General features: G+C 65.0%; 72 protein-coding genes and 1 riboswitch. Of the genes, 52 read left to right on the forward strand and 20 right to left on the reverse strand.

Annotated features, from left to right (window positions below):
* Positions 1 to 149: 149 nt before the first annotated feature.
* On the reverse strand, positions 150 to 494 hold the full coding sequence (locus HK353_RS13825; RefSeq protein WP_173157030.1) for a hypothetical protein: 345 nt from the start codon (positions 492 to 494) through the stop codon (positions 150 to 152).
* A gap of 1,082 nt (positions 495 to 1,576) precedes the next feature.
* Between HK353_RS13825 and HK353_RS13830 the strand changes: the two genes are divergently transcribed.
* A complete protein-coding gene (locus HK353_RS13830) occupies positions 1,577 to 1,759 on the forward strand; it encodes a hypothetical protein (RefSeq protein WP_173157032.1) in 183 nt (60 codons plus the stop codon).
* Between the two features lie 415 nt (positions 1,760 to 2,174).
* Here the strand turns inward: HK353_RS13830 and HK353_RS13835 are convergent, their stop codons facing one another.
* Complete coding sequence (locus HK353_RS13835) at positions 2,175 to 2,900, reverse strand: helix-turn-helix domain-containing protein (RefSeq protein WP_217278481.1); 726 nt, start codon at positions 2,898 to 2,900, stop codon at positions 2,175 to 2,177.
* Between the two features lie 613 nt (positions 2,901 to 3,513).
* Between HK353_RS13835 and HK353_RS13840 the strand changes: the two genes are divergently transcribed.
* A complete protein-coding gene (locus HK353_RS13840; protein ID WP_173157036.1) occupies positions 3,514 to 4,335 on the forward strand; it encodes a CPBP family intramembrane glutamic endopeptidase in 822 nt (273 codons plus the stop codon).
* Positions 4,336 to 4,504: 169 nt separating this feature from the next.
* On the opposite strand, the gene HK353_RS13845 is transcribed toward HK353_RS13840, so the two are convergent.
* Positions 4,505 to 4,909 (reverse strand): hypothetical protein, encoded by a 405-nt coding sequence (locus HK353_RS13845; protein WP_173157038.1) that lies wholly within the window; start codon positions 4,907 to 4,909, stop codon positions 4,505 to 4,507.
* 285 nt (positions 4,910 to 5,194) lie between these two features.
* On the opposite strand from HK353_RS13845, the gene HK353_RS13850 reads away from it, so the two are divergent.
* From HK353_RS13850 to HK353_RS13860, 3 genes are all read left to right on the forward strand, one after another.
* Complete coding sequence (locus HK353_RS13850; protein WP_039211381.1) at positions 5,195 to 6,403, forward strand: acetyl-CoA C-acetyltransferase; 1,209 nt, start codon at positions 5,195 to 5,197, stop codon at positions 6,401 to 6,403.
* Position 6,404: 1 nt separating this feature from the next.
* Complete coding sequence (locus HK353_RS13855; RefSeq protein ID WP_173157040.1) at positions 6,405 to 8,582, forward strand: 3-hydroxyacyl-CoA dehydrogenase NAD-binding domain-containing protein; 2,178 nt, start codon at positions 6,405 to 6,407, stop codon at positions 8,580 to 8,582.
* A gap of 93 nt (positions 8,583 to 8,675) precedes the next feature.
* Positions 8,676 to 9,596 carry an NADP-dependent oxidoreductase gene (locus tag HK353_RS13860; RefSeq protein ID WP_173157042.1) on the forward strand — a complete coding sequence of 307 codons (921 nt, stop codon included), beginning with the start codon at positions 8,676 to 8,678 and terminating at the stop codon, positions 9,594 to 9,596.
* Between the two features lie 64 nt (positions 9,597 to 9,660).
* Here the strand turns inward: HK353_RS13860 and HK353_RS13865 are convergent, their stop codons facing one another.
* Positions 9,661 to 10,287, reverse strand: a complete 627-nt coding sequence (locus HK353_RS13865) for a TetR/AcrR family transcriptional regulator (RefSeq protein ID WP_173157044.1) — start codon at positions 10,285 to 10,287, stop codon at positions 9,661 to 9,663.
* 134 nt (positions 10,288 to 10,421) lie between these two features.
* Between HK353_RS13865 and HK353_RS13870 the strand changes: the two genes are divergently transcribed.
* From HK353_RS13870 to cls, 4 genes are all read left to right on the forward strand, one after another.
* Positions 10,422 to 12,035 (forward strand): carboxyl transferase domain-containing protein, encoded by a 1,614-nt coding sequence (locus HK353_RS13870; protein WP_173157046.1) that lies wholly within the window; start codon positions 10,422 to 10,424, stop codon positions 12,033 to 12,035.
* Between the two features lie 17 nt (positions 12,036 to 12,052).
* Entirely contained in the window at positions 12,053 to 14,050 is a 1,998-nt protein-coding gene (locus HK353_RS13875) for an acetyl/propionyl/methylcrotonyl-CoA carboxylase subunit alpha (protein WP_217278482.1), read from the forward strand.
* Positions 14,051 to 14,097: 47 nt separating this feature from the next.
* Entirely contained in the window at positions 14,098 to 15,270 is a 1,173-nt protein-coding gene (locus tag HK353_RS13880; protein WP_173157050.1) for an acyl-CoA dehydrogenase family protein, read from the forward strand.
* A 175-nt stretch (positions 15,271 to 15,445) separates the two neighbouring features.
* Positions 15,446 to 16,918, forward strand: a complete 1,473-nt coding sequence (cls, locus tag HK353_RS13885; RefSeq protein WP_173157052.1) for a cardiolipin synthase — start codon at positions 15,446 to 15,448, stop codon at positions 16,916 to 16,918.
* Positions 16,919 to 17,135: 217 nt separating this feature from the next.
* Here cls and HK353_RS13890 read toward each other — a convergent pair whose 3' ends face one another.
* Positions 17,136 to 17,957 carry an HAD-IIA family hydrolase gene (locus tag HK353_RS13890; RefSeq protein WP_173157054.1) on the reverse strand — a complete coding sequence of 274 codons (822 nt, stop codon included), beginning with the start codon at positions 17,955 to 17,957 and terminating at the stop codon, positions 17,136 to 17,138.
* 183 nt (positions 17,958 to 18,140) lie between these two features.
* On the opposite strand from HK353_RS13890, the gene HK353_RS13895 reads away from it, so the two are divergent.
* The 12 genes from HK353_RS13895 (at position 18,141) to HK353_RS13950 (ending at position 32,830) form a co-directional block, all read left to right on the forward strand.
* Positions 18,141 to 18,503, forward strand: coding sequence for an ArsR/SmtB family transcription factor (locus tag HK353_RS13895; RefSeq protein ID WP_173157056.1), 363 nt, complete (start codon positions 18,141 to 18,143; stop codon positions 18,501 to 18,503).
* A gap of 83 nt (positions 18,504 to 18,586) precedes the next feature.
* Positions 18,587 to 19,144 (forward strand): SRPBCC family protein, encoded by a 558-nt coding sequence (locus HK353_RS13900; protein ID WP_173157058.1) that lies wholly within the window; start codon positions 18,587 to 18,589, stop codon positions 19,142 to 19,144.
* Positions 19,145 to 19,278: 134 nt separating this feature from the next.
* Complete coding sequence (locus tag HK353_RS13905; RefSeq protein ID WP_173157060.1) at positions 19,279 to 19,809, forward strand: MaoC family dehydratase; 531 nt, start codon at positions 19,279 to 19,281, stop codon at positions 19,807 to 19,809.
* A gap of 8 nt (positions 19,810 to 19,817) precedes the next feature.
* The gene (locus HK353_RS13910) at positions 19,818 to 20,621 is read left to right on the forward strand and encodes an HpcH/HpaI aldolase/citrate lyase family protein (protein WP_173157062.1); all 804 of its coding nucleotides are present in this window, start codon (positions 19,818 to 19,820) and stop codon (positions 20,619 to 20,621) included.
* A 12-nt stretch (positions 20,622 to 20,633) separates the two neighbouring features.
* On the forward strand, positions 20,634 to 21,299 hold the full coding sequence (locus tag HK353_RS13915) for a peptide deformylase (RefSeq protein ID WP_173157064.1): 666 nt from the start codon (positions 20,634 to 20,636) through the stop codon (positions 21,297 to 21,299).
* Between the two features lie 87 nt (positions 21,300 to 21,386).
* Positions 21,387 to 22,562, forward strand: a complete 1,176-nt coding sequence (locus HK353_RS13920) for a hypothetical protein (protein WP_173157066.1) — start codon at positions 21,387 to 21,389, stop codon at positions 22,560 to 22,562.
* 51 nt (positions 22,563 to 22,613) lie between these two features.
* A complete protein-coding gene (gene msrA, locus HK353_RS13925) occupies positions 22,614 to 23,144 on the forward strand; it encodes a peptide-methionine (S)-S-oxide reductase MsrA (protein WP_101545782.1) in 531 nt (176 codons plus the stop codon).
* The gene (locus HK353_RS13930) at positions 23,144 to 24,007 is read left to right on the forward strand and encodes a nitroreductase family protein (RefSeq protein WP_173157068.1); all 864 of its coding nucleotides are present in this window, start codon (positions 23,144 to 23,146) and stop codon (positions 24,005 to 24,007) included. Before msrA ends, HK353_RS13930 begins: the two co-directional genes overlap by 1 nt.
* Entirely contained in the window at positions 24,004 to 25,257 is a 1,254-nt protein-coding gene (locus HK353_RS13935; RefSeq protein WP_173157070.1) for an MFS transporter, read from the forward strand. The genes HK353_RS13930 and HK353_RS13935 overlap by 4 nt, the downstream gene beginning before the upstream one ends.
* 233 nt (positions 25,258 to 25,490) lie before the next feature.
* Positions 25,491 to 29,312: an efflux RND transporter permease subunit gene (locus HK353_RS13940; RefSeq protein WP_342589939.1), complete on the forward strand. Its 3,822-nt coding sequence runs from the start codon at positions 25,491 to 25,493 to the stop codon at positions 29,310 to 29,312.
* Between the two features lie 24 nt (positions 29,313 to 29,336).
* Entirely contained in the window at positions 29,337 to 30,098 is a 762-nt protein-coding gene (locus HK353_RS13945) for a CPBP family intramembrane glutamic endopeptidase (RefSeq protein WP_173157072.1), read from the forward strand.
* A 191-nt stretch (positions 30,099 to 30,289) separates the two neighbouring features.
* Entirely contained in the window at positions 30,290 to 32,830 is a 2,541-nt protein-coding gene (locus HK353_RS13950; RefSeq protein ID WP_173157074.1) for an alkaline phosphatase PhoX, read from the forward strand.
* An 89-nt stretch (positions 32,831 to 32,919) separates the two neighbouring features.
* Here the strand turns inward: HK353_RS13950 and HK353_RS13955 are convergent, their stop codons facing one another.
* Positions 32,920 to 33,561, reverse strand: coding sequence for a VOC family protein (locus tag HK353_RS13955; protein WP_173157076.1), 642 nt, complete (start codon positions 33,559 to 33,561; stop codon positions 32,920 to 32,922).
* 170 nt (positions 33,562 to 33,731) lie between these two features.
* On the reverse strand, positions 33,732 to 34,220 hold the full coding sequence (locus tag HK353_RS13960) for an inorganic diphosphatase (protein WP_101545791.1): 489 nt from the start codon (positions 34,218 to 34,220) through the stop codon (positions 33,732 to 33,734).
* 108 nt (positions 34,221 to 34,328) lie between these two features.
* On the opposite strand from HK353_RS13960, the gene dacB reads away from it, so the two are divergent.
* From dacB to tilS, 3 genes are read left to right on the forward strand one after another with little or no spacing between them, the layout of a single operon-like run.
* Positions 34,329 to 35,822: a D-alanyl-D-alanine carboxypeptidase/D-alanyl-D-alanine endopeptidase gene (dacB, locus tag HK353_RS13965; protein WP_217278483.1), complete on the forward strand. Its 1,494-nt coding sequence runs from the start codon at positions 34,329 to 34,331 to the stop codon at positions 35,820 to 35,822.
* Positions 35,819 to 36,835 (forward strand): zinc-dependent metalloprotease, encoded by a 1,017-nt coding sequence (locus HK353_RS13970; RefSeq protein ID WP_173157078.1) that lies wholly within the window; start codon positions 35,819 to 35,821, stop codon positions 36,833 to 36,835. The genes dacB and HK353_RS13970 overlap by 4 nt, the downstream gene beginning before the upstream one ends.
* Positions 36,822 to 37,844, forward strand: a complete 1,023-nt coding sequence (tilS, locus tag HK353_RS13975; RefSeq protein ID WP_342589940.1) for a tRNA lysidine(34) synthetase TilS — start codon at positions 36,822 to 36,824, stop codon at positions 37,842 to 37,844. The genes HK353_RS13970 and tilS overlap by 14 nt, the downstream gene beginning before the upstream one ends.
* Before the next feature lie 3 nt (positions 37,845 to 37,847).
* Here the strand turns inward: tilS and HK353_RS13980 are convergent, their stop codons facing one another.
* Positions 37,848 to 39,122, reverse strand: a complete 1,275-nt coding sequence (locus HK353_RS13980) for an amidohydrolase family protein (protein WP_173157082.1) — start codon at positions 39,120 to 39,122, stop codon at positions 37,848 to 37,850.
* 112 nt (positions 39,123 to 39,234) lie between these two features.
* Between HK353_RS13980 and HK353_RS13985 the strand changes: the two genes are divergently transcribed.
* The 12 genes from HK353_RS13985 (at position 39,235) to HK353_RS14040 (ending at position 51,816) form a co-directional block, all read left to right on the forward strand.
* Positions 39,235 to 40,506, forward strand: a complete 1,272-nt coding sequence (locus tag HK353_RS13985) for an MFS transporter (RefSeq protein ID WP_173157084.1) — start codon at positions 39,235 to 39,237, stop codon at positions 40,504 to 40,506.
* Between the two features lie 47 nt (positions 40,507 to 40,553).
* The gene (hpt, locus tag HK353_RS13990; protein WP_101545800.1) at positions 40,554 to 41,105 is read left to right on the forward strand and encodes a hypoxanthine phosphoribosyltransferase; all 552 of its coding nucleotides are present in this window, start codon (positions 40,554 to 40,556) and stop codon (positions 41,103 to 41,105) included.
* A 179-nt stretch (positions 41,106 to 41,284) separates the two neighbouring features.
* Positions 41,285 to 43,471, forward strand: a complete 2,187-nt coding sequence (gene ftsH, locus HK353_RS13995) for an ATP-dependent zinc metalloprotease FtsH (RefSeq protein ID WP_173157086.1) — start codon at positions 41,285 to 41,287, stop codon at positions 43,469 to 43,471.
* Positions 43,471 to 44,094: a GTP cyclohydrolase I FolE gene (gene folE / locus HK353_RS14000; protein WP_173157087.1), complete on the forward strand. Its 624-nt coding sequence runs from the start codon at positions 43,471 to 43,473 to the stop codon at positions 44,092 to 44,094. The genes ftsH and folE overlap by 1 nt, the downstream gene beginning before the upstream one ends.
* A gap of 23 nt (positions 44,095 to 44,117) precedes the next feature.
* A complete protein-coding gene (gene folP, locus HK353_RS14005) occupies positions 44,118 to 44,999 on the forward strand; it encodes a dihydropteroate synthase (RefSeq protein ID WP_217278484.1) in 882 nt (293 codons plus the stop codon).
* The gene (gene folK / locus HK353_RS14010) at positions 44,996 to 45,952 is read left to right on the forward strand and encodes a 2-amino-4-hydroxy-6-hydroxymethyldihydropteridine diphosphokinase (protein WP_173157089.1); all 957 of its coding nucleotides are present in this window, start codon (positions 44,996 to 44,998) and stop codon (positions 45,950 to 45,952) included. Before folP ends, folK begins: the two co-directional genes overlap by 4 nt.
* Before the next feature lie 28 nt (positions 45,953 to 45,980).
* Entirely contained in the window at positions 45,981 to 46,442 is a 462-nt protein-coding gene (locus tag HK353_RS14015) for a DUF3180 domain-containing protein (RefSeq protein ID WP_173157091.1), read from the forward strand.
* Positions 46,439 to 46,939, forward strand: a complete 501-nt coding sequence (locus tag HK353_RS14020) for a PH domain-containing protein (RefSeq protein ID WP_173157093.1) — start codon at positions 46,439 to 46,441, stop codon at positions 46,937 to 46,939. Before HK353_RS14015 ends, HK353_RS14020 begins: the two co-directional genes overlap by 4 nt.
* 2 nt (positions 46,940 to 46,941) lie before the next feature.
* Positions 46,942 to 48,777 (forward strand): PH domain-containing protein, encoded by a 1,836-nt coding sequence (locus HK353_RS14025; protein WP_173157095.1) that lies wholly within the window; start codon positions 46,942 to 46,944, stop codon positions 48,775 to 48,777.
* Complete coding sequence (locus HK353_RS14030) at positions 48,774 to 49,664, forward strand: Rossmann-like and DUF2520 domain-containing protein (protein WP_173157098.1); 891 nt, start codon at positions 48,774 to 48,776, stop codon at positions 49,662 to 49,664. Before HK353_RS14025 ends, HK353_RS14030 begins: the two co-directional genes overlap by 4 nt.
* A 44-nt stretch (positions 49,665 to 49,708) precedes the next feature.
* Positions 49,709 to 51,268, forward strand: a complete 1,560-nt coding sequence (lysS, locus tag HK353_RS14035; RefSeq protein WP_173157100.1) for a lysine--tRNA ligase — start codon at positions 49,709 to 49,711, stop codon at positions 51,266 to 51,268.
* A 218-nt stretch (positions 51,269 to 51,486) separates the two neighbouring features.
* A complete protein-coding gene (locus HK353_RS14040) occupies positions 51,487 to 51,816 on the forward strand; it encodes a histone-like nucleoid-structuring protein Lsr2 (RefSeq protein WP_092015973.1) in 330 nt (109 codons plus the stop codon).
* Between the two features lie 294 nt (positions 51,817 to 52,110).
* Here HK353_RS14040 and HK353_RS14045 read toward each other — a convergent pair whose 3' ends face one another.
* Entirely contained in the window at positions 52,111 to 53,001 is an 891-nt protein-coding gene (locus tag HK353_RS14045; RefSeq protein ID WP_173157102.1) for a macrolide 2'-phosphotransferase, read from the reverse strand.
* A 150-nt stretch (positions 53,002 to 53,151) separates the two neighbouring features.
* Between HK353_RS14045 and HK353_RS14050 the strand changes: the two genes are divergently transcribed.
* Together HK353_RS14050 and HK353_RS14055 are read left to right on the forward strand one after the other, a co-directional pair.
* A complete protein-coding gene (locus HK353_RS14050) occupies positions 53,152 to 55,692 on the forward strand; it encodes an ATP-dependent Clp protease ATP-binding subunit (RefSeq protein ID WP_173157104.1) in 2,541 nt (846 codons plus the stop codon).
* A 106-nt stretch (positions 55,693 to 55,798) separates the two neighbouring features.
* On the forward strand, positions 55,799 to 56,383 hold the full coding sequence (locus HK353_RS14055) for an amino-acid N-acetyltransferase (RefSeq protein ID WP_173157106.1): 585 nt from the start codon (positions 55,799 to 55,801) through the stop codon (positions 56,381 to 56,383).
* A gap of 124 nt (positions 56,384 to 56,507) precedes the next feature.
* On the opposite strand, the gene HK353_RS14060 is transcribed toward HK353_RS14055, so the two are convergent.
* Entirely contained in the window at positions 56,508 to 57,539 is a 1,032-nt protein-coding gene (locus tag HK353_RS14060; protein WP_173157108.1) for an A/G-specific adenine glycosylase, read from the reverse strand.
* A 36-nt stretch (positions 57,540 to 57,575) separates the two neighbouring features.
* Here HK353_RS14060 and HK353_RS14065 point away from each other — a divergent pair, with 36 nt between their 5' ends.
* Positions 57,576 to 58,379, forward strand: a complete 804-nt coding sequence (locus HK353_RS14065; protein ID WP_245396031.1) for a hypothetical protein — start codon at positions 57,576 to 57,578, stop codon at positions 58,377 to 58,379.
* 4 nt (positions 58,380 to 58,383) lie between these two features.
* Here the strand turns inward: HK353_RS14065 and HK353_RS14070 are convergent, their stop codons facing one another.
* From HK353_RS14070 to HK353_RS14090, 5 genes are all read right to left on the reverse strand, one after another.
* On the reverse strand, positions 58,384 to 58,776 hold the full coding sequence (locus HK353_RS14070) for a VOC family protein (RefSeq protein ID WP_173157110.1): 393 nt from the start codon (positions 58,774 to 58,776) through the stop codon (positions 58,384 to 58,386).
* A gap of 43 nt (positions 58,777 to 58,819) precedes the next feature.
* Positions 58,820 to 60,187, reverse strand: a complete 1,368-nt coding sequence (gene radA / locus HK353_RS14075) for a DNA repair protein RadA (RefSeq protein ID WP_173157112.1) — start codon at positions 60,185 to 60,187, stop codon at positions 58,820 to 58,822.
* Between the two features lie 170 nt (positions 60,188 to 60,357).
* The gene (gene map, locus HK353_RS14080) at positions 60,358 to 61,125 is read right to left on the reverse strand and encodes a type I methionyl aminopeptidase (protein ID WP_173157114.1); all 768 of its coding nucleotides are present in this window, start codon (positions 61,123 to 61,125) and stop codon (positions 60,358 to 60,360) included.
* 838 nt (positions 61,126 to 61,963) lie between these two features.
* The gene (gene amaB, locus HK353_RS14085; RefSeq protein WP_173157116.1) at positions 61,964 to 63,499 is read right to left on the reverse strand and encodes an L-piperidine-6-carboxylate dehydrogenase; all 1,536 of its coding nucleotides are present in this window, start codon (positions 63,497 to 63,499) and stop codon (positions 61,964 to 61,966) included.
* A 102-nt stretch (positions 63,500 to 63,601) separates the two neighbouring features.
* A complete protein-coding gene (locus HK353_RS14090; protein WP_342589941.1) occupies positions 63,602 to 64,822 on the reverse strand; it encodes an NAD(P)/FAD-dependent oxidoreductase in 1,221 nt (406 codons plus the stop codon).
* Positions 64,823 to 65,000: 178 nt separating this feature from the next.
* On the opposite strand from HK353_RS14090, the gene HK353_RS14095 reads away from it, so the two are divergent.
* From HK353_RS14095 to HK353_RS14110, 4 genes are all read left to right on the forward strand, one after another.
* Positions 65,001 to 65,876: a LysR family transcriptional regulator gene (locus tag HK353_RS14095; RefSeq protein ID WP_173157118.1), complete on the forward strand. Its 876-nt coding sequence runs from the start codon at positions 65,001 to 65,003 to the stop codon at positions 65,874 to 65,876.
* A gap of 22 nt (positions 65,877 to 65,898) precedes the next feature.
* Positions 65,899 to 66,501 carry a class I SAM-dependent methyltransferase gene (locus HK353_RS14100; RefSeq protein ID WP_139468637.1) on the forward strand — a complete coding sequence of 201 codons (603 nt, stop codon included), beginning with the start codon at positions 65,899 to 65,901 and terminating at the stop codon, positions 66,499 to 66,501.
* A gap of 75 nt (positions 66,502 to 66,576) precedes the next feature.
* Positions 66,577 to 66,897 (forward strand): putative quinol monooxygenase, encoded by a 321-nt coding sequence (locus tag HK353_RS14105; protein WP_173157120.1) that lies wholly within the window; start codon positions 66,577 to 66,579, stop codon positions 66,895 to 66,897.
* 50 nt (positions 66,898 to 66,947) lie between these two features.
* On the forward strand, positions 66,948 to 67,490 hold the full coding sequence (locus tag HK353_RS14110; RefSeq protein ID WP_173157122.1) for a hypothetical protein: 543 nt from the start codon (positions 66,948 to 66,950) through the stop codon (positions 67,488 to 67,490).
* Between the two features lie 64 nt (positions 67,491 to 67,554).
* Here HK353_RS14110 and HK353_RS14115 read toward each other — a convergent pair whose 3' ends face one another.
* From HK353_RS14115 to HK353_RS14125, 3 genes are read right to left on the reverse strand one after another with little or no spacing between them, the layout of a single operon-like run.
* Positions 67,555 to 68,382: an energy-coupling factor transporter transmembrane component T family protein gene (locus HK353_RS14115; RefSeq protein ID WP_173157124.1), complete on the reverse strand. Its 828-nt coding sequence runs from the start codon at positions 68,380 to 68,382 to the stop codon at positions 67,555 to 67,557.
* A gap of 10 nt (positions 68,383 to 68,392) precedes the next feature.
* Entirely contained in the window at positions 68,393 to 69,925 is a 1,533-nt protein-coding gene (locus HK353_RS14120; protein ID WP_173157126.1) for an ABC transporter ATP-binding protein, read from the reverse strand.
* Positions 69,925 to 70,554 (reverse strand): ECF transporter S component, encoded by a 630-nt coding sequence (locus HK353_RS14125; RefSeq protein ID WP_139468632.1) that lies wholly within the window; start codon positions 70,552 to 70,554, stop codon positions 69,925 to 69,927. Before HK353_RS14125 ends, HK353_RS14120 begins: the two co-directional genes overlap by 1 nt.
* Before the next feature lie 22 nt (positions 70,555 to 70,576).
* A riboswitch (TPP riboswitch) is annotated at positions 70,577 to 70,685 on the reverse strand.
* Positions 70,686 to 71,138: 453 nt separating this feature from the next.
* Here HK353_RS14125 and HK353_RS17330 point away from each other — a divergent pair.
* A complete protein-coding gene (locus HK353_RS17330) occupies positions 71,139 to 72,695 on the forward strand; it encodes a metallophosphoesterase (RefSeq protein WP_173157128.1) in 1,557 nt (518 codons plus the stop codon).
* Positions 72,696 to 72,731: 36 nt separating this feature from the next.
* On the opposite strand, the gene HK353_RS14135 is transcribed toward HK353_RS17330, so the two are convergent.
* Together HK353_RS14135 and HK353_RS14140 are read right to left on the reverse strand one after the other, a co-directional pair.
* Positions 72,732 to 73,691 (reverse strand): universal stress protein, encoded by a 960-nt coding sequence (locus HK353_RS14135; RefSeq protein ID WP_245396032.1) that lies wholly within the window; start codon positions 73,689 to 73,691, stop codon positions 72,732 to 72,734.
* A 157-nt stretch (positions 73,692 to 73,848) separates the two neighbouring features.
* Positions 73,849 to 74,388, reverse strand: a complete 540-nt coding sequence (locus HK353_RS14140; RefSeq protein ID WP_127364023.1) for a DUF4916 domain-containing protein — start codon at positions 74,386 to 74,388, stop codon at positions 73,849 to 73,851.
* A gap of 195 nt (positions 74,389 to 74,583) precedes the next feature.
* Here HK353_RS14140 and HK353_RS14145 point away from each other — a divergent pair, with 195 nt between their 5' ends.
* The 8 genes from HK353_RS14145 to glpK all read left to right on the forward strand — a co-directional run bounded on the left by HK353_RS14145 (position 74,584) and on the right by glpK (position 84,309).
* On the forward strand, positions 74,584 to 76,080 hold the full coding sequence (locus HK353_RS14145; protein ID WP_173157130.1) for an MmgE/PrpD family protein: 1,497 nt from the start codon (positions 74,584 to 74,586) through the stop codon (positions 76,078 to 76,080).
* Positions 76,080 to 76,985 carry a methylisocitrate lyase gene (gene prpB, locus HK353_RS14150; RefSeq protein ID WP_173157132.1) on the forward strand — a complete coding sequence of 302 codons (906 nt, stop codon included), beginning with the start codon at positions 76,080 to 76,082 and terminating at the stop codon, positions 76,983 to 76,985. Before HK353_RS14145 ends, prpB begins: the two co-directional genes overlap by 1 nt.
* Entirely contained in the window at positions 76,982 to 78,103 is a 1,122-nt protein-coding gene (locus HK353_RS14155; RefSeq protein ID WP_173157134.1) for a bifunctional 2-methylcitrate synthase/citrate synthase, read from the forward strand. The genes prpB and HK353_RS14155 overlap by 4 nt, the downstream gene beginning before the upstream one ends.
* Positions 78,104 to 78,127: 24 nt before the next feature.
* Positions 78,128 to 78,955, forward strand: a complete 828-nt coding sequence (locus HK353_RS14160; RefSeq protein WP_173157136.1) for an enoyl-CoA hydratase/isomerase family protein — start codon at positions 78,128 to 78,130, stop codon at positions 78,953 to 78,955.
* Between the two features lie 9 nt (positions 78,956 to 78,964).
* A complete protein-coding gene (locus HK353_RS14165) occupies positions 78,965 to 79,942 on the forward strand; it encodes a Ppx/GppA phosphatase family protein (protein WP_173157138.1) in 978 nt (325 codons plus the stop codon).
* A gap of 187 nt (positions 79,943 to 80,129) precedes the next feature.
* Entirely contained in the window at positions 80,130 to 81,848 is a 1,719-nt protein-coding gene (locus HK353_RS14170; protein ID WP_173157140.1) for a glycerol-3-phosphate dehydrogenase/oxidase, read from the forward strand.
* 146 nt (positions 81,849 to 81,994) lie between these two features.
* Positions 81,995 to 82,717, forward strand: coding sequence for an MIP/aquaporin family protein (locus tag HK353_RS14175; RefSeq protein ID WP_173157142.1), 723 nt, complete (start codon positions 81,995 to 81,997; stop codon positions 82,715 to 82,717).
* Positions 82,718 to 82,776: 59 nt separating this feature from the next.
* Complete coding sequence (gene glpK / locus HK353_RS14180) at positions 82,777 to 84,309, forward strand: glycerol kinase GlpK (RefSeq protein ID WP_173157144.1); 1,533 nt, start codon at positions 82,777 to 82,779, stop codon at positions 84,307 to 84,309.
* The last annotated feature ends 110 nt before the right edge of the window (positions 84,310 to 84,419 follow it).

The raw sequence follows: 84,419 nt of genomic DNA on the forward strand, positions 1-84,419 counted from the left end.
AGGCGACTCGGACGACGTCGTCGCGGAACTCTTTCGGATAGGGCTGTGGCATGGTGTCAATCCTTCCAGGCTTGCCTGTGAACAAGCCAGATCAGATGTCCCCAAACCCTGCATCAGTCCCCTCGTGTGTCCTGTTCGCTGTCGAGTAGTTAACCGTGCAGGAAGATCGACTCTTCGGAGTAGCCAGTATCGCGAACCTCTCCCGGCTTCAGTTCCGGGCGATGGTCGTAGCTCGCAATTTGGATGCTGTGTTTCTGGTCAGCAGAAGCGACTACTGCGAATACTTCGACTAGCCGAGGCTCAGGATTCTGTCCGCGCTTCGCCCAGGCGATCACCTCGTCGAGTGTTGCAACTGCAGTTTCGTATACGGCAACCGAAGTGAGGTCCTGTGGGTCGTTTTCGTCGCCATGCCAGAACGAAACGCGAAAAGTGTCAGCAACAGCCTCACTATCAACATCTCGCTCGTCAACCAGGTGAAATGCTTCGTCGTCCATGGGTCCTCGCAGTTCAATTCGCCTGTCTGTCTTCGATTTGCTTAGCGGACTGCAGTCTAGATCTTTTTCCAGACGGTCTTCGAGCTTGATGCTGTTCGCTTTCCTGAGAGAGAAGGATGACTGTTGATGATCAGAGTGCTGGTGGCGTTCCAATATCCGGTGCCGCGTCCACCGTTGTAACCAGTCTTGGGCGTGTAGTAGGGGTTGGAGAACCCGGTGTTGGCCTTGACCGTAATGTTTGCGTCGCTTCTGGCCTGGCTCTGTGCCTTGCCGGCTTCCCGCCGTTCTTCGAAGCTGGGTACAGGCTAAGGAGACCGCGGACTCGTAGCTTCACAGTCGTGCTGACTCCTTTCGATTCGCACTTATAGCGTGACTTGTAAATCGCGCCACCTGCGCCTTTGGAATAGTGGGGGTTGTCCACACGCGCAGTCCACCTGACGTACCGTGAGTTCACCTCTTCAGCAGCTTCGGCGGACCTCGAGGCGACTGGATCGCCGATCATCACTGTAGTGTCCACGTACTCGGCGGTACTCGCTGCCTGTGTTTGCAGGAAGTCGTCCGATAGTGTCAACCCGTTCGTCTCGACCGTCTGTGCCCAAGCCTCGTACTGCGCCATGACAACACTGTGGACCTCCGACTCTTCCTCCTCGGCGGCCACAGGCGATGCCGCGACGGCCGCGAGGACTAGTGAGAGGGCAATCGCCAGGATCTTGGAAGTATGCTTCAGTGCATTTCCCGTTCTGCTAGCTCTGCGTGGCATGCGTTAGTGCAGCCGATCGTCGGAGTGGGTAACGTGATAGTAACCGCAGAACGCAAACTTTGGACGAAGTATCGAGTGAGGCTTGATCTTGGTGTCCAAACTGTGACCTTCGATGCGCTGCACGGTGCTGCGGCTGGATAGTCATTAGTCGATTCCGGATATGGTTGGCGCCCCGCTTCGTGAGCTTTCTTCATTCTGTTTGTCTCTGAGGAAAGGGCAGGTGTGCACACGGGCGCTCACGAGCACGACTGCCCGAGCGCGCACCTAGCAGAGAACCGGAGGCGTCCATAGACTCTATTCACGAGCCCTGAAGGAGGCGAACATGACCACCTACGAAGAGGCCATCGCCCGGGCGGCGAAACCACTAGCGGAGGCATTCTTCCGCATTCAGGAAGGCACAGCACGTGAAGCCGCGGAGCGTGCATACACGCCCGGTGGGCCGGGGCTCGACGAGCTGGAGGAGCGCATCCAGGCCTGGCGGGACGAGTTCATGGTGCAGGAATAGACGATAGCGACGATAGGTCCGGAAGCGCCTGCCGATTGGGAGGGGATGCGTTTACGATGCGCTTTGCGGCGAAGTCGGTGTATCCGTTGACGATGCGGGAATCGCGCACAATGCGTTCATCGCCCCAGGTCAAGCGGTCATCTGATCAACTTTCATACGCTTTCATATCCGCCCGGGTCCACGGGTCGTCAGAATGAATAGGTCGCGGGTTCGATTCCCGCAGGCGGCTCGGCAGCAGCCCCTCTGATCAGCACAAATGATGATCAGAGGGGCTTTTTGATTAGTTCAGCAGAGGGTCACCTCGGCACAAAAATCGGCACAGTGGCCGAATACCTCGAGACGTTTCGGATTGGTCGGTGCTCCTGCTGAGCAGGTGTCGCAGTATTCGGAGGCACAACGTTCGCTAAGAAGCACTTCAGGCGTCCGCTTCGTCCGAAGGTACGCTGTCCTGGGCGAGATGGTACGCCTGCGCGAGGACTGCGATCTGTGCTGAGTTGTAGAGATCGGGCAGCGACTGGTAGAGGGCATGAATCGCCTCGCGTTTGCGCGCTGTCGTCGGCTGGGGCGGAGTCCGTGTGTCGGGGTAGCTTTCGTGGATCCTGCGGAGCACCGGCGCCAGCTGCAGGGCAACAGCATGAATAGCCTCGGCGCTGGCATCGGCCGTCAGTTCGTTGAAGGCGATGTCGGTGTCCTGGTGGTGTTCGGCCATTTCGTGCAGGTGCTGCATGCCCTGTTCGTCATAGACCAGTGTGCTGATCGCTATGACCGCCCTGTCCGCCCCGGTGAGGCCGTCGGCAATGTCCTCGAAGCCGACGAGAACATCAGGTCCGGTGCGGTGGGCGAGGAGCTCGGCGAGGTCGGCTCGGATCTTCTGTTCACGTTCGATGGAGGCGGCGAGTCGTGCATCGAGCGCGCGGACGGTGTCGAAGAACATGTCCTCCGAGTCGCCTGCTGATCGGATCTCTGCCGTCGACATCCCCAGCTCCCGAAGCTGTTTGATCTGCAGCAGCCGCACCAGGTGGGCTGTGCCGTACTGCTTGTAGCCGTTGGCCGCGCGTGCGGGCTCTTCGAACACATCGGTCGCGTGGTAGTGCCGGATCGCTTTCACCGTGGTGCCGGCGAGGTCCGCGAGCTGGCGCATGCTCCAAGCCATCAATAGGCACCAGGGCGAACAGACATACGTCCATACTCATGGATGGGGGAGGGAATTGGAAGCACAGTCTTGACTGTGCCCCCGGGGCACGGGTTCCGATGGTGTTGAACAAACCCACCTACGCATAGGAGCCCTCACATGGCCAACTCCGGACAGAATTCCGATCAGCACGAGTTCGAGAAGCAGATCGCCCTCTTCGGAGGAACGGCCTTGACGCAGTGAGACCAGGCAGGACAGTCGGACAGAAGGATGGGGGAGGGCCAAGGATGAAGATCGACTGGAACGAATACGGAAACCCAACGATCACCGCGGAGCACGATCGAGAGGCCTGCGCCGAGGAGGTTTCCCGTGGTGGCTATCGCCGTGAGGCGCTGCCGGCGACTCTGCCACGGCGTGACCCTCATCGGCTTTCCGCGGCAGTCCTTCGCCGTCACCCCGGACGAAGGCCCCGACTCGTCCAACTCGCACCGTCCTAAGGAGGACCATCGTGACTGCCTCGCCTGACTCGACCCTTAACGAACCTTCGAGCGCCTCCCCCTCCGTCGACGTAACACGTCCTTTCGGTGCGCATCTGTCGATGAGGAGGTGGGTCCCCTTGGTCTTGACGATCGTCGTCGTCGCAGCGGTTTACGGCCTCCAGCTGATATTGGGAGGCATCGTCGCCCTCGTCGAGATCGGTCTGCTCGACAAAGCTCCCGATGACGCCTCGCTGACACCTTTGACCTTCCTGGCGATCAATCTCTCGACCATCCTCGTCGCCCCGCTGGCGCTCCTCGTTCTCACGAAGGCAGGGCAGTTTTCGTGGCGATCCGCGTTGAGCGTGGGACGGGCTTTCCGGTGGCGTCAGCTGGGGGTGTACGCTGGCCTGTTCGCCGTGCTCATGATCCTCGCCAATGCGGCGGTCCAGCTGATCCACCCCTCACCGCTCTCGCTTTTCGCTGTCTCCGGCACGACCATCGCGCTGCTGGTGGTGCTGGTGCTGACCACGCCATTGCAGGCTGCGGCTGAGGAAGTCGCCTTCCGTGGCGTCCTCACCGCCTCCTACGCGTCCTGGGTCCGTGCCGCGCGTCCGGCGCTCATGATCGGAATCACCGGTTCGAGTGTGCTTTTCGCCGTCGTCCACACCAGCCTGGATCCGTGGATGATCCTGAACTACCTGGGCCTCGGGGCGAGCACCGCGGTCATGGCTGTGCTGAGCCGTGGTCTCGAAGCGCCGATCGCCTTCCACGTTATGAACAATGTGTTCGCCTACGGCATCGGTGCCCTGTTCGCCGAAGGCGGCGGCATCGGCCAGGACCGCAGCGCCGGCGCTGGAGGACCCTATATGCTGGTCCTTCTCCTCGCACAGGCCATCGCGATTGTTACTGTCTGGCAGGTGGAAAAGCGCCGCAGGCTTCAGCGCCGAACATCCTGCCTGCGGTAGATCTCTGGCGAATCCTTCAGAAGCGACGGACCCACGAGTTGGCGCATTGCACACCGGACAGAATCGCGGGCGGACAAGCGATAGCCTCCCGATCCAACGTACATGCTGGATCGAGAGGGGCTGATACATCTCTACTTGCGTCCTCGGACTGTAGGCGAATCGTCAGCCGTCAGCGCTTCTTCACCGGTTTGAACGACGTCGAGCACTTCCACGTCGTCTTGCCCTTCTTTGCCGTCACGGTCACCTTGACAGCCTTACCGAGGGTAGCGCCGGAGATGTAGTACTTCAGAGAGGCCTTGCCTTTCTTCGATGCGGTGGCCTTCTTCTTCGTCTTCGTCGTCTTGTAGTGGGCAAGGGTCTCGACCTTGGCCTTCGACCCGACCTTCGAGACGTTGACGTTGGTGTACGAGTACTGGCGAGGCTTCGAGATCGACATCTTCGCCGAGCACTTCTTCGTTGCCGCTTCGGCCGGCTGTGCATCGACGGCGATGGGGCCGGCGAGGAGGCCGACTGCAAGGGTCAGTGCCACGAGCTTCGAACCCGTCTTCGTGCGGGCAGGGGTGGTCAAGGACATGATTCTCCAGGGGGTCAGAAATGATGAGTCGAGCCATCTTAACCACCCCTGCTGTATTCCGGTGTTATCGAAATGACTCGGCCGGAGAACTGTTATCAGTTCGAGAGATCAGAGGAGACTGTCGGCTCAATCCGCCCCTCTCCCATCCGTCGTCGCGCCATGCTGCGAGCGGGACCAGCGTGTGTTGCTCGTCACCCGAAACCGGGGCACAATGGGACGTGCGAATGTTACTGAACGATCGATCAGATCTTATGGTCGATCTTCCATCCAGACTGTGAGGAACACATGAGCGAAGCGTTCATCTATGACGCAGTGCGCACCCCACGCGGTAAGAACCGCGGCGGGGCGCTGCACAGCGTCAAGCCCATCGATCTCGTCACCGGCCTCATCGACGCCGTACGCGAGCGCAATCCGGACCTCGACGACTCCCAGATCGACGACATCGTCCTCGGTGTCGTCTCTCCAGTCGGCGAACAGGGCAGCGACATCGCCCGTGTCGCCGCGATCGCCGCCGGCCTCGACGAGTCCGTCGCCGGCGTTCAGGTCAACCGCTTCTGCGCCTCCGGGCTCGAAGCCGTCAACATCGCCGCCCAGAAGGTCGGCTCCGGATTCGAGAACCTCGTCCTCGCCGGTGGCGTCGAATCGATGTCCCGTGTGCCGCTGGGATCCGACGGCGGAGCCTGGGCGCAGGATCCGACGACGAACTATGACACGTACTTCGTGCCCCAGGGAATCGGTGCCGACCTCATCGCCACCACCGAGGGCTTCAGCCGTGCAGACGTGGACGCCTTCGCCGCCGAATCGCAGAAGCGCGCCGCCGCGGCCTGGGAGAACAGCCTCTTCGAAAATTCGATCATCCCGGTCAAGGACATCAACGGCATCACCGTGCTCGACCGCGATGAGCACATGCGTCCCGGATCGACCGTCGAATCGCTGTCGCAGCTGCCACCGGCCTTCGCCAAGCTCGCCGCTCAGACCGGGTTCGACGAGGTGGCTCTGCAGAAGTACCACTGGATCGAAGCCATCGACCACGTCCACACCGCCGCGAACTCCTCCGGAATCGTCGACGGAGCTGCGCTCGTCATCCTCGGCGACGAGGAAGTCGGTCAGAAGATGGGGATGAAGCCCCGCGCCCGGATCGTCTCCACCGCAGTCACTGGGTCCGAACCCACCATCATGCTCACCGGTCCGACTCCGGCGACGAAGAAGGCCCTTGACAAAGCCGGCATGACCGTCGATGACATCGATCTGTTCGAACTCAACGAGGCATTCGCCGCCGTCGTGCTCAAGTGGATGAAGGATCTCAACATCCCCCACGAGAAGGTCAACGTCAACGGCGGAGCCATCGCCATGGGCCACCCGCTGGGAGCCACCGGCGCCATGATTCTGGGCACTGTCCTCGACGAACTCGAGCGCCGCGACCTTAAGCGTGGACTCGTCACCCTGTGCATCGGCGCAGGCATGGGCATCGCGACGATCATCGAAAGGGTCTGACATGACGAACACTGAAACCACAGCTGCCGACTACCAGCGCAACACCGATGCCGATGGCATCGTCACCGTCGTCATCGACGAGCCCGGCGCCAAGGTCAACACCATGAACGACTACTTCGCGGCCGCCCTCGAGGCGACCGTGGAATGGCTCGAAGCCAATGTCGACGACATCACCGGTGTCGTCCTCACCTCCCCGAAAAAGACCTTCTTCGCCGGCGGAAACCTCAACAAGCTGCGCGAGGCGGACCCGGCCAATGCGGCAGAGGAATTCGAGGCTGTCGAACACCTCAAGAAGGTGCTGCGCCGCCTCGAGACCTTCGGCAAGCCGGTCGTCGCCGCCCTCGGAGGTGCGGCACTGGGCGGCGGACTCGAACTCGCCCTGGCCGCTCATCACCGAATCGCCGCCGATGACAACCCGAGCGCCCGCTTCGGCTTCCCCGAGGTCTCACTCGGCCTGCTGCCCGGCGGCGGCGGAGTCGCCCGGTCGGTGCGCATGCTCGGCATCCAGACCGCGCTGCAGAAGGCCATCCTGCCGTCGACGAAGTTCAAGGCTGCCGACGCCCAGGCGCTCGGCCTCATAGACGAACTCGCTCCCGCGGCCGAACTCGAATCCAAGGCCAAGGCCTGGATCAAGGCCAACCCCGAGGCTGTGCAGCCGTGGGACGTCAAGGGCTTCAAGATCCCCGGCGGCTCCCCGTCCTCGCCGAAGATCGGCGCGATGCTTCCCGCGCTGCCGTCCCTGCTGCGCAAGCAGGGCAAGGGTGCGCCGATGCCGGCTCCCCGGGCCGTGGTAGCCGCTGCGGTCGAGGGCGCACTGGTCGACATCGACACCGCGCTGACGGTCGAGTCTCGCTACTTCGTCAACGTCACCCATACTCCGGTGGCGAAGAACATGATCAAGGCGTTCTTCTTCGACCTCGGCCACATCAACTCCGGCGGCTCGCGCCCTGACGGTGTCACACCCCGCCAGGTGAAGAAGCTCGGCGTGATCGGTGCCGGAATGATGGGTGCCGCTATCGCCTACAGCGCTGCGAAGTCGGGCATCGAGGTCGTGCTCAAAGACGTCGAGCTCGCCAATGCGGAGAAGGGCAAGGCCTACGCCGCCAAGCGTGAGGAATCGGCCCTGGCCAAGGGCAAGACCACCGAGGTGAAATCGCAGGCTGTCCTTGATCGGATCACCCCGAGTGCCTCGGCTGAGGATTTCGCCGGTGTCGACTTCGTCATCGAGGCGGTCTTCGAGTCCGTCGATCTCAAGCAGAAGGTGTTCCAGGAGATCCAGGACATCGTCGAGCCTGATGCGGTCCTCGGTTCGAACACCTCGACCCTGCCGATCACCGACCTGGCCAAGGGCGTCACCCGCGACAAGGACTTCATCGGCGTCCACTTCTTCTCGCCGGCCGACAAGATGCCGCTGGTCGAGATCATCTGCGGTGAGAACACCTCCGACGAGGTCCTTGCCCGCACCTTCGACCTCGTGCAGCAGATCCGGAAGACTCCGATCGTCGTCAACGACTCCCGCGGATTCTTCACCTCCCGTGTCATCGGCACCTTCATCGCCGAGGCGGTCGCCGCCGTCGGCGAAGGCGTGGAGCCGGCCAGCGTGGAACAGGCGGCACTGCAGGCCGGGTACCCCACCGGCGCCCTGCAGCTGCTCGACGAACTGACGCTGACCCTGTCGCAGAAGATCAACAAGGAGACCCGCGACGCGGTCGAGGCCGCAGGCGGCACCTGGATCGCCCACCCCTCCGAAGCCGTCTTCGACTGGATGGTCGAGCAGGGACGGACCGGACGCAAGGACGGCGCCGGCTTCTACGACTACGACGAGAACGGCAAACGCACCACGCTGTGGCAGGGTGTGCGCGAGAAGTACGAATCCGGGTCGAATGATCAGCCCTTCGCCGATCTGCAGGAGCGGATGCTCTTCGCCGAGGCGATCGAGACGATCAAATGCCTCGACGAGGGTGTGCTCACCTCGGTGCCGGACGCGAACATCGGTTCGATCTTCGGCATCGGATTCCCCGCGTGGACCGGCGGCGTGCTCCAGTACGTCAACCAGTACGAAGGCGGACTGGCCGGCTTCGTCGACCGGGCGAATGATCTGGCTGCGAAGTACGGCGAGCACTTCACACCGCCGGCCTCACTGGTCGAGCGCGCGAAGACCGGGGAAACCTACGAGTAAGAGGAGACCCCTGGAATAGCCTGTTGGCCTTCCGGTGTTGTCCAGTCACACTGAGACTTCAGTGTCACTGACATCTACCGGAAGGCCATTGCTATGCGCGCCGCCGTCTATGACGCCTACACCGAGAACTTCGACGACATCACCGTCCGCGAGCTGCCCGATCCGAAGCTGCCGCCGGCCTCCGTGCTCATCGAAGTCAGGGCCGCCGGAGTCAACCCGGTCGACTGGGCACTCGTCGGCGGGCACCTCGACCCGGTCATGCCCACGCAGTTCCCCGTCACCCCGGGCTGGGACGTCGCCGGTGTCGTCATCGACCTCGGCTTCGACACCCCGGAATTCTCCATCGGCGATGAAGTCGTCGCCTATGCACGCAAGGACGTGCTCGGCGACGGAACCTTCGCAGAGAAGGTCGCCGTCCCCGTGCGTGCGGTCGCCCCGAAGCCGAAGAGCCTGAGCTGGGAACAGGCGGGCGGACTGCCGTTGGCCGGCGGCACCGCTCTGCGCACCCTCGAGTCCCTCGGCGACCTGGAAGGCAGGACCGTACTCATCCACGGTGCATCCGGGGGAGTCGGCAGCTTCGCCGTGCAGATCGCCCGGGCCGCCGGAGCACGCGTCATCGGCACCGCCTCTGAAGCCAACCACGAGTACCTGCGCGGGCTCGGCGCCGAACCCGTGACCTACGGCAACGGTCTGGTCGAGCGCGTCCTCGAGGCCGCCGACGGCAAGGTCGACGGGGTCGCGGACTTCGTCGGGGGAGTCCTCGAGGACACCCTGGCCGTGCTCGCCGAGGGAGGGGCGCACGCCTCGGTGGCCGATCCCAGCGTCGCCGAGCACGGCGGCCGCTACATCTGGGTACGTCCCGACGGCTCCGAGACCGCACGCCTCGGTCTCCTCGTCGACGAAGGAAAACTCACCGTCACCGTCGCCGGCACCTACGGCCTCGACGATGTTCCCCAGGCCTTCAAGGACAGCGCCACCGGACACGTCCGCGGCAAGCTCGTCATCGTGCCCTGAACATCAGCTATACCGTACTCGGTGATCGAAATATCGCCGAGGCGGGACTCGGCTGATCCGGTGATCAGCTGAGTCCCAGCGCCGCAGCTGCAGCGGCGCGCAATTCGACCCCGACCACCTCGGCGCTGGAGCGACGAGCCTGGTGCGGGGTCGAATTCATCATCCCGAACGCCGCATGCACGCGCACAGTGGCCGACTCCAGAGTCCACGCCGGATGGGCGGCCTCGACGACCTCCGCCCACCGACTGACATAGGCACGCTGGAGACGGCGCACGGTTCGTCGCGATTCGTCCGGCAGCGCCTCGAGGTCACGGTCCTGGATGCGGATGAGCTCGGGCTCGCTCATGGCGAAGTCGACATGGAAGTCGATGAGACGCCGCAGGGTTGAGGCCGCCTCGGCGGGGGAGATCCCCGACGCGGTGTCCCACGCCGTGGACACGATCTCCTCGCCTCCGGACTGGAGATAGGCGGAGATGCCGACGAGGAGCTCTTCGAGCACGGCCTCTTTCGACGAGAAATGCCGGTAGACCGCCGGCGCCGAGATCCCCGCGCCCTTGCCCAGGTCGTCGAGGCGCACCCCATGGAAGCCGTGCCGGGCATAGAGCGTCTTCGCGACCTCGAGCAGCTGCTCGCGCCTGGCCGCCTTCGCCGCTGCTCGCGCCGTCGGCTTGGCCTCGTCCGAGATCGACATCCGGCCTCCTTCCCTGAGCCTGATGCCCACCGTTGCGGACGACGTCGGTGCGGTCTGGCTCGTGCGTTGTCAGTTCTGCCTGTGAGCAGTATCATAGCAGTCAGTTAAGAATCATTAACTGAAATGAGGATGGAATGAGAGCAGTGGGAACTGCGGTCAGTCCGGCGACGGGGCAGGTCAACTCCGAGGCCCACGCCGAACTCATCGCTGAACTCCGGGAGCGCATTGCGGCCACAGCCCGCGGCGGTTCCGAGAAGTCCAGGCAGCGCCATATCGATCGCGGAAAGCTGCTGCCCCGTGATCGCGTCGAGCAGCTCCTCGACCCCGGCACTCCCTTCCTCGAGCTCTCTCCGCTGGCTGCGAACGGCATGTACGACGACGCCAGCCCAGGTGCCGGAATCATCACCGGAATCGGGCGGGTCGCCGGCCGCGAATGCGTGATTGTGGCCAACGACGCCACCGTCAAGGGCGGAACCTACTACCCGGTAACCGTGAAGAAGCACCTCCGGGCTCAGGAAGTCGCCAAAGAGAACAGCATTCCGTGCATCTACCTCGTCGACTCCGGTGGCGCGAACCTGCCGAATCAGGACGACGTCTTCCCCGACCGGGAGCACTTCGGCCGCATCTTCTTCAACCAGGCCACCCTCTCCGCTGCCGGCATCCCGCAGCTGGCTGCCGTCATGGGTTCCTGCACCGCAGGCGGCGCCTACGTCCCGGCGATGGCCGACGAATCGATCATCGTCTCCGAGCAGGGCACGATCTTCCTCGGGGGGCCACCTCTGGTCAAGGCCGCCACCGGCGAGGAAGTCACCGCCGAAGAGCTCGGCGGCGGAGCCCTGCACTCCCGGGTCTCCGGCGTCACCGACCACCTCGCGGCCAACGACCCCCATGCGCTGGAGATCATGCGGGACATCGTCTCGACTCTCGGGCCGAAGAGCACCCCGAACTGGGACGTCATCGAATCCCGCCTGCCGGCACACTCGCCGGAGGAGCTGACCTCCGTCGTACCCGTGGACTCGCGCACACCGTATGACGTCCGCGAGGTCATCGCCCGCCTCGTCGACGGATCCGAGTTCCACGAGTTCAAAGCCGAATACGGCACGAGCCTCGTCACCGGATTCGCTCACCTCGACGGACACCCCGTCGGCATCATCGCCAACAACGGCATCCTCTTCGGCGAATCCGCGCAGAAGGGCGCCCACTTCATCGAACTCTGCGACCAGCGCAGCGTGCCTTTGGTGTTCCTGCAGAACATCTCCGGATTCATGGTCGGCCGCGACTACGAAGCCGGCGGCATCGCCAAACACGGCGCGAAGATGGTCAACGCAGTCGCCACCGCCCGCGTCCCGAAGTTCACCGTCGTCATCGGCGGCTCCTTCGGTGCCGGCAACTACTCGATGTGCGGCCGCGCGTATTCCCCGCGCTTCCTGTGGATGTGGCCCAATGCCCGCATCTCCGTGATGGGCGGCGAGCAGGCAGCCAGCGTGCTCTCGACCGTCAGGCGCGACCAGCTCGAGGCCCGCGGCGAGGAGTGGAGCGCTGCCGACGAAGACGCCTTCAAACAGCCCATCCGCGACCAGTACGAAGCCCAGGGAAACCCGTACTACTCGACGGCTCGCCTGTGGGATGACGGAATCATCGAGCCCGGTGACACCCGCCAGGTACTGGCGCTGGCCCTCGAACTCGCCCGCTTCGGACCGATGGAACGCCCGCTGAATGCCAGCGGCTACGGCGTCTTCAGAATGTGAGCCTCACCATGACGAAAATGTTCACAACAGTCCTCATCGCCAACCGCGGCGAGATCGCCCTGCGCGTCATCCGCACCTGCCGCCGTCTCGGCATCCGCACCGTCGCCGTCTACTCCGACGCCGACGCCCATGCGGCCCACGTCAAGGCCGCCGACACCGCGGTCCACCTGGGGCCCGCCGCCGCCTCAGAGTCCTACCTGCGCATCGACAAGGTCATTGCCGCAGCACAGGCCACCGGAGCCGAAGCCATCCACCCCGGCTACGGATTCCTGTCGGAGAACGCCGAATTCTCCGCAGCCTGCGCCGAGGCGGGAATCGTCTTCCTCGGCCCCGGAGCCGAGGCGATTCGGACGATGGGCGACAAGATCACGGCGAAGCAGGCCGTCTCCTCCCGCGGGGTGCCGCTCGTTCCCGGCACGAAGGACGCCGCGATGAGCGACGAAGCCCTCATTGCGGCCTCGACGGACATCGGCTTCCCCGTGCTCATCAAGCCCTCCGCCGGTGGCGGAGGAAAAGGCATGCACGCGGTCTTCGAGGCCGGTAAGCTCGCCGAGGCGCTGCGGACCGCCCGCCGCGAAGCCGCGAGCTCCTTCGGCGACGACACCCTGTTCCTCGAACGCCTCGTCGCCACCCCGCGCCATATCGAAGTCCAGATCATGGCCGACTCTCACGGCAATGTCATCCACCTCGGCGAACGCGAATGCTCTCTGCAGCGCCGTCACCAGAAGGTCATCGAGGAAGCACCGTCGGCGCTGCTGGACGAAGAGACCCGCGCCCGAATCGGCCAGGCCGCCTGCGAGACCGCGAAGTCCGTCGGCTACGTCGGAGCCGGCACCGTCGAATTCATCGTCGGGGCCGACCGTCCCGATCAGTTCTTCTTCATGGAGATGAACACTCGACTGCAGGTCGAACACCCAGTCACCGAGGAGGTCACCGGAGTCGACCTCGTCGAACTCCAGCTGCGCGTCGGCGCGGGCGAAGAGCTGCCGCTGACGCAGGATGAAATCACGCTGACCGGGCACTCGATCGAAGCGAGAATCTACGCCGAGGACCCCTCGCGCGGATTCCTGCCCACCGGCGGTCGCGCCCTCGACGTCGTCTTCCCGGAAGGAGAGGGCATCCGCGTCGACGCCGGGCTCGAAGCCGGGCAGACCATCGCCTCGGACTACGACCCGATGATCGCCAAGCTCATCGTCCGCGCCGATGACCGCGCCCAGGCCATCGCCCGCCTCGATTCCGCGCTCGCCGCCTCGGCGGTTCCGGGAATCGTGACGAACATCGACTTCCTGCGCACCCTCATGAGCCTGCCCGAGGTGGTCGCCGGCGAGCTCGACACCTCACTCATCGACAACCTCGGCGAGGATCAGCTGGCGCACAGCGCCGGTGAGACCCACGCGCAGCTGGCGGCCGCCGCCGTCACGGTCACCGGGGGAGCGGCAGGCACGACCCTGACTGGACCGGTCACGGACGCCGAGCTGACCGCGAATCGGTCGGCCGCCTCGGCGTGGGCAGGACCCAGCGCCTGGCGCACTTCACGTCCGGACTTCCACGCCACGGTCACCCTGGCCACGGGCGGAGAGACGGTCGACGTCGAGGCTCGCGCGGGAGCCGTCGAGGTCGATGCCGACGGACTGTGGCATGTCACCCTCGACGGCATCCAGCACACGGCGCGGATCTTCTCCGATGCGCGGGACCGCACCATCTGGGTGAGCACCGGCACCGGAATTCACGTCTTCACCAGACCCCTGGCCGATTCGTCGCTGACACCGGGGTTGGAAGGCGCAGAGGTGCTCGCACCGATGCCCGGCTCCGTCGTCGACATCAAGGTCGAGACCGGCGTCAAGGTCGAACAGGGAGATCCGATCGTCGTCGTCGAGGCGATGAAGATGGAACACGTGCTCACCGCACCCGCAGCCGGAATCGTCACCGTCACTGCCGTCGAAGGCGCCCAAGTCGCCCTCGACGAAGTGCTCGCCACAGTCGTCGACGAAGCCGCCGCCGAAGCCGCCGAATAGTCACCAGCCACTCACACCACAACCACGCCACAAGCGGGGAGGAAACAATGGAAACCTTTGTTCCGGGAATGCTGCCCGAAGAATACGAAGACCTGCGCCAAGGTGTCGCGAAGTTCGCCGACGAAGAGGTCGCACCCGTGTCAGCCGAACTCGACGCCAAGCACGAGTTCCCCTACGACCTCGTTGCGAAGATGGGCGAGATGGGACTCTTCGGCCTGCCCTTCGACGAAGAGTACGGCGGAATGGGCGGCGACTACTTCGCCCTGTGCCTGGCCATCGAAGAACTCGGCCGGGTCAACCAGTCCCTGGCCATCACGCTCGAGGCCGGGGTCTCGCTCGGGGCGATGCCGATCTACCGCTTCGGCACCGAAGAGCAGAAGAAGGAATGGCTGCCGAAGCTCACCGATGCCTCGGGCCTGGCCGCCTTCGGCCTGACCGAACCCGAGGCCGGATCGGATGCCGGCGGCACTCGGACCAAGGCCACGCTGGAGGGCGGGACTTGGACGATCAACGGCAGCAAGTGCTTCATCACGAACTCCGGCACCGACATCACCCGCCTGGTCACCGCTACCGCTGTGACCGGAACCCGAACCACTGGTTCGGGCCGCGAAGTGCCTGAGATCTCGACGATCATGATCCGGACCGGCACCCCCGGCTTCACCGCCGAACCGGCCTATGACAAGGTCGGCTGGAACTCCTCGGACACGCACCCGCTCACCTTCGACAACGTGCAGGTGCCCGAAGCGAACCTCCTCGGCGAACGCGGCCGCGGCTACGCGAACTTCCTGCGCATCCTCGACGAGGGCCGCATCGCCGTCGGCGCCCTGTCCGTCGGCGCCGCCCAGGGCTGTGTCGACGAATCCGTGAAGTACGCGAAGGAGCGCCAAGCCTTCGGCAAGCCGATTGCCGACTTCCAGGGCATCTCCTTCAAGATCGCCCGTATGGAGGCCCGCGTCGTCGCCGCCCGGTCGGCGTACTACCTCGCGGCTTCGCGGATGCTCGCCGGACTGCCGTTCAAGAAGGAAGCCGCCATTGCGAAGATGATCGCCGGCGAAGCAGCCATGGACAATGCTCGCGACGCCACCCAGATCCACGGCGGCTACGGCTTCATGAACGAATACCTCGTCGCCCGCCACTACCGCGACTCGAAGATCCTCGAGGTCGGCGAAGGCACCACCGAGGTCCAGCTCATGCTCATCGCCCGCGAGCTCGGACTCTGAGTTCCTGCTCCTGATCTGAGAGCAGGTGCCGACCTTCCGTCGGTCACCCATGCCGAATCGCCCGCCGAGGCGGCGCCGCACATCCGTCCGGACGTGCAGGTCCGCCTCGGCGGGCGATATTCTGGTCCGATAACACCGTGAGGTGAGACGGCGACCGAAGGGGAAGTGGGAGCACATGGATCTCAGCATGGTGGCATCGGTGGCAACGACGACGTGGATCGTCATCGAATACATCGTGAAGATCATCGCGGTCGGTGTGGTGCCGGAGAACCGTCGCCCGTCATCGTCATCGGCATGGCTGCTGCTCATCCTGTTCGTACCGATCGTCGGAATTCCCGCATTCCTGCTGCTCGGCAGCCCGTATATCGATCAGCGCCGCGCCCGGATCCAGGCCGAAGCGAACGAACTCATGCACGAAGGTGCCGACGACCTGCCCGATGTGCCGCCGTCGCTGGTCGCAAAGCCCGAATTCGTCTCCGTCGCCCAGCTGGGACGGGCACTGACCGCGCTGCCGATGGTCACCGGCGACAGCCATGGGGTGATCTCGGACTACGAGGACTCGATCGCGCGGATGGCCGAACTCGTCGACGGGGCACACGAATACGTCCACGTCGAGATCTACATCATGGCGTGGGATTCGACGACGGACGTCTTCTTCCAGGCGCTCGAGCGAGCGTCGGCACGCGGGGTCGAAGTCCGTGTCCTCTTCGACCACATCGGGTCTCGGAAGTATCCGGGATTCCACCGGCTCGGCAAGCGACTGAATGCGGCCGGCATCGAATGGCACCTGATGCTGCCGTTCATTCCGTGGCGCGGCAAGGCTCGCCGCATCGACCTGCGCAACCACCGCAAGCTGCTCGTCATCGACGGCAAGCGGGCGATGATGGGTTCGCAGAACATGATCGATTCGAGCTACCTCAACAGGAAGAACTCCCAGATCGGCCGGAACTGGCACGACATCATGGTCGAGCTCTCCGGGCCCATCGTCGCCGGAATCGAAGCGGTGTTCTCCACCGACTGGTATTCCGAATCGGGGCAGGCTCTGGGCATCCGCCCGTACGAGCGCGACGGCAACGAGCCCGAAGTGGGCGGGGCGACGAGCGCGATGCAGCTGGTTCCTTCGGGCCCCGGGTTCACGACCGCTCCGAACCTCAAGGTCTTCACCTCGATGATGTACCTGTCGCAGAAGCGTCTGGCCATCGTCAGCCCCTACTTCGTGCCCGACGAATCGCTGCAGGCTGCCGTGGAGACCGCGGCTAGGCGCGGGGTCGACGTCGAGCTCTACGTCAGTGAACAGGCGGACCAGTACATGGTCGACCGGGCACAGTCGTCCTACTACCGGTCGCTGCTCGAAGCGGGGGTGCGGATCTTCCTGTACCCGAAACCCGCCGTGCTGCACACGAAGTGCTTCATCGTCGACGACCTCTATGCCGTGATGGGCTCATCGAACATGGACATGCGCTCGTTCGGTCTCAACTACGAGATCAGCCTGCTGACCACCGGCGGCGACCTGATCGACGATATCGTCGACGTCGTCGCCGACTACCAGGACGTCAGCCGCGAACTCACCCTGGAGGAATGGGAGAAGCGGCCGTGGCCCCGCCGCTATATGGAGTCCGTCATGCGCCTGACCTCTTCGCTGCAGTAGGTGGGAGCCCGGAGCCTCTTGTGCAGCAGGTGGGGTGCTGTGCAGGTGCGGGCGATCGCATCGCGTGCTGTGGTGCAGAATTGTGGTCACTTTCGGATAGCTGCGTCCAAATCCAGGTCACTATCGGATACTTTACGCGGCCAGAAATATCCGTTAGCGACCTAAGTCTTCGGGGGAGTTGAGTTCATCGCCGGGAAGTGCGGCTGGCCGGCCTGTTTCAGGCGGAACCTGTGGGGTCGGGGCCGAGGTCGCCGCGGCTCTCCAGCGGCACGTCCAGCAGGTTGTGGACGCCGTCGACGATCTCGTTGGGTCGGAACGGGAAGCGGCGGACATCCTCGGCGGTGGAGATCCCCGACAACACGAGCACGGTGTGCATGCCCGCTTCCATGCCCGCGATGATGTCGGTGTCCATGCGGTCGCCGATCATTGCGGTGCTCATCGAATGGGCGCCGATCCTATTCAGGGCCGAGCGGAACATCATCGGGTTGGGCTTGCCCACGACGTAGGGTTCGCGGTTCGTCGCCTTCGTGATGAGGGCGGCGATGGCACCGGTGGCAGGCAGGACACCCTCGGGGGACGGGCCGGTGGCGTCGGGGTTCGTGACGATGAAGCGGGAGCCGGCATCGATGAGTCGGATCGCCTTCGTGATCGCCTCGAACGAATAAGAATGGGTCTCGCCGACGACGACGAAGTCCGGGTCGTGCTCGGTCATGACGAACCCGGCCTCGTGGACCGCCGTGGTCAGCCCCGCCTCGCCGACGACATAGGCCGTGCCGTGCTCGACCTGATTGGACAGGAAATCCGCGGTGGCCATCGCCGAGGTCCAGATGTTCGACTCGGGGACGTCGAGCCCGTTCGAGCGCAGCCGAGCGGAGAGGTCGCGAGCGGTGTAGATGGAGTTGTTCGTCAGCACCAGGTAGGGGATATCGGCCTGACGCCACTGGGCCAGCAGCTCTGCGGCTCCCGGCAGAGGGTTGTTCTCCTTGACCAGGACGCCGTCCATATCGGTCAGCCAGCAGTCGATCGAATCGCGATCCATGTCTCTCCTCGAGCTCGGGGTGGGCCGAAGCGGCTGCTTCCAGCCTAGTCGGGTTGGGCGCAAGTGTGCTGAGAAGTCCGATCCGAGGTGGTGCCGTACCTCTTTGCGGATCGTCCCAGAGCCCCCTTGACGGGACGGTCGAGGAGTGTATTGTAGTAATCACTTAATTAAGGGGATGCTTAAATGAGTATGGATCACGTCTTCGCGGCGCTTGCCGATCCGACGCGTCGGGCGATCATCGATCGTCTGCGCGGGGGAGACAAGACCGCCGGTGAGCTCGCGGAACCGCTGCCGATCAGTCGTTCCGCGGTCTCCCAACACCTCAAGGTGCTCGAGACGGCAGGGCTGATCACCCGATCGAAATCCGCGCAGCAGCGCATCGTCGCACTCAATCCCGATTCCCTCACCGAGGCGGCTGACTGGCTGCAGGCGGCCCGCGACGAATGGCAGCAGCGCTTCGACAGCCTCGACCGCATCCTCGCCGAGGAGGTGCCCACCGATACATCGACGACCGACCCGTCGACCGCAGATCGAACTGCGGACTGACCATCGAGATCAACCACGTACCGAACGACGCAGACATCATGTACGACGCAGACATCATGCACGACTCAAGGAGGAGAACAGCGATGAACGCCGAGAACACAGCCAACACAGACACCTCAGCCAACACAGCCAACACAGCCAACACAGACACCTCAGCCAACACAGGCACCACAGTGACCGATCCGAACAGCGCACAGGCGGGAGAGCCCGGATTCACCATCGTCCGCGAATTCGCCGCCCCGCGCGCCCGCGTCTGGGAAGCCTGGACGAACCCGGACGTCATGGCCCGCTGGTTCCACCCCGAAACGCTGGTCACCCCACGCGAATCCGTATCCGTCGACCTGCGGGTCGGCGGCGAATACACCTATACGATGCGCATACCCGACACGGGACAGGAGTTCCCGACCGCCGGGAAGTACCTTCACATCGACGAGCCCGTCCGCCTCGACTTCACTTGGGGAAGTCCCGGCGAGATCGACGATGCCCTGCGCGTCAGCGTCGCACTTGAGGAGATCGACGCCGACCGCACTCGCATGACGTTCACGCTGACCGGCCTGCCCGACGATTCGGGTGAAGACGCCAGTGCCTACGACGGATGGTCATCGGCTTTCAACGAACTCGGCGCAGAGCTCGGTTCCTGACTGCAGCCACGTCGAGGCGGCTCACGCGGATTCCGTCCGGGTGGGCCGCCTCAGCGTGCCATCGTGTAACCCCCGGGTCGCAGGGGTCCGGTGAATGGCGATAAACTCAAATCACGACGAGTGAGGAGCGTTACATGAGTGACAAGGTCATTGCACAACGAGGTCTGTGGCTGGACGAGATGGAAGTCGGCGCCACCTATAAGCACGCGCCGGGCCGCACCGTCACCGAGGCGGACAACACCCTGTTCACGGCCGTGACGATGAATACTCAGGCTCTGCACCTCGACGCGGCATGGTCGGCCGCCGAACCCTTCGGCGAGCGCCTCGTCAACTCGATGTTCACCCTGGCTACCCTCATCGGTCTGTCCGTGTCCCAGCTGACGCAGGGCACGACAGTCGGAAACCTCGGCTTCTCCGAGGTCAGCTTCCCGGCCCCGATGTTCCACGGCGACACCCTCTACGCGGAGACGACGATCCTCGACAAACGCAATTCGAAGTCCCGTCCGGGCCAGGGAATCGTCACCTTCGAACATCGCGGCTACAACCAGGACGGCAAGCTCGTCGCAAAGGCCGTGCGCCAGGCGATGATGTTCGACTCCAGCCACGAGTCCTCGGCTGCGACGTCCGTCGCCGGCACCGCCGATCAGACCGACACCGGAAAGTGAGCCCCCATATGTCCCTCGAGTTCAAACCCGCCTGGCTCTTCGTCCCCGGCGACCGCCCCGACCGGTATACGAAAGCGGCCGAACGCTCGGATATCGTCATCCTCGACCTCGAGGACGCCGTCAACGAAGCCGACAAAGCAGCAGCACGGGAGTCCGTCGTCGACTTCCCGCTCGACCCCACCCGCACGGTCGTGCGGGTGAACTCCCACGATTCGGGCCACCTCGGCGAGGATCTCAAGATGCTCGCGCGCACCGACTACACGGCCGTGATGCTGCCGAAGGCAGAGCTTGCATCCGATGTGTCGATTCTATCCGGATTCCAGGTCATCGCGCTCATCGAAACCGCGCTCGGGGCCCTCAACGTCGCCGAGATCGCCGCCGCTCCGAATGTCTATGCGCTGATGTGGGGATCGGAGGATCTCATCGCCGACCTCGGCGGAGGCTCCTCCCGCAAGGCCGATGGTGGCTACCGTGACGTGGCCAAACACGTGCGCAGCCAGACCCTGCTCGCCGCCCGCGCCCACCGAAAGTTCGCGCTCGACTCGATCTGGGCGGACATTCCGAACCTCGAAGGACTGGCAGCCGAAGCCGAAGACGCCGTGCAGTCGGGGTTCTCCGGCAAGGTCTCCATCCACCCCAACCATGTGCCCGTCGTCCGCGACGCCTTCCGCCCCAGCGAGGAACAGCTGACCTGGGCGCGGTCCGTGCTCGACCTGGCGAAGACGGAGAAGGGCGCATTCTCCTTCGAGGGCAAGATGATCGACGCCCCGCTGCTCAAGCACGCCGAACTCATCGTCGCCCGCGCGAGCTGAGGAAACCACCTCGTGCACGCAGCCGATGCGCTGATCGCCGACCAGATCCGTGCCGTCCTCACCGCCGCCGAGGCAGGGGATGGGACCGCGCCCATCGTCGAGGCCGGAGACCCCGTCCTCCGGTCCCAGACCCGCCCTTTCGACGGGCAGGTCGACGATGCCGAGCTCGAGCAGCTCGCCGAGGTGATGCGAGCGACCATGCTCGCCGCCCCGGGAGTCGGCCTCGCCGCCCCGCAGGTGGGCATCGGTTTGTCGATGTTCGTCGCCGAAGATCCCGGCGCCCGCGATCCCGAAGTCGCGAAGGTTCGGCAGCGGGAGCCGATGCCGCTGCGGGTGGTCCTCAACGCGGGCTATGAACGCGCCGGAGGTGAGGACGTCGCCTTCTATGAAGGGTGCCTGTCGATCCCCGGCTACCAAGCCGTCGTCGCCCGCCCCCGCAACATCGCGCTGACGGGCATCGACCTGCAGGGTGACCCCATCGCCGAGGAGGTCTCCGGCTGGTCGGCGCGCATCGTCGCCCACGAGACCGACCACCTGTCCGGGATCCTCTTCCTCGACAGAGCCGAGATGCGATCCCTGGCGACGAACGAATCCGTGGCGAAGTTCTGGCACCAGCCCTCGACCCAGAAGGCCGCCGCCGAACTCGGCTTCTCCTTGCCTTCGGGCATGGTGATGTGAACCTCCGCCGCGGTCGCCGATCCGGATACCGCCGAGACTGTTGACCGCTCTCATCTGCGTCACAGGCGGGCATGTTTCGATGAGGACATGCGACTTCCCGACATCCCCCTTCGCCATCACCGAACCGTCCGCACCGCTGCCGCGCTCGGCACCGGCGCCCTCGCGCTGGTGCGCCGCCGCGACGTCCCTGCCGAACGCCGGACCGGCCTGAGAGCGGCAACCGCCCTGGCCAATGCGGGCCTGACCTGGCTGACCGGGTCCCGGGCCTTCCTCGGCAGAGTGGGCGGCTCCAGCGGCATCGACGAATTCCTCGGAGCCATCTCCGCCAAAGGGCGCGGTCCCATCCGATATGCTTCCTCTCCTGCCCACATCTCTGACGTCGGAGCACTCGACGGCGATGCCGACGCGGATACCTGGTGGGACCAGCACGCGAGAGTGACCTCCCCGGCGTTCCTCAATCTTGTCACCGCAGCTGGAGTAGGAGCGGCTTCCTGGGCGGTCTGGCCGCTGACGGAACGGCTGGCGGAGAAAGTCGATGAGAAACTTCCGAGCGGAGTCGGCCGTGGTCTCAATGCCGTCGTCAACGGCGGGCTCGTCGCGCTGACAGCCGTCCTCATCGACAAGGTCGAGAACTGGGCCGACGACGTCGAGGACCTCGACTACGCACCGGTCGAGATCGAGCTGCCCTCCCGCATCCGGGAGTCGCTGAACCTGCTGCTGTCGCAGCCGCATCCGGTCGCACAAGCCACCGCCGAGGCAGTGGCCGAGCAGCTCGGGACCGCGCGCTTCTTCGTCTGGGTCACCTACCCGAGAGCTGAGTATCCGGGGAACGAGCCGATCATTCTGGACCCCGACCGGCTGGCCGCGATCGTCAGAGACGAAGACATCGAGAGCATCGACGTCTACCCCGCAGCATCATCCCCGCGGGTGGTTCCGGGAACGCAGACGTACCCGGTCGTCGGGATCAGACAGAGCACGGGCCAAGATGGGGGAGAGACGGCTGAGATGGAACTGAGCCTGAGCATCGTCAACGGCTATGTCGACGCCATCTCGTTCAGCGCGCCTGATTCAGAGATCAGCGTCTCCGACGATCTTCCGCAAGGTTCGGTGCCGGGAACGCTGCATCCCGAGGGGCTCGAACAGGAGTCAGACGACGCGGGATATTCGAGCAGCTTCGAGATCCTCGACGAGGACGAACACATGAGCGTGCTGGCGACGTGGCCCGCCCCCGACCAGCTGACCTTCCGTGCCGATGGCAGCTGATCGTACCGCTGGGCCCGGGAATAACCTGCTCGCGTCATCGTTATACCTTACATGAGCGATCTTCGTACCCTCACCCTCGGCGCCGGCTGCTTCTGGTGCCTCGACGCCGTCTACCAGCGGACCACCGGCGTGAGAGAAGTGATCTCCGGCTACACCGGCGGACACACTGACAACCCCGGATACCGTGAGGTCTGCTCCGGGATGACCGGCCATGCCGAAGCCCTTCAGGTGACCTTCGACGCCGACATCGTCCCCGAAGACGTCATCCTCGGCCTGTTCTTCACCGGCCACGACCCCACGAGCCTCAACCGCCAGGGCTACGACGTCGGCACCCAGTACCGGTCGGCCATGTTCTATCGCGACGAGACCGAGAAGCAGCACTTCGCCGCGGCCATCGAATCCGCGCAGAGCCTCTTCGACGATCCGATCGTGACCACCCTCGAACCGCTGGGCACCTTCTATCCCGCCGAGGCGGTCCACCAGGACTTCTACACCGCGAACCCGGACAACGGCTACTGCCGTGTCATCATCGACCCGAAACTCAGCAAGGCCCGCACCGCCTTCGCCGAATGGGTGAGCTGATGGGCAGTCGCAAAAAAGACAGATGCAAGAAGTCCAAACACAAGAAGCACAAACGGTCGGGGGACGCGGGCGAGGCCTGGGAAGCGACCAAAGACCGCGTGCGTGCCCACTTCCTCGACGGCAACACCGGCCCGTGGGCGAAGAGCCTTGCCGCGCAGGATGCGCAGAGCCCCCGTTCGGCGCAGAATGAAAACGGCGCAGACCCCGCCGAGGATGCCGCAGCCTCGGCGCAGGGCGGCACCGCAACCATCGCGGCCACCCGTCGCGGACCCGACTACTCGGTGCCGTCATCGATCGACATCGTCGCCGATCCCGTTCTCCACGCCCTGAGCATCCGACGGTCGATCTCGAAGGTCGACCCGGAGACCCCGAACGACTCCGACCTGCTCGAGATCATCCGATCGATCTCCTCGGTCGCCGATCACAAGGCCCTGCGCCCCTGGCGCTTCCTCATCATCCGAGGAGACGACCGGCACCGCCTCGGTGACGCCCTCGACGACGCCGCCGGAGTGGTCCGCAAACCCGGCGAGACCAATACGAAGCCGCTGCGGGCCGAACTGCTGCTCGCCCTCGTCTCCTCACCCGTCGAACACGACAAAGTTCCCGAATGGGAGCAGCACGCCACCGCCGCCGGGGCCGGGCACCTGCTCGAACTCGCCCTGTGGCAGGCCGGTTGGGGTGTCATGTGGCGCTCAGGCAACCTGACGAACACCGAACCGGTCCGCCGCCTCCATCGACTGGACGATCACGAACTGCTCATGGGCTGGTTCTACATCGGAGCCGTGCCCGAACGCTACCGACAGCGTCTGACCACGAGCACCCGCCCCCTGCCGAAGCCCGAGCAGTTCCTCGATACCCTGTGAGCACGCCCGACACCGACGCACCGGAGACACGCCGCCTGCCCAAGGAGATCTATGTCCTCGTGGCAGCGGCCTTCATCGTGGCCCTGGGCTACGGAATCATCGCCCCCGTCCTGCCGCAGTTCGCGGCGAGCTTCGACTTCGGGGTCACCGCCGCAACCATCGTCGTCTCCTCGTTCGCGTTCTTCCGGTTCGTGTTCTCACCCTCGTCCGGCCGCCTCGTCGATGCCTTCGGCGAACGTCGTATCTACATCACCGGTCTCCTCATCGTCGCTGGCTCCACCGCGGCCGTCGCCTTCGCACAGAACTACTGGCAGCTGCTGATCTTCCGCGGACTCGGCGGCATCGGCTCAACGATGTTCAGCGTCTCCGCGATGGCGCTCATTGTCCGGCTCGCCCCGATCGATGCCCGGGCGAAAGCATCCTCGACGTACGCGACGGCGTTCCTCGTCGGCAATATCGCCGGACCCGTCCTCGGCGGTGCCATGGCCGGATGGGGGATGCGCATCCCGTTCGTCATCTACGCCGTCGGTCTGCTCCTCGCCGCCATCGTCGTCCGCGTCTTCCTCGCCTCCACCGCGTCCTTCGGCTCCTCGACGAAGTCCGGACGTGCCCGGCTGGAAGCGGAGAAGGACAAGGAGCAGCAGGAAGTCATGTCCTTCCGGGACGCCTGGAGGGATTCGGCCTACCGGTCGGCGCTCATCTCCGCCTTCGTCCAAGGCTGGTCGGCGATGGGCATCCGCGTGGCCATCTACCCGCTCTTCGCCATCCAGGCTCTCAGAGCCGATACCGCGGTGGCCGGACTGGCCCTGACCATGTTCGCCATCGGCAACGCCTCGGCCGTGACGGTGGTCGGGCGCTTCGCCGACACCGTCGGGCGCAAACCCTTCATCCAATGGGGTCTGTTCGTCCTCGGTGTGACCACCGCGGCGCTGGCCTTCATCGACTCGATCTGGCTGTTCTTCGCCTTCTCCATCATCGCCGGGATCGGTTCCGGCCTGGCCAACCCCGCTCAGCAGGCCACCGTCGCCGACGTCATCGGCCGCGACCGCAAGGGCGGCCGAGTGCTCGCCCGCTACCAGATGGCCCTCGACGGCGGAGCCATCCTCGGCCCGATCATCGCCGGAGCCGTCGTCGACCACTTCGACTACTCGTGGGCGTTCCTGCTCACCGGGCTTCTCGGCATCGTCGCCGCAGGCCTGTGGTTCTTCGGCCGCGAGACCCGACCCCGCACAGCCACTCCGGCTGAGTGACGCGCCCAAACGCACCCGCACATGCGCTGCAGCTTGGTGAAACTGCACCAGCTCGGTGCAGGGACCAAGCGGCTGCAGTTTCACCGAGCTGGTGGTCGGGGCGCGGCGTGCTCAGCCGTTGATCAGAGAAGTCAGGTTTTCCTCATGTGCGGTTCAGGGGACACTCACTAGGATGGTTGGTTGAGTCGGCGTTCTGCGTCGTCGCCCTGCCTACGACAAAGAAAGTCCCCCTCGTGAGTTTCCTGACCCGGCTGAGCCTGAAGAACCGGGCGCTCATCGCGCTCATCTCCGTCGTCGCCATCGTCTTCGGCATCATCGGTGCCGGCGCCCTCAAGCAAGAGCTCTTCCCGTCCCTCGACAACCCACAGGCCACGGTCACCGCCTCCTATGAGGGAGCCACCCCCGAGGCCGTCGAATCCGAAGTCACCGACCCACTCGAAGGGGCGCTGACCGCACTGCCCGAGGTCGAGGACATGACCTCGACCTCCTCGGCGGGCAGTTCGCAGATCACCGTGAGCACGAAGTACGGCGATGACTCCGATGACGTCGTCCGCGCCCTGCAGCGCGCAGTCTCCCAGGTGCAGCCGACCCTGCCGGACGGTGTCGAACCGAACGTCATGATGATGGGCACCGATGATATTCCGGTGCTCGCCCTGTCCGTGACCTCGGATGCCGATGAAGACAAGCTGGCGGCGAATCTCGAAGACTTAGTCGAACCTGAGCTGAAGAAAGTCGACGGCGTCTCCCAGGTCCAGATCGCCGGAGCGAAGACCAAACAGGTCGAGATCAGCATCCGCCGAGACGACCTCGAGGACGAAGGAGCCAACCTCGACGAGGTGGCCGGAATCCTCCAGTCCAACGGTGTGCCCACCTCGGCGGGTGAGCTCAAGGGCGACGACGGCTCGGCCCCGGTCGAGGTCGGCACCCGCATCCGCTCGATCGATGCGATCAAGGACCTCGTCATCTCCGGCAAGGACGGACCGATCCAGATCTCCGACGTCGCCGACGTCAAACTCGTCGATGAGCCGATCGAGTCGATCTCGCGCACCAACGGCGAACCCTCGCTGTCCGTGTCGGTGATGAAGGAGTCCGACGCGAACACCGTCGACGTCTCTCACGCGGTGGCCGACAAGCTGCCCGAACTCGAGAAGATGATGGGTGACAACACGGAGTTCGTCTCCGCGTTCGACCAGGCTCCGTTCATCGAACAGTCCATCCATGACCTGCTCAACGAGGGTGGGCTGGGCCTGATCTTCGCGGTCCTCGTCATCCTCGTATTCCTGCTGTCGGTGCGGGCGACGATCATCACCGCCATCTCCATCCCGCTCTCCCTCCTCATCGCCATGATCGGGCTGTGGATGGGCGGAGAGACCCTCAACATGCTCACCCTCGGTGCGCTGACGATCTCCGTCGGCCGCGTCGTCGACGACTCCATCGTCGTCATCGAGGCGATCCGCAGACGGCACGCCTCCGGCGGCGACAAGTTCTCGAACATCCTCGCCGCCGTCTCCGAGGTGGCCGGTGCCATCACCGCATCGACCCTGACCACGGTGGCCGTGTTCCTGCCGCTGGCATTCGTGACCGGGCAGACCGGTGAGATGTTCCGGCCCTTCGCCCTGACCGCTACCATCGCCCTGCTCTCGTCCCTGTTCGTGGCACTGACGATCGTGCCCGTCCTCGCGTACTGGTTCCTGCGTCAGCGCGAGGCGAAGGTCAAGCTCACCCGTGCGGAGAAGGCGGAGATCCGTCGCAGCCGCAAGTCGATGCTGTCGCAGTGGCGGGCAGAGAAGAAGGAAGCGAAGAAGGCCGACAAGAAGCGCGACCTCGTCGCCGCCGGTGCCGAAGCCGAGGACACCGGTCCTCGAGACAGCGTCGAATCGTCCCAGCGGGCTGATGCTCCCATGCTGGCCGGCGCCACGACTCGAACCGATGCGACCGGAGCGGCCGCGGGCGGACCGCGCTACGGCGAAACCGAGGACGGCACGGAAGCGGTCGACGAGCTCGCCGGAATGCATTCTCCGGTGACGCGACTGCAGAAGACCTATATGCCGGCCATCGGGTTCTCGACGAAGCACCCGATCATCATGATCCTCATCGCCGTGCTCGTGCTCGCAGGCACCGGAGCGATGATCCCGCAGCTGAAGACCGAGCTCTTCGGCGACACCGGTCAGGATTCCCTGCAGATCTCGCAGACCTTCGACCCGGGCACCGACCTCGATGAGGCCTCGGAGCAGGCGAAGAAGGTCGAGGACATCCTCGCCGACGAATCCGATGTCGACAACTACCAGCTGTCGCTCGGCGGCACGTCGTTCGGCTTCACCGACGATTCGTCGCTGACGGGCACCTATATCGTCAACACAAAGTCCGGAGTCTCTGCCCAGTCGATCTCCGCGGATCTGCAGAAGCAGTTCGACGGCCTCAAGGGTGCCGGCGACGTCGAGGTGGCAAGCCAGAGCTCGACCCCGGGTGCGCAGACCATCGACGTCACACTCACGGCAACCGACCCCCAGGAACTCGAGGACGCGACGAACAAGGTCAGCGACAAGCTCGAGGGCGTATCGTCGGCGCAGTCGGTGACGAGCGATACCGCCGCGGTCCAGCCCGTGATCGAAGTCAAGGTCGATCATGAGAAGGCCGCAGAGGAGAACCTCACCGAGGCGGCCATCGGCCAGTATGTGCAGCGTGCCATGCACGGTCAGCAGATCGGTGAGATCGTCATCGACGATGTCTCCCATTCGGTGCTGCTCTTCGATCGCAATGCCGACACCGTGGAGAAGCTGCGCGAACTCAAGATCCCGGGCAAGGCGGAAGAGACGACTCCCGCTGGCGGAGCCGGCGCAGGTGCGGCAGGCGGCGCCGGTGGAGCAGCCGGAGGTGCCGGCGGCTCAGGTGACGCCAGCGCGGCCGGGGGAGCCGCCAGTGGTGCCGGAGGTTCGGGTGACGCCGGTGCAGCCGGAGGCGCAGGCGGTGCTGGTGGCGCCGGAGGCGCAGGCGGTGCTGGTGGTGCGGCCGGTGGTGTCGGTGCGACGGGCGGCGATCCGAACGCGGGCGCTCCTGTGACCTCGGAGCCGCGCTTCATCGAACTCGATGAGGTCGCCGACGTCAAGGAGGTCAAGACCGCCCCGACGATCCGCCACACGGATTCGCAGCGTTCGACCACCGTGTCCGTGACTCCGGAAGGCGATGACCTCGGAGCCGTGTCTACCGAGGTCCAGTCCGCCCTCGACGAGGTGGACCTGCCCGATACGGTGTCCGTCGACACCGGCGGTGCCACCCAGGAGCAGAATGAAGCGTTCTCGCAGCTGGGGCTGGCGATGCTCGCGGCGATCCTCATCGTGTTCGTCATCATGGTCGCCACGTTCAAGTCGCTGCTGCAGCCACTGATCCTGCTGGTCTCGATTCCGTTCGCGGCCACCGGTTCGGTTGCGCTCTCGCTCATCACCGACACTCCGCTGGGGCTGACGTCGATGATCGGTCTGCTCATGCTCATCGGCATCGTGGTGACGAATGCGATCGTGCTCATCGACCTCATCAACCACTTCCGAGTCCGCGGGGTCGATCTGCGTACGGCCATCGTCCACGGCGCCCGACTGCGTTACCGTCCGATCCTCATGACCGCGGCCGCCACGATCTTCGCTCTGCTGCCGATGGCCCTCGGACTCACCGGCGGGGGAGTGTTCATCTCGAAGCCGCTGGCGATCGTCGTCATCGGCGGACTGGTCAGCTCGACGCTGCTCACGCTCATCCTCGTGCCCGTGCTCTACCTGCTGCTCGAAGGGGTCAAGGAACGCCGAGCCGAGAAGAAGTACGTGAAGAACATGGCTCGCGGTGAGGTCCTCGACGCCGCCGAGGCACGGGCGCATGAGCGGGAGACCGCCTCGGCGTCGGACGAATCGACGGATGCCGACCACCTCGGTGACAGCCGCGATGACGAACCGACCGGCAGCGACGAACGAGACGACGACGGGATCCGGGGCGAGGGGCAGGGAACGGACTTCACCCTGCGCAGCCAGCAGCCGCGTCGTGATGACGGGGACGGCGAACCCAAACACTGAGCCGTCCCGGCTAGAGTTGAGTCCATGACGACCGAGCTCGAACCACAGGAGAGAAAGCGCCTGTGGTTCGAGCTCGGTCTCATTGCGGCCCTGTCCCTGGGCCAGGCATCCGTCTATGCAATCGTGCGTCTGGCAGACATCGCCACGCGCGGACCGATCAGCGACGCCCAGGCCAAACTCAACACCTCGATCTCGCCTCGGCCGGGCTTCGACCTGATCTACCAGCTTCTCGACATCGGCTTCAGCCTCGTGCCCGTCGTCCTCGCGATCTACCTGCTCACTCGAGACCGACCGGCCCGGCCGCTGCCGATCAGGCTCGGAGTCGACGGGCACCGACTCCGTGACCTCGGCCACGGCGCTCTCATCTTCCTCGTGATCGGCATCGGCACCCTCGGGGTGTATGCGGGCGGCAGGGCACTGGGGATCACTGCCGAGATCCAGCCGTCCAACCTCGGTGATCATTGGTGGACGGTTCCCGTGCTGCTGCTCTCGGCGGCGAAGAACGGAATCCTCGAAGAGGTGCTCATCTTCGGCTTCGGGGCGCTGCGACTGCGGCAGCTGGGCTTCGGACCCTGGCCGATCATCATCTCCTTGGCGCTCTTCCGCGCCAGCTACCACCTCTACCAGGGCATCGGCCCGTTCATCGGCAACGTCGCCATGGGCATCATCTTCGGCTGGTACTTCCTGCGCAAGGGCAGGCTCATGCCGCTGGTGTGGGCGCATGTCATCATCGACGCCGTCGGATTCCTCGCCCCGGGAGTGCTCGCCCTCGTCGACTTCGGCTGAGTGCTGCAGGTGAGGTCGGGACAGGCTAACGGGACACTCATTCCTCCCTCCGGGTTCACCTCTGATTCACCGACGGGTAGTTCCAGGGCCGCTTGCCGGTGACAGTCTCGATCGGGTGAGTCCTTCCGGCTCCGCCCTCTGTACCGGGCGGGTCCCGGACTGGGAAGATACCCGATACAAGGAGAGAACCGATGCGAACCTTTCTGCCGATGGCCGACCATGTGCGTGGCAAGCGCAGCCCCGTCACGTGCGCACTGAAGTGCGACAACGCCTGCCTCAAGTCCACCTGCAACACATCGGCAAATGGGTATTTCCGCGATATCGTCAATGCGAAGCTCAGCCGTCGCGCGGTTCTCGGTGCCTCGGCTGCAGGTGCCTTGGCCATCGCAGTGACCACCGCTCCCAGCCCGACCGCACGCTCTGCCGCCGCAGCCACCGCAGGCAGTCTGGCCTTCACCGCCATCGACCCGGTCCAGCACGAGGTCGACGAATTCGTCGTCCCTGAAGGCTACTCCTGGCATCCGATCGTCCGCTGGGGAGACCCCTTGTTCCCCGACTCCCCGAGGTTCGACCCGGAGAATCAGAGCCCAGAGGCGCAGCGCCGCCAGTTCGGCTACAACAACGACTTCCTGTCCATCCAGATCGACCCCGACGACTCCAACCGGGCCGTGCTCTTCGCCAACCAGGAATACACGAACGACGCCATCATGTACCCCGAGGACATGGACGGAGCCGATCAGCGGGCGATCAGCCGCGAAGCCCACGGACTGACCGTTGCCGAACTCATCCGCACGGACGAGAAGTCAACGTGGACGATCGATGTCAACGGAAAGAAGAACCGCCGGTTCCTCATCGACACCGAGTACGAGTTCACCGGTCCCGCTGCCGGTTCCGATCTGCTGCGGACGAAGGACTACCCGAACGGTGACAAGGCGCAGGGCACTCTCGGCAACTGCTCGGGCGGGCTCACCCCCTGGGGCACTCTGGTGTCCGGTGAGGAGAACTTCAACTCGTACTTCAAGGCGCAGGGCACATCGGCGGCCGATAAGCGCTACGGTCTCGACAGCGAAGATTCGGCCAACGGGTGGGAAGCCGATGTCGACAGATTCGATACGAACAACCCGGGATACGCGAACGAAGCGAATCGATTCGGCTGGATCGTCGAAGTCGACCCCTGGGACCCGAACTCCACCCCTCATAAGCACACGAACATGGGCCGCTTCAAACACGAAGGGGCGAACATCACGATCTCCGATTCGGGCCACGCCGTGGCCTATATGGGAGATGATGAGAAGTTCGACTACCTCTACAAGTTCGTCTCGAAGGACACCTACGTCGAGGGCGATCGCGAACACAACAAGACGCTGCTGACCGACGGCGACCTCTACGTCGCGAAGTTCACCGGCAACTCACCGAAGTCCGAGATCGACGGCAGCGGTGAGGTGCCCGCCGACGGCGAGTTCGACGGCAGCGGACAGTGGCTCCCGCTGGTCAAAGACGGCAAGTCGCAGGTGTCAGGATTCTCCGTCGAAGAGGTCCTCGTCAACACCCGTCTGGCCGCCGACAAGGTCGGACCGACGAAGATGGACCGCTGCGAAGACGTCGAACCCAACCCGGTCAACGGCCGCATCTACGTCGCCTGCACCAACAATTCCGACCGCGGCACCGGCGGGAAGGCCGCCGCAGATGAGGCCAATCCGCGCACGGAGAACCGCGACGGGCACATCGTCGAGATCACCGAGCGCTCCGGCGACCATACGGGCACCGATTTCGATTGGACCCTGCTGTTGGTCTGCGGAGACCCGAAGCAGGGCGACGCCACCTACTTCTCCGGCTTCCCCGCCGATCAGGTCTCACCGATCTCCTGCCCGGACAATGTCGCCTTCGACACCGCTGGAAACCTGTGGATCTCCACCGACGGTGCTCCCGATGGCATCGGCTACTGCGACGGGCTGTTCAAGGTCACGATCGACGGCGATCAGCGCGGCCGGGTCGAACAGTTCCTGTCCGTGCCTCGCGAAGCCGAGGTCTGCGGACCACTCGTCCACGATGAGTATGAGTCAGCTTTCGTTGCGGTCCAGCACCCAGGTGAGGACGGCTCCTACGCCGATCAGCACTCGCAGTTCCCCGATTTTGTCGACGCGACCGATGTCGACAAGGGAGTGGCCGCGATGCCGCGGCCCACGGTCGTGCAGGTCATCAAGGGCGACGGCGGATCGGCACCGGACCCGACTGAACCGCCGAAAGACCAGGACTCCGACGCCGACGGCACAGATGAAGGGGCGAAGGACTCGGATGAGAACGGCAGCTCAGACGGTGCCGGAACGGGTGAGGACACCGATGCCAAGGGCGACAGGACCGGAACGGACGCCGACAGCTCCGGATCGACTGCCGGGTCGCAGGACGGCGCTAAGGATGCCGCGGCAGCTGGTGCGGCAGCGAGTGCCGGAAGCGACGGCGGATCCGGTTCGGGCGGCTCCGGCAGCTCCGGTTCGGGCGGCGGTTCTTCGAACGGCGGCTCGGGTTCAGGCGGGTCCGGTTCAGGTGGTTCCGGCTCGGACGGCGGTGAACTGCCGTGGACCGGTTCGGACAGCACTCTGCCGCTGCTCGGCGGCGGAGCAGGTCTCCTCGCCGTCGGCGGTGCGATGGCGACGGCCGCTCATCTGCGTCGGAAGAACGCAGACGGGACGGAAAGCGAGCAGGGCCTACCGACTGAGTTCCAGGGCGACTGATGACTCCAGGACCATAAGCTGAAGAAGGCCAGAGGCGACACTGCCTCTGGCCTTCTTCGACTCCGCAGTGCGTGCGGATTCTGATGTGCTCAGATGGTGACTGGGCCGTTCTCCGTGTTGAAGCTCACCGACATGATGCCCGGCGTCCCGTGGGGAGCTGACCAGTCGATGTTGATCTCCGAGATCGGCTTGGCATCCTGAGTGCCCAGCCAGTCGCGCAGACGATCGCGGTCCCCGGCGATCTGCAGGGTGTCGATGTCGACGCCCTCATTCGTCTTGTACGTCGATGGGTGCTGCGAGGAGTCGGCGGACCACTTGATGAAGAACGGCAGCTGGGGATCGGCAATGAGCCCCTTGACACCGATCTGCAGCCACCGAAGTTCCAAACCGGACTCCGGCGTGCGGTTTCCATCGACAGCCTTGCGCTCGAGGCGGGTTTCGACGGCTGTGAGATCGTCGACCGAGACGCACCAGCCCATCCAGCCACCGCCGAGCTCGGAACGAGCCCGGACCGCCTGACCGAAGGGGGTCGAGAGAGCGGCCGGATGCTCCAAAGCTTCCACGACTTCGAGGTAATGGCCGTTCGCTAGGGGGAAGATGAGGTTTCTGGTGCCGAATCGAGGATGCACACCGCCATCGTAGGGAGCCGCTCCGAGCTTCTCCGCGATCCGCTCGGCGGTCGCACGATAGCCGTCAGGTTCACTGGCGTATGACACATGATCGAGTTTCATGACTCGACAATCGCATAACCTGGCTCACACTGCCCCTTAGGCTTACCTAACAAATCGTGATGGTCATCACACTGCGGCCTGGTCGGGGGCCAAAACGAGACCGCCCGGATGTCATCATCCGGGCGGTCGCACACCAGCGCTGAGTTCTCAGCACAGTGAGAGGGGAAGGCTCAGTGGCCCTCGGCCTTGAAACGCTCGATCGAGGCGTTGATCTCGGCCTCGGCGGCTTCGCGGCCGGCCCAGCTCGAACCCTTGACGTACTTGCCGGGCTCGAGGTCCTTGTAGCGGGAGAAGAAGTGTTCGATCGAGTCGAGCATGAACTTGTCCACATCCGAGATGTCGGTGTAGGAGTCCCAGCGAGGATCTCCGGCTGGCACGGCGAGGACCTTGTCGTCGCCGCCGGCCTCGTCTTCCATCTGGAACATGCCGATGGGGCGGATGTCGATGAGCACACCGGGGAACAGCGGCTCGGGCAGCAGCACGAGCACATCAAGAGGGTCGCCGTCGTTTCCGAGCGTGTCCTCGATATAGCCGTAATCGGCGGGGTACTGCATCGAGGTGTAGAGGTAGCGATCGAGCTTGACCCGACCGGTCTCATGATCGACTTCGTACTTGTTGCGGGACCCCTGGGGGATCTCGATTGTGGCCAGCAGTTCCATAGTGCTCCTTCACGTTAGGGGTGCATCACTAGAATAGATGGTACAAGTCCCCATCACCGCCCACCGACGGCGACCGCCTCACGGTCGTCGAGGAATGAGAGCCTGCGTTTGAACGACACCGATGCGCCGCAGAACCCGTCGGACTCCGGCTCCCCGCGTCGCGACCGCAGAGAGGCGACCTCGCGGCGGAAGAAGGGCGGTGCGATCACCGCCGGGACCATCGTCCTCGTGCTCGGGGCCTATGCCGCCGTCGACGCCTACGACCTCGTGCCCGGCCTGCCCAGCGTGCTGACCACCGAACCCCAGGTCGAGGTCCAGACCGTGCCCGCTCCGCAGGCCCACGCCCAGCAGGTGCCCGCCCCCGCCTCGGCGGTCGACGATTCCGCTCCTGTGCCCACACAGATCCCGAAGACGATCGACGCCGTGCTCAAGGATTCGAAGGTCAAGGGCTTCGGCCTTGAGGTCCGCGACGGGATCAGCGACGACGTCCTCTACGCGAAGGACGAGACGAAGCCGCGCACTCCCGCCTCTGTGACGAAGGTGCTCACCGCGGCCGCCTCCCTGTCCGCGATCGGCGGGGAGACGCGCCTGGCGACGACAACGGACTTCGACGCGGACACGAACACCCTGACGCTGACCGGCGGCGGCGATGTGCTCCTGTCGGCCGGAGATTCCGATGCCGGTTCGGTCAACGGGCACGGGGGACTGCGGACCCTGGCCGAAGACACCGCGGCCGCACTCGAAGAGCAGAACATCACCGAGGTGGCCCTCGACCTGGACACCAGCCGCTACGTCGGCGAGGACTTCGACTCCGGCTGGTCCCGGTCCGATATCGCCAAGGGCGTGATCACCCCGATCCAGCCGATCATGGTCGACACCGCCTACGTCGGGTCGAAGGACGCCGAATGGCGGGGCCGGACCGAACACCCGGCGAAGGACGCGTTCTCGATCTTCGAAAAAGAGCTGAAGAAGGCGGGGATCACCGTCACCGAGGCGACCGACCGGTCCGAATCCGAGACGCCGTCCGAGTCCGAGAGCCCGAAGGAACTCGCCCGGGTGGAATCGGCGACGATCTCCGAGATCGTCGAATACGCGCTCGTGCACAGCGACAACGTCGTCGCCGAGATGCTCGGCAACGAGGTCGCCATCGCCCAGGGGCAGGACGGCAGCCTCGAGAACGGTCCAAAGGCGGTCCTGGAGGCCCTCGGCGAATCCGTCGATCTCGGGCGCACCCACCTCGTCGACACCTCGGGGCTGTCCTATGACAACCGGATCGCCCCGCACGATCTCACGACCGTCCTGCAGGCCTCGGTCGTCGCCGATGACTCTTTGGCCGGGCTCGTCAGCTACTTCCCCGTCGGCGGACTGACCGGCACCCTGCACGACCGATTCCTCGACGAGAGGAACGCCTCAGGGGTGGTGCACGCGAAGACGGGGACGCTGTCGACTGTGACCTCCCTGGCCGGGGGAGTGCTCGATGCGGAAGGCCGCTACCTCGTATTCTCCATCCAGATCGACGACGTGGATAAGGACAAGATCTTGGAAGCCAGAAAGACCGTGGACGATATCGTCACAGCCCTCGCGAACTGCGGCTGCCGATGATCATCGACGAGAACTTCGCCGCCCGCACCGCCCGTGAGCTCGTCTCCGCGGCGAAGGTCCCCGGACCGGGTGTGCTCGACGGACTCGTCGAGGGGATGAAGGACAATGCGCTGACCGCCCAGGACCTCGTGCTCGACTCGTTCCTGCTGCCGCCGGAGCACGCCGATGATGTGCGCGGACGGCTCGCCGCCGGTTCCGTGCTCGTCCTCGACCAGGTCAGCTGGGTCAAAGCCAACGCGCAGTCCGTCAATGGAATGCTCGACGAAGCGGCCCTGCCCGCCCCGGTCAGCCCCGCCACCGCGAAGGCCGGCGCCGTCGAGGTCGCCGGGGTGCTCTCACTCCTGTCGACTCGCGTGCTCGGCCAGTTCGACCCCTTCGCCGTGGAGACGGGACGGCTGATGTTCGTCGCCCCCGCCGTGCTCATCGCCGAGAGGGCCATGGACGTCGATCCGCGTGACTTCCGCATGTGGGTGGCCCTCCACGAAGCCACCCACCAAGTGCAGTTCGCGACCGCGCCGTGGCTGCGCGAACATATGCGCACCCTGCTCTCCGGGGCCGTGTCGACCCGACTGACGATGCCGGGAGTCGGCGGGATCGTCGACCTCTTCGCCACCCTCGGCCGCATCGTCAAGGGCGAGGCCAGCATCATCGACCTCATCCGTGACGAGAACATGCGCACCGCACTCGACGAGGCCACCGCGATCCTGTCCCTGCTCGAAGGCCACGCCGATGTCGTCATGGACGAAGTGGGCGCCGGTGTCATCCCGAGCGTGCGCCGGCTGCGCCGCAAGTTCGAGGCCCGCCGCGATGCCGCCCAAGGCGGGTTCCTGACGAATCTGCTCGGGATGGACCTCAAACTCGCCCAATATCGCGACGGAGCGAAGTTCGTCCGAGCCGTCCGCCGCGAGGTCGGACAGAAGGGCTTCTCCCGCATCTATGCCGAACCCGCGAACCTGCCGCGCACGGCCGAAATCCACGAACCGCAGCTCTGGCTCGACCGTGTCCACGGCTGAGGGGCCGCGCAGCGCATCGTCGCCGAGGCGGCCGACCCTCGACCCGGCCAGCGCAGCCATCCGCAATGCCGTGCGCGCAGCGCTCGCGGTAGCAGAATCGTCTGTCCCGGGCCTCATCGTCGCAGTGTCCGGGGGAGCGGATTCGATGGCGCTGCTCCACGCGACTGCGTTCCTGCACCGGCGCGGTGAGATCCGAGCCCGTGCCGTCACCGTCGACCACAGCCTGCAGACCGTCACCGCCGAAGTGGCCGACCGGGTCTCCGCCACCGCCGAATCCTGGGGCGTGCCCGCCGAGGTGATGCGGGTGAGCATCGATGCCGGCGAGAAAGGCCTCGAGGCCGCGGCGCGCACCGCCCGCTATGCGGCCCTCGAAACCGCTCGGGCCGCGGCCGGAGCCGACTGGATTCTCACCGCCCATACCCGCAGCGACCAGGCAGAGACCGTTCTGCTGGGCCTCATGCGCGGATCGGGCACCCGCTCCCTGGCCGGGATGAGCCCGCTGGCCGGTCGCCTCATGCGTCCCCTGCTCGGCCTCGACCGAGACCGGACCGAAGAGTCCTGTCAGGCACAGGGCATCGAGATCTGGAACGATCCGATGAACGCCGACACCGCGTTCACCCGAGTCCGGGCCCGGCAGCTGCTGGCCGGACTCGAAGCCGATCTCGGCCAACCGATCACCCCGAACCTCGCCCGCACCGCCGACCTCTGCCGAGCCGACGCCGATTTCATCGATGCCCACGCCGAGGCGGCAGGGCAGACGATCCGCGGAGCCGCCTCGGTGCCGGTGGAGGTCTTCACCGCACTCGACGATGCCGTGCTCAGCCGAGTCGTGCGCGACTGGGTGATCTCACTCGGCGTGCCCGGGCAGAACCTCGGAGCGGTGCGGGTCGCCGAACTCTGCGCCCTCATGCGTGACCGCAGGCGCGGTCGACTGTCCCTGCCTGGAGACACGGAAGTCGTCGTCTCCGACGGTCGGGCCGTGTTCCAGCCCGCCGCGAAGGCGCGCTGAGACTCAGCTCAGCCGCGGCCCGCCTGCCAATTCGCCGCCGGAGGCGATGAGCCGACCGCCCTTGAACACATCTCTGTCCAGTGGGCAGTCCATGATCGCTGAGGTGACCGTGTCGGCGTCGATGAGCACGAAGTCGGCGGGAGCGCCCACCGCCAGACCGAACCGGGAATCGTCGACCAGAGCCGAACCGTCGGGACGAGCACCGGCCATGACCTGCGCTCCTCCGCGTGAGGCGATGTCGAGACAGCCTTCGACATCTGCGTCTGCACGGAAACCGTTCGTGAACGCCAGCTGCCAGGTCCGGCGCAGCAGATCGCCGTCACCATAGGGACTCCAGTAGTCCCGCTGACCGTCCTCGCCGAGCCCCAGAGCCATTCGGCGCTCACGGATGAGTCCCTGCGGCAGCGCACCTTTGGCCGGGGCAACCGTCGTCAGGGCCACTCCCGCCTCCGCGAGGACATCGAGGATCCGAGCGACCTCGGGTTCCGGGTTTGTGTTGAGCGCGAAGGCATGGGAGACCGTGACCTGCCCGGCCATGCCCGCGGCTCGAGTACGCGCAGCGATCTCCTCGAGCGTGAAGAGTCCCGCGGTGCCCGCCTCGTGGAGGTGGATGTCGATGCCCTTGCCGTGCGTCTCAGCCAGGCCGAAGACGACATCGAGGTGGTAGACCGGATCCCGGTCGTAGAGCAGCGGGTCGAGTCCGCCGACGAGGTCCGCGCCCTCGCTCAGAGCCGCATCGAGCAGCTCTTCGACGCCCTGTTCGTGCACGATTCCGGCCTGCGGGAACGCGACGATCTGGAAGTCGAGGACATCGGCATGAGCCTCGAGCGCGGCTCTGACCCCGTGGAAGCGCTCGAGACCGCAGTCGGCATCGACCTGTGCGTGTGAGCGGATGCGCGTGCCTCCGGACGCGATGATCTTCGCAATTGCGTACGCGGCCTGATCGGCGACGCTGCGCTCGCCGCCTCGCCAGTTCTCGCGATCGTTCATGATGTACCCGTGCAGAGTGCCGTCGGCGGTGTGCGGACGGAACGTCTGGCCCATCCGATTCGAATCCAGATGAGCGTGCACATCGCCGAGGCCAGGCAGCAGGATCCGCCCCGCCCCGTCGATGACCTCGGTCCCGGTCGATGTCGTCTCGGTCGCCGGTGGCGCGGAATCGGGGGCGGCATCCTCGGCGGGGGAGAGACGAGAGAACCGTCCCTCGGTGATCTCGACGTCGACGGCGGGAGCATCGGGGGTGCGTGGGAACAGGCGCAGATTCTTCACAACGATCATGTGCTCAGCCTACGACCAACGGTATACCATCGGAAGCTGTGCCCGTCTGCGTGCCTCTATGAGGCCGCGGCTCGCGCGCACGACGACTGCAGCGGTCTGAAAGGATGAGGCCATGACGACTTCGCCCGTGCAGGGATTCCGACGCAACCGCGGCCTCGACGTTCTGGCCCTGGCCTGCCTCGTCCTCATCGCCGCCTCGCTGCGCCCAGCCGCCTCCTCCCTGGGGCCTGTGCTCTTTGAAGTCAGCGACGGATTCTCCCTGGCCGAATGGCAGACCGGTCTGCTCACGGCTCTGCCGGGACTCGTGTTCGCCGTCTGTGGCATCATCGCCGTACCCCTGCTCAAGCGCCTCGGTCTGTTCTCCGCTCTGGCCCTGAGCGCCGCCCTCATCGTGGCAGGCATCGGTCTGCGCGCCATCGTCACCGAATGGGTGGCCTTCGCTCTGCTCACGGTCCTCGCCCTGGCGGGAATGTCGGTCGGCAACGTCATCCTGCCGGTCTACGTCAAGTCCCGCTTCCCGCACCGGCCCACCCTGGGCGCGACGACGTTCACGGTCTCGCTCGGTCTCGGTTCGATGCTGCCCTCGCTGCTGACTGCGCCCCTGGCCGAGCAGTTCGGCGGGTGGCGCTTCGGTCTCGGCTTCTGGCTGGTCCTGCCCTTGTCCGCGCTCGTCACCTGGACGGTGCTGCGGACACTGAAGTCCGTGCCCGTCCTCTCCGGACAGGCTGCGGAGCACGGTGGGCAGAAGGAGGAGGCGCCGCCCCGGCGAGCTGTCTTCTCCTCGCCCAAGGCGCGGTATATGGCGATGTTCTTCGGTCTCCAATCGGCCAACGCCTACCTCCAGTTCGGGTGGCTGCCGCAGATCTATCGCGACGCCGGACTCGACCCCTTCGGCGCCGGGATCATGCTCACGATCGTCACCTTCGGCGGTCTGCCCGGCGGATTCCTCGCCCCGCAGATCATTGTCCGAAACATCGCTCCGCGTGCCTTCCTCGTCTCCTTCGGTGCCAGTGCCGTTGCCGGCTATACGGGGCTGCTGCTCGGCCCGGCCACCGTGCCCTGGCTGTGGGCGATTCTGCTCGGCTACGGCGGATTCGCGTTCCCCGCCGCGCTGGCGCTCATCACCTCTCGCACCCGCGATGTCTCGGTCACGGCCTCGACCTCGGCCTTCGTCCAGTCGTCGGGCTATGTGCTCGCCGCACTGTGCCCGCTGGCCGTGGGCGGACTGCTCGGCATCAGCGGCGGCTGGCAGGTGCCGCTGTGGTTCATGGTCATCATCTCCGCACTTATGGCGATCACCGGTTGGCTGTCGGCCGGTCCGGGAGCTGTCGATGACGAACTGGCACCGACATCGGGGCCCACTGGCACCGGTGAGGCAAAGTGACCCATAATGGAATCTCCAGGACCCGCATCTGAGGAGAATCGACACTCGTGGACATCAACGATCTCGGCAATGACATCGAAAAAGTACTCGTCTCGGAAGAGCAGATAGCCGCACGACTCGTTGAACTGGCCGCCGCCATCGATGCAGACTACAAAGACAAGGACATCCTCCTCGTCGGCGTCCTCAAAGGCGCCGTCATGGTCATGGCCGACCTCGCCCGCGCCCTGCACTCGCCTGTGACGATGGACTGGATGGCCGTGTCCTCCTACGGTTCGGGCACCAAGTCCTCCGGCGTCGTGCGGATCCTCAAGGACCTCGACACCGACCTCACCGATCGGCACGTCCTCATCGTCGAAGACATCATCGACTCCGGCCTCACTCTGTCCTGGCTGGTCCAGAACCTGCGCAGCCGCGGAGCTGCCACCGTCGAGATCTGCACTATGCTGCGCAAACCCGAAGCCGTCAAGGTCGACATCGACGTCAAGTACGTCGGCTTCGACGTGCCCAATGAATTCGTCATCGGCTACGGCCTCGACTATGCGGAGAAGTACCGCAATGTGCCGTTCGTGGCGACCCTGGCCCAGCACGTCTACAGCTGAGTCCGCCGGCACTGCTTTTTACGCCCGCGGCGAACCCGGGCCTAGTCCGGGGTCTGTGACGGAACAGATTCGGCACGCATTCGGGCTATAGGGGTGCGAAGTACTAGGCTGTGGGGGATGTTCCCAGGCAGCCTCGGTAGCCTGAAACGGTTGCCCACATCTTTTTCCTGAGAGGACTTATGGCCGAGTCGAACAAACGTCGCCCCCTGCTGAACAAGGCGACGAAGGGCCCATTGGTCTGGATCGTCCTGGCGCTGCTCGTCGTATCGATCGGTGCTCTGCTGTTCAGTCAGTCCGGGTTCAACCAGATCGACACCGAACAGGGTCTGCAGTTACTCAAGGACGACAAGGTCGAACAGGCCAAGATCGTCGACAATGACCAGCGCGTCGACCTCACTCTCAAGGACGACTACAAGGTCGACGGCAAGGACTTCGGCAAAAAGGTCCAGTTCTTCTACGTCGAACAGCGCGGAGAGCAGGTCGTCAAGGCCGTCGACTCCGCCGGCCCGGACAAGGGCTTCACCGACGAGGTGCCCAAACAGAGCTGGCTGATGTCGCTGCTGGGCACGCTCATCCCGTTCGTCATCATCTTCGTCGTCTTCTGGTTCCTCATCTCGCAGATGTCGGGCGGGAAGATGATGAACTTCGGCAAGTCGAAGGCGAAGCTCGTCAACAAGGAGAACCCGGACGTCACCTTCAAGGACGTCGCCGGCGTCGACGAGGCGCTCGAAGAGCTCGAAGAGATCAAGGAGTTCCTCGCCGAGCCGGAGAAGTTCAAGGCCGTGGGAGCGAAGATCCCCAAGGGCGTGCTCCTCTACGGACAGCCCGGTACGGGCAAGACCCTGCTGGCCAAAGCCGTCGCCGGTGAGGCCGGAGTCCCGTTCTACTCGATCTCCGGTTCCGACTTCGTCGAGATGTACGTCGGCGTCGGTGCCTCCCGAGTTCGTGACCTGTTCGAACAGGCGAAGTCGAACGCCCCCTGCATCATCTTCATCGACGAGATCGACGCCGTCGGCCGCCAGCGCGGCGCCGGAATGGGCGGCGGACACGACGAGCGCGAACAGACTCTCAACCAGCTGCTCGTCGAGATGGACGGATTCGACGTCAAGACGAACGTCATCCTCATCGCCGCGACCAACCGTCCCGACGTCCTTGATCCGGCGCTGCTGCGTCCCGGCCGCTTCGACCGGCAGATCCCCGTCGAAGCCCCTGATATGAAGGGCCGCAAGCACATCCTCGAGGTCCACGCCGCCGACAAGCCGCTGGCCGACGAGGTCGACCTCGGGCAGGTGGCGAAGCGGACCCCCGGATTCTCCGGTGCGGACCTGGCCAATGTCCTCAACGAGGCGGCCCTGCTCACCGCACGTGAGAATGCGAAGGTCATCGACAACCGGATCCTGGATGAGGCCATCGATCGTGTCATCGCCGGCCCGCAGAAGCGGACGCGACTGATGAACGACAAGGAACGCCTCGTCACCGCCTACCACGAGGGCGGGCACGCACTGGTCGCCGCGGCCATGAATCAGACCGACCCGGTGACGAAGGTGACGATCCTCCCGCGCGGACGCGCACTCGGCTACACGATGGTGTTGCCCAGCGAGGACAAATACTCGACGACCCGCAACGAGCTGCTCGACCAGCTCGCCTACGCCATGGGCGGGCGTGTGGCCGAGGAGATCGTCTTCCACGACCCGACCACAGGTGCCAGCAATGACATCGAGAAGGCGACGAACATCGCCCGGAAGATGGTCACCCAGTACGGAATGAGCGAGAAACTGGGCATGGTCAAGATCGGCGACGACCAGTCCGAACCCTTCGCCGGCCGCGGTTACGGCGGCGGCGACGAATACGGGGATTCGACCCTGTCCTCGATCGATCGCGAGGTCCGCGGTCTCATCGACTCCGCGCACGCCGACGCCTACTGGGCGCTGACGCACAACCGCGATGTGCTCGACAACCTCGCCTACCAGCTGCTCGAACGCGAAACGCTGGACCAGGCCGCCCTCGAAGAGATCTTCGCCCCCGTCGTCAAACGCGCCACCCGCGAAGTGTGGCTGGCCCACGACGATCGCCCCGTGTCCGAACGCGGCCCCATCGTTCCGCCCGCACCGCAGAGCGAACGCAAAGACGGTGAAGGATCGACCGGCGCCGAGGTGGACACCACCGACATCCCCGGAGCCGGACCCACGGGCGTCAGCGGACCCCACGTCCCGCACAACCCGCAGGGACCCGAGAACCCGAACGGCCCCACCGGCCCGACGGGCGGCCCCACCGGGGGACCGACCGGAGGACCAGGCACAAGCGGTCCGGGAACCGGGGGACCGGCGACGAACGACACGAACGAAGACAGAGGGAACCAGGACTGATGGCCGATATCGAAGCGGTCTCCGCCGGTCTCGGCCCCGCCCCCGCCGGGCAGGAGAACAGGGTCGATCAGGAGCGCATCGCCGCTGCCGTGCGTGAGATCCTCATCGCCGTGGGTGAAGACCCTGACAGGGAGGGTCTGCTCGAGACCCCGGACCGAGTGGCCCGGGCCTATGAGGAGATCTTCGCCGGACTCCACCGCGACCCGGCCGAAGTCCTCGGCGTCACCTTCGACATCAGCCACGAGGAACTCGTCCTCGTCCGCGATATCGACCTCTACTCGACCTGCGAACACCACCTCGTGCCCTTCCACGGAGTCGCCCACATCGGCTACATCCCGAGCAAGAACGGCAAGATCACGGGACTGTCGAAACTGGCCCGCCTCGTCGAGATCTATGCGCGGCGCCCCCAGGTGCAGGAACGCCTGACCTCACAGATCGCCGACGCGCTCGTCGATCATCTCGAACCGCAGGGCGTCATCGTCGTCGTCGAAGCCGAACACCTGTGCATGACCATGCGCGGAGTGCGCAAGCCCGGAGCCTCGACCATCACCTCGGCCGTGCGCGGGCAGCTGCGCGAAAGCGCCTCCCGAGCAGAAGCGATGAGTCTCATCCTCGGTCGCTGAGGCAGAACACGGATCACACAGCGATGGACGAAACAGCCGCGAAGACGACGCAGATCATGGGCGTCCTCAATGTCACCCCCGACTCCTTCTCCGACGGCGGGCTGTGGTTCGACCATGACCGGGCCGTCGCCCACGGACTCGAACTCATGGCAGCCGGTGCCGACATCATCGACGTCGGCGGCGAATCGACGCGTCCGGGATCGGCCCGCGTCGACGAAGCCGAAGAGCTGCGCCGAGTCGTCCCGGTCGTCCGTGAGCTCGCCGCAGCCGGAGCTGTCATCAGCGTCGACACGATGCGTGCCCGCGTCGCCGCAGAATCCCTGGCAGCCGGAGCTCATATCATCAACGACGTCTCTGCCGGACAGTCGGACCCCACCATGCTCAGCGTCGCCGCCGAGTCCGGAGCTCCCATCGTGCTCATGCACTGGCGCGGCTACCTCGATCAGGCTTCCGCGACGTTCCACTACGACGATGTCGTCGCCGAGGTGATCTCCGAGCTGCGCACCCGCATCGACGAAGCCATCGCGGTCGGCGTCGAACCTGCGAATATCATCGTCGACCCCGGCCTCGGGTTCTCGAAGAACGCCGAACACAACTGGCAGCTGCTCTCCGCGCTCGACGAATTCGCCGCCCTCGACCACCGACTCCTCGTCGCCGCCAGCCGGAAGCGCTTCATCGCCTCCCTGCTCAGCCCCGACGACCCGATACAGGCCGAACAGGCGGCGAAGGATCAGGCCACGGCCACGATCTCCGCGATCTCCGCGCAGGCCGGTGCCTGGGCGGTCCGCGTCCACGATCCGGCCACCTCGGCGGTCGCCTGCAAGGTCATCGCCGCGGTCAGGGAACACTCCGCAGCAGCGGCACACTCGGCAGCGGACTCCGGGACTGAGGGAGCCGGGCGATGACCGGCGCAGAGGCGGCCCCCGACCGCATCGAACTGCGCGGACTGACGGTGCGCGGAAACCACGGCGTCTGCGACTTCGAGAAACGAGACGGCCAGGACTTCGTCATCGACGTCACCCTCCACACCTCCGTCGCACGTGCCGCGGCCACCGACGACCTCGCCGAGACGATCCACTACGGCGAACTCGCCGAAGACGTCGCCGGAATCGTCGAGAACAACACCTTCGACCTCATCGAAACGCTGGCCGAACGCATCGCCGACCACTGCCTGAGCCTGTGCGAACACGTCGAGGTCGTCGTCCACAAACCCTCGGCACCGATCCAACGGACCTTCGACGATGTGCGCATCCGCGTCGAACGCACACGCGCTGACTCTGCCGCCGCCTCGGTGGGGGAGCCTGCAACGGCCGCGGACGCCACGCCCGGTTCGGGCGGCGAGAACGAGGGCGAAACCGAAGCCTATCTCAACCTCGGGGCGAACCTCGGCGATGCCGTGGACACGCTCGACCAGGCGGTTGCCGCCCTCGACCGGCACCCGGACATCACCGTCATCCGCCGGTCCTCACTCTTCCGCACTTCACCCTGGGGCGGAGTCGAACAGAACGACTTCCTCAACCTCGGAGTGCTCGTGACGACCACGCTGTCGGCTCTCGAGCTGCTCTCGGTGGCACAGGGCATCGAAGTCGCCTGCGGTCGGACACGCGAACTCCGGTGGGGACCTCGCACCCTCGACATCGACCTCATCCGCTTCGGAGACGAGGGCGGAGAGCTGCACAGTCGCACGCCCCGACTGACGCTGCCGCACCCACACGCTCACGAACGCGCCTTCGTCCTCGCCCCCTGGGCCGAACTCGTCGGAGACGCACTCATCGACACTCCGCAGGGGCGACGGCCCATCAGCGCGGTTCTGGGCGAACTCGACGACCAGGACATCGCCCGGATCACCTCTGGATAACCGCCCGCGATCTGAGAGACTGGGAATCATGCAGAGAACCTCCTCGTCCACCCTCGCCGTCTGGGCCGTGATCGGCACGGTTCTCGCGATCGTGGTCGACGTGGTGCTCGAAAGCCAAGGGTTCTCACTGCCGGGACTGCCGTGGTTCGCCGTCATCGGCATGCTCGTCCTCGCAGCCATCCTGTTCCTGCTCGGCTGGCCCATCAAGAAATGGAACGACGGAGACCGGACGAAGGAGATCGACCCGATCCAAGCGGCGAGAGTGGCGATCATGGCCAAGGCCAGCGCCCTGACCGGGGCCGGACTCTCCGGCTGGTACCTCGGCAACGCAGGGTACTACTTCCTGTCGGCACCGGGGATCCGCAACGATCTGGCCGCAGGTATGCTTGTCGCAATGATCTCTGCCGCCGTGCTCATGATCGTCGGTATGATCGTCGAAGGATTCTGCGAGATCCCACCCCAAGACCCGCCGGGAGCTGAAACAGCATGAACCGCGACCTCTCCTTCTCCATCGGAGCCGATGTGCCCTTCAACCGGGTGAGCCCGAAGTACGGTCTGAAAGAGGTCCTCGCCTCGATGACTCTGCTCGTCCCGCTGCTCATCGCCGGCATGGTCTTCGCCATCATCTTCAACTCCGAGGTGCCCTGGCTGCACCTCATCTGGATCGCCGTCCTCGCCTACGGCATCATCTCGACGATCATCATCCTCCGTCAGGCCCGCGCCATCGGCTATGCCGAACGGGAGGACGACCTGCTCGTCCGCCGCGGCATCATGTTCCACCGCGCCACCGTCGTGCCCTACGGCCGGCTCCAGTTCGTCGACGTCGACGCCGGCCCCATCGACCGCATGTTCGGTCTGGCCACCGTCAAACTGCACACCGCGTCGGCAGCCACCGATGCGACGATCCCCGGACTGCCCCGCGCCGAAGCCGATCGCCTGCGCGACAGCCTCGCCGGACTCGGCCAGGCGAATCTCGCCGGGCTGTGACCATGAGCGACGCATCTTCACCCGAAACCCCGAACCCCGGCACCGAGGCGGCCGCACCGGAGGTCTGGCACCGCGTCCATCCGCTGACGCCGATCCTCGAGAGCCTCGGTGTCCTCGTCGGTATCTTCATCGCCGCGGCCTACGGTCTGCAGAACTTCTTCCAGAGCGCTGTCGAAGACCTCGCTTCCGGCCGGTCCGTCAACCTCACCTTCGCCGAATGGCTGGGCGCCCACCCGCTGGTGATCCTCGCCGTCGTCGGCGGAATCATTCTGATCCTGGTCCTCACCGCCTTCTTCAGCTGGCTGGCGTGGCGAGTCATGGGGTATCGGGTCGACGCCGAGGCGATCTACTATCGTCGGGGACTGCTGTCGAAGAAGCTGCGCAAGGCCCGTCTGGACCGTGTCCAGTCGATCGATCTGCAGCAGAAGCTGCTGCCGCGCATGCTCGGCATGGCCGAACTCGTCTTCGACGTCGCCGGCGGCACTGACTCGAACATCTCCCTGAAGTACCTGTCGAAGAAACGTGCCGAAGAGCTGCGCGATGAGCTTCTCGCAGCGGTGAAGGCGAAGAAGAGCGCATCTGCGACGTCCGCTGCTGCGGAGTCCGGAGCGGCACCCGGCCGCGGTGGTGCCGAGCCCGATACAGGCACAGGTGCTGCGGCAGGAGCCGGTGCAGCCCGCTTCGGCGCCGGTGACCACGGCAGCCCGGGCCCAGGTGCGGACGGAGCACAGCCGGGCATCGACCGCTCAGTGCCCGAACGCAGCGCCGACAGCATCGGAGTGCGACTGAGCAAGCGCCTGGGCGTCCTGGCCGACGACGTCTCCCACGAAGCGGAACGGAGCCTCAACGATCTGCTGGCTCCCTACAACCTCTCGGCCGATGTCGGCGAAGAGGGAGAGATCATCCGTGTGCCCGCCCACCGAGTTATCGTGTCCTCCCTGCTCAGCACGGGAACATTGATCTCCGTCGGAGTGATCATCGCCCTCGTCGTGATCGCCGTCGTGTTCCTCCTCGTCGGAATCGAGGAGGCCTTCCTCCCGATCCTCATCGGTGGACTGCCCGGCATCTTCGCCGCGTTCGCCGGTTTCAAGAAGAACCTCGACAATGCCAACTTCGTCGTCCGCATCAGCGAAGACGGATTGGCCGTCAGCCACGGGCTCTTCTCCACGTCCCGCAAAGTCATTCCGCTCGATCGGCTCCAGGCTGTCTGCCTCCACCAGCCGCTGCTGTGGCGCTGGGCCGGTTGGTGGAGAGCCGAATACAACATCGCCAGCGACGGCGGAAAGAACGACGAGAATCTGCTCCTGCCGGTCGGCGATATTGACCAGGCACTGCTCATGGTGGGTCTCGCCCTGCCCGACCCGCAGCTGCCTGAGGGCATCTCGGCCGACGGCCTCGTCCGGTCGGCCATGTACGACAGGAAATCCACACACCTGGACGCTGCGGCAGCGGAGGAGCTGTTCCACGCGCAGCCGCGGTCCTCACGGATCCTCGACCCCCTCGTCTGGAAACGACGGGCCTATGCCCTCACCGAATCTCTGCTCGTGCTGCGCCTGGGACTCCTCGATCGCCGGGTCGACTTTGTGCCCCACGTCAGGGTCCAGTCCCTGCGCTACTACCAAGGGCCGCTGATGAGGGCGCTCAAACTGGGCACCGTGGCCGTGCACTCGACCGCCGGACCCATCACCCCACTCGTGAAGCATCAGGACGTCGAGGACGCCAAACGCTTCTTCACCGAACATGCCGAACGCACTCGGATCGCCCGCCAACGCTTCGACGCCGCCGCGAAGACGGCCCACAACGGCCCCATCGAGACCCACGAGGAAGACAACGGATGAGCCAGGACGACGCACCACGGCTGGGCATCGGAATCATCGGCTGCGGCCGAGTCGGAGCCAGCATCGGAGCCGCCTGGCGGCAGGCCGGTCACGCGATCATCGGAGTCAGCGCCACCTCGACGGCCAGCCTCGAACGCGCCGAGGACATGCTGCCCGGAGTGCCGGTCCTCGACCCCGATGCGATAGCCGAACGCGCCGAACTCGTGCTCATCGCCGTCCCCGATGACGAGATCGCTCCCTTGGTCACGGGCCTGGCCGACCTCGGCCGCATCCATGCCGGGCAGATCCTCATACACTGCTCCGGCCGATACGGAACGGACGTCCTCGAGGCCGGGACCCGCCTCGGCGCTCTGCCCATCGCTCTGCACCCATCCCTGACATTCACCGGTACCGAGGTCGATCTCAGCCGTCTGCGGCAGGCGACGATCGCGGTCACCGCGCCCGCGCCGATCCGCCCGGTGGGCGAGGCGCTTGTCGTCGAACTCGGTGCCGAACCGATCGACATCGCCGAGGCGGACCGTCCCCTCTACCACGCGGCCATCACCCATGCGTCGAACCATTCGATCACGATCCTCGCCGAGGCCATGGAGCTGCTCACCGAGGCAGGGGTCGCCGATCCGTCGGCCGTCCTCCACACCCTCGTCGACGCCAGCGTCGCCAACACCATGCAGAACGGACCGAAGGCACTGACCGGACCGATCAGCCGCGGTGACGTCGGAACCATCGAAGCGCACCTGGCGGCGCTGAGCGAGTTCAGCCTCAGCCGATCGAACCCGGCCGTGCGCAACAGCTACATCGCACTCGCCCGATCGACGGCCGCGAAAGCGCTGGCGATGGGACGCATCACAGAAGCTCAGGCACAGCAGATTCTGAGCGCTCTGGACTGACCGCCGAATTCCCCCGTACGGCCCGTCCACGGTAGCCTTGAAGCATGGCGAATACCGACTCGAAGACACCTGAGAACGCAGACCTTTCACCCGAACACCTCGATCCGGAACAGATCCGGATTCGAAAGGACAAGCGCCAGCGTCTCCTCGACGACGGGACCGATGCCTACCCGGTGACGGTGCCCCGCACCCACAGCCTCGCGGAGGTCCACGCCGCCCACGACGGACTCGAGGCGGGGGAGGAGACCGAGGCCATCGTCGGCGTCATCGGCCGAGTCGTCTTCGTCCGCACCACCGGCAAACTCTGCTTCGTCACACTGCAGTCCGGTGACGGCACCCGCCTGCAGGGCATGCTCTCGCTGCGCGAAGTCGGCCAGGAGCGCCTCGATGACTTCAAGACCGGCGTCGACCTCGGTGACTTCCTGTTCCTTCACGGCAAGGTCATCAAGTCCAAACGCGGTGAGCTCTCCGTGCTCGCGGACTCCTGGACCATGGCGTCGAAGGCCCTTCGTCCGCTGCCCGGACTGCACACCGAACTCGCCGAGGACACCCGCGTCCGCCAGCGCTACCTCGACCTCATCACCCGCGAGCAGGCTCGGGAGACGATGCTCACTCGCACCAAGGTGATGTCGTCGCTGCGGAAGACCTTCGCGGACCAGGACTTCGTGGAGATCGAGACGCCGATGCTGCAGACCATGCACGGCGGTGCCTCGGCGCGCCCGTTCAAGACGCATATGAACGCCTACGACATCGACATGTACCTGCGCATCGCCCCGGAGCTGTTCCTCAAGCGGGCGATCGTCGGCGGAATCGAGAACGTCTTCGAGATCAACCGCAACTTCCGCAACGAGGGTGCTGACTCCACTCACTCCCCGGAATTCGCGATGCTCGAGGCCTACCAGTCCTTCGGCGATTACCATTCGATCGCCGATCTCACGAAGACGCTCATCCAGAATGCCGCCCAGGAAGCCACCGGATCGCTCGTCGTGACTCTCGACGACGGCACGGACTACGACTTCGGCGGAGATTGGCCGGTCGTGAGCATGTACGACTCCCTGTCCGAGCTGTCCGGCGTCGAGGTGACCCCGGAGACCGGGCTTGACGTCCTCGACAAGATCGCCGCCGACAACGGCGTCGACATGGGCGGAGTCTTCCGCTCACACGGAAAGTACGTCGAAGAGCTGTGGGAGCACTTCTACCAGGACAAGCTCTGGGCTCCGACCTTCGTCACCGACTTCCCGGTCGACACCTCACCTCTGGTGCGTGAGCACCGGACGAAGAAGGGCGTCGTGGAGAAGTGGGATCTGTACGTGCGCGGCTTCGAGCTGGCCACCGGCTATTCGGAGCTCGTCGACCCGATCATCCAGCGTCAGCGTTTCGAGGCTCAGGCCGCGGACGCCGCTCGCGGTGATGACGAGGCGATGGGCCTCGACGAAGACTTCCTCATGGCGATGGAGCACGGAATGCCGCCGACCGGCGGAATGGGCATGGGACTCGACCGTCTGCTCATGGCACTGACCGGTTTGGGAATTCGTGAAACCATTCTGTTCCCATTCACCAAGCCTTTGGCTTCTTCGCAGGAGGACTCGGCTCAGGAGGGCTGATCTGATTATGTTGGATATCCTCAAAGCACTGCTCCCGTCGATCTGTGTGGGATTGCTGTTCTGGTATGTGTTCCGGAATATCGTCCGTGCAGATCGCAATGAACGCGAACAGGTAGATAAATACTATTCAGAGATTGAAGTTAGCGAAGTCGACGATAATCCCCGACCGGATGTTAAGATGACAACGACAAAATCCTCTGATTACGAAAAGAGTGAACATGGCAAGGGAAATGCGCCTCGTTCTCACGGATGATTTCGACGGAAGCGAAGCGGCGGAAACCGTTCGTTTCAGCCTCGACCAGGCAACGTACGAACTCGAGCTCTCAACCGAGAATGCCGACAAGCTCCGTGAGACGTTCGCCCCATTCATCGCCAAAGCACGTCGTGTAGCCAACACCGGCGGCCGTGGCCGACGTGCGGGCTCGTCGGGTCCCAAGCGGGACACGGCGAAGATCCGCGAGTGGGCTCAGAACAACGGGTACCAGCTCGGTGATCGTGGACGGATCCCGCTGGAGATCGTCGAAGCATACGAAGCAGCGGAGAAGTGAGAGGCTCATCCGAAAGCCGATAACTTCCGATTAGGCCCGAGGGGCCAGCGAATTGATTCGCTGGCCCCTCGGGCTTTTTGTGCTCGGCCTCGGTAATATGAATTGCCCTCTTCCGGCGATGCGGCAACACAGCAGTGATGAAACATCACAGACAATTGCCAGGTGGAGAGTAGTTGAAAATCATATCGATTGGTGGCGCAGCCAAATGATTCGATGAAGTGGCTCACGAATCAAGGGAGCCTGCACTGTGGCCGAGGAAATGCCCGTGCTCATCTCACGGCAATTGAAGTCGGTTCAGTTCTGCGGGTTCAATTGAATTCGCGCCGCACTCATATGCTCCGGGTCTCCGGTCTGCAGAGCGTACAGTCCCAATTCGACGGGCGAGGTCGAGTAGAGCTCGCCGCAGTGCTCGGCGAACCGGGGCCAGGTCCGACCGCCGGCTTCCACGTATCGCGCGCTCGTGTTCTCGAACGCTGAGGCCGAGACACTGGCGTGATGGAACATGAAATCCCTTGCCGGATCGCCGATTGCTGCGGTCGTCCAATCGAGGATGCTGAGATTGACGGGTCCGTCCATGAGCTGATGCGCCGGATACACCTCGCCATGAGTCACGGTTGAGAACGACGGCCAATAGCTGTCATCGTCGAGCCACGCGGTCCACCGCCGGAGCAGGTCCGGCGCCACCTCGAACTCAGCGGCGACATTCTCGATGTCTTCGCGCTTGCGCTGTCGGACCTCAGTGGGAGAGAACTCCGGAATGCCTGTGTCCCGAACGGCAGCCGGGTCGACCGTGTGAAGTTCGGCGAGGACTGATCCGAGCGATGCGGCGTACTCGGGGGATTCGACATCGAAATGCCACTGCGGGGCTCCAGAGTCATCGATTGTCAGTCCGGGTGTTCCCGGCAGCAGAGGGTAGGCGATGAGGTCCTTCGAGTGGAACTGCCAATCGGGGACCGCGACGCTCAGATGCGGTGCGACGGCGCCCAGGAACCGGCCCTCGACGGCGGCGCGGGCGGAGACATCCGGACGTCGGGGAATCCGGAGCACCCAGGAACGACCGTCAACCGCCTCGGCGATGGCGACCTGGAAGTCGAGGCCGAGCTCGTTGATGACGATGGAATCGGTGATGATGTCGAGACCGTGGGCCCGGGCCAGGTCCCGGATGATCGTGGGATCGGTGGGCATGTCTGCATCCTCTCTGACGTTGCTGTGCAGGTCTCGAGTCTAGAGAATTTCGCCCACGGCCAAACGGTTTCGGCTGATGGCGAAACCTGCAATAGAACCGCGGTCGTGGTGGTTAGGCTCAGAAGAATCAGAAGACCGAGGAGGATGAATATGTTCGAGCGGTTCACCGACCGAGCACGACGCGTCGTGGTGCTCGCGCAGGAAGAAGCGAAACTTCTCAAACACAACTACATCGGCACCGAGCACATTCTGCTCGGCCTCATCCACGAGGGTGAAGGTCTGGCAGCCAAGGCACTCGAGGGCATGGACATCTCCCTCGAGCAGGTGCGCGACCAGGTCCAGGAGATCATCGGTCAGGGACAGCAGGCTCCGAGCGGCCATATCCCCTTCACCCCGCGGGCGAAGAAGGTCCTCGAGCTCAGCCTCCGTGAAGCACTGCAGCTGGGGCACAGCTACATCGGCACCGAGCACATTCTGCTCGGCCTCATCCGTGAGGGCGAAGGCGTTGCCGCGCAGGTGCTCGTCAAGCTCGGCGCGGACCTCGGACGCGTCCGCCAGGAAGTCATCAAGCTGCTGTCGGGCTACCAGGGCAAGGAGCCCGTGTCCGCCGGCGGCCGCGAAGAGGGAACGCCCTCGGGATCGCTCGTGCTCGACCAGTTCGGCACCAACCTCACCGCTGCGGCCCGCGAGGCCAACCTCGACCCGGTCATCGGCCGGCACGAGCAGATGCAGCGCGTGATGCAGATCCTCTCGCGCCGGACGAAGAACAACCCGGTCCTCATCGGCGAACCCGGTGTCGGCAAGACGGCTGTCGTCGAAGGACTCGCACAGGCCATCGTCAACGGCGATGTCCCCGAGATCCTCGCCGACAAGCAGCTCTACACACTCGACCTCGGTTCGCTGGTCGCAGGCTCCCGCTACCGCGGTGACTTCGAGGAGCGTCTGAAGAAGGTGCTCAAGGAGATCCGCACCCGCGGCGACATCATCCTCTTCATCGACGAGATCCACACCCTGGTGGGTGCCGGAGCCGCCGAAGGTGCGATCGATGCCGCTTCGATCCTCAAGCCCATGCTGGCTCGCGGAGAGCTGCAGACCATCGGTGCGACCACGCTGGACGAGTACCGCAAGCACATCGAGAAGGATGCCGCTCTCGAGCGCCGGTTCCAGCCGATCCAGGTTCCCGAACCGTCGCTGGCGCATTCGATCGAGATCCTCAAGGGTCTGCGTGACAAGTACGAAGCGCACCATAAGGTCACTGTCACCGACGGTGCCCTGGCAGCCGCTGTCAACATGTCCGATCGCTACATCAACGACCGGTACCTGCCGGACAAGGCGATCGATCTCATCGACGAAGCCGGTGCCAAACTGCGCATCTCGCGTCTGTCGGTTCCCCAGGAGGTGCGTGACCTGGAGGAGAAGATTCTCGAGGCCCGCCACCGCAAGGAAGCCGCCATCGACGCTCAGGACTTCGAACTGGCAGCCTCGGAGCGGGATTCCGAGATGAAGCTGCAGAAGGAGAAGGAAGAGCAGACCGAGGCGTGGCGCAAGTCCGGCACCGACACCTCCAAGGTCGTCGATGCCGATCTCATCGCCGAAGTGCTCGCCTCTGCCACCGGCATTCCGATCTTCAAGCTCACCGAGGAAGAGTCCTCGCGTCTGCTGCGGATGGAAGACGAGCTGCACAAGCGCGTCATCGGTCAGGACGACGCGGTCAAGGCGATCTCGCGGGCGATCCGTCGTACCCGCGCCGGGCTGAAGGACCCGAAGCGCCCCTCCGGCTCGTTCATCTTCGCCGGCCCCACGGGCGTCGGCAAGACCGAGCTGGCCAAGGCTCTCTCGGAGTTCCTCTTCGGCGATGAGGACTCGCTCATCAGCCTCGACATGTCCGAATACTCGGAGAAGCACACAGTTTCGCGACTGTTCGGCTCACCTCCGGGATATGTCGGATACGAAGAGGGCGGTCAGCTCACGGAGAAGGTCCGCCGGAAGCCGTTCTCGGTCGTCCTCTTCGACGAGGTGGAGAAGGCCCACTCGGACATCTTCAACTCGCTGCTGCAGATCCTCGAGGATGGTCGCCTGACCGACTCGCAGGGTCGTGAGGTGGACTTCAAGAACACGATCATCATCATGACGACCAACCTGGGCACGCGTGATGTCTCGAGCGGACTCCAGCTCGGATTCCAGGTCGAGGGTGACACGAAGACCAACTACGACCGGATGAAGCAGCGGGTCAACGAAGAGCTCAAACAGCACTTCCGTCCCGAGTTCCTCAACCGTGTCGATGACACGATCGTGTTCCCGCAGCTGAGCATGGTCGAGATCATCAAGATCGTCGATCTCTTCCTCGAACGTCTCGACGTCCGCCTGGCCGATCAGGGTATGAAGGTCGACGTCACGGCCAAGGCGAAGGATCTGCTCGCCGAGCGCGGCTACGATCCCGTCCTGGGTGCCCGACCGCTGCGTCGGACGATCCAGCTCGAGATCGAGGACACTCTGTCGGAGAAGATCCTGTTCAAGGAGATCGGACGCGGCCAGACCATCAAGGTCGACGTCAAGGGCGAAGGAAAGGACGCTGAGTTCACCTTCGAAGGCATCGAGACCGAGAGTCTGAAGCCCGCTGAGGATGACGAAGGCGAACTCGTAGGGCTGGGTTCGTCCGGTTCGAGCGGATCCTCGGAGACCTCCGCTTGATCGTTCATCACCTTCTCGGATAACGCATAAGAGTCCGGGGAGTCGGCAGCAGCCGGCTCCCCGGACTCTTTCGTGTTCGCCTCCGGTGATGGTGTTGAATGTCGGTATGAGCTCACATGCAGGCGACTTCGATCACGGACGGATCTCCGAGAACCACCATTCCAAGCACGAACTCCCCGGAGGTCTGTACCTGCGACGGGCGAGGACCGGCGACGTCAAAGGCATCGAAGCTCTGGTCGCCCCGCTGGCCGGTGAGCGGATCCTGCTCGCCAAGGACACGGTGACCTACTTCGAGTCGCTGCAGGAGTTCTGGCTGGTCGTCGACCCACAGCCCGATGGTTCCGAGATCCTCGCCGGCTGCGGCGCCCTGCACATCATCTGGGCGGATCTCGCCGAGGCGCGCACGGTCGCCACTTCACCGGACTATCGGGGCAGGGGAGTGGGCAAGGCGATCATCAAGCAGCTGCTCGCCGATGCTCGTGAGATCGGAGTCGACCGGGTGTTCTGCTTGACCTTCGAGACCGGTTTCTTCGGTTCGCTCGGCTTCGAACCGATCAAGGGCATCCCCGTCTCGCCCGAGGTCTACGTCGAGCTGCTCCACTCCACCGATGAGGGCGTCGCAGAGTTTCTCGACTTGGCCAGGGTCAAACCGAACACCCTGGGCAACTCACGGATGATCAAATACCTCTGAGCCAGACCCTGATCGTGCCCGTCACCGGCGGGCGTCGGTCTTGGCCACGCTCTGACCGGCCGGCGTAGGCGACTGCCGCATACGCACCGTCCAGTGGCGGCGTCTGCCACGTTCGGGTCCTGATTCAGCTGTTCGGCAGTGCCAATCGCCCGTCGACCTGTTGTGCCAGACCGTCGTCGACGAGGTCGGTGATTAGCCGAGTGATCCTGTCCTGGTCGGCACTGAGTTCACGCACTCGAGCCACCGCCGTGGCCGTCGATTCGGCCAGTGAGTCGAGAAGCGCCGGGTCGAAGTCGGTCACCGCGGCGGTGAAGACGTCGAGCCGGACACCGTGTCGGTCGTCCCCGGCGACGTGCGCTGTCTTGAGGACATCCATGATCGCGCCGCGCAGCTGTCGATCGGTGCCTGCCCACTTCTGAGTCTCCGGCTTTGTCGCCGAGGCGGGTCTTCCCAATCGGTTCCATGTGCAGATGTCCTGGAGCGGGCAGGCTTGGCAGTCGGGATTGCGTGCCGTGCAGACGAGGGCCCCGAACTCCATGACTCCGGCGTTCCACTCAACGTGCCAATCCTCGGGTACGAGGGCCGCCGCCCAGGCGGTCTCCTTCCGGCCGGGTGAGGTGGTGGGGCGTTCTCGGCCCGCGAAGAGGCGGATGAGGACCCGACGCACGTTCGTGTCGAGCACGGTCGTCTTCCTGCCGAAAGCGAAGGAGGAGACCGCGGCGGCGGTATAGGACCCGATGCCCGGCAGTCGTTCGAGCTCTTCGGTCGTTTCGGGAACGCGGTTGTCCAGGTCCGCGGCGATGACTTCGGCGGCTTCCTGCAGTCGCAGCGCTCTGCGTGGGTATCCCAGCCGGTCCCAGGCGTGGAGGACTTCGGCGGTCGGGGCGGCGGCGAGGTCGGCCGGTGTCGGCCACTTGTCCATCCACGCACGCCATCGCGGTTCGACTCGGGCGACAGGGGTCTGTTGGGACATGATCTCACTGACGAGGATTGCCCAGGCGCTCGTGTTCGGGTGCCTCCACGGCAGGTCCCGGGCGGTGTCCTCGAACCAGGCGATGATGGTGTCCTGGACTCGTCTGAGCACAGGTTCGGACACCTCGGGGAAGGCGGAGGTCGACCCGGAGGGATTCGATTCGGGACCGGCTCGGTGTGTCATTTGGATGCTCAATCGCTTCGGCCTAGGCTCAAAGCGATGACTCCTTCCAATCGTGGTTCGCAGCCGAACAGAGCTGCCGGGCAGCCTCGCCAGTCTAGCGGGAAGCTGCCTGCTCACGTGTACCGTCGGCGCCGCATCACGCTTGCTGTGGTCAGCCTCCTCGTCCTGGGGCTTCTCGTCCTCGGAATCGTCGGAATCGTCAAAGCCATCGGCGGCCGCAACGACGGATCGGACAAGGTCGCTGCCGAGGAGACTGCCCCGGCCGAATCGACGACCGCGGCACCTGTGCCGGATAAGAAGGCAGCGAGCGGAAAGTGCCCGGAGGACAAGGTCTCGCTGAAGGCGAAGGTCGATCCGAAATCCGTGAAGGACGGGAAAGAACCCGAATTCGGCATGGTCATCGAGAACGGCCACACCGCCACATGCCTCATCGAGGTCGGTACCGATAAGCAGGAATTCATCGTCGAGAAGAACGGTGATGTCGTGTGGTCGTCGGAGTACTGCGCGGCGGCGAAAGACGAGAATGCCGAAGCTTCCACGGAGTTCGCGCCGCAGTCGGAGAAGACTGCGAAGCTCAAGTGGAACCGGATCAAGGTCGACAAGAACTGCAACCGCGAAGACGATGACTTCGCACCCGGTGACTATGAGCTCATCGTGAAGCTCGATGACAAGAAGAGCGAACCGACGCCGTTCGAGCTCGAGAAGAGCGCCGCCGAAAAGGCCGAGGAGAAGAAGGCCGCGGAGGAGAAGAAGAAAGCCGACGAGGAGAAGAAGTCGGAAAAGGAATCCGGCGAGAAGGACTCCTCGGATGAGAAGCAGTCAGAGGAACCGCAGGACTGAGTCCTCAGGCACCGCGGTAGGAGCCGACTCCCCACGAGTTTCCATCGTGGTCACGGAAGTCGAATTCGCGGCCGCCGTGAACCTGAGTCGCCACGGGTCGCACGATCGCATGCCCCATATCGACGATCTCCTGGTAGAGCCGGTCGACTTCGCGTTCGGTGTCGACGACGACGTACATCGAGCTGCCGCCCACCGAATCGAGGGCCGACCCGTCGTTGCGAACCGAACCGAACATGATCCCGCCGTTGTCGTCGAGCGCGAATTCGGCATGCTCGACGAGCGCCGGATCGTGTTCATTGCGTACGATCAGTCTTTCGGTGAACCCGAGCGTGACCAGCAGGTCGATCGTCGCTGCGGCATCGGTGGTCCGGAAGGCTGGAAAAACTGTCGTGGTCATGACACCAGGATGCTCTAAAACCGTGCGAAAGTCCCGGACTTTCTCACTTCTGCTCCCGAAGAGCCTTCTTCGTCAGCATCAGTTCGACCGCTCCGGCGATGTGTTCGCACTCCTCGACCTCCATCTTGTCCGGCGCCGCCACATTGGTCATCGCGCCCTTGGCGACGACAGCGTGAGTGATGCCCAGCCGTTTGGCTTCATTGAGTCGTTGGCCGAGATTGGGGACGTTGCGGATCTCCCCTGACAAGCTGACCTCGCCGATCGCGACGAGGTGGCGAGCCAGCGGCTTGCCGAGCAGCGCGGAGGCCAGGGACATGCAGATCGCGAGGTCGCTGGCCGGCTCGGAGAGCTTCGCTCCGCCGACGGTGGCGGTGAAGACATCGCTCTTGGCGAGGTTCGCCTGCGCTACGTTCTGGCTGAGCACCGCCAGCATCATCGCCACCCGGGAGGAATCGACTCCGGAGACCGAACGACGGGACTGGCCGCCAGCGGATTCTGTGATGAGCGATTGGACTTCGACGAGGAGCGGGCGCTTGCCCTCCTGCGTCACTGTCAAGCAAGTGCCGGGCGGGTTCTCACCGCTGCGCGAGAGGAACAGCCCCGAAGGGTCCTCGAGGCTCTTGATCCCGTTCTCCTCCATATCGAAGCAGCCCACGTCGTCGGTGGGGCCGAAGCGATTCTTCACCGCTCGCAGCATGCGCAGACGCGAATGCCTCTCACCTTCGAAGGTGCACACGACATCGACGAGGTGCTCGAGAAGGCGAGGACCGGCGATGGTGCCGTCCTTCGTGATGTGGCCGACGAGCACAGTCGGCAGAGACCGGGCCTTGGCTTCCCTGATGAGGGCGGAGGCGACTTCACGGACCTGGGTGACCCCTCCGGGGATGCCTTCGACCTCGGATGATGCCAGAGTTTGGATCGAGTCGACGACGAGCAGCTCCGGCTGTTCGGACTCGATCATTCCCAGGACCGAACCCAGATCGGTCTCAGCAGCGAGGAGAAGTGAGTCGGCCAGGGCATTGATCCGTTCGGCGCGCAGTCGCACCTGACCGGCGGATTCCTCACCGGTGACATAGAGGACCTTGACCCCGAACATGGCGATCTTCGCGGCGACGTCGAGCAGCAGTGTCGACTTGCCGACTCCCGGCTCGCCGGAGAGCAGGACAACGGCGCCGGGCACGATGCCACCGCCGAGCACCCGATCGAATTCGGGGACGAACGTCGATCTCGCCTGCGCGAGCGTCGAGTCGATCTCGCTGATCGGCTTCGCCACATTGGATTTCTTGACCTTCGTCTTCACCTTCGACGAGTTCGCGCCCTTTTCTTCAAGGGTGCCCCAAGCCTGGCATTCGGGGCAGCGTCCCAACCATTTGACCGTCGAATAGCCGCATTCCGAGCATGTGAAAGACATACCGCAATTCTGGCACGGGCCGCTGACACGAGATTCCTTGCTCGAGAGACCGTCTTCAACAACAGGGAGCCGGCCGGTGTGCGCTGCAGCGGGGGAGTCCGGCGAACGCAGAGGGGCGCCCGACGATGAGTTCGTCGGGCGCCCCTTGCCGGCAGAGTGCGGCAGCCAGGTCAGTCGAGCGTGGTGAGGATTCGGGGACCATCCTCGGTGATGGCGATCGTGTTCTCCGAATGGGCACCATTCGAACCATCGGCCAGCCGCAGGGTCCAACCGTCTTTGTCGACGGAGAGCTTCTTCGAGGTGAACGACCACCAGGGTTCGATCGCCAGGGTCAGGCCCGGTTTGAGGACCAGCCCGCGACCGCCCTTGCCGCGGTTGGGCACGTGCGGATCCTCGTGCATCGTGTGGCCGAGGCCGTGGCCGCCGAAGTCGAGGTTGACGGGGATGCGGTGGGCATCGGCGACGTCACCGATGGCCTTCGAGATATCGCCGAGGCGGTTGCCTGCTTGGGCGGCGCCGATTCCGGCTTCGAGGCCGGCCCAGGTGGTGTCGATGAGGCGCTGGTCCTCGTCGCTGCCGTTGCCGACGACGACGGAGCGGGCGGCGTCGGCGACCCAGCCGTCGATGGAGACGGCGAAGTCGAGGGTGAGCAGGTCGCCGTCCTTGAGGACGTAGCTGTGCGGTTTGCCGTGGAGGACGCCGTCATTGACGGACAGGCAGATAACATTGCGGAAGGGGCCGGAGCCGAAGGACGGGGCGTAGTCCCAGTAGCAGGACTTCGCTCCGGCATCCTCGATCATCTTCCGCGCGGTCTTCTCCAGGTGCATGATGTCCATGCCCGGTTCTGCGATCGAGGTCAGCTCGGCCAAGGTCTTCGCGACGAAACGGCCGGTCACCGCCATCTTGTCGATCTCGGCGGGCGTCTTCAGCTCAATCACAGGGGTCTCCTTAGGCGGGGTGCAGGGTTTCGTCGGCGTTCACTGGTCCAGACTCGATTTTAGTCCTCGGCGGTTGTGAAGTCGCGGCCGCACCCGGATCTGTGGGCAAGCAGACAGGCCCGAGCCGAGCTCAACGTCACTCGGTTCGGTATGCCGGACAGCCGACTTCCGCCCGAAACCTGCTCGTTCAAGGGTTTTCTCGAATATCGCCCCGTTTACGTCGTGTGATTCGAGCGAGCCTTTGATCGATGCGCGAGGGCGAGCGTCAAGCGGTCGGGGACCTCTCAGAGGTGGGGTCGTGAACGAGGCAGCAGTTTCGACTTCGTGCAAGGATGCTTGTGTCTTGATTTCCCGGTGCGTAGGGTGCGGAGCATGAGGAACATCATCACAGCGTTCAGTGTGGGCATCGCCTTGGCAACCTCGGTGCTGTCGGGGGAACAGGACCTCCGTTCGGGTGGCCCCTGGATCCTCACGCTCATCATCTTTCCCGCCTGCTCGCTGCTCTGCCTCGCCTTGCTTCTCCGTGACCAGCGGCGAAGAGAGCGTGCGGACGGCCGGCGTGAGCATGATTCTGCATCCTCGACTGCAGAGACAGGCGAGAGCGTGAGCAGAGATCGCTGAGGACGCAGTCCCGCACGAGAGTTGTTCAATCAACGAGCAGCGCGGATATCGCGTCGTGTACCACGTGATATCAGCGCTGGCCCTTGAGTGACGTGAAGAGGCGCCGGTCGGACAGTCTGCGCTTCGACCAGCCCACCAGCACACCAACCCACCAGCCCACCGGACGAGGAACTCAGCTCGTTCAGAGGACGCACCTCGCTCAGAGGACCCAGCTCCCTCAGAGGAACTCGACTCCCTGCGCCAGCGGCAGCTCACCGGAGTAGTTGATCGTATTCGTGGCCGGACGCATATAGGCCTTCCACGAATCCGAACCCGACTCGCGTCCGCCGCCGGTCTCCTTCTCACCACCGAAGGCACCGCCGATCTCCGCACCGGAGGTGCCGATGTTGACGTTGGCGATTCCGCAGTCGGATCGGGACAGGAACTTCTCGGATTCGGCGAGTTCGGCAGTGAAGATCGCCGAAGACAGCCCCTGCGGCACCCCGTTGTGGATCTCGAGCGCCTCATCGAGATCCGAATACGTGACGACGTAGAGGATCGGGGCGAAGGTCTCCTCCTTGACCACTGCGGTCTGACTGGGCATCCGTACGACGGCTGGTTCGACATAGTGAGCATCCGGACGTTCATCGGCGAGTACCCGGCCACCGCCGCAGAGGATCTCGCCGCCCTCTGCCTCTGCCTGTTTGAGGGCCGCCTGCATCGCATCGAACGAACCCGAATTGATGAGCGGTCCCACAAGCACCCCGTCATCGGTCGGCGAGCCGATGCTCAGCGTCTTGTACGCGGCGACGACCTTCTCGACGAAGTCGTCGGCGATGGACTCGTGGACGATGAGCCTCCGCAGCGTCGTGCACCTCTGACCGGCGGTCCCGGCGGCTGCGAAGACCACTCCGCGCAAGGCCAGGTCGATATCGGCACTCGGGGCGACGATGGCGGCGTTGTTGCCGCCGAGCTCAAGCAGGATCTTGCCGAAGCGCTCGGCCACGACGGGCCCGACCTCGCGACCCATCCGCACCGATCCCGTCGCCGAGACCAAGGCCACGCGTTCATCCCGGACCATCACATCACCGATGTCCCGGCCGCCGATGATCACCGGCGCGAGGTTCTCCGGTGCCCCCACCTCGGCGGCGGCCCGGGCCAGCAGAGACTGTGCCCCGAGGGCCGCGAGCACGGCGTTCTCCGAGGGCTTCCACACGACCGCGTCACCGGCGACCAGGGCCAAGGCGGTGTTCCAGGAATACACGGCCACGGGGAAGTTGAATGCGGAGATGACACCGACGACACCGAGGGGATGCCACGTCTCCATGAGCCGGTGACCCGGCCGTTCGCTGGGCATGGTCTTGCCCCACAGCTGCCGGGACTGACCGAGTGCGAACTCGCAGATGTCGATCATCTCCTGGACTTCACCAGCCGCCTCGGAGGGGGTCTTGCCGGCTTCGACGGTGATGATCTTGGCCAGATCCTCCTTGTGCTCGCCGAGCAGCTGTCCCCACCGCTGCACCAGCTGACCGCGGACCGGAGCGGGCACATCCCGCCAGGTCTCGAACGCGGTCTGGGCTGCGGCGATCTTGTCCGCCGCCGTCTGCGCGGTGTCCGCGGCGATCGTGCCGAGGTCTTGTCCCGTGATGGGGGAGCGGGCCGTAAGGCTCGCCGAGGCGGCCGATCCCTCAAGCACGGATGCGTCCACTCCGCAGGTGGTCAGCCCGGAGGTGAGGAGGTCGGTGATGGTCTGATCGGTGGGCAGTGCTGTCATTGCTGTCCTTTCGTCATCTGCTGTGTCGATCGGCGGCTTGGCCGGTGGGCGGTGTTCTGTCGTTGTAGGGAGGCGGGGTGTGAGGGGCGGGTGTGCGAGGACTCAGATCACATTGAGCTCCTTACGCAGTCCGGTGGTGGAGAAGCGTCGTTTGTCCATGGGGGCCACGTCGACGAAGGGAGTGCGGCCGGTCATGAGGTCGGCGACGACCTCTCCGACGGCCGGGCCCATGAGGAAGCCGTGGCCGGAGAACCCGCAGGCGTAGAAGAATCCCGGCCTCTCCTCGGCCTCGCCGATGAGGGCATTGTGGTCGGGCGTCATCGCATACAGTCCCGCCCACCCGTGTTTCGCTTCGACATCGCCGAGCTCCGGGGTGCGGGCTTCGATGTGCTCGGCCAGGGTGGCCAGCCAGTTCGGGTCGCGTTTGTCGTTGAAGGACCAGTCATCGACCTCATCGGGGCAGCCGAACAGCAGCCCGGCTCCTTCCGGGTGGACGTAGTAGCTGGTGGAGAAGTCAATCGTGAAGGGCATCCGCGAAGTGTCGAAATCGACGGGCTCGGAGACCATGATCTCCCGCCGCAGCGGCTTCACGGGCAGGTCGACCCCGGCCATGTCCCCGATGGGGCCGGACCAGGCTCCCGCCGCGACGACGACCTGTTCGCAGCTGATCGTGCCCTGATTCGTGATCACCGAGGTGGCTCTGCGGTCCGTCCCTTCGTCGGTGTCGAATCCGGTGACCTCGCAGTTCTTGACCACCGTGACCCCGCGCTCGCGGGCGGCGGTGACGAAGCCTGCGACGACGGCCTCGGGGGTGCAGTGACCGTCGCCGGGATTGAACGCCCCGGCGATCAGCCCTTCGGTGTTGACGAACGGGGCCAGCTCGGCCACCTCGGCGATGGTGAGCATCCGCGAATCCAGCCCCATCCGCTGTTGCAGGGCCACGTTGTCGGTGAACGCGCGCACGTCGTCATCGTTGTCGAGGAGGAACAGATAGCCGTTGCTGACCAGTTCGATGTCGACGCCGAAATCGGTCTCGAAGTTCCGCAGCACTTCGAGCCCGCGGGCGGCCAAGGCGATGTTGACCTCGTCGGAGAATTGGCAGCGCACACCTCCGGCGGCCTTCGACGTCGATCCGGCTCCGGGGGTGTCGCGTTCGACGATGACGATGTCGCGGACTCCGCGTTCGGCCAGGTGGTAGGCGATGGCCGCTCCCATGACGCCGGCGCCGATGATGACGACGGAGGCTTCGGCGGGCAGGGCTCTCGACGTGTCGGGGACCCCGTCGGTGTTCGGGGCGGTGGTCGATGCGGTGGGGGATTCCACGGTTCACCTCGCTGTCTGCTGCCGGGGCGACCGTCGTTGGTCGCCCCGGAAACGGAGAGTGCCGAAGGCGATGTCGGCGTTTGTGTCTTGACTTCATTGTGGTTGCCATCACACTTAAGAACAAGGGAGAGTTTGTGAACACTGCGTTCAAGAAACCTAAAGACAAGGGGGTGCTGCCATGACATGGACGCTCGGACAGCTGCGCACGTTCGTCGCTGTGGCCGAACTCGGGTCGATGACGCGGGCGGCCGACCACCTCGGCTACAGCGTCGGTGCGGTGTCCCAGCACATCTCGGCGCTGCGCCGGGTCGTCGCTTCCGACCAGTTCCGACGTCGCGGTCGCGGGCTCGTCCTCGCTGAAGCCGGGCGCACTCTGCTGCCCAGGGCACGGAACATCCTCGCCGCTCAGCAGCAGGCGGAGATGGCGATGCTCGGCCGGGACTTCCGCAGCGAGGCCATCGTCACCCTCGGCGTCTTCGGATCGGCATCGACGACGGCGCTGCCGAAGGTGGTGCGGGCGCTGGCCGAGCGCCATCCGCATATCGAAGTCCGGGCGCGGGAGATCAATGTTGAGACCATGTCGGCGGCCGTCATCGACGGGGTCATCGATCTGGGGATCGGGATCAACTACCCGGCCGCGCCGCTGCCGCCGATGCGCGGGCTGCGCTGGGAGGCCGTGGCGAAGGAGGACTTCGGCATCGTCGTCCCAGCGGGGACGACGCGGCCGAGCGATGACGATCTGGCCGAGGCCGACTGGATCCTCCCACCGGCCGAGGAGCTCTTCGGCCGCGCGATGCGGTTGGCCACCTCGGCGCTGGGAATCAACGCGAAGGAGACCCACATCGTCACGGACACCGCGGTCGCGTTGGCGCTCGCCGGAACCGGACTCGGCCTGACCCTGGCGACGCCGATCATGATGTCGTTGGGTGGGACAGACGTCGACCTCCGTCCCGTCGCCGAGGCGGGCGGACGCGAGATCATCGTGCTGACTTCTCCGGATCCCAGCGATCCGGTCCGGGCCGTCGCCAAGGTGGTCACCGAAGTCTTCGCCTGAGGATCCGGCCTAGGATGAGGTCATGAGCTTCGACCATCAGTGGAACAAGGTACGCAGGGCCAACCCCGACCATTCGGCAAACTACGCGCAGCGGTGGCGCGATCTTGCGGCCGCCGGGCATGACATCGGCGGTGAGGCCAGGTTCGTCAACGCCATGGCCCCGCGGGGATCGCGCATCCTCGATGCCGGCTGCGGAACCGGACGGGCCGGCGGACTGCTCATCGACGAAGGGCACACCGTCTTCGGCGTCGACCTCGACGAATTCCTCATCTCCGTCGCCGAGGAGGACTTCCCCAGCGGGGAATGGCACACCGGCGACCTCGCCGACTTCGATTTCGCCGGTGCCGGGATCACCGAGATCGACGTGGCCTTCTGCGCCGGAAACGTCCTGTCCTTCCTCGATCCCGCCTCGCGCCGGCAGACCCTCGGCAACATCAAGTCGACCCTCAAGCACGGCGGTCGGTTCGTGTCCGGGTTCGGCGCAGGGCGCGGGTACGACTTCGACGACTTCATCGAGGACGTGAAGGCCACGGGGATGTTCGTCGACCAGAAGTTCTCCACCTGGGAGCTCCGCCCCTTCGAAGCTGACAGCGACTTCCTCGTCCTCATCGCCGAAAGGCTGTGAGCCGGTCGATTCCCAAGAGCGGCAGAACTAGGCAGGGATCGACCCGTACTGCTGATCAGTTGAAGGAGAATAACCATGATCTTCATCGTCGTGAAATATGACGTCAAACCCGAAAGCGTCGAGAAGTTCCCCGAGGCGGCGCGGGCCTTCACCGAGGCCGTGCGGGAAGAGCCCGGCAACCTGTGGTTCGAATGGTCGAAGAGCCTGGAGAACCCGAACGAGTTCGTGCTCGTCGAAGCGTTCACCGACGAAGGTGCCGAACCTCATGTCAAGAGCGACCATTTCGCCGCCGGTCTCGAAGCGATGCGCCCGCACCTGGCCACGACGCCGAAGATCATCTCCCGCAAGATCGACGGCGAAGGCTGGGACGAGATGGGCGAACTCAAGATCGACTGATCGCCTTCCACGCCTTCATCCCGGGTCGATCGAGCACATAGACTTCTGCCATGGCGACCAAAGCGCAGAAAATCGGATCGATCGAAAAGGCCCTCGGCGAACCATGGGCCGACACCCGTGCTCGCTTGGAAGCGGCCGGAGGAGCGTCGGCGAGTCACAAAGAACTCGCCGACGCTCTCTATCCCCAATTCGACGGCAGAGTCGACAACCACGGCTGGTGGGTCCAAGGCGCCGTCGTCGCCTATGAGCAGGAGATCGGACGTCGCGTCCCCGGCCAGCGCGCCGACGGCACCTTCGACGTCGCCGTCTCCCGCACCATCCCCGGAGATCGTTCCGCACTCATCGAAAAATTCGCGTCCCTCGTCGACGACACCCTCAACGAGGTGGCCCTCGACGGTGATCCCCGCACCTCGGAGACGGCGAAGCGCTCCTTTTGGCGAGCCAACCTCGACGGCGGCGTCAAGGTCGAAGCCGCCGCTGAGACGAAGAGCGAAGACAAGACCCTTTTCGTCCTCACCACGTCGAAGCTTCCCAGCCCCGAAGCTCTGGAGCAATGGCGGGCCTTCGGCAAGGAATTCCTCAAACAGCTCTGAGCTCTGACCGTCCGGCAGCTCTGATCGACCGGCAGCGGAACGGCTCCGCCGGCCTCGCTTCGCCTCAGCCGATGATCGGGTTCCAGACTCCGAGCATGTGAGCCGCACCGATCGCGACCGCGCAGACAGCCAGACTGATCAGCACCGCCACGACATCTCGGACCGCGAAACTCGACCGCCTGCGCCACGTGCGGCCCGGACGACCGAATGCCCGGCCCTCCATCGCCATCGCCAAGGTCGTCGCCCGGCGAATCGAGACCACGAGCAGGACGAACACTCCGCTGAAGAGGCTGCCCGTGCGCCGCAGAAGCGAACCGCCCGCGACGCCTCTGGCCCGCCTGGCCATCGCCAGTGCCTGCCACTCACTGACGAGCAGTCCGAGCAGTCGCGAGGCCGCGAGTACCGAGACCACAACGACCTCTGGCAGCCGCAGATGCTGAATGAGCGCATCGGCGAGATCACGCGGATCGATCGTCGACGCGAGCACGATGAGCGGGATCGCCAACGCCAGGGCACGGACGAAGATCGCCGCGGCCGCGGCCAGTGACCCCGTGGTGAACAGAATCGGACCGAAGTCGACGACCACATCCCCGGTCTTCTCCGCCAACAGTGCCGTGCCCCAAGCGGCGAGCAGAGCTCCGGCGGGGAGGAACCACAACCGCTTGGCCGCGGCCACCAGCTCGAGTCCCGTCGCAGGCAGAGCCAGCACTGCTGCCAGCAGCACCAGCCCGGCAGAGACGAGATCAATGCTCAGCAGCGCCCCGACCATGAGGATGAGAGCCACTGCGATCTTCGTCAGCGGATTGCACCGACCCAAAGCGGTGGAACGCACCACGGGGATGAGCTGGCCAGGATCCTGGGCGGCGACCTCGGGGGAGGGGCGAGAATGCATGTCGAGACTGTCACTCACCGCGCTCACCCGCCCTGACATGCGAATCCGACTCACTGTCGCCGAATCGTTCTGCGCTGCTGTGGTCGCCGAGCTCGAGGAGATCGGCCCCTATGGCCTCGAGGAACGCCTGATCGTGGCTGACCGCGACCACTGCAGAACCGTGCTCCAAGGCATCGAGGAACATCTCCACCAACCCCGCCCACGTCAGCGCATCCTGACCGAAGGTCGGCTCATCGACGATGAGCACCCGGGGCCGGGGCGCCAGCATCGCCGCCACCGACAGGCGACGCTTCTCCCCACCTGAGAGACTCTGCGGATGAGCCTGCGCCAACCCGGTCAGGCCGAGGACCTCAAGAAGCTCATCCACCCGAGCCTGCGACTCGGCGGCAGACCACCCGGCCAGTCGGGGACCCAGCTCGAGTTCGGTCGCCACGCTCGAGGTGAGGAACTGGTGCGCCGGTTCCTGGAAGACCATGCCGATGCGCGTCGCCAACTGCTTCGACGGCCAGGCGAAAGGCCGGGCCCGTTTGGCTCCTTCCCGCAGGGCCGCCTCGGCGAGGACCTGCCCGGAGAATTCGGGCAGCAGCCCCGCCAAGGTCAGGGCCGTCGTCGATTTGCCTGCCCCGTTCGCACCGACGATTCCGAGCGCCTGACCGGCACGCAGGCTCAGCTTCAGGCCGGCCGCGGTGGGGGCGGCCATGCGCGGTCGAGCAACGCTGAGCCGATGGGTGCGCAGCAGAACCTCGCCGAGGCGGCCCGACGTTCCGCCGATTCGGTCGGTCCCGCCTCGGCGCGGGGCGGGGGAGCGCCGCGGCATCCAGATTCCGCAGTCGATGAGCGTCTCCGTGAGGTCCGGATCGGAGAAGATCTGCGGGGGCGGACCTTGGGCGACGATTCCGTCACGGCCGAGCACGATGACCCGGTCGACGTGATCGATCCACAGCTCCACCCGGTGTTCGACGACGAGCATGGTCGCCTGTGTCTCGGCCTGCACTGTGAGCACGGCATCGCGGACCCCAGCCGCCGAGGCGGGATCGATATTGGCTGTCGGTTCATCGAGGACGATGACCTCCGGGGCCATCGCGTGGATCCCGGCCAGAGCCAGCCGCTGCTTCTGCCCGCCGGACAGCGCAGCACTCGGATGCTCCGGCGGCAGATCGAGCCCCAACGCCCGCAGAGACCTGGGCACCTGAGCCTCGATGGTCTCGGCCGGGAGTCCGAGGTTCTCCATCCCGAACGCCACGTCATCGCCGATGCGGGAGAAGATCACCTGCGAATCGGGATCTTGGAGGACCAGCCCGGTGCTGCCTCGGCGAGGATCCGGTCTTTCGCCGCCGACGAGGAGTTCACCGGTGGCCTCACCCGATTCCTCGGGCAGGACACCGGCGACAGCGTGGAGGAACGTCGATTTGCCGGCCCCGGAGGCACCGAGCAGCAGCACCTTCTCTCCGGCCGTGATCTGCAGATCGAACGGTCCGACTGCCGGCCGGTCACGGTCGGTGTGTGTCCATGAGAAGCCGGCGGCCGTGATCGGCAGCGCCATCAGCGCAGTCGGCCTGAGGCGAAGGAGCTGAGCGCTCCGGTAGCCGCGATCGCACGGTAGGCGAACCAGGCGCCGATCCCGGAGATGACGAGGCCGGAGACGATCGCGCAGACGGCGTAGATCGCCTGGAAGCCGAACTGCCATTCGGCGTTGTACATGATGTTCTCGCTCACTGCCATGAACGCAGCCGCCAGCATGCCCGAAGCGGCGGTGACCCACAGGGTGAAGCGCTTGTAGCCGAAGGCGGCGAAGACGAGTTCGGCGCCGAGGCCCTGCAGCAGACCCGAGAGCAGAACTGTCGCTCCGAAGTGGGAGCCGAGGACGGCTTCGACGATGGCGGCGATGAGTTCGCACAGGAGCGCGGCACCGGGTTTGCGGATGATGGCACCGGCGAGCGGTCCGGCCAGCACCCAGAGTCCTGCGATGAGACCGATCGACGGCGGGAATGCCTGGAAGGCGAGTTCGAGGACCTTCCAGCTCAGCGCTAACACCCAGAACACAAGCCCCACGGCAATGCCGAGAACGGCGGTGGTGACATAGTCGACCACCCGCCACTGTTTGGATTTCGGCGCCGCGGTGAAGGCGCGTGAAGAGGTGGGGGTGGTGCTGGGCGTGGTGGTGTTCGGCATTGTGCCTCCTCATTTCAAGGAGGGGTGAAGAGTCTCGACTTCCTTCGGCGGTGCTAACCGCATCAGGTTCGAGGGTCTGCAGCTTCTTCTGCACTCTCAGCGCCCCTGACGGCGCTCCCCTGTCGTAGCCACCACTGTACAACAGGGGAGCGGAGCAGCGACCGGTATCCGTGGCGACGCGGAGGCCGGGGGCGGTCATCGAGGATTCACTTCCCGTTTCCCTTCCCGTCGATGGGCCTCGAACAACCGGACACTACTGGTCAGTAGGAATGGGCGGGTGAATACGCATCGACTGAAGAGACCGCTCAGTGCCCTGTCCGCCGCTACCCTGCTCGCCGCTCTGGTCGCGGCCCCGGTTCCCGTGCGTGCCGAGCCATCTCTCGGTTCCGGAGGGTCGACCGCGACCCAGGGCGCGAATGCCGACTCTGCTCAGACTCCGAGCCCTGACCGGACGGATTCGCCCGCCGGGGCGGATGCTGGGAGCGAGGCGATCACCGATACCGTGTTGCAGGTCGGGGCCGACTCCACGGCGCGCAACCTCTCATGGATGAGCGAGAGTGCCGGCGGGGGGAGAGGTTCGGTGGGTGCCGGCGAGTGAGCTCGATGGCGGAAAGCTTCCGGCCGACGCGGCAACAGCTGAGACCACGGACTCCGGACTCGCGACCGACCTCAAACGTCACTTCAACCAAGCGAGCATGACCGACCTGGAACCTGGCACTGACTACGCCTACCAGGTCGGCAGCGACGAGGACGGCTTCACTGAGGTGCAGCAGTTCACCACAGGGTCGTCCGGAGGAGATGACGAATTCCTCGTCTTCGGCGACCCCCAGGTCGGCGCCGGAGGCGGGGACCCCGACGACGCGGCCGGTTGGGACCGGACCCTGTCTTCGGCAGCGGCCACCGCCGACGACCCGAGCTTCTTCTACTCGCTGGGAGACCAGGTCAACTCCGCCGGCAACCAGGAGCAGTACGCTCAGTACCTGGAACCGGAAGCGACCCGGACGATCCCGCAGGCGACGACGATCGGCAACCACGATGTGTCATCGAAAGCCTACGAGCAGCACTTCAACCGACCCAACGTCAGCCAGGATCACGGCGGTGGCGGCGTCATCACCTCTGGCGGCGACTACTGGTTCATCGAAGATGGAGTCCTGTTCCTCAACATCAACTCGAACAGCCCGGACATGGATGCCCACGCCGAGTTCATCGACGAGGTCGTCGCCGAGCACGGTGACCAGGCACGGTGGACTGTGCTCGGATTCCATCACTCGATCTATTCGACGGCCACACACTGGGATGACCTCGATGTGAAGCGGCTGCGGAAGGCGATCCCTCCGGTCGCGGCCCGCAATGACATCGACCTCGTAGTCTCCGGCCACGACCACATCTATAACCGCACCTTCCTCATGGACGGCGAAGGCAAGCCCGTTGAGGGCTCCGAAGCAGGAGCCGAGGAGGAGAAGGAAGACGGGCAGACGCTCTACCTCACGCTGACCTCGTCATCGGGGTCGAAGTTCTATGACTACGTTCCCGGCCTCGAATGGGAAGGCAAGAGCGTCCACAACGACGTGCCCGCCTTCACCCGAGTCCGGGTCAGCGACGAGGCGCTGCGGGCGACGACCTATGAGGTGCCGGCAGGTGGGGCACCGGCCGACGGTCAACGCGCGGAAGCGCAGGCCGCAGCCGAGCAGATCGACGATGTCGAACTCAGGCGCGCCGAGGCGGAAGAACCAGCCCCGGATGACGACGCCGGCGCTGACGCCGGTTCCGGAGCCGGCGCCGAAGCCGATGCAGGTACCGACTCCGGGGCAGGCGCTGATGGTGCAGGTGCGAATGATGACGCCGACGGTGCTGGAACGGGAGACGACGCAGACGCAGGTGCCGACGGTGCGGGTGCAGATGCCGACCCTGGTACTGGTGGCGCCGACTCCGGCGCCGAGGCAGATGCGACCGAGGCGAACGCCGCAGGAACGGGTGATGATTCGGATTCATCCGGGACCGTCTCGGCGAGTGGGGGCGGAGACCTGCCCCGCACCGGCGGTGGGCTCGCACTGCCCTTGGCCGTCGGCGCGGGGGCGCTGGCACTCGGCGCGGCCCTCCTCTTGGTGAGCCGTCGCCGTCGAGGTGCCGAACTCAGCTGATCAGCACAGCCTTGCTGATCAGCACAGCGACGCCGATCAGCTCGGAACCACCATGACTGGGCCTTCGGCATGGTTGAGGACTCCACGCGAGACGGATCCCAGCAGAGCGCTGCGGATCCGTCCGCGCCCACGGGTGCCCATCACCGTCAGCTGTGCGCGCGAGCTGATCTCGACGAGGGTCTCAGTCGGATCGCCGACCGGCACCGAGGTGGTCACCGTCAGATCTGGGAACTGTTCCGACAGCGTCGCGGCTTCCTTCTCAAGTGAGTCGGTCAGCTGCCTCTGCCGGCGCGCGGTGACCTCGGAGCTGAGTTCGAGGTCGGGGTACCAGTAGAGCCATTCCTCTCCAGCTGGAAGCACGGCGACGAGTTCGAGTTCCGTGCCGCGTAAGGCGGCCTCGGCGGCGGCAGTGACCATCGCGACCCGAGCAGGCTCCGAACCGTCGACGGCCACGGCCACCGGTCCATGCGACTCAGCCGACGTGGCGTGGTGAGGGATGACGATCGTCGGACAGTGGGCGTGAGCCGGCACAGCGGTTGACACCGAACCGAGGGCCCGGCCCACGAACCCGCCGCGACCGCGCGCACCGACGATGATGATCTCGGCATCGGCGCTCAACGTGGTGATGACCCCCGCGGCATCGCCCGGAGCAGTGCGGAAGCTCTTCTCCCCGGGATGGTCACGGACGAGCTCGACCGCCTCGGCGAGGGTCTTCTCCGCTTGCTTCCTCGCCTTCTCGTCTTCCGGCTCGCTGGGAATCGACGCCATGTTCGGATAGATCATCGTCGGCAGCGGATAGGCGGTCACGACGGTCAGTGCGGTCTTCCGGCGGGCGGCCTCCGCAGCGCCGAAGCGTACTGCGAGTGCCGCGAGTTCGGAGCCGTCGAAGCCGACGAGGACGCCGAACTCCCGATCGCGACCGGACTCGGACGCTTTGCGCCCGGCCGATCGTGCTTCGGCGGTGGTGGACTCGGGCATGGGGGACTGAGCAGACATCTCGCACCTCTCGATCGGGGCCTGTCCAACCCAGACGCCGACGACGGCCCCGACTGGCGGTATCGTCCGCGTCGCTTTCAGTCTACCAAGACAGTTCTACAAGATGTAGAAAAAACGTGGGGTGAGAGGGTTCGTCTCACCTGGGCGTGCATCTGGCTCAGACGCGGAAGCCCAGATGGGCCAGTGCGATGCGCAGGATATGGTCCTGGCCGTAGCAGAGCTCGCCGACGATATCGGGACGCAGGGTCTCCTCGGGGGTGAGCCAATCGAGGCTGAGGGCATCGGCCCGCGGGGTGCATTCGCCGCGGACCTCCATGATGAAGCACATGGCAATCGCATGCTGGCGCGGATCGTGGAGGAGGGCCGAACCCTCGGTGGGGAAGTACTCGGCGATGTGGAACGGGCTGATCGCAGGCGGAATGACCGGCAGCGCCATCGGGCCGAGGTCGTTCTCGGCGTGACGCACCAATGCGGTTCGGATGGTCTCGTGGAAGCGGATCCGCCCGCCTACGAGCTCTCGTCCGAGGGTGCCGTCCTCGAGGCTGCGCAGCAGCAGGCCGATGCGTTCGACGTTGCCGGTCTCGCCCACCCGTACCGGGATGGCGTTGACATAGGGGATCGGCATGCGTCTGCGCAGGCGCGCGTATTCCGCGTCGTCGAACCAGTTCTCGTCGAAGTCCAGGGCAGTCCGAGTCATGACCCAATATTCCCACAACCATCCCTCGTTGCAGAAGAGCATGGTGACCTCGTTGGTGAACTGGGACACGCTTCGGGTAAAATATCTTGATGTCGAGATAAATTTCCGACCGGCAGGGACCTGTCGAGTGACGTGGCCTACAGTTGTGTCAGCACTATGTGACCATTTCCGGTCAAGGACTATGAAGGGGTATCCATGATCAATCATGAAGTCCGCACGTACAAGAGCTCAGAGAACCTGGCTCGCGAAGATCAGCTCGCATGGAAGATCGCCGAGGTCGCATCCGACCCGACGCCGGTCGATTCCGAAGTCACCGAAATGGTCATCAACCGCGTCATCGACAACGCTTCCGTCGCTGCCGCATCCGTGCGCCGCTCCGCTCCCACCCACGCTCGCGAGCAGGCCCAGGCCCACCCGTTCAATCCCGGTTCCAACATCTTCGGCCTGCCGGTGAGCGACCGCTTCTCACCGGAATGGGCCGCTTGGGCCAACGGTGTGGCCGTGCGCGAGCTCGATTTCCACGACACCTTCCTCGCCGCAGAGTACTCGCACCCCGGTGACAACATTCCGGCCGTGCTCGCAGTCGCCCAGCACAAGGGCATCGGCGGCAAGGACCTCATCAACGGCATCGCCACCGGCTACGAGATCCAGGTCGACCTCGTCAAGGGAATGTGCCTGCACGAGCACAAGATCGACCACGTCGCCCACCTCGGCCCCTCGGCCGCAGCCGGCATCGGCGCCCTGCTCCACCTGCCCACCGAGGTCACCTTCCAGGCCGTCCAGCAGGCACTGCACGTGACCACCGCGACCCGTCAGTCGCGCAAGGGCGAGATCTCGTCCTGGAAGGCCCACGCTCCCGCGTTCGCCGGCAAGATGGCCGTCGAATCCGTCGACCGTGCGATGCGCGGCGAAGGTGCCCCGAACCCGATCTACGAAGGTGAGGACGGCTTCATCGCCTGGATCCTCTCCGGACCCGAAGCCCGCTACACCATCCCGCTGCCGGGCAAGGGCGAAGCGAAGCGCGCGATCCTCGACACCTACACCAAGGAGCACTCGGCCGAGTACCAGGCTCAGGCGCTCATCGACCTCGCCCGCAAGCTCGGCGGACAGATCGAGGACCTGACGAAGATCAAGCGCATCGTCATCCACACCTCGCACCACACCCACAACGTCATCGGCACCGGTGCGAACGATCCGCAGAAGATGGATCCGAAGGCCAGCCGCGAGACCCTCGACCACTCGATCATGTACATCTTCGCCGTGGCCATGCAGGACCAGGGCTGGCACCACGAACACTCGTATGCTCCCGAGCGCGCCGGCCGTCCTGACACCGTCGAGCTGTGGCACAAGATCGAGACCACCGAGGATCCCGAGTGGACCCGCCGCTACCACTCGATCGACCCGAACGAGAAGGCCTTCGGCGGACGCGTGGAGATCGAATTCGAAGACGGCTCGACGCTGACCGACGAGATCGCCGTCGCCGACGCCCACCCCTTCGGTGCCCGTCCCTTCGCCCGTGCGAACTACATCGAGAAGTTCAAGACCCTGGCCGAGGGCATCGTCTCCGACTCGGAGCAGACTCGCTTCCTCGATCTAGCCGAGAACCTCGAGAGCCTCGACGCCAAGGGCGTTGCGGAACTGAGCTTCACGGTCAACGGACTCGAGCACAGCGGATCGAAGGGCATCTTCTGATGCTCGGCGCACAGGCAACCCCCGCCGAGCGCCGCGCCAAGTTCCGCGAGCTGCTGGCAGGCGACGAGATCGTCCAGTTCCCCGGCGCCATCAACCCGATCAACGCTCAGATCATCGAGCAGACCGGCTTCGAAGGCGTCTACATCTCCGGTGGCGCGTTCTCCGCGGCCATGGGTCTGCCCGATATCGGGCTGACCACGCTGACCGAGGTGGCCGACCACGGACGCAGTATCGCGCGGGTGACGAACCTGCCGACCTTCATCGACGCCGACACCGGATGGGGCGAAGCCATGAACGTGGCCCGCACCGTCCAGGAGTTCGAGGACGCCGGAATCTCGGGCATGCACCTGGAGGACCAGGTCAACCCGAAGCGCTGCGGCCACCTCGACGGCAAGGAGGTCGTGACCGCGGCCGAGATGTCCAAGCGCATCAAGGCCGCCGTCAAGGGGCGCCGAGACGAGAACTTCGTCATCTGCGCCCGCACCGACTCCCGCGCCGGTGAAGGCCTCGACGCCGCCATCGACCGGGCGAAGGCCTACGCCGATGCGGGAGCGGACATGATCTTCCCCGAAGCGATGCGAGACTTGGGCGAATTCGAGAGATTCGCCTCGGCCGTCGATGTGCCGATCCTGGCGAACATGACGGAATTCGGAAAGAGTGAACTGTTCACCACCGAACAGTTGGCGAATGTCGGAGTCAAGCTTGTGATCTACCCGGTCACGACTCTGCGCATCGCCATGGGTGCGATCAAATCGGGCCTGCAGACCATTCGGGACAAGGGCACTCAGGTGGACCTGCTCGAGGGCATGCAGACCCGTGCGGACCTGTATGACACGATCGACTACGCGGCGTACAACGAGTTCGATGCCGCAGTCTTCAACTTCTCACAGGAGGGTCACCAGTGACCGAAGAAATCAAGAAGGGCCTCGCCGGTGTCGTGGTCGACACCACCGCAGTGTCCAAAGTGGTCCAGGAGACCAACTCGCTGACCTACCGCGGCTACCCCGTGCAGGAGCTCGCCGCCAAGCGCAGCTTCGAGGACGTCGCCTACCTCATCTGGAACGGTGAACTGCCCACCGAGGCGCAGCTGGCAGAGTTCCAGGAACGCGAACGCTCCCAGCGTGAGATCGATGACAAGCTCGTCGACCTCATCCTCGGCCTGCCCAAGGACTGCCACCCGATGCACGTCGTGCAGACGGCCGTGGCCTATCTGGGCGCAGTCGATCCCGAGGCCGACACCGAGGGAGCCGAGGCGAACCTCGCGAAGGCCGAGCGCCTCTACGCCCAGCTGCCGACGATCGTGGCCATCGACCACCGTCGCCGTCACGGCCTCGACCCCGTCGCCCCGACGAAGGACCTCGGCTACGCCGCGAACTTCTTCAAGATGGTCTTCGACGAAGTTCCCGCCGAGGAGGTCGTGCGCTGCTTCGACGTGTCGATGATCCTCTACGCCGAGCACTCGTTCAACGCCTCGACCTTCACCGGTCGCGTCATCACCTCGACCACATCGGACCTGTACTCGGCAGTCGCCGGTGCCGTCGGGGCGCTCAAGGGCCCGCTGCACGGCGGAGCGAACGAAGCCGTCATGGCGATGCTCGAAGAGGTCGGCACCGCCGACAGGGCTTCGGCCTGGATCGACGAGGCACTGGCCAAGAAGGCGAAGATCATGGGCTTCGGCCACCGCGTGTACAAGAACGGCGATTCGCGCGTACCCACCATGCGCAAGGCCTTCGAGGACATGGTCGCCGTCAAGGGTGCGAACGACCTGCTGGATCTGTACAACACCTTCGAAGAGGAGTTCGTCGGGCGCAAGGGCATCTACCCGAACCTCGACTACCCCTCGGGCCCGGCCTACCACCTCATGGGCTTCGACACCGAGCAGTTCACCCCGATCTTCGTGATGGCCCGCATCACCGGCTGGACCGCTCATATCTTCGAACAGCAGGCGAACAACGCCCTCATCCGTCCCCTGAGCGCCTACGACGGTGAGGACCAGCGCGAGGTTCCCGACAACCGGGGCTGACCTCTCGAAAGGCAGAACACACATATGAGACCAGACGGCTCCTACCGTCCGGTCGATCTCGAGGGTTTCGACTTCACCGTCTCCGGTGGGGTCGGAACCCTCGTCATCGATCGGACCGAAAAACGCAATGCGATCTCCCGGCCCATGTGGCGGGCGCTGCCGCAGATCATCGCGAACGTCGATGCCGACGATTCGATCGGCGCGCTGGTGATCACCGGGGCCGGCGGGCACTTCTCCGCCGGTTCGGACATCGCCGACCTCAACGTCGCACTCGCGGACTTCTGGGAACTCAACTCCACCGCCGAGGCGGCCCTGGCGAACTCGCGGACACCGACGATCGCCGCCATCACCGGCAACTGCGTGGGCGGAGGGACGGAGATCGCCGCGGCCTGCGACATCCGCATCGCCGCCCCCGGATCGATCTTCGGCGTCACCGCAGCCAAACTCGGACTCGTGTACCCGGCCGGACCCACGAAGCGGCTGGCTGAGATCCTCGGCGACGCCTGGGCGCGGTACCTGCTCATCACGGCCTCGATCGTGAAGTTCGAGAAGATGGCCGAACTCGGGTTCTTCCACGAAGTCTCCGACACCCCGCTCGAGACGGCACAGGCCCTGGGGGAGCGGATCGTGGGACTGTCCCGGCTCAGCCAGGTCGGTGCCAAGGCGATCCTCGACGGTGAACTGACGGAGGACACGGAGCCGCCTCGGTGGCTCGATGACGCCTACCGGGACGAGATCATCCGCGGTCAGGAAGCCTTCTTCGCCAAGGAGCCGCCGGAATTCGGCTTCGCCAAATCCGCATGGCAGAACGGTCCCCAGGTTCGTTCTCACGGAGGCCCACGGAGAGGATAAACTGGCCGAATGCGCCTAGCAGTCCTCGATATCGGCTCCAACAGCGTCCACCTCCTGGTCGTCGACGCCCACGTCGGAGCACCGCCCCTGCCGGCCACCTCGCACAAGGAGGTGCTCAGACTCGCCGAATTCCTCAGTGACGACGGAACGATCGACTCCGAAGGGCAGGAACGGCTGCGCTCCTTCATCGCCGATGCCGTCGAGATCGCCGAAGACCAAGGCGCGGAGCAGATCCTCGCCTTCGCCACCTCGGCGGTCAGGGAAGCTCCGAACGGGATCGGACTCATCGAATCCATCAACGCTCAGCTCGGGGTCACCCTCAACGTGATGTCGGGACGGGACGAGGCCCGCGTGACCTTCCTCGCCGCCCGCCGCTGGTTCGGGTGGTCGGCCGGGAAGATCCTGCTGCTCGACATCGGCGGCGGCTCGCTCGAGATCGCGGCGGGTCAGGACGAATACCCGCAGGCGGCCGTGTCGATTCCGCTCGGCGCCGGACGCACCTATTCCGAGTTCCTCCCGGACCCGATGCCCACTGAAGAGGACATCCACCGCCTGCGCAAACATGCCCGAGCACAGATCGGACGCATCGCCGGCGACATCAACAGGGTCGGAGTGCCCGACCAGGTCGTCGGGTCGTCGAAGACCTTCCGCTCCCTGGCCCGCATCGCCGGCGCCGCCCCGAGCGGAGACGGAATCTATGCTCCGCGGAAGCTCTTCCGCCGCGACCTCGAAGGCATCATCGACACCCTCGCCTCCCGCACCCCAGCGGAACGTGCGACGCTGCCCGGAGTCTCCGAAGCCCGAGCCGGACAGGTGCTGGCCGGAGCAATAGTCGCCGAGGCGGCCTTCACGATCTTCGACATCGGCGTCATGAACATCTCCCCCTGGGCGCTGCGTGAAGGCATCATTATGCGCAAACTCGACCTCCTCGACTCGGCCGAACAGTCATCGGCGATGCGCGTCGAGCCCGTCGCCGCCCTCGACTGAGCCTTCGGCAGGTCGTACGCCGGTGTTACCGGACGCAGCTGAGCCGCCTGTGAGCCTGCCGTTCGGTATCGGAATTCAGGTTCGCCTGCTAGTTTTTGATTAGTCGCCGAGGAGGCACCCGCACTGATCTGCCCGTGCCGACATCGGTGAAAGCCCGAATCTTCTGACGGAAAGCACGAATCTGCTGATGCGAAATGGTGAACTGTCCCCGAACTTCCGCGACCAGGCGCTGGAGACTCTGAAGAAGACGAGCGCGGCCGACCCGCTGGACGTCTTCGTCGTCGGCGGGGGAGTGACCGGAGCAGGATCGGCCTTCGACGCAGCCACCCGCGGACTCAAGGTCGGCGTCGTCGATGCCAAGGACTGGGCCTCGGGAACCTCGTCCCGATCCTCGAAGCTCATGCACGGCGGACTTCGGTACCTCGAGATGCTCGACTTCAAGCTTGTCGCTGAGGCGCTCAAGGAACGCGACCTGCTGCTCCAGCACACCGCGCCGCACCTCGTCGAACCTGTCGCTTTCGTCTTCCCCTTCGAACACCGCCTCATCGACCGAGCCTTCATCGGCTCCGGTGTGCTCCTCTACGACACCATGGCCACCCGGCCGGGCCGCAAACGAGCTGTGCCGATGCACCGCCACCTGGGGAAGAAGGCACTGAGCGCCCACTTCCCGGGCTTGGCCGACGACGCTGCCGTCGGAGCCCTCGAATACTATGACGCGAAGGTCGACGACGCCCGCTTCGTCATGACCCTGGTCCGCTCGGCCGTGAGCTACGGGGCCGCCGCCGCCAACCACGTCTCCGTCATCGGCTACCTCCACGACGGCGATCAGGTCACCGGCGTCCACGCCCGGGACGAGATCACCGGTGAAGAGTTCGACATCCACGCCCGCCGCACCATCCTCGCCGGAGGCGTCTGGACCGAAGAGCAGCAGGATCTGGCGAAGGCCGATGCCGGGCTCAAGGTGCTCGCCTCCAAGGGCGTGCACATCACCGTGGCCGAAGACAAGATCAAGGCCGACCCGAACACCGGAATCATCTCGAAGACAGAGAAGTCCGTCCTCTTCGTCATCCCGTGGGAAGGCTACTGGGTCATCGGCACCACCGATACTCCGTGGAACGAAGACGTCGACGCACCGGTGGCGACCTCGCAGGACATCGACTACCTGCTCGAACATGCCAACGCCATCCTCGCCGACAAACTCACCCGCGAGGATGTCATCGGCGTCTACTCGGGACTGCGGCCGCTGCTTCAGCCGGTCGTCAAGGAAGGACAGGCCTCGACGAAGGTCTCCCGCGAACACACAGTGATGGAGGTCGAACCGGCCCTCGCCGCGATCGCCGGCGGCAAGTTCACCACCTACCGAGTGATGGCCGAAGACGCCGTGGACTTCGTCCTCGGCGACGACGCGAAGGACCGCAGGTCACTCACCGAATCCGTGCCGCTGCTCGGTGCCCAGGGGGTCGGTGCACTGAGACGCGGTCAATCCGGAATCGCGGAGAAGTACGGATGGGACGAGGACCGCGTCAAACGACTCGTCCGCCGCTATGGCACCCTCATCGAGGATCTGCTCGACCTCGTCGATGAGGACCCGGAGCTCGGTCAGCCTTTGGACGGCGCCGAACGCTACCTGCGCGTCGAAGCCCACTACGCGGCCGCCGCGGAGGGGGCCGTCCACCTCGGCGACATCCTCGAGCGGCGGATGCGGCTGAACTACGAGACTCCGGACCGGGGGAAGAACGCCGCCGAGGCGGTCGCGGTCATCGTCGCACCCGTCCTCGGGTGGGACGACGACCGGCAGACGGCCGAGGTCGAGGCGTTCAACGCCCACGTCGACGCCCAAGTCGCGGCCGAGTCCACCGACGATGACGCCTCGGCGGCGGCCCTGGTCGGTGTGACCCTCCACTGAACCGTTCACAGAGAAGTGCGGGACCACAACCGAATACCGACAACCGAATACCGACAACCGAATATCGACCGACCTCGGAGCACCGTTCGGGCCGACCATCGAGCGGGACACCCTCCGGAAAGACAAACAATAGGAGTTTGTGAGATATGGGCACGATCTTTCTCTATGAGATCGCCGGTACGGCGGTGCTCATGCTGCTCGGTGTCGGCGTCGTCGCCAACGTCGTCCTCGGCAAGACCAAAGGCAACGGCGGCGGCTGGCTGCTGATCTCCTTCGGCTGGGGCCTTGCGGTCTTCGCCGGTGTCTTCGTCGCCTACAAGACCGGCGCACACCTCAACCCCGCCGTGACCTTCGGCATCTGGGCCAGCGGTGCCGACGAATACGCACCCGGCATCGCCGTGACCTTCGGCCACACGATCGCCTATCTGGCTGCCGAGATGATCGGAGCGATGCTCGGTGCGTTCCTCGCGTGGGCCGTGTACAAGAAGCACTATGACGAGGAGAAGGACGCAGGAAACATCCTCGGCACCTTCTCCACCGGTCCGGAGCTGCGCTCTTACGGCTGGAACTTCGTCACCGAGGTCGTCGCCACCTTCGTCCTCGTGTTCGTCATCCTGCTCTTCGGCAAGACCCCACACGAGCTCGGGCCCTTGGCCGTCGGCCTCCTCGTCGTCGCCATCGGCGCTTCGCTGGGCGGTCCCACCGGCTACGCCATCAACCCGGCGCGTGACCTCGGTCCGCGCGTCATCCACGCCCTGCTGCCGATCCCGAACAAGGGCGGCTCCGACTGGGCGTACTCGTGGGTGCCGATCGCCGGACCGCTGGTCGGCGGCGTCGTTGCCGGTCTGGCCTCCCAGGCATTCGTCTGAGTACGATCGCAGACAACTGAGCACGCTCACAGTCAAACCACTTCGACACAGGAGTCAGTATGAGTCAGGAAAAGTTCATCCTCGCCATCGACCAGGGCACCACCTCATCGCGGGCGATCGTCTTCAACCATGACGGGCAGATCGTGTCCTCCGGCCAGCTCGAGCATGAGCAGATCTTCCCCCGCGCCGGCTGGGTCGAGCACGACCCGATCGAGATCATCAAGAACACCAACGAGGCGATCGGTCAGGCCCTGGCCCGGGCGAACATCAACCGCCACCAGCTCGAGGGTGTGGGCATCACTAACCAGCGTGAGACCACCGTCATCTGGAACAAGAACACCGGCGAACCCGTCTACAACGCCATCGTGTGGCAGGACGCGCGCACCCAGAAGGTCTGCGACGAACTCGCCGGGGACGAAGGACCCGATAAGTACAAGGACCGGGTGGGTCTGCCCCTGGCGACCTATTTCGCCGGTCCGAAGGCCAAGTGGATCTTCGACAACGTCGACGGGGTCAAGGAAGCCGCCGCGGCCGGGGACCTGCTCTTCGGCACCATGGACACCTGGGTGATCTGGAACCTCACCGGCGGGGTCAACGGCGGAATCCACGTCACCGATGTCACGAACGCCTCGCGGACGATGCTGATGAACATCGACACCCTCGACTGGAACCCCGACATCGCGGCGGATATGGGCATCCCGGTCGAGATGCTGCCCGAGATCAAGTCCTGCTCGGAGATCTACGGCTACGGCGCGAAGAACGGGCTCATCATCGACACCCCGATCTGCGGCATCCTCGGTGACCAGCAGGCCGCGACCTTCGGCCAGGCCTGCTTCGAGAAGGGGCAGGCGAAGAACACCTACGGTACCGGCAACTTCATGCTCATCAACACCGGCAATGAGCCGGTGGCCAGCAAGAACGGCCTGCTCACCACGGTCGCGTACAAGATCGGCGAGGACGAAGCCGTCTACGCACTCGAGGGATCGGTGGCCGTGACCGGTTCGCTCGTGCAATGGCTGCGTGACAACTTCGGCATCATCAAGGACGCCCCTGAGGTCGAGACCCTGGCCAAGCAGGTCGAGGACAACGGCGGCTGCTATATCGTGCCCGCGTTCTCCGGACTCTTCGCCCCGCACTGGGAGTCGGATGCCCGCGGCGTGATGGTGGGTCTGACACGGTATGTGAACAAGAACCACATCGCTCGGGCAGCTCTGGAGTCCGTGGCGTTCCAGTCGCGCGAGGTGCTCGACTCGATGAACCTCGACTCCGGTGTCGAACTCACCGAACTCAAGGTTGACGGGGGCATGGTTGCCAATGAAACGCTCATGCAGTTCCAGGCCGACCTCCTCGGCGTGCCCGTCATCCGTCCCGAGGTCATTGAGACCACGGCGCTGGGTGCGGCCTATGCGGCCGGCATCGCCGTGAAGTTCTGGAACGGCGAGGACGACGTGAAGGGCAACTGGCGCGAGGACAAGCGCTGGAACCCGTCGATGGACGACGAGACGGTGGACCGCCTCTACCGCCTCTGGAACAAGGCGGTAGAGAAGTCGAAGAAATGGGTCGACGACGACACCGAAGCCCTCTACGCCTGATTTACTACCTGACGGCGGCCCAGCCACCGCGCGCGAGGTTGCTGGGCCGCCGGCCGGTAGTTGTGGGGGGGGGGCGCCGCCTGAGTAGGGAAGGGGATGGGCAGAACGAG

This window comes from Brevibacterium permense (assembly GCF_013280495.1).
Taxonomy (GTDB): Bacteria; Actinomycetota; Actinomycetes; order Actinomycetales; family Brevibacteriaceae; genus Brevibacterium; species Brevibacterium permense.

Coding starts and splice junctions, on each gene's coding strand:
- HK353_RS14060 (WP_173157108.1), bottom strand. CDS start 57,539: ATGACACACCGAGCCGGTCCCGAATCGAATCCCTCCGGGTCGACCTCC.
- HK353_RS14140 (WP_127364023.1), bottom strand. CDS start 74,388: ATGACTCGGACTGCCCTGGACTTCGACGAGAACTGGTTCGACGACGCG.
- HK353_RS13850 (WP_039211381.1), top strand. CDS start 5,195: ATGAGCGAAGCGTTCATCTATGACGCAGTGCGCACCCCACGCGGTAAG.
- HK353_RS13870 (WP_173157046.1), top strand. CDS start 10,422: ATGAGAGCAGTGGGAACTGCGGTCAGTCCGGCGACGGGGCAGGTCAAC.
- HK353_RS13825 (WP_173157030.1), bottom strand. CDS start 494: ATGGACGACGAAGCATTTCACCTGGTTGACGAGCGAGATGTTGATAGT.
- HK353_RS13855 (WP_173157040.1), top strand. CDS start 6,405: ATGACGAACACTGAAACCACAGCTGCCGACTACCAGCGCAACACCGAT.
- lysS (WP_173157100.1), top strand. CDS start 49,709: ATGGCGAATACCGACTCGAAGACACCTGAGAACGCAGACCTTTCACCC.
- HK353_RS14115 (WP_173157124.1), bottom strand. CDS start 68,382: ATGCATTCTCGCCCCTCCCCCGAGGTCGCCGCCCAGGATCCTGGCCAG.
- HK353_RS14020 (WP_173157093.1), top strand. CDS start 46,439: ATGAACCGCGACCTCTCCTTCTCCATCGGAGCCGATGTGCCCTTCAAC.
- HK353_RS13875 (WP_217278482.1), top strand. CDS start 12,053: ATGTTCACAACAGTCCTCATCGCCAACCGCGGCGAGATCGCCCTGCGC.
- HK353_RS13950 (WP_173157074.1), top strand. CDS start 30,290: ATGCGAACCTTTCTGCCGATGGCCGACCATGTGCGTGGCAAGCGCAGC.
- folP (WP_217278484.1), top strand. CDS start 44,118: ATGGACGAAACAGCCGCGAAGACGACGCAGATCATGGGCGTCCTCAAT.
- HK353_RS14110 (WP_173157122.1), top strand. CDS start 66,948: ATGGCGACCAAAGCGCAGAAAATCGGATCGATCGAAAAGGCCCTCGGC.
- HK353_RS14135 (WP_245396032.1), bottom strand. CDS start 73,691: ATGTCTGCTCAGTCCCCCATGCCCGAGTCCACCACCGCCGAAGCACGA.
- HK353_RS13845 (WP_173157038.1), bottom strand. CDS start 4,909: ATGTCCTTGACCACCCCTGCCCGCACGAAGACGGGTTCGAAGCTCGTG.
- HK353_RS14120 (WP_173157126.1), bottom strand. CDS start 69,925: ATGGCGCTGCCGATCACGGCCGCCGGCTTCTCATGGACACACACCGAC.
- cls (WP_173157052.1), top strand. CDS start 15,446: ATGGATCTCAGCATGGTGGCATCGGTGGCAACGACGACGTGGATCGTC.
- HK353_RS14170 (WP_173157140.1), top strand. CDS start 80,130: ATGCGAAATGGTGAACTGTCCCCGAACTTCCGCGACCAGGCGCTGGAG.
- HK353_RS13835 (WP_217278481.1), bottom strand. CDS start 2,900: ATGCGCCAGCTCGCGGACCTCGCCGGCACCACGGTGAAAGCGATCCGG.
- HK353_RS13960 (WP_101545791.1), bottom strand. CDS start 34,220: ATGGAACTGCTGGCCACAATCGAGATCCCCCAGGGGTCCCGCAACAAG.
- HK353_RS14125 (WP_139468632.1), bottom strand. CDS start 70,554: ATGCCGAACACCACCACGCCCAGCACCACCCCCACCTCTTCACGCGCC.
- HK353_RS14070 (WP_173157110.1), bottom strand. CDS start 58,776: ATGACCACGACAGTTTTTCCAGCCTTCCGGACCACCGATGCCGCAGCG.
- HK353_RS13955 (WP_173157076.1), bottom strand. CDS start 33,561: ATGAAACTCGATCATGTGTCATACGCCAGTGAACCTGACGGCTATCGT.
- HK353_RS14160 (WP_173157136.1), top strand. CDS start 78,128: ATGAGACCAGACGGCTCCTACCGTCCGGTCGATCTCGAGGGTTTCGAC.
- HK353_RS13860 (WP_173157042.1), top strand. CDS start 8,676: ATGCGCGCCGCCGTCTATGACGCCTACACCGAGAACTTCGACGACATC.
- prpB (WP_173157132.1), top strand. CDS start 76,080: ATGCTCGGCGCACAGGCAACCCCCGCCGAGCGCCGCGCCAAGTTCCGC.
- HK353_RS14025 (WP_173157095.1), top strand. CDS start 46,942: ATGAGCGACGCATCTTCACCCGAAACCCCGAACCCCGGCACCGAGGCG.
- HK353_RS14015 (WP_173157091.1), top strand. CDS start 45,981: ATGCAGAGAACCTCCTCGTCCACCCTCGCCGTCTGGGCCGTGATCGGC.
- amaB (WP_173157116.1), bottom strand. CDS start 63,499: ATGACAGCACTGCCCACCGATCAGACCATCACCGACCTCCTCACCTCC.
- HK353_RS13895 (WP_173157056.1), top strand. CDS start 18,141: ATGAGTATGGATCACGTCTTCGCGGCGCTTGCCGATCCGACGCGTCGG.
- HK353_RS13830 (WP_173157032.1), top strand. CDS start 1,577: ATGACCACCTACGAAGAGGCCATCGCCCGGGCGGCGAAACCACTAGCG.
- HK353_RS13970 (WP_173157078.1), top strand. CDS start 35,819: ATGATCATCGACGAGAACTTCGCCGCCCGCACCGCCCGTGAGCTCGTC.
- HK353_RS14030 (WP_173157098.1), top strand. CDS start 48,774: ATGAGCCAGGACGACGCACCACGGCTGGGCATCGGAATCATCGGCTGC.
- HK353_RS14105 (WP_173157120.1), top strand. CDS start 66,577: ATGATCTTCATCGTCGTGAAATATGACGTCAAACCCGAAAGCGTCGAG.
- glpK (WP_173157144.1), top strand. CDS start 82,777: ATGAGTCAGGAAAAGTTCATCCTCGCCATCGACCAGGGCACCACCTCA.
- HK353_RS13945 (WP_173157072.1), top strand. CDS start 29,337: ATGACGACCGAGCTCGAACCACAGGAGAGAAAGCGCCTGTGGTTCGAG.
- HK353_RS14095 (WP_173157118.1), top strand. CDS start 65,001: ATGACATGGACGCTCGGACAGCTGCGCACGTTCGTCGCTGTGGCCGAA.
- HK353_RS13900 (WP_173157058.1), top strand. CDS start 18,587: ATGAACGCCGAGAACACAGCCAACACAGACACCTCAGCCAACACAGCC.
- radA (WP_173157112.1), bottom strand. CDS start 60,187: ATGTCTTTCACATGCTCGGAATGCGGCTATTCGACGGTCAAATGGTTG.
- HK353_RS13865 (WP_173157044.1), bottom strand. CDS start 10,287: ATGTCGATCTCGGACGAGGCCAAGCCGACGGCGCGAGCAGCGGCGAAG.
- HK353_RS14055 (WP_173157106.1), top strand. CDS start 55,799: ATGAGCTCACATGCAGGCGACTTCGATCACGGACGGATCTCCGAGAAC.
- HK353_RS14175 (WP_173157142.1), top strand. CDS start 81,995: ATGGGCACGATCTTTCTCTATGAGATCGCCGGTACGGCGGTGCTCATG.
- msrA (WP_101545782.1), top strand. CDS start 22,614: ATGAGCGATCTTCGTACCCTCACCCTCGGCGCCGGCTGCTTCTGGTGC.
- HK353_RS13890 (WP_173157054.1), bottom strand. CDS start 17,957: ATGGATCGCGATTCGATCGACTGCTGGCTGACCGATATGGACGGCGTC.
- HK353_RS14045 (WP_173157102.1), bottom strand. CDS start 53,001: ATGCCCACCGATCCCACGATCATCCGGGACCTGGCCCGGGCCCACGGT.
- folK (WP_173157089.1), top strand. CDS start 44,996: ATGACCGGCGCAGAGGCGGCCCCCGACCGCATCGAACTGCGCGGACTG.
- HK353_RS14050 (WP_173157104.1), top strand. CDS start 53,152: ATGTTCGAGCGGTTCACCGACCGAGCACGACGCGTCGTGGTGCTCGCG.
- HK353_RS14165 (WP_173157138.1), top strand. CDS start 78,965: ATGCGCCTAGCAGTCCTCGATATCGGCTCCAACAGCGTCCACCTCCTG.
- HK353_RS13905 (WP_173157060.1), top strand. CDS start 19,279: ATGAGTGACAAGGTCATTGCACAACGAGGTCTGTGGCTGGACGAGATG.
- HK353_RS13980 (WP_173157082.1), bottom strand. CDS start 39,122: ATGATCGTTGTGAAGAATCTGCGCCTGTTCCCACGCACCCCCGATGCT.
- HK353_RS14040 (WP_092015973.1), top strand. CDS start 51,487: ATGGCAAGGGAAATGCGCCTCGTTCTCACGGATGATTTCGACGGAAGC.
- ftsH (WP_173157086.1), top strand. CDS start 41,285: ATGGCCGAGTCGAACAAACGTCGCCCCCTGCTGAACAAGGCGACGAAG.
- HK353_RS14065 (WP_245396031.1), top strand. CDS start 57,576: ATGACTCCTTCCAATCGTGGTTCGCAGCCGAACAGAGCTGCCGGGCAG.
- HK353_RS13985 (WP_173157084.1), top strand. CDS start 39,235: ATGACGACTTCGCCCGTGCAGGGATTCCGACGCAACCGCGGCCTCGAC.
- folE (WP_173157087.1), top strand. CDS start 43,471: ATGGCCGATATCGAAGCGGTCTCCGCCGGTCTCGGCCCCGCCCCCGCC.
- HK353_RS13930 (WP_173157068.1), top strand. CDS start 23,144: ATGGGCAGTCGCAAAAAAGACAGATGCAAGAAGTCCAAACACAAGAAG.
- HK353_RS13880 (WP_173157050.1), top strand. CDS start 14,098: ATGGAAACCTTTGTTCCGGGAATGCTGCCCGAAGAATACGAAGACCTG.
- HK353_RS14100 (WP_139468637.1), top strand. CDS start 65,899: ATGAGCTTCGACCATCAGTGGAACAAGGTACGCAGGGCCAACCCCGAC.
- HK353_RS13920 (WP_173157066.1), top strand. CDS start 21,387: ATGCGACTTCCCGACATCCCCCTTCGCCATCACCGAACCGTCCGCACC.
- HK353_RS13910 (WP_173157062.1), top strand. CDS start 19,818: ATGTCCCTCGAGTTCAAACCCGCCTGGCTCTTCGTCCCCGGCGACCGC.
- HK353_RS14145 (WP_173157130.1), top strand. CDS start 74,584: ATGATCAATCATGAAGTCCGCACGTACAAGAGCTCAGAGAACCTGGCT.